Below are 111,857 nucleotides of genomic sequence, written 5' to 3' on the forward strand. Positions count from 1 at the left end.
TACTTACGGGGTGCTGGCACTGCTCGTGGTTCTCCTTACGCCTGGATCGTAACAAACCCAGACATCAGGGACTCCACGAAACCCGGAGCAGCTCAGTACCACGTGGCCACGCTCCTCAGTCTGCACGAGTGGTTCGCCGAGAACGACAACCCTGTGCCAGGCGTGCTCATTCTTGACCAGCCCTCGCAGGTGTACTTTCCGCCTGATCACGTTGGCGAAGAGGTGCTGGAGAGCGACGACCGGATCCTTCTTCTGAACATCTTCAAAGCCATTCACCGGACGCTCCGCAGGCTCGACGGGAAGCTGCAAGTCATCGTCATGGAGCACGCAGACCTCGAAGATCCAGCCTTCAGCGACCACGTCGTACACCGGTGGCGCCGGAGCGATGGACAAGCACTTGTACCCGCCGCATGGATTCCGCCCGAGGCCGACTGACGCGCGGTGCAGCAGGTGGCCAGCTCTCATCGACGTGCAACTGATCCGGCCGACAGGCGGGCAGGCGCTCTACAGGGCCACCTGGTCGGCGCCGCCTGGCAGCACCAGCAGCGGCCAGGCGGGTCGGGTGACCAGGTCGGCCAGCCGTTGGCGAACGGGCCCACGTGGTCCTGGACCAGGCCCAGCGCTCGTTCACGTGCCGAGCTGGATGCGGGACTCGGGCTGATCGGCGAGCTGGAGCAACGGGGAAGCGGAGCGATGTGGGTCGGGGCGCTGGAGCTGCTCCCCCTGTTGGCCGCGCGGCCCAGTTCTGGAGACCTGAACGATCAGTCCGCTGGCGGCGCTTCCCCGGGGCTGGCGAGGCAGTCGAAGAGGTGTTGCGCGGCTGCTTGGATCTGGTCGTCCGGGTAGTCCTCGGACATTCTGACCAGTGTCTCGACGAAGATCTCGGTCCTCATCGTGTGGGCCTCCTCCGAGGCGCCGAAGATCGAGCGGCGGAGACAGGCGCCGGGGGCCGCTCCCCTTCGGGGGGCGGCCCGCGGTGTTCGTCGGTGCAGTCGTGTCCGGTGCCGGCGCCGGTGTCAGGGGCGTCCGAGGGCGCGGTGGGTCCATCCGGCGGCCCGCCAGCGGGCGGGGTCGAGGGTGCCGCGGCCGTCGATGACGCGGGGGATGGCGACGCGGGTGGCGAGGTCGGCCGGGTCAATGCGGGTGAATTCGGGCCACTCGGTCAGGTGAAGCAGCAGCTCGGCGCCGTCGGCTGCCTCGATCGGGTGATCGGCGTAGTCGAGATGGGGGTGGGCCTTGCGGGCGTTGTCGAGGGCCTTGGGATCGAAGACGGTGACGGTGGCGCCGGCCTGGTGGAGGGCCTGGGCGACGGCGAGGGCGGGGGAGTCACGGATGTCGTCCGTGTCGGGCTTGAAGGCGGCGCCCCAGACGGTGATCCGCTTGCCCTTGATCACGCCGTCCAGCTGTTCGCGGGCAAGGTCGACCATGCGCTCGCGGCGGCGATTGTTGATCGTGTCGACCTCGCGCAGGAAGGTCAGGGCCTGGTCGGCGCCGAGCTCGCCGGCGCGGGCCATGAAGCCGCGGATGTCCTTGGGTAGGCAGCCGCCGCCAAAGCCGAGGCCGGGCCGCATGCCCCGGCGGCCGATCCGGGCGTCGTGGCCGAGCGCCTCGGCCAGCAGCTGGACGTCGGCGCCGGAGGTCTCGCAGACCTCAGCCATCGCGTTGATGAAGGAGATCTTGGTGGCGAGGTAGGCGTTCGCGGCGGACTTCACCAGCTCGGCGGTGGCCAGGTCGGTGACGATCACCGGCGTGCCGGACTCGATGATCTTGCCGTAGGCCTGGCGGATCACCGCCTCCGCGCGGGTGCCATCCCTGGTGAAGCCGAGGACGATCCGGTCGGGGTGGAGGGTGTCCTCGACCGCGTAGGACTCGCGCAGGAACTCGGGGTTCCAGCAGACCTCGACCTGGTCGCCGGCGGGGGCGAACTCGCGCAGGATGTCGATCACCTGCGGGGCGGTGCCGACCGGGACGGTGCACTTGCCGACGATCACGGCTGGGCCGGTCAGGCGGGGGGCGAGCTGGCGGGCGGCGGCGAAGAGGTGGGTGAGGTCGTAGGCCATCTCGCCGGGCTTCTGCGGGGTGCCGACGCCGATGAAGTGCAGGTCGGCGAAGGCGGCGGTCTCCGCGTAGGAGGTGGTGAACCGCAGCTGCCCGCTGGCGGTGTGCTTGGCCAGGAGCTCGTCCAGGCCGCGCTCGAAGAACGGGGCCCGGCCGGCGTTCAGGGCGGCGACCTTGTCGGGGTCGATGTCCATGCCGAGGACCTCGTGGCCGAGTTCGGCCATCGCGGCGGCGTGGGTCGCGCCGAGGTAGCCGCAGCCGATGACGGTGAGCTTCACGAACGTGTCCTTCCGAGAGGGGCGGGGCCGCCGGACCGGCGCCCGGCCCCCTCTCGAGGACGGGGCGTCAGGCGCCGGGCCGTGCGGCCAGATAGCGGTGGATGCCGTGGTGGATGAACGGTGGGATGGTCAGGACGGGCAGGTGCTCGGGCTCGAAGAACTGGAGCTTGACGCCCTCCGCGAGCGGCAGGGCCTGCTCGTCGCCGTCCCAGGTGCCGGCGAAGAAGGTGATGATCTGGCCGGAGCCGACGCTGTCCTTCGTCTCGAAGAGCTCGGCCAGGTCGTCGACGGCCAGGCCCGCCTCTTCGTCGAGTTCGCGGACGATCGCCGCGGCCGGGGCCTCGCCGGGGTCGCAGCCGCCGCCCAGCAGGCTCCAGTGATCCGGCCAGGCGATGCCTGCGATGTCGTCGCGCAGGTGCAGCAGGAGCTCGCCGCGCCGGTTGGTGATGATCGCGACGGCCCCGCGCGGTTCGGCGGCGGACGGCTCGTCGGGGAGAGTCTGGGAGTCCATTCCCTCACCGTAGTGAGCCGACGGCCCGTCATGCCGCCGTCTCCACCGGCTGGTCGTTGAACCAGGCCGCGGCCATGAGCGACTGCATCCGGGTCCGGTCGAACCGCCTGCTGGGCTTGAGGCCGCCGGCCAGCAGCGGCCGCAGCGAACGGGGGGCCTGGTCGAGAGCGGAGCTGATCTGAGCGGTCGCCCAACCCTCCAGCGGGCCGCTCAGCCAGCTCGGGACCGGGGAGGCGAAGCCGAGCTTGTCCCGGCTGCCCCAGACCTCCCTCGGCAGGCCGAGGGCCTTCGCCGCGTCCCGCAGGATCCGCTTCCCGGCCGCCGGCTCGCCGATCTTGTGCTCGACCGGCAGCCGGTAGCAGAAATCGACCAGGTCCCGGGCTAGGAACGGCGAGCGCCGCTCCAGCGCGTACGCGGAGGCCAGCTTGTCGCTGGTCATGACCAGCGGGCGCCAGGCCGTGGCCAGGTCCGCGAGCGTCAGCCCGCGGGCCAGGTCACCGCCCGCCCGGGCCAGGGCGTCGGCGACGACCTCGCGAAGGCGCCCGTCCGGATCCTGCCCGCGCAGGATGAGCCGGACGATCGCCTCGGCCGGCTCCAGCGGCTCGCCGGCCGGGTGCAGGAGCTTGGAGGCCAGCGGCCGGTAGGCCTCCATCCCGGCGCTCAGCACCGCCTCCGGCCCGAACAGGACGAGCGCGTGGCGGACGTAGCCCATCAAGAACTCGTCCGGCCCCAGCCCGCCGACCACGACCCGGATGCCCCGCTCGGCGACGGCCCGGTAGGCCATGTGCTCGGAGAACGTGGACGCGTTGCCCATTGGGTAGTCCAGCGCGTGCATGATCTCCGGCAGCGCGCGGGCGAAGTCCTGGGCGGTCGGCTCGATCACCACCAGTTCGGCGCCGATGTCCCGGGCGACGACGGCCGCGGTCGCGGACTCGTCCAGGCGGTCCTGGCCGGGGTAGCGGACCGTGACGCAGACCTGCGGGCGCATCAGGTAGGCCAGCACCGACGAGTCGAGCCCGCCCGACAGCAGCAGCGCGAAGTCGGAGCCGGGCACTCGCAGCGGGACGCGGTCGGCCAGCAGGGTGGAGAACCTGGCGAGCGCGGCGCGGTAGTCGCCCTGCCAGGGCTCCAGCCCCTCCAGGGCCCACCAGGTCTGCTGAGCCAGGGAGCCGGTGGCGACGTCGAAGGTCAGCAGGGTGGCCGGGGCGAGGAGCTGGATGCCCTGGAACGGGGTGTCGACGCCGGTCGGTGTCTCGATGCTGAGCATCTCGGGGCGGACGACCAGCGGGGCGGTGCCGTAGCTGGTCAGGGTGGTGACCTCGGAGGCGAACGCGAGGCGGCCGCCGTCCAGGCGCCAGTAGAGCGGCTTCTCGCCGAGCCGGTCCCGCGCAAGGAACAGCCGGCCCTCGCGCGGGTCGTAGACAGCCAGGGCGAACATGCCGTCCAGGGCACCCAGGCAGGCCGGCCCGAGCTTGGCCCAGGCCCGCAGGACCAGGTGGGCGTCGCTCTCGCCGGGCTCCAGCGGGATGCCCCAGGCCGCGGCGACCTGCCGGTAGTTGTAGATCTCGCCGTTGAAGGTCAGGACGACACCGCTGGCCGGGTCCTGGTAGGGGCCCGGCTGGGCGGAGGCGTCGACGATCAGCAGGGTGTTCATGGACAGCACCGCCCGGCCGTCGGCCGAGGTGAGGTGCCGGGTGCCGTCGGGGCCGCGGTGGTGCTGAGCGAGGCCCATCGCGGCCACTGTCGTCTGGTGGCGGGCGGCGTCAGCGCCGGCCAGTCCTGCGATTCCGCACATCTGGTTGTCACCCCCGAGCGTGAATCGGTGAAGGCCCCGCCGGAAGGTCTGTGGTCCGGTCCGGCGGAGGCCCGGGGCATCAGACAATCGCGTCCGGCCGGGCCGGGGGGAGGGCTCGCAGGGGGGCTCACAACTCGCGAAAGCGGTTCACTGCGAGCGGCGGAGGCAATACCCTCGGTGATCCGGCGTCAGGTGCCGGGTGTACGACTTTTCGTGCCCAGTCGCGTACGACTTCCGCGCAGAGCCGCGCGGGACCGATTGAGGGGGACGCTGTGGCGTCGACCACCCGCCGGGCCAAGCCGCCGAACGACGCGCTGGCCCGGATGATCGAAAAGTGTGAGGGAGCCAGCCACAAATCGCTGGCACTGCGGGTGAACCAGCTCGCCCACGAAGCCGGGCTGACCACCACATATACGCATACCTCGGTCGCGAACTGGTGCCGCCGGGGCATGGTCCCCGACTGGCCGGTGCCCAAGCTGTTGGCCCAGGCGATCGGCGAACGGCTCGGCCGGCCTGTGCAGTTGGCGGAGATCGGTATGGCGGATGCGGAGACACCGGACACTGCGGTGGGGTTGGATTTCCCGCGAGACCCCGCCGACGCTGTCCGCGTCGCCACTTCGTTCTGGAGCAGTGTGAACCGCCGCGACTTCCTCACCGGAACGGGCTTCGCCGTCTCCGCGTTCGCCACCCCGGTGACCCGCTGGCTGGTCACCCCCGCCGACGAGGACGTCGCCCGCCGCGGCCGCGGCCGGGTCGGCGCCGCCGACCTCGCCGAACTGCGGGAGGCCGCCGACGACGCCCGCCGGTGGGACTCGAAGTATGGCGGCGGGAACTGGAAGGCCAACTCCGTCACCGCCTGCCTGCAGGAACGCGCGGTGCCGCTGCTGAACGGCTCGTTCAGCGACTACGTGGGCCGCGAGCTGTTCTCGGTGACCGCCGAGCTGTCCCGCCTGGCCGGCTGGACCGCGTTCGACGTCGGACAGCACGACGCCGCCCAGCGGCACTTCATCCAGGCCCTCCGCCTCGCGCGGGCCGGCGGCGACGTCGAGCTCGGCTGCTATGTGCTCACCACGATGGCGATGCAGACCCTGCTGAGGGGCTTCGCCAGCGAGGCCATCGATATGACCCAGGGTGCCTTCCAGCGGGCCAAGGGCGAGGCCGCCCCCAGGGTGCTGGCCTTCACCAAGCTCATCGAGGCCCGGGCCCACGCCCGCGACAACAACGCCAAGGCCGCCTCGGCCGCGCTGGCCGCCTCCGAGAGCCTGCTCGGCCAGGCCCGCGACGGCGTCGGGGAACCGGCGTGGATCGACTTCTACCACCACGCCCGGCTCTCCGCGGACGCCGCCGAGATCTTCCGCGACCTGAAGAAACCGAAAGAAGCCCTCGCCTGGAACGCACAGGCCACGACGATGCAGTCGGGCGTGTTCACCCGCTCAGTCGGCATGCGTCTGGCCATCGTCGGGACCGCTCACCTCCAGGGCCGCGACCTCGACCAGGGCCTGCGGTTCGGTCACCAGGCCGTGGACATCCTCGCCCGAGTCCAATCCAGTCGAGCCCTGGACTACGTCCGCGAGTTCAACTCCGCCCTCACCCCCTGGCGCCGCGAGCCGCTGGTCGTCGACTTCCTCCACCGTGCCCGTAAAGAGCTCAGCATCGCGGCCTGAACGAGGGTGTTCGCACCGAATCCGGTTCGGACACCCTCGCGAGCGGGCGTGGTCACCGAAAGCGCAGCGAGTCTGTGGGATCCGGTTCGTGCTCATCGAAAGCGTCCAGCGCATCGGCAGACTGACCAGCGACGGCCGACCGTGTCCGCCCCGCTCCAGGAGTTCGTCCCCGCCCCGTTCCCGCTGCTGGTGCCGACCCTGCCGCCGGCCAACCCGCACGGCCTGCGCTGGCTCGCCGGCCTGCACCCGGACCCCGCCTCCTGCCTGGACGCCGGGGCGGGCGGACGTCTGGCCGGGATCCCGTACGGGCGGGTGTGGGCGCTGTGGGTGACCGCGACTATCGGCTACCGGCTGCTGCACGTGCTGGCCGAGCACGGGCCCGTCCTGCACACCTACTCCACCGGGACGGTGTCCTTCCTGACCCGCCCGGACCGGTGGGTGCAGGTGCCACCCGAGGTGGGCGAACTGCTCACCAAGGGGGTGCTGCCGTGTCCGGCACCGGGCCGTGCGTTGCCCGTGCGCAGGCCGGCGCCCTCCGTCGTGCGCAGGAGTCCCGGCGGGATGGAAGTCGCCGCGCGGGCCCGGGCCGCCGACATGGTGCCGTACTGGATGGTGGAGCCGGACGGCAGTGGTGGCCGGTGGGACGCGCCCGCGCTCCTGGCCGCCGTGTGCGACGAGTATGCCTTCCTGTGGGGTCTGCCCGACGACGAGCGGACCGACGCCGGGCCCGTGGCGGTCTCAGCCCCGGACGCGGATGCCTTCGCGCGGTTCCACACAGCCGCGCGAAGAGCCTGAGACTCCCCGGGGTGCTGTCGGCGGGGGCCGCCGGCACCCCGGGGTTCACCTTCCACCGCGCTCGGGGCGGGTGGAAGGGCCGCCCGCCTGGTGGATGCGGCCGTGCGGATCGCCGGCTGGGCCTGGGACAAGCACCGGTTGAAGGGCCTGTTCGGCCTGGACGCGCTGCTGACCGCCGACGGCGAGGTGTACCTCAACGAAATCAACTGCCGCAACCAGGGCACGACCGAGGTCTCCGCCGTCAACCAGCAGCTTCGCGGCCTGCCGCCGTTCTGGATCGCCCACCTGACCGCGATGCTCGACCACTCGGTCTCCTGGTTGCCGAACCCCGACGACTTCAACGCGGCCACCGTCGACCTCGCGGCCGGACCCGCGCCGGGGCCGTACTGCCTCACCGGCCAGATCGTCAACTAGGGACGCGCCCTCCGCCTCTTCCGGGGCCTGGCCGCCACCGACGGCGAACCCATGACCCTGCGGGAGGAACGCGGCTTCGGGCAGGCCAGTCTCTCCACCGTCCGCGGCCCGATCTGGCGGATCACCCCGCTGCCCTGGACCGACAGCCGCCTGCCGCTCGCCGTCACCGGCCGCAAGAACCCCCCGACCGAGCAGCCCACCGTCCTCATCGAGGAGATGGACCCCTGCCACCTCGCCCCCGTCATGCGCTCCACCGGCCATCACCTCCGCCAGTTCACCCTCACCGGCGTCGAGATCGAACACATCGCCCAAGCCGACGCGCGCTCCGCCCACGGCTTCCCCGGGGCAAGCTAGAACACCCCAACCCACCGACTCCTCCCAGCCGTTGAGTCGGGAGACCGCTGGAATTCCCCAGCACACCGCCATCCCCACCGAGGAGAACCAACCCATGAGCACCACCGAAGCGACGACGCCCACGCCGTTCAGCAGGATCAAGGTCCGCGTCACCGGCCTGGTCTTCTGCGGCAACGACGTCGCGCTGCTGCGACGGAACCGGGCCGACTCCGTGCACTACACCACCATCGGCGGAAACGTGCACGACGGCGAGGACTACCGCGAGGCCGTGCGCCGCGAACTCGACGAGGAACTCGGCCTCGGACGCGACCTGGCGTCCACCGAGCCGGAGCTGATCTGGATGGCGGACGCCAGGATCAGCCGGCCCGGCCCGGCCCGACCCCGCCGCCCCGCAAGTTCCACCTGATCTACCGACTCCACGTCACCCCCGAGATCCGCGCCCGCCTCGCCACCCAAGAGCTCGACGAACTCCCCGACGGCAGCCACGAGATCGGCACCATCGAGTGGCACGACTACCGCAAGGTCGACGACCTGCCGCTCTTCCCGCCGATCGGCAAGCAGATCGCCGAGCTCGACAACCCCACCGCACCGGTCCGCAGCTTCGAGCTGGAACCGATCACCGACGAGAACTACACCTGGATCTGACACCGGCCAGCCCGCAGGCCCTACGCCCACGACCCTCCGAAGGGCCCACGTTCCCGCCTCGCGGCAGGGGATCGGTGGCAGCGCCAGGCGACCACCCGCCGGTGCCGCTGGGCATCTCGACGATGCCGACGGCCCACGGCGTCTTGATACGCCCCTCGGCCAGTGCCCGCACGCGGTCTACCGGGTGCGGCTGCGCCGTGCTTCGGGAGTCGACAGCCGCCGGGCCGCGGGCACGGATGTCCGTGCGGCGCCGGCGAGGCTGCCCGAATCCCGGCCCTTGGGTGGGCCCGGGGTCGTGGAGGTGGCGCGGGCGGCTGTCGTGATCACTGCGGTTGGCGCGGCCTCGCCGGTGTCCGGCAGAGTGAGGGCGTTGGCGGTGGCGCGTACGAGCCGGGCCCCGATCTGTGAGGCCGGCGCCTGCTCCCAGGCCCGGTCGCGCATGAGGCGGGCAAGGCGGTCGGCGACGGGAATGCCGTCGCCCTCCATCCTGGCCATACGCAGGGCGAGCAGGGGCCACTGGCGGGAGGCCGCCAACAGCGCGGCTTCGTGTTGCCGGCCAAGCAGGGCGGCCTGGACCAGCCGCACAAAGCGCTGGTTCTCCGTCATCGAGACACCGAGCTGGGCGAGTGCGCGGGCCCGGTCGCTGAGGTCGAGGTCCTTCGGGACGTCGAGCCCGGCCGTCAGCGGACCGTAGGAGCGGGCCGCGTCCGGGCTCAGCGCCGTGCACGGCCGTTTCCCTGCCTCGACAGCGCCGACGACGGCCCGGTCGACGCCGACACCTTCCTCATGTGCGGCCAGCAGGATCTCGCGCACGTCGGCGCCGCGCTCGTCCAGATCCTTCATCGCGAGGGCGATCCGTGGCCAGGTGGGAGAGGAGAGGACGGCCTCGCGTACCGGCCCGGCAGGCATGGTCTCGCGCAGCAGTCGGGCCCACTCCCCGGTTCCGTCCTGGGCAATGTGCGGGGTGCTCGCCCGGATGGCATCGCGGACCGCGACGGCGACCTCGCCGACCCGGGGAAGGAAGTCCTGGAGATCGACACCGGCCAGGCGCAGCGCGACGAGCTGCTGGGCCAGCTCCGGCGAGTCGGCTCCGGCCATCAGAGCGGTGGCGATATCGGCCGGGACGAGGGCCTTGAGGTCGCCGGCCGCTTCGGCGGTGGCCTGGTCGGCAGGCGGGTAGGGCCGCTCCGATCCGGTCTTCCTCTGGGCTGCGCGCCGCACGGCGTCGGCGATGGCGAGGATGAGGCGCACCGCCATCGCGGAGGTCTGCACCGCCTCGGCGGTGGCCTCGGTGAAGGGTTCGCCTTGCTGGGGCAGTGCGTCCATATGATTCTCCTTCGTTTCAGCGGGTCCGCTTGGGGCCGTCAGCGCCCACGGCGCGCCGAGGGAGAGTTCCGGTTGCGGGCTCCAGCCGGGGCGTCGCGCGGGCGGGGTCCATGCCGGTCGCCCCTCGTCCTGATGGCGAGGCCTGTCGGGTGGCTGCCCGCATCCAGCCGTCGAGTCGCCAACAGAGGACTTCGGCGACCGAGTGTGCGGAGGTGAGCTCGCGGCTGCTCGCCACCCGGGTCAGCATCTGTGCCGGGTCGTGGCCGCGCTGCTGGAGGGAGACCAGGCGTCGGCGAAGCGCAGGCCACGCCGGGTCGGTCAGCAGGTCGCGGGCGTGTCGGGGCAAAGCCTGTTGGACCGTTGCGGCCATGGTCCGGCTCCCGAGGGACCGCTTCTGTGCGTTGTCCGACCCGCCCCCGGACCGGTGGGCGAGGGCGCCCGTACAGATCTCGACGGCCTGCCGCGCTCCGAGTTCGGCACGTGCGGCCGCTTCGGCCTGCGCCGAATGCCCGTGGCCGGCATGCCAGCGCTGCGCGGCGTCGACGGCCAGGACCAGGGCGGTGAGGAGCGAGAGAAAGGCCGCGGTGTCGTTACGGCCGGCCAGAGCGCCGGCGTCGGCGAGTGCCTGTGAAGCGGCCCGGAAGCAACGCCGCGCCTCGCCGCCGGGGTCACGGCCCCCTGGCGCTCGTGCAGCCCGCTCGAACTCATCGGCGGCTCGGCGGACCTCCTCACACACGACGGCGGGTGCTGCCCCCGCGGTGGCCGCCAGTAGATCGCCGAGCGCGCCGACATCGCCGGCACCCGCTCGGGGCCCCGCGGCACGGAGCGCCTCGGTTGCGTCCCGGATCATGACCTCGGCTGCCCGCAGGGCGGCGTCTGCGGCGGGCGGCGGGGACGGTGCGCCGTGCCACCGTTCGCGGATCCTGGGCAGGGACAGGTCGACGGCCAGGGCTGACCCGCCGTACCACACAGGGCGGTCCTGGGCGTTGCGGTCGCCGGGAAGCGCGACGGCGTAGCCCGTCACCACCCCGCCGAGATCTGTCCGCTGCTGCACCCGCACCCCGGCGCTCTCCAGACGCTCGAAGAACACCTCCTGGGACCCGGCGGCGGATGCCGTCTGCCGCACGATTCGCTGCAGCGTGCGTCGAACCGGCTCCGCGCGTTCCAGCCGACGAGCCTTCGCCAGTTCCCCGGCGGTGGCCCACCGACGCGCGGTCCGGTCGCCGGAGACCAGCCGGGTCAGCCCGAAGCGCACCTCGAAGTGCCGTGCGCACTGCTGCATGCGCACAAAATCCTGCCGCAGACGAGGGAGACGGCCGTCCTCGCGGACGGCGGTCGCCGCGATGTGGATGTGATCGGCTGCGTGGCGCACCGCCACCCACCGGCATGCCCGCCGGTCCCCGAGCGGGGCGATACCTGCGGTGTGCATCATCTCCCGAGCGACCTCGGCCCACTCGGCGTCGGACAGCACGCGGTCGCAGGGGGCGTTGCGTACGGCCACGTGGTAGACGTGGCGTGAAGGGGCGCCACCGTCCAGCGCTGCGACCGGGGCGTCGAGGAGCAGCGCCAGGTCCCCCGTGGTCCAGCCGGCTGAGGCCGCGCAGTGGACGACGCCGGGCGCCCACGCCGCCACCAGGTGGGCGTCCTCGTGCTCGTCGTGGCGCCCGGGCCCGAAGAGATAGGCGAGTAGGCCGACGGTGTCGTCACCGTACCGGGCGCGCTTGGGCATCACGACCGATCGGCCCGCTCGCGCATCAACTGCAAGGTCGCAGTGTCCACCCGCGCCACTGCGTCGGCGATCAGCGCGGCTACACCGCCTGCCGACCCTTCGTCCCACTGCACAGCCACGCGGGCCAGCTCGGCGCGTGCCGTGATCAGCTCCCTCAACGCATTCCGGGAGCCCGTACCGGGGACGAGTTGTTCGCGGGCCACCATGACGGCCACCTGTGACGCCCACGCGCCGGTTGCCATACCGTCCCGCGCCGCAGCCGTTTGCACGATCTCCAGCTCCGCGTCGCTGAAGGCGAGGTTGACCCGCCGGGCGCGCGGAGTCGTCCGGCTCCGCCCCCGGCGGCTGAGCTGCTCCGGCGGCATGGCCCTCCTGGTCGTGCTGCATTTGGTCGGCTGAGCGGGCCGGGAAGGCGGCCGCGGACGTGCCGCGACGATGACTCTATGTTGCACAGGGATAGCATCCCGTCACATGACCTCGCCACACGACACCTTCATGCGGAAGGTCCACGAGAATCTGGGCGCCCGCACCGCCGCCGTCGAACCGCTTGCCGCCGTCCTGGCCGAACGGCAGCGCCTCGTCGCGCTCCTCTCGGCCACCGACGAGCCGTACAGCAAGGCCTACGGCCAAGCCGTCGACGGAGGCTGGAGCCCGGACGAGCTGGCCAAGCTCGGGGCCGTCGAGCCCGCGCGCCGTCCGCGAGGCCGACCTCGTTCTGCGGCATCGAGGCGACCCGCCGGAGCGCTGCCGGGACAGGCGGCTCCAGCGGGCGGTCCAGCGGCTTCCGGCAACCAGCTCTCGGAGTGATGCTGCTCCGCGCCTTGCCGTTGGGAATCTGTACGTTCCACGGTGGCTGCGGCCCGTGCCAGGCTTCGCAGCCGCGGTGGTTGTCGGGGCATGCATGCCGCTCCCGGCGGTCGTCGTCTCCGGAGGGGCGGCCGCCAGGGCCGACGGGCGCCCGCTCCGTCAAACCGCGCTGGTCGACGGGCCGGATGATGCCTGTGGTGCGACCGCCTTCTCCGGGCCCGCTGCGCCCTTGTTCTCCGCCTTGGCCCGCCTGCTGTCGCGGGCGTGGAGCGGGAAGTCCTGGAGGGGGTCCACCAGTGAATGGGTGTAGCAAGTTAGTGCGAAATGTAACGTTGTGTCGAAAAATGCCTACCCGGGGTCGAGCGCTTTTCTGTCCGGGCCGCACCGTGGGCGCGGCATGGTCGGCCGCAGGCTGAACCCCCTGTCGGCGTGGTCGAACGACGGTACCGGTCCGGGATCGCCCCGGGCGGTCGGGCGGCGGGAGGCTCGGCCAGACTGGGGGGATGAGTGAGCGATCTTTGAGTGCGGGTGCGAATGTTCCGGTCGGGGTGGGCGGGGTGTGGGTGGAGGTCGGCTGGCCGGGTGGGGGAGGGGGGCCGGATGTGGATGCGTCGGCGGTGTTGGTGGGGGCGAACGGGCGGGTTCGGGGGGACGGGGACTTCGTGTTCTACAACCAGCCGCGGCATACGTCGGGGGCCGTGGTGCACCGGGGGAGGACGAGTGGGGCGGCGGGGGCGGTGGTGGAGCGGATCGAGGTGGACCTGGCGGGGGTGGAGCCGGGGGTGGAGAAGGTCGTGCTGGTGGCGTCGGTGGACGGTGGGGTGTTCGGGCAGGTGCGGGGGCTGGGGTTGAGGGTGGTCGATGCCGCGACGGGGGGTGAGCTGGCGCGGTTCGAGCCGGCGGCCGGGGAGGAGACCGTGCTCATCGGCGGGGAGCTGTACCGACGGGGCGGGCAGTGGCGGTTCCGGGCGGTCGGGCAGGGGTACGCCTCGGGGCTGGCCGGGTTGGCCACCGATTTCGGGGTCGTCGTGGAGGAGCCGGGCGATGGGGAGGAGACCAAGCTGCCGGCCGAGATGCGGGAGCGGTTGTCGCTGCGCAAGCGGCAGGTGGCGGTGAGTCTGGAGAAGCACGGGGCGGCGGGGCTCGTCGCGCGGGTGGTCCTGGTGCTGGACGCGTCGGGGTCGATGACGGCGCTGTACGCCCGGGGTGCGGTGGCCGACGTGGTGGAGCGGATGGTCGCGGTGGCGGCGCAGCTCGACGACGACGGGGCCATGCAGGCGTGGACGTTCGCGTCGAATCCGGCGCGGCTGCCGGATCTGCGGGTGGGGGAGCTGCCCGGGTGGTTGCGGCACGTCAAGGTCGGGCAGCTGGGCGGGCTGTTCGGCCGTCGGACGCGGCGGGCGGCGCTGCCCGACGGGGAGGTGGACATGAAGGCGGTCGGGGTCGGCAACGAGGAGCAGAAGGTCATCGCCGAGGTCCGGGCGTTCGTGCGGGCGCATCCGGCCGCGGTGCCGACGCTGGTGCTGTTCTTCTCCGACGGTGGCGTCTACCGCAACGCGGACATCGAGCGGGAGCTGCGGGAGGCCGTGGAGGAGCCGGTCTTCTGGCAGTTCGTCGGGTTGGGGCGAGCGGACTACGGGGTGCTGCAGCGGTTCGACGAGCTGCCGGGGCGGCGGGTGGACAACGTGGGGTTCTTCGCGGTCGACGACATCGGCACGCTTCCCGATCAGGAGCTGTACGACCGGCTGCTGTCGCAGTTCCCGCGCTGGGTCACGGCTGCCCGGCGGGCGGGCATTCTGCGGTAGCGGTGAGGGGCGGGACGGGCGAGTCGGTGAGGGGCGGGACGGCTGTGGGGGCGAGCCAGCCGAGGGCCTCCAGCGCCGTCTGGATGCCGGCCGCGCCGGGTGCGTCGGGCCGGTGCACGCCGGTGTCCCCGGCGAGGGCGGTGAGCAGCGCGGGTTCGGCGCCGCCGACCACCACCGCGTGGGTGCCGAGCCGGTAGAGCGAGAGGTCGTTGAGGGAGTCGCCGGCGACCAGGACGTCCTCCGGTCGCCAGCCGAGCTTACCGGCCAGCGCGCGGACGGCGTTGCCCTTGGAGGCCTCCGGCGGCAGGACGTCGAAGAAGCGGCCGCCGGAGTACACCCAGGCGCAGCCGAGCGCCTCGACGGCGGCGGTGAGCTCCCCGGTGAGGTGGTGCGGCGCCAGGCGGTAGGAGCAGCGGCCGTCCTGGACGACGTCCTGCTGGTAGACGAGGGCCGGGAAGCGGAGCAGTGCGGCGCGCACCTGGCCCGCTCCCGGCCAGCCGGTGCGCAGCTGCTCCTGGAGGGAGTCCACGGGGGTGAAGTCGGTGCCGTCGACGACGGTGGCGCCGACGTCGGCGATGATCCACCGCGGTCGCGGGACGAGCGGGTCGGCCAGGACCTCGCGGACGGAGGCGAGGCTCCGGCCGGTGGCGAAGACCGGTACCAGCTCGGGGTGGCGGACCAGGGCGTCCCGTAGCCGTCGCCGCTGGCCGGGGCTTCCGCCGAGCAGGGTGCCGTCCAGATCGGTGACCAGAATCCTCGACATCGGGGAGGACGGTAGCACGCTCACGGGCCGTGGTGAAGTGTTCACCTCAGGTGCGGGGCGGGTCGCCTGACGCCGGGGCGGCGGACGGTCAGGACGGAGCGGCGGCCCGGTCGGACGCGCTGCGCAGGACGCAGAACTCGTTGCCCTCGGGGTCGGCGAGCACCGCCCAGCCGGTGCCGTCGGGGTTGCGGCGGTCGGCGACGAGGGTGGCGCCGAGGCCCAGCAGCCGCTCCACCTCCGGATCGCGCGCGCCGTCCGGGCGCAGGCAGAGGTGGAGCCGGTTCTTGACCGTCTTGGGTTCGGGCACCTGGTTGAAGTACAGGACCGGGCCCTCCGCGAGCAGCACCTGCACCTCGGGGTCGCCCGGCCGGTCCTCCGGATGCAGCGGACGGCCGGTCACCTGGCTCCAGAACCGGGCCAGCTGATAGGCGTCCGCACAGTCGATCGCCACGTTCTGCACTACCGAGACCATGGGCCGAGCCTTCCCGAAATCCGCCCCGAACGCCAGCCGGTCGCCCGCCGCCCGGGCCGCCTGCCGGGCCGCCTCCCGGGCCGCCGGGGCCCGGCGCTCTACACTGGCGCCCCGCCGGACCGTCCGGAACAGCGGCCCCCGCCCGTCCCCCCGCAGAGGAGCCCGTCGGTGCACTCCTGGCTCTCCGAACGCCGCCGGGCGGCCCTGAGCACGGCGGTCGCGGTCGGCACGGCGGTGCTGCTCGCCCTCGTCCTCGCGCTCGTCGAGGGCCCGTCGCCGGTCTCCGGGGCGGACGTGGCCGTCCTGCTGCTGTTCGTCTACCTCGCGGTCTACCTCGCCGTCACCCTGGTGGCCTTCTCGACCGCCCCGCCCGAGCGGATCCGCGACTGGGCCCGGCGCGCCGAGCGCGGCACCGTGCTCCAGCGCTACGTCCTCGGCAGCGCCCCCGGGCCGGGGGTGTCGCTCTTCGTTGCGGCCGCCGCCATGGTGGTGTCGCTGGTCTGGCGCCCCGGCCACTTCGGCTCCGCCCTGCCCGAGGCCGTCCGGGTGATGATCGCGCTGGCCCTGGTCGCCGATGCCTGGATCTGCGTGCTGGTCTCCTTCGCGGTCGCCTTCCACGCCGACAACCTGGTGGAGGACGAGCAGGCCCTGGCGTTCTCCGGGCCCGACCCCGCGCTCTGGGGCGACTACCTGTACTTCGCCGTGGCGGTCATGACGACCTTCGGCACCACCGACGTCGAGGTGCGGTCGCGGGAGATGCGGCGGACGGTGGCGGTCAACTCCGTCATCGCCTTCGGCTTCAACACGGTGACGGTGGCCAGCCTGGTGTCCGCCCTCACGTAGCGGTCCGTCGCTCAACGGGCGGTGAGCCGCCAGCCCGCGTGGTAGGGGTCGTGGACCAGCAGCAGGCAGCCCGGTACGGGCTCCAGGTCGCGCGCCGGGTCGCCGGGGTAGGCGGTCGCGGCGTCACGCGGGCCGTCGGCGCTCCACAGGGAAGCGGTGAGCCGCCTGCCGCGCCGGCCCAGGTGGCGGAAGCGTCGCCGGTCGCGGACGGCGAGCCGCGCGCGGTCGCCGGTCCAGCGGACCACCTCGCTGCCGTGGCCGGTCAGGCGGTCGGACACGGTGCGCACCCCGTCGAAGGGGGTCACCTCCAGGGTCCAGCCGCCCAACGCGTTCACCGAGATCACCTCGGGGTACGGGGCGGCGCCGATCAGGAGCGAGCCGCACCACTCCTCCTCCGCGTGGTGGCCCGCGACGCGTCCGCCCGGGGCCTCGACGGCGAGCCACCGGCGCTCCTCGGCCGGGTGCCGGACCTGCAGTACGGCGGGTGGGCCCTCGTAGCAGAGCAGTGCGCGGCCCGAGCCCTCGGCCCGGTCGACCAGCAGGCGTTCCGGCCGGTCCGGCCGCAGGGTCATCCGCCAGGCACTGTCGCAGTCCTTGACGTGCAGGCGGAGGCGGCCGAGGGCGGCGTCCTTCCGGCCGCCCCAGAGCGGGACGGAGACGGGGCGCTCGTCGGTGTAGACCCGGTGCGAGGCGAGGTAGCGGCCGTCCTCGCTCAGCACCTCGACGCGGCAGGTGCCGGCCGCGAGGGTCATCTCCAGCACGGCGGGCCGTCCCGGATCCGGGCGGTCGAACAGTTCGGCGGAGTTCCCGAATCCGTTGCGGACCAGCGCCGTCGAGGACGGGAGGTCGGCGGGCTCGACCGTGAAGGACCAGTCCCGGCCGTGTTCGACGACCACGAACTGCGGTCCGTCCAGGGCGAATCCGTTCCGGTTCGTGGTGCTCAGGACGAAGTCGAAAGTGTCGGCCACCACCACCGGTGGCGCGTCCGGACCGTCGGGGTAGTGGACCACCCGCAAGGCGCCGGCCTCGTCACGGGTCTGGGTCACCACCGCCCGGGCGGCCCCGCCCCGGTACTCCAGCAGCCGCGGTCCGCTGCCCGTCGCCCCCGTGCCCAACTCGACCGTGTCGCCGGGACCGTGCACCGTCAGCGTCCAGTGCTGCGAGGCGTCGACGGTGATCCGCCGCATCGCCCGCTGCCGCTCCGGGGACAGCAGGACGGTGGTGCGGCCGTGGCCGTAGAGGGTGGGGTGCCCCGGCTCCGTCGCTCCGTCGCGCTCGCGGAGGTTGATCCACTTCCCCGGCGCGGTCTCCGCCGTCACCAGCACCACCCGGGCCGGCTCCGGGTACTCCAGTTCCACCTCGGTCCGCCCCCGTCCCGACACGACCCGACCGCTCACCGGCGTCACCCCCCGGCGCAGTCTTCCGGCTCCCGTCCCACCCGCACCACCCCGTGGACGTCACAACCCCGCGACAGCCCGGCGGGAGGGGTCGGGCGCGCCTCGGGTGTCGGACCGCTCCGCTACAGTCCGGGCCATGACCGGAGATCTTCGGGGCGGCGGCGAGCGGCAGGCCGAACAGCCCACGACGGAAGAGCAGTTGGCGGACCCCCGGTTCCTGGTGACCGCCGATCCGCACGAGGCGGTGCTGCGGCTCGCCACGGCCTCGGGACCGGCCGCCCGGCTGGCGGCGGCCGTGTACCGGGCGTCGGCGCGGCTGCACGGGGAGGCCGGCGCCGCCACCCGCCGGCAGCTCCTGGCGCTGGACGCGGCCCGCTTCGGGGACCCGGCGCTCGCCGGGCGGCTGGCCGCGGTGAGCCTCGCGCAGGTGCCGGACGAGCGGTGGCGGGTCGACTGGGCCACCGGCTCGGGCGTCCACCACGCCTTCCGCGGTACCGCCGACGGTTCCTGGCCGCCGCCGCTGGTGGACCTCGACGGCCGGCCGGCCGTCATCACCCGGGGCGAGGACGGCGCGCTGCTGCTGTGCGACCCGGCCACCGGCGAGCCGCTGCTCCGGCCGCCCGCCGCCGGCGCCGCGCCCGGGGAGGAGTGCGCCGTGGTGCTCGACGGCCTGCCGCTGACCGTGCGGTGCGAGAGGGGCGCCCCGCCGCGGCTGTTCGACGCCGCGACGGGCGAACCGCTGGGTGCCCTGGAAGGCGAGGACGGGGAGGACGGGGAGGACGGCGAGGACGGGGAGTTTGCCGGACCCGGGCCGACGCCGTCCGCCGTCGCGGCGCTCACCCGCGACGGCCGGCCGCATGTGCTGGGCGACGACGGGGACGGATTCGCCCTCTGGGATCTGACGACCCTCGAACTCGCGGGCCGCATCGTGGTGTTCGAGGAGGACGACCTCCAGGCCTGGGCGGTGACGGAGCTCGACGGGCGCCCGCACGCCGTCGTGGGAAGCTTCCGTGGCGCCGTCGGACTCTGGGACCTCCACGCCGGCGAGCGCGTCGCCGAGGGGCGCTCCGAGGACGCGGACCTCTGGACGGCGGTGCTCGCCCCGATCGGCGGACGCCCCCATGTGCTCACCGTCGGGAGCAACCCCTACGTCGGCGAGCCGCTGGAGGCCGCCGAGCTGTGGAGCCTCGATCCGCTGCGGCGGCTGGACCGACTGCCGCTCGGCTGGGGCGAGTTGACGACGGCCACCGCCCGCGGCCGGTGCTGGGTGCTCACCGGGGGCGGCCGGGCCTGGGAGCTGTCGGACGCCGCGCCGGCCGGGCGCCGGACGCCGGGCCACCGGGCGCGCGTCAGAGCGGTCGCGAGCACGGTGCTCGACGGGCGCGACATCGTGGTGAGCGGTGGTGACGACGAGGTGCTGCGGCTGTGGGACCTCGCCACCGGCGAGCCGGTCGGCCCGCCGCGGGCCACCGCACCGTACGAGGACGAGTGGGAGGGCGTGAGCGGGGTGCGGACCGCCGTCGTGGACGGCCGCGCGTACGCCGTCGCGACGCACGAAGACGCGTACGAGGACACGGCCGAGCGCGTCTGGGACCTCGCGGTCGGCGCGGAGGCCGCCCCGGAGATCGCCCGGCGGATCGTGGAGCAGGCCGCGGGCGGGGCCCCCGCGGTGGCGGCGCCGGAGCCCGAGGGGGTGACCGCGACGGCCGTCGGAACCCTCGACGGGCGCCCCGTCGCGGTGGTCGCGGTGCGCCGCCGCGTGCAGGTGTGGGACCTCTCCGGCGAACCGTTCGTGAGCGGTGAACTCGCCTTCCCGGAGCCCGTCACCGCACTGGCGCTGACGTCCGACGGCCGTCTTCTGGCGGGGTTCGGCGAGGATGTCGCGGTCCTTTCCCGCCGTTGACGCGGAAGCGGACGAACCGTCAGCACACAGCACACCAGAACGTCTGATCTGCTGTCAAAGTTCCTGGTTCCGCTGCGAACTTGTGTGAAGTCCCTTTAAGATCCCGTTAACCATGGCGGCTTTCAGTCACACGCGAAGTCTTCGCGGGGTCCCGGCTGGAGGCCCAACGTCACTATGAGAGCAGGGATGACAACGACACGTGATCAGGACCCCGGTGCCGTTCGCGGCCCGGAGTTGCGTCGACCGGTCCTGCCCGGCCGGCGCACCGTGGGGGGCGCCGCGGCGCTGCTCCTCGGAATCGGGGCGTGCTCGCTGGTGGCCGCCCCGGCCGCCTTCCCGGCCGCGGCCGACGGCACGGTGACGGTCCGCGTCGTGCGGGCCGTCGACACCGACGGCCTCTGGACGCCCGGGCTGGAGCCCGGGATGGCCGGCGTCAAGGTGACCCTCACCGACGACACGGGCGCCGGGATCGAGGGCACCACGGCGGCGGACGGCACGGTCACGCTGACGCCGGGCAGCAAGCTCACCGGCGGCAAGTACCGTGTTCAGGTGGTGAACCCGAAGCCGGGCACGCTGTACCCGGCCTTCGCCTCCCGCGAGGGCCTGGCCGGCACGCCCAACCACCTCAGCAGCAACGAGGAGTTCGTCGACGTCTCCGGCGGCAAGAACGCGGCGGTGCTCACCGGGCTCTGGTACCCCGGCGACTACTGCCAGAAGAACGCCACGCTGGTGACGACCTGCCAGGCGGCCTCGCGCGAGGACGGGACCCAGCGCACGCTGGTCTCCTTCCCGCACAACGCGCGCGGCCAGGACGGCACGGACGCCAAGGCGACCAACATCGCCACCAACGCGGAGACCGGCACGCTGTACGGCATCGCGTGGAACAAGGCCGACCGGCGGGTGTTCTCCTCGGCGGTCGCCAAGCGCGCGACGGACTACGGTCCCGGCGGCGCGGGCGGGATCTACGTGACGGACGTCGCGTCGAAGCAGACCTCGCTGTTCACCACGGTCCCGAACGCCGGTTCCACCGCCCACGGCGGCGGCACCGACGACGGGTTCATCGCGGTGCCGGGCAAGGAGAGCCTCGGCGGCATCAAGGTCACCGACGACGGCCAGGACCTCTTCGTCGTCAACCTGAACGACCGCAAGCTCTACCGCTACAACGCCACCGTGCCGACGGCGTCCGCGCCGAAGGCCGTCTACCCGATCCCCGACCCGGGCTGCCCCGCGGCCGGGGACTGGCGTCCGTTCGGTCTCGGCCTCCAGGACGGCACCGGCTTCCTCGGCGGCGTCTGCTCGGGCGAGTCGACCGGCAAGGCGTCCGACCTGAAGGCGGTGGTGCTGCCGTTCGACCTGGCCACCGGCGCCTTCTCGGCGGCGATCCTGAACCAGCCGCTGGACTACCCGCGCCAGTCGACCGTCGGTGGGGGCCCCTGCGACGGGGCGGCCTGGTTCCCGTGGACCGGCACCTGGCCGACCTCGCAGAACGGCAACGCCTGCGGCACCAGCCTGCTCGCCCAGCCCGAACCCGAGCTGGGCGAGATCGCGTTCGAGACCGACGGCTCGATGCTGCTGGCCTTCCGCGACCGCTTCGCCGACCGCGCGCCGGACGGTGTCCCGTACTCCGCCGTCATGTCGGGAGGTGACCTGAACAAGGCCTGCCCCGCCAACGGCGGCTACGTGATGGACACCAACAACGGATGCGGACTGTCCCCCCGGGGCACCCGCTTCTTCGACACCAGCTGGGGCGGTCACCGCAACACGGCGTTCGCGGGCATCGCGAACTCGAAGGTCGAGAACACCATCGCGACCTCCGCGTTCGACCCGAACCACCAAGCCCTCGGGTACGGTACGTCGTTCCTCCAGCGGAACGGCCAGCAGGACCCGAAGTTCGGGTTCCGGCTGACCCCGCCCGGCGGTCCCGACCCGTTCGGCAAGGGCGCCTCGATGGGCGACCTGGAGGTGCTCTGCGACCAGGCCCCGCTCCAGATCGGCAACCGGGTCTGGTACGACCCCGAGCGCAGCGGTATCCAGCGCCCGGGTCAGAAGCCGGTGCCCGGAGCGACGGTCAACCTCTACGACGAGACGGGGAAGCTCGTCGGCACCACCAAGACGACCGATCGCGGTGAGTACTACTTCGACGACACCAACGTCACGGGCGGCCTCAAGCCGCGCACGAAGTACACCGTCCGGCTCGACAACCCCGCCGACTACGCCAAGGGCGGCCCCCTCTACCAGTGGGTGCCGACCGGCGCGGACGTCGGCGACAACGCCTTCATCAACTCGAAGGGTGTCGTCCCGGCGGGCGGGCAGTACGCCGAGCGCGCGCTGACCACCGGCGGTCCGGGCGAGAACGACCACACCTTCGACTTCGGGTTCCGCCAGCAGGAGGGCGCGCTGCGTCTGGTCAAGCACGACCAGGACGGCAAGCCGCTGGCGGGCGCGAAGTTCCAGCTCTGGAAGGAGACCAACGGAACCACCGGGCTGCAGAGCACCGGTGACAAGCCCGACGCGACGGTCGGCGAGCCCTGCACCACCGGGGCCGACGGCATCTGCAAGGGCAGCGGTGTGCCGGGGTCGTACTACTGGCAGGAGGTGAGCCCGCCCGAGGGCTACTCCGCGCCGGAGGTCACGGTGTTCGGCCCGCTGGTGCTGAACGCCGACAACCTGGCCGCCGGGGTCGAGGTGACGGCCGTCAACAAGCTGAAGCCGACCCCGTCGCCCAGCCCGACCGCGACGTCGACGCCCACCGAGACGCCGACGCCGACCCCCACCCCGACCCCGACGCCGACCCAGGCTCCGACGCTGCCGTCCCCGGCCGCGACGCCGCCCGCGCCGGCGCCCGCCCCCGGAGGGCACCTGGCCAACACCGGTGCCAACGAGGGCATCCCGGTGATGGCCGCCGGTGCGGGAACGCTCACCGTCCTCGGTGCCGCGTTCGTCGTGCTGGCGCGCCGCCGCAGGGCCCAGCAGGGGTAGCGGGCCTCCGGTAGCACCCCGGCCGGGCCGCTGAGGCCCGGGCGGGCACCGGGGCCCAGGGCGGGTCCGGAGACCAGTGGTCTCCGGACCCGCCCGTCCGCGTGTGGTGACCGAACAACGGGACCCGCGTGCGGCGACCGAACGACGGGATCCGCGTGCGGCGACCGAACGACGGGATCCGCATGCGGCGACCCGACGACGAGACCCGCGTGTTGTGACCGAACGACGAGAGAAGGCAGGACCATGGCCCGGAAGACGAAGGCCGACACCCCCGAGCGGGACCCCGCGCCGGACCCCGGGTCGCGTCGCCGGTCCTTCTGGCTCAGGAGCCTGGTCGCCCTCGCGGTGTGCGCCACCGCCGCGGGCGGGCTGGTCGGCTACCGGATGGCCTCCGACGAGCCCGGGGAGCGGCCGGTGACCGTCGACGAGGCCTCCCGGCTGGCCCTGTCGCGGCTGAACCTGTTCCAGGCCAGCCCGGTCGCGGTGAAGCTCACCGCCGCCGAGGGCGGGGGCGTCGAGGTCCGGATCGAGGGCGTGGTCGACTACCGCACCCGCCGCGGCACCGGCAGCTACCGGATCACCGGGGCGAACGGCCCGCTCGACCACGGCCTGGTCGTCTGGGACGCCGGCGGCCTCGGACTCGCGCCCGAACCGGCCGGCGCGGACGGCCCGGCCTGGCAGCAGGCCGAGCGCGTCCCCCGGCAGGGCTGGTCCCCGCGCACCTACACCGCGGACCCGCTGGACGCCGGGCTCCAGCTGATCGTCCAGCTCGGCGCCGACCGCCCCGACAACCCGCTGCTGCTCGCCCAGTCCGGCGCCCGCTGGCTCGGCCGCGAACGCCTCGACGGCCGCGACGGCCGCGAATTCGACCGCTTCGCCGGGCCGCGCGCCCAGGGCTCCGCGCCCGACGGCGAGCGGTCCCCGCTGACCTACTGGGTGGACGGCGACGGCGGGTTGCGGAAGCTGACGATGCGGATGCCGGGCCTCGGCACCCCGACCGCGGTCGAGTTCGGCGGGCGGGACGACAGCGCCAAGCTCCCCGAGGCGCCCTGGCTCACCGGCTGATCCCCGCCGGCCGGCCCCTACCGGCCGACCCCCGCCGGCCGGCCCCTACCGGCCGACCCCCGCCGGCCGGCCTCCACCGGTCGGCCCCGGGCGCGCTACCCAGGCTGTCCCGCCGGCCGCGGCGGCAGCGCGCCGGGGTCCGTCGGCAGCGGGTACGCCGCCGGGTCCACCGCGCCCGGCAGGCCGGTCGCGGGCCGGGCGGGCGCCGACGGGTCGGCCAGCGAGGGCTGCGCGGGCGGCGGCGGCACCTGGCTGAACGCCATGCCGGGCGGCGCCTGCACCGCCGCCGCCCGCCCGGCGGCCAGTGGCCCGCGGGCCGGGCCGCCGCAGGCCGCCGCGGTCTCCAGGCCGTCCGGGCGCTGTGTCTCCGGCCGGTTGCCGCTGAAGCAGTTGCCGGGGTCCACCGAGCCCAGCACCAGGTCGGCGCCGTTGCCGTTCACCTGGTTGCCCTCGACCCGGTTGCCGCTCGCCGGGTGGCCCGCCGGGTCGGTGATGATCACCCCGGCCGCGCGGTTGCCGCGCACCAGGTTGCGCTCCACCCGGTTCGCCGTGCCGCCGCCGATCCCGATCCCGATCCCGAAGCCCCCGTCGGCCTGCTGGGGCGAGTCGGCGGCGTTGTTGTCGACGACGACGTTGCCCGCGATCACCGCGGCGCGCTGCGGGGCCAGCGCCTCCAGGTCGTTGGAGTTCACCGTGACGCCCACCCGGTTGCCCGCCGCGCGGTTTCCCAGGATCGACAGGTTGTCCGAGGCGTTGGTCACCTCGATGCCGACCGCGTTGCGCTCCACCGTGTTGCCGCGCACCAGGGTGTTGCACGGCTTGCACTGGCCGACGTAGATGCCGGAGTCGGCGTGCCCGGAGGCGTACGACTCCTCGATCACGCCGTCCCGCGCGTCGAAGGCGTAGATGCCGTACAGGCCGTTGTTGTACGACGTCACCCGGGTCGCCCGGAAGCCCACCACCGGCGGGAAGCGCTCGGTGTCCAGCGGGTCGTACGCCGAACCGCCCGCGCCGCGCTGCTGGAGCTTCTCGTCGGTCACCCCGGTGAACAGCACGCCGTTGGCCAGGTAGCCGTGGACGGTGAGGTTCTCCACCACCGTGCCGGGGCCGGTGGCGGTGATGCCGTTGGCCAGCTTCAGCCCGCCGTCGAGGACCACCGCCGAGCGGTCCGTGCCGCGCACCACGATGTTCGGCTTGGTGACGCGCACGCTCTCGCGGTAGGTGCCGGGGCCGATCAGCACCGTGTCGCCCTCGCGCGCGACGTCCACCGCCTTCTGGACGGTGGGGAAGTCCTCGGGCACCCGGACCACGCTCCCCTCCGGGTGCTTGGCGTCCTCCGAGGGCGAACCGGAGGAGGAGCACCCGGCGGCCGCCAGCGCGACCGCGGCGGCCAGAACCGCGGCGGTGACGGCGGGCCCACGGGGTGAGTGACGATCAGGAAACGTGATTTGCATGGCACGTGTTCTATCGTCTCCAATAGGGCGCATGCCCACCGAACCGGAAAACGCGTCGTCATCGGACCCCTCCGCACCCTCCGGGGTCGGGCGGCGACGGGCGCTGCTGGCCGCCGGGGCGGTGTTCGCCGCCGGCGTCGGCGCGGCGGTGGGCGAACTCGCGGACGGCGCCCGCACGGCGGGCCGCGCCACCACCGCCGGCGCACCGCCGCCCGAGGCACCGATCCCCTTCCACGGCGCCCGGCAGACCGGTCTGACGGCCCCCCAGCTGCCCGCCACCAAACTGCTCGCCTTCGACCTCCCGGCGACCTCCGCCGCTGCGGACCGCGAGGCCCTGCGCACCCTGCTCGCCGCCTGGACCCGCACCCTGGCCGCGGCCGCCGGACCGTCGCCCGACCCGCGCCTGCGGACCGGGGCCGGCGCGCCCCGGACCACCTCGCTGGTCGGCCTCGGCCCGGCCCTCGCCGCCCGGCTCGCCCTCGCCGTCCCCGCCGGGTTCGCCGAGCTCCCGGCGTTCCCCGGCGACCGCCTCGACCCGGCCCGCGGCGGCGGCGACCTACTGCTCCAGCTGTGCGCCGCCGACCACTGGACGCTCGCCGTCCTCGCCGAACTCGCCACCACCGCCGCCCACGGCGCCGGTGCCGCGCCCCGCTGGGCGCAGTCCGGCTTCCTGCCCCCGACCGCGCCCGGCGCCACCCCGCGCAACCTGTTCGGCTTCAAGGACGGCACCGCCAACCCCGACGAGGACCTCGCCCGGCAGTGGGTCTGGGGCCCGCCCGGACCGCACGAGAACGCCACGGTCATGGTCTACCGGCGGATCCGGATGGACACCGCCGCCTTCGCCGCCCTCCCCGAGGAGCGGCAGAACCTCGCCATGGGCCGCCGCATCGGCGACGGCGCCCCGCTGACCGGCACCGCCGAGCACGACGAGCCGGAGCTCTACGCCAAGCACCCCGACGGCGCCTACGTCATCCCCACCACCGCGCACGTCCGCCTCACCGGCCCCCGCCTCGACGGCGGCGCCCGGATGCTGCGGCGCGGCTACAGCTACGACGACGGTCCGGGCGACCGCGGCCTGCTGTTCTGCGCGTTCATGCGCGACGCCGGCCAGTTCACCCGCGTCCAGCAGCGCCTCGCCGAGAGCGACGCCCTCAACCCCTTCGTCGAGCACAACGGCTCCGCCGTCGCCTACGTCCTCCCCGGCGCCCCGGAGGGCACCGCCCTCGGCGACCGCCTCTGGGCCTGACCCGGCCCGCCGGGCCCCCGTCCCCGGCGCGCGCTCAGGCCGTGGCGGCTGCGCGCAGGCGCTTCTTGTCCGGCTTGCCGACCGGCGTCAGCGGGATCTCGTCGACGAGGTGGAGCACCTCGGGGGCGAAGATCCGGCCCTTGCGCTCGGTGACGAAGGCGCGGAGGTCCTCCAGCCGGGGCCGCTGTCCCGGAGCGGGGACGACGGCGACGTGGACGTGCTCCGCCTCCTGGTCGTCGCGGACCCCGAAGACCGCGCAGCGGGCGACCGCCGGGTGGGTGACGAGGAGGTCCTCCACCTCGGACGGGTGGACGTGTCCGCCGACCACGATGATCAGGTCCTTGGCCCGGTCGGTGAGGTAGAGGTAGCCGTCCGCGTCGAAGTAGCCGACGTCGCCGGTGTTCAGCCAACTGTCGTGCAGCACCGCGGCCGTGAGGTCGGGCCGCTTCCAGTACCCGGCCATGACGGTGTCGGAGCGCAGGTGGATCTCACCCGGTTCCCCGGTGGGCAGGTCGGTGCCGTCGGGCGAGCGGATCGCCACCTCGACGCCCGGCACGGGCCGCCCCACGGGGACCTGCCCGCCCGGGCCGATCCGGCCGTGCTCCTGGGGCGTGAGCGCGGAGATCAGCTGTGCCTCCGACATCCCGTAGAGGCCGACCAGGACCGGCCCGAACACCTTGAGCGCCTCGCGGATCCGGTTCGCCGAGGCGGCGCTGCCGCCGTAGAGGACCGAGCGCAGGCTGGACAGGTCGGTGCGGCCGATCGCCGGGTGGTCGAGCAGTTGGTGGAGCAGCGGCGGCAGCACCCAGAGGTCGGTGATGCGTTCGCGGGCGATGGCCGCCAGGACGGCGCCCGGGTCGAAGGACCGCTGGAGGACCACGGTGCCGCCGCGCTGGAGGGTCAGGTCGGCGAGGATCCCCGCGAGGTGGGCGAGCGGGGTGGCGGCGAGCAGGCGGGGCGGGCCGTCGGCGGGGTCGCTGCCGATCGGGGCGTCGAAGGCGTGGCGGTAGGTGCCGTGCCGGCTGAGGATGCCCTTCGGGATGCCCGTGGTGCCGCCGGTGTGGCGGATGCCGAGGTCGTCCTCGGGGCCGATCCGGACGTCCGGCGGCTCGGCGGGGCGGACGGCGGAGGCGGCGACGACGTCCTCGCCGATGGCGGTGGCAGTGGCAGTGGTTGAGTCGGGGGCCGGCCCCGGGCCCAGGGTGAGGACGGCGGGCACATCGATCAGCGGGAGCAGCGAGGCGGCGGAGGAGTACCGTTCGGCGTCCACGAGCAGGAGGGTCGTGTCGACGCTCGCCGTGATCTCGGCCAGGACCGGCGCGCTCATGCCGTCGTACAGGCTCACCACCCGGGCGCCCGCGAGGCCGGCCGCGTACCGGGCGGCGAGGGCCTCCGGGGTGTTGCCGGTCAGCAGGGTCACGGTGGTGCCGCGGGCGGCGCCCCGGGCGATCAGCTCGTGGGCGAGGCGGTACGCGGCGGCGGCGAAGTCACCGGAGGTGATCCGGGTGCCGTCGGCGCTGACGACGGCCTGCCGTTCGGGGCGGGCCGTGAGGGACCGGAGGATCAGCGCGGGGCCGCTGACGAACTCCTGGTCACCCGTGGGCAGTTCTTCGTTGTGGTTGGCAACCATAGGCACAGGCTAACCCCGCCCGCACCGTCACACCGGGGGCGGTTCGGGGGCGCACGGCGTGAACCTTCCAGCAATGAACAATGTTTGACGATTCATCAGCAATCGCACGCCGCTGCCAAGCCCCCCGTTCGAGTGACGTGCGCGGGGTTTCGGGGCCCCAGGTGCTCGATTCGTGGTCGGACCGGGCCACGCTCCCTAACCGGGTGCACCGGGTCATGAACAACGTCGGCGCTCCTCCCCTCACGATCGGCACGGGCGGCTCCGCCCGCGCCCACACCCCGCGTGTGCCGGCCGGTGCCGTCATGGGCGAAGATGTGGGCGGCGGACGCACAGGGTTGTGGGGGCGACAGGTGGGCGGGGAGTACGGGGACGTGGACGAGGCGGGCACCCGTGTGCGCAACCGGCTGGCGGACAGTACGGTGCACGGCACCGTCGTCCAGGCCGGGCGCGCCGACGTCCTCATCCGGACGTCCGATCCCGTCGAGCAGGCCGTCCCGGTGACGGTGGCGCCGCCGCTCGGCCTGCGGGACGCGAGTCGTCCGCTGCGGGGCCGCGGCGACGTCCTGGCCCGTCTGGAGGCCGCACCGGCCGGGGACGGGCTGCTGGTGCTGTGCGGCATGGGCGGCTGCGGCAAGACCGCCCTCGCGCTGGAACTCGCCGCCCGCCGGACCGCGGCCGGCTACCGGGTGTGGTGGGTCGAGGCCCGCAACGGCCCCGCCCTGGAGGCCGCGCTGCGCGCCGTCGCCCGCCAGGTGGGCGCCGCACCGGAGGAGCTCGAACGCGGCGACACCGCCGACGTCCTGTGGTCCCGGCTGGCACGGCTGGACGCGCCCTGGCTGCTGGTCGTCGACAACGCCGACGACCCGGCCCTGCTGGACGGCCCCGGCGCGCTCAACGCGGGCACCGGCTGGATCCGCCCCGCCACCGGAGCCGGCACCGTCCTGGTGACCAGCCGCGAGAGCACCCCCGCCACCTGGGGGCCCGCCGCCCGGCTGCACCCCCTGCAACCCCTGACCGGCGACCGCCTCGACGACGCCGCCCGTATCCTGCGCGACCACGCCCCGGCCACCGCCGGCGCCGAGGCCGAGTCGCACGCCCTCGCCGACCGCCTCGGCGGCCTCCCGCTCGCCCTGTACCTGGCCGGCGCCTACCTCACCGAGGCGACCCGGACACCGGCCCCCTTCCGGGCCCCCGGCACCCCGACCACGTACGCGGCCTACCGGCGGGCCTGGGAGGACGGCCCGCAGGGCCTGGACCCCGCGCACGTCCTGCCCCGGACCTGGGCGATGTCCCTCGACCTGCTCGAACAGCGCGGCCACACCCACGCCCGGCGCCTGCTGGAGCTGATCGCCTCCTTCGCCGACGCAGACCTGCCCTACACCCTCCTCCTCACCCCCGACCGCCTGGCGGACACCGGACCGCTCGCCGAACTCGACGGCCCGGCCCTCTGGCAGCACCTCACCGCCCTCGCCGCCCTCGGCCTGATCGACCTCCCGGAGGCCGCCCCCGACACCCTCCCCGTGCTGCGCCTGCACCCCCTGGTCCGGGACGCCTCGCGCACGCCGGAGACTGAGGCGACGGCCGCCGGCATCCTCGCGGCGGTGGCGCTTGACGACGAGAACGGGCATCCGGAGGAATACGAGTCCTGGGAGAGGTGGCGTCTGCTCTCTCCCCACGTCCTCAACGGCTTCCGCAACCACGGGGCCGCACGCGTCCCCGAAGCAGACGTTCCGCACCTTGCCGAGGCCGCGGGCCTGGCCGGCTGGCACCTGTGCATCGAAGGTCTCTACGCCCGGGCCCGAACAGAGTTGGAGGCGGTTCTCACCGTCAAGGAGGCGTACTTCGAGGACGGAGACCCCTCGCTGCTCACCACACGCTTCTGCCACGCGGTGGTCCTGCGCTGCCTGGGGGAGTTGGAGGAGGCCCGGACGGAGTTCGAGGCGATCCTGGCCATCGAGCGCACGCGCTACGGCGACACGGGGGAGCGGACCCTGGACACCCGCCACCAGCGCGGTGTGGTCCTGAACCTGCTCGGGGAGTCGGAAGCCGCGCGGGCCGAGTTCGAGGCGGTCCTCGCCGCCCACCGGGCCCGTGCGGGCGACACCGACCGGAGTGCTCTGGTGGCCCGGTACGGGATCGGCGGGATCCTGTACGAGCGGGGGGAGTTGGGAGCGGCCCGGGCGGAGTTCGAGGCGATCCTGGCCGTCGAGCGCACGCGCTACGGCGGTAACCACCCGGAGGTGCTCAGCACCCGCCTCTATCTCGCGCTGATCCTGCGTGACCAGGGTGAACTCGAAGCGGCGCGGGCGGAGTTCGAAGCCGTCCTCGCCGCGCGGCGGGGCCGGCCCGACGAGCACCATCCCGACGCCCTGGCCACGCGCAGCACCTACGCCGACCTCCTGGGCGAGATGGGAGAGCTCGGGAGGGCCAGAGCCGAGTACGAGGTGGTATTCGCCGCCCGGCGAGCCGGTTCGGGTGACACGCATCCCGAGACCCTCGTCGCCCGCCACAACCTCGCCGTCGCGCTCTACGAACTCGGGGAGTTGGAGGCGGCCCGGGCGGAGTTCGAGGCCGTGCTCGCCATCGAGCGCGACTGCTGGGGGGACTCCCACCACGGCAGCCTCCCCACGCGCGACCGCCTGGCGCGGGTCCTGCGCGAGCTGGGTGAGTCGGAGGCGGCCCGGGCGGAGTTCGAGGCGCTTCTCGCCGTCCGGACGGCGCAGTTGGGCGAGACCCATGCCGACACCCGCGCCACCGCCCGCCGACTCGCCGAGGTGCTGCGCGAGCTGGAGAGCTGACCGGGACCCTCGGCGGGAACGACGGCCCCGGCTCCGCGCGTTGGGCGGACATGGTGATGATGTCGGGCCTCCTCCTCATGGCCGTGCTGGTGATCGTGCCCTTCACCCTGGCGGCGGCCCGGCAGGTCGTGCTGCGCTCGGGCCGGCCGGGGTGGCTGTCCCGCCGGCTGGCCGCCCGGACGCCGAGCGGCGGCGGAGTCGGCCTCGGCGCTACCGCGACCGAGGAGTTGCACGCCTTCTTCAACGCGAACAAGCGCGTCCAGATCGAGCAGCGGCGGACCCAGCTGGTCCTGCGGGACGACGACCACACCGGCGCCCCGCCCCGCACCCGCCTCGACCTGGAGCTCGGCATCGCCTTCATCGACCCGCGGCGATAGGCACACCCGCACCTGCGCCGGTGCCGTCTCCGGGGGCCTTCGGGGTCGGGCCCCTGCGCAGGTCGTAGCCGCCCGGGCGCAGGGTGCGACCTGGTGTGGAGAGGCGGTCGGACCCGAGGCTGACGATTCGCCGCAGGGGCGCTGGGAGAGTTTCAACCACCAAACACACAACGGAAGTTGGCGACGACTTCCTTTGGAGACCGTGGAGGTTGGGATGGTGGGGACACCGATGGGCCGAGCCGTCCGGGCGGCGGTGGTCGTGCTGGCGGGCGCGGGCCTGGTGGCCGGGGTGGTCCCGGCGGCGAACGCGCAGGGCGCCGACGGCGCGGTGGCGGGTGCGGCGCGGCGGGTCGACCGGGCGGTGCTGGACGCCCGGCTGCGGGCGGTGGTGGCGCCCGGCGGTGCCACCGCCGCGCTCGGCCGGCTGAGCGAGGACGGCCGGACCCTGTGGAAGGGCGCCGCCGGAACCGCCGACCTCGCCACCGGCGAGCCCGCGGCCGCCCGCGACCGCTTCCGGGTCGGCAGCATCACCAAGACCTTCGTCGCGACCGTCGTCCTCCAACTCGTCGCGGAGCACCGGATCGGCCTGGACGACCCGGTCGGGAAGCACCTGCCCGGCGTGCTGCGCAACGGCGCCGCCATCAGCGTCCGCCAACTGCTCAACCACACCGCCGGCCTGTACAACTACACCTCGGACCCGGCCTTCGCCTACGACGACGACGCGGCCTTCCGGACCTGGCTCAGCACCGACCGCTGGAAGTCGCGGACGAAGGCGGAACTCGTCGCCGTCGCCGAGACCCACCCGGTGTACTTCCCGCCGGGCCGGGACTGGCACTACTCCAACACCGGCTACATCGTGCTCGGCATGCTCATCGAGCAGGCCACCGGCCACAGTTGGCAGCAGGAGGTCGAAAGCCGGATCATCCGGCCGCTCGGCCTGCGCGAGACCACCATGCCGGAGAGCGACCCAACCGTCCCCGGCCGCCACACCCGTGCCTACGCCGCCCTGCCCGGCGGCCCGGTGGACATCACGCTGTTCAACCCGACCATCGCCGGCCCGTCCGGCGCGGGCATCTCCACCACCGCCGACCTCGCCGCCTTCATCTCCGCGTTGCTCGGAGGCCGGCTCCTCGGACCTGCCGAACTCGCCGAGATGAAGCACACCGCGGGCCTCGGACGCGGGGCCGACTACGGCCTCGGCCTGGAACGCACCCCCACCCCGTGCGGCGACTTCTGGGGCCACCGCGGCGACAGCCTCGGCTACAGCGGCATCGTGCTCGGCGACGACACCGGGCGCCGCCGGGTCGTCCTCGTCCGCAACCCCTACGACCCCGCCGGCCTGCCCGCCTCGGAGGCCGCCTTCACCGGGCTGGTGACCGCCGCGGCCTGCGCCGGCCGGACCGCACAGCCCTGAGCCGGGCCGGGTTCAGGTGGCCAGGACCTCCACCGTGTGGACGGCGTTGCGGGCGGCGGAGGGCGGTTGGACGCGGCCGCGGGCGTCGGTGGCGCGGCAGCGGATGCGGTGCGGGCCGGGGGAGAGGTGGCAGGGGAGGGTGAAGCGCTGCCAGACGGGGTGCGGGCCGCGCGGCTGAAGGAGCGCCGGGCGCCAGCCGCCGTCGTCGACGGCGACCTCCACGGAGACGACCGGGGCGAAGCTCCACGCCCGGCCGGTCACCTCGTGCAGGCCGGCGGTCAGCCGCCGGCCGTCCTGCGGGGCGAGGAGCTTGCTGTTGACGTCGACCTCGCGCACCGGGCGCGGTGCGCCGCCGCCGGGTGGGACGCGGGTGTAGAGGCGGGTGGTGAAGAGGTGGTCGGGCCGGTGGTCGGCCAGCACCAGGCGGGTCAGCCATTTGACGGAGTTGGTGGCGAACATCCGGGGCGCCACCGCGCGCAGCGGGAAGCCGTGCCGCCCGGGCAGCGGTGCGCCGTTGACGGTGTCGGCCAGCAGCACCTCGTCCCGGGCCCGGTCCAGCGGCAGGTCCTTGAGGTACGCCAGCCCGCTCTCGCCCGCGAACGCGCCGCGGTCGGCGCCCTCGAACCAGATGTGTCGGGCCTGCGGGCGCGGGGTCGCGAGGTCCAGGACGTCGGCGAGCGCGACGCCGGACCACTCCAGGTTGGCGACGGCGCGGGTCGGGACGTCGGGGCGGGACGGGCTGCCGAAGCACTCGTGGAAGGCGGTCAGGCTGGTTCGGGGCAGTCCGCGCAGCGCCGACAGGTCCAGCCAGAGCGGCCGTTCCACCAGGCCCTCGACGGTCAGCGTCCAGGAGGAGGCGTCGAGTTCGGGCGGCGGCCCGAGGTGGCTGCGGACGAAGAGGTGCTCGACGGGGGTGAGGAAGGCGTCGGGCGTGCTCGGGTCGGCGGGCGTTTCCTGCACACGGGCTCCGTACGTCGTCGGGTGGCCCGGCAAGACCGGGATGGGACCGGGGTGGGCGGACCGGGCTGGAGTATAGGAAGGATTCCGGCCCCGAACGATCCGTGTCCACCCGTCGGCCCGGTAGCCTTGCGCACACCGGCCGGGGACGGGTGCGCGGGGGAGTGGTGGAGCGTGGGCGACGGACGGGCCGGGCGGGGCGGGGAGTTGACGCTCCATGAGCTTGCCTGCCTGGCCGGCGGGCCGTGGCGGGTGGCCGAGACCGCGCTGGTGCGGATGCTCCTCACCGCCCGGGTGGAGATCGACCGGCACGGCATGGTCCGGGTCGTCCGGCCCCGTCCCCGTGACGAGGTGGAGGCGGTCCTGCTCGCCGCGCTCGGGCCGTCGGGCACCGGCTGGCTGGGCGCCTCGCGCGCCGCGTTCGGGCCCAGCGCGCCCGCCCGGGAGCTGGAGGCGGGCCTGCGCCGCCGCGGACTGCTGGTCGGCGGCGATTCGCCGTCCGCCGGCGGGCGTTCGCTGAGGCTGCCGACGGCGGTGGCCGTCCCCCTGCTGATCGCCGTCGCGTTCGCGGCGGCCAGGTTCGCCGTCGCGGCCCTCGGCGCGGAGCCGGGCGCCGCGGTGGTGCTCGGCGGCCTCGCCGCCCTCCTGGCCGCGGTCGCCCTGACCCGCCGTACACCGCCCTCCGACCCGTACGCGAGGCCGGCCGACCACGTCGTCCCCCTCCTCACCGCCCTGCGGGCCGGTGAACCGCCCCCGCCGGGCTGGCGCCTTCCGGAGGACGGCCCCACGCCGACGGGCCGCACCACCTGGGCCGCCCTTGCCGCCATCGGCGTGGAGGCACTGCACCGTCCGCGGCTCACCGCAGCCTTCCACGGCCGCCCGGCCACCTCGGCGTCGCGAAGAGTTCGCTGACCCGTCGTCCGGGGAGGGTGGCCGAGGTCCGTCGGCCCGCCAGACTTGAGGGGACGGCCAGCCGGAGCGGGGAGGGTCACGGTGTCGGACGGTCCGGGCAGCGCGGGCGGGACCGGTCACCCGCCGGACCCAGGAGTCCCGGCGGCCTCGCCGACCACGGCGACCAGCTGGTACCAGCGGCCCGTCGTCCAGTTCGCGGTCTTCCCGTTGGCCGCGCTCGCCCTCGCGGCCCTGGGCATCGGCGTCTCCCTGTTCCAACGCGGCGACGGCGGCCGCGCGGCGCGGCCCGAGGCTCCGGCGGCCGCGGCTCCGGCGGCGTCCCGTCCTCCGTCCGGGCCGAGCCGTACGGCGGGGGGCTCTCCGGCGCCGACGACGCCCGACCCCGCCGTCCACGACTTCGACCGGTACCTGACGGGCATCGCGGACATCACGGTGGGCGACGACAACCTCCTGGACCTCGACACCATGGCGGTGGTGCCGAGCGGCACCCCGGGCGCGGACATCCGGCTGGACTCAGGGCGGCTGTTCCACGGGGCGCGGGAGAAGCTGGACGACCAGGGCATCGGCATCATCGACAACGCGGACATCCCGAACTGCTCGACCCGGACCCAACTCATCGAGGGCAAGGTCGACTTCGATGTGCTGCGGGGCGACCAGAGCATCTGCGTGAAGACCAGCCAGGGCCGGTGGGTCCTACTCCGGATCGCCGCCCGCAGGCCCAGGTCCGCCTACACCTTCCACGTCGGCTTCACCGGCGAGCCGCGGTAGCGGCGCCGCCGGGCGCGGGTCGTGACACCTGCCGCCGGCTGCCGCGGCCGAGAGCGGCCGCAGCGCCCAGGGCGCCCGCGGCGAGCGCCCAGGCGGCCCAGGCCCTACGGGCCGGGAGCGGCGGAGGCGGTGCCGGTGGCGGGGGAGGCACCGGAACCGGGGCGAGCGACCGTGTCAAGGCCTGCCAGCGGGCGGTCCACTCCGCCTCGTCGCCGCCGCAGGCGCGGACGTAGGCGAGGGTGACCGGCAGGGTGGGCGGCCGGGTGCCGGAGGCGGCGGCGGACAGGGAGCTCGCCGAGGTGTGGACCTTCGCGGCCATCGCGCGGTAGACGGGGGATCCGGCCGACCGGCGCAGGGCGCGCAGCTCAGCGGCGAAGTGTTCGACGGGACCGGCGCCCGGATCCAGCGGATTCTCGTGACGACCCATGGCGGCCTCCGGCCTGTGCTTCGTGTGTGGCGAACCCGGTCCGCCGGTGGGGCGGACAGGTGGTGCCGAACTATCTACTCTGGTCAGGGAGTTGTCCGGCAACTCGACTGCGGGCCGGACAAACGCAGGGGAGCGGTGGCAGGGCGCGACGCCACGGCGGTCCGGACAATCCAGGGGAGGCGAACCGATATGGGAAGGCCGGGACGACCGGAGCGGCCGCTGGACCCGGACGCCGGGCCGGTCGAGGCGTTCGCCCACGCGCTCCGCGCGCTGCGACGGGAGGCGGGCAACCCGTCCTACCGGTGGATAGCCGACCGCGCGCACTACTCGCACACCGTGCTCTCCGACGCCGCCCGCGGCGAACGCCTGCCCACGCTGGCCGTCACCCTGGCGTTCGTCGAGGCGTGCGGGGCCGACCGCGGCGCGTGGGAGGCCCGCTGGCACCTGCACCAGCAGCTCGCCGCCGGCACCCTCCCCAGGACGGCCCCGCTGCAGGCGCCGGACGCCGCGGACCCGCCGGACGCCGTGCACCCACCGGAACCCGCGGCACCCGTCGAACCGCCCGAGCCGGACCGCACGAGCCCGCGCCGCCGCCTCCTCCGGCCGCCGGGCCGGCGGGTGACCGCGCTCGCCGCACTGCTCGTCGCCCTGGTCCTCGCCGCCGGCGCGACCGGCTGGCTGCTGCGGCCCGTGCCGGCCCCACCGACGTCCCCGCCGGTGGAGATCGAGGACGGCACCAACCCCAAGCTGGCCGGCTGCACCGCCGACGCCGTCACCCTGGACTCCGCCCTCGTCACGCTCGTGGCCGAGGCCCGCCTGCACGGGCGGATCCTGCCGGTCGGCACCGTGCTCGGCACGGTCCTGCTCGTCTACTCGCCGCACTGCGCCGGCGCCTGGCCCCGCTTCCACCCCACGCCCGGCCTCAACCCGGACCCGGGGGACACCGCCGCCGCCGTCGTCACCGTCGAGGCCGAGCGGGCCATCGACAACACCGTGACGACCTGGCGGATGGGCCACGTCGACTCCGCCTTCGCCGACGTGCTGCTCACCGGCCACGGCTGCGTGACGGCCAGGGCCCGGGTGCAGATGGCGGGCCAGGACGCCTTCGGGACCGGCCAGACCCGGTGCCTGGTCCGGCCGCCCGGATAGCCCGCGTTGACCGCGTTTTGTGCAGGCCGGCCGTCGGCGGTGCGGTCAACAATCCGCCCTCCTACAAAGGGTGTCGGGGCGAGCACCGCCCCATCAGGACCCGACGAAGGGTGGAGTGATGAGGCACCGGAGGAAGACACTCGCCGCGGCCGGCCTGCTGCTCGCCGGCGCGCTGACCGGCGTCACGGGAACCGGCACCGCCGCGGCGGCCCCGGCGGCGGTGCAGGCGGGCTGTCACGGCTCGGGCTGCACGGGCCAGGACCCGCGGGCGAAGGGCTGTGACGCCGACGCGCGGACGGTCGCCGACGCCTGGTTCGGCAACGTCCGCCTGCAGCTGCGCTACAGCCCGGCCTGCGCCGCCAACTGGGCCAAGATCGAGCCCGCACCGCTCTGGTGGCACTTCTGGGTCGAGAACCGGAACGGCGAGAGCCAGGACTACCGGGTGGGCTGGCCGGACTCCTCGGCCTACACCAACATGGTGGACGGCACCGTGGAGGCGCGCGCCTGTTCCGACAGCGGCTGCACCGGCTGGCGGTGACCGCCGTCCGCCGGAGGGGAGCCGCGCCGGAGGGCCACCCGCCCCCGGTGCGGCTCCCCGAGGCCCGTCAGGCCGGGAGGGCGCCGAGCTGGCGGAGCTGGCCGAGGAGGTCGACGACTCCCCAGGCCTCGGCGATGCGGCCGTCGGGGGCGAAGCGGAAGACGAAGATCTCGCCGTACGTGACGGCACGGCCCGTCGGCGGGCGGCCCAGGTACTCGCCGCGGTTGGTCCCGGTGACGGTGTTGCGGCTGACCACCTTGTCCTCCTCCGCGATCACGTCCTCGACCGTGACGCGCAGGTCGGGGTAGGCCCGGCGGAGGGTGTGGAAGACCTGGCGCAGCGCCTCCGGTCCCGTGCTCTCCGGCGGCACCGGGGTGTGGAGCCGCAGGTCGGGTGCGGCGACCTCGTCGATCGTCGCCGAGATCAGCTCCGGGTCACCGGAGTTGACGGCGTCGTGCAGTCGCCGCAGGGTCGCGACGTTGGCCAGGGCGGGGGACGCGGACACGGGTTCCTCCTCGGTTCGGGCGGTCGTGGAGGAGACGTTCGCGGGCCGCGATCTGTGACACCGGGGGGCGGGAACGGGATCGGCGGTCCTACGGCGGTCCGCCACCCGCGAGCAGCGCGCCGAGCGCCGTGCGCCGGTGGGTGACCGAGCGGCCGGTGCGGGTCGTCGCCGCCAGGCCGGCGGTCCTGAGCGCGGCCGCCTGGGAGGAGGCCGTCGCGTTGCTGACACCGAGGGCGCGGGCGAGGCCGCTCGTCGTCCGGGGCTCGGCGAGGAGGCGCAGCGCGTCGAGCCGGGTGCGGCCCAGGACCGCGGCCAGGGCCTCGGCGGGGGCGGCCGGGTGTCCCGCGACGGGCGGGAGCCCGGGACCGGCCGGGTACGTCAGGACGGCGGGACGGTGCGGGGCGTCGTGGAGCAGGGGGCCGGCCGGGTGGTGGAAGGTCGGCAGCAGGAGCAGGCCGCGCCCGTCGAGGCGGACGTCCCGGGCCGGTGCCGCGCCGGGCCATTCCCACACGCCCTCGCGCAGTCGGCTGCCGGGGGCCAGGCCGGTGAGCGCGGCGGCCGTGCCGTGCTCGGCGGCGGCCAGGGCGTAGCGGGTGAACTCCTCGCGGTGCAGGTCCTGGACGACGGGCCAGACCGGGGCGAGGACGGTCTCGTACGCGGCCCGCTGGGCGTGGCGCAGGGTGCGCCAGGCCGCCCCGTCGTCCGCGTGCAGGTCGCGGATCCAGCGCGGTGCGGGCGCCGCCCCGTAGACGCGCTCCAGTTCGGAGCGGAGGGTGCCGGGGGCGGTGGCGCGGATCCGGTCGAAGCCGTCGGCCAGGGTGTCGCCGAGGACGTCGAGGAAGGACGGCGGGCGGCCCGCGGGGGCCAGGTCGGCGAGCGGGTCGGCGGCGGCCGGCAGGGAGCGCAGGACGCGGCCGCGCCATGCCGCGAACAGCGGCCCGCCAGCGGGCGTCACGGCCGTCGTCAGGGCGGCGTGCAGTTCCTGGAGCGGCACCGGGCGGGGTGCGAAGCGGATCCGGGCGAAGTCCTCCGCGGTGAAGTGGATCCGGAGCGCCCCCACCGTGCACGACCTCCTCGTCCGCGCCAGCCTTTCGGCCGGGGCCTGAACCTTCGCGCCGTGCCGGCCCGGTCCCGAGGATGCCGGTATGACGTCTCGACGCACTCTTCTCCAAGGCACCCTATGCGGGACCGCCGCCGCCCTGCTGCCCTCGGCGGCCGCGTCGGCCTCCGGCGCCGGCCCGCTGCTGCGGCTCCCCGCGCCCGCCGGCCCGTACCCGGTGGGCCTGCGGACGGTCCATCTGACGGACCCCGCCCGTACCGACCCGTGGGCGGGCGGGGTGCGGGAGCTGATGCTGACCGTGCTGTACCCGGCCCGGACGGTGCGCGGCTTCCCCCGGGCCCCGCAGCTCACCCCGGCCGAGGCCCGGGAGTTCGCCGACTACGCGCCGCTCGTCCACCGGGGGCTGCCGGAGCCGGGAACGGTGGACTGGGGCGAGGTCCTCACCCACGGGCACGCCGGCGCGCCGCCGCGGCCCGGTCGGTGGCCGGTGCTGGTGTACTCACCGGGCGGCGGCGACTCCCGCACGCTCGGCACGAGCCTCGCCGAGGACCTGGCGAGCCACGGCCGGGTCGTGGTCCTCGTCGACCACCCCGGTGACGCCTCCCAGGTGGAGCTGCCGACCGGGATGCGGACGACGGTGCTGGTCGGGCCGCCGGACCCGGCGACCTTCCGCACGATGCTGGACACCCGGATCGCGGACCTCAGGGTGGTCCTGGACCGGCTCGGCGGCCTGCCGCTCGCCCCGGTGATGGATCTCGGGCGGATCGGGCTGTACGGGCACTCCGCGGGCGGCACGGCGGTGGTGTACGCGGCGCGCGGCGACCGCCGGGTCGGCGCGGTGGCGAACCTGGAGGGCTACCTCGACCTGGACCCGGCCCCGGTCGGCCCCGACCGGCCGCTGCTGCTGTTCCGTACCGACGGCTTCGAGGGCGCCGCCCGGATCGACTCCTCGTGGGCGTCCGTTCCCGGCCGCCGCGAGCTGCTCGCCGACGCGAACCACTGGGCGTTCACGGACCTCGGCCCGCTCGTCGCGCGGCTCCGGGCCGTCGGTCTCGTCACCGAGCCGGCCCGGGCCGCGCTCATCGGCACCGGCGACGCGGCGGCGACCCTCGCCCGGGTGCGGCGCGGGGTGGGGGCCTTCTTCGCCGGGCACCGGTTGTAGCGGCGGGACGAACGGGCGGTCGGCGCGGCGGCGGCGGCAGAGGAGCAGCGGTACGGCGCCGAGGCCCGAAGCCACCGCTTCCGGACACCTTCCTGGACCCGGCCGCCTACCGGCCCGCCGGCCCGTCCGCCGGAGGGCGTGACGACCCCGAGGGCGTGACGACCCGGCGGCCGGGATGCCGCTACCCGGCCGCGGGACCGGGGCCGTTCGCCGCCAGCCACGCCCGGACGACCGCCGCCTCCCGCGCCATTCCCAGGTTCTGGAGGATGTCCGCCTGCACGTCGAGGACGTTGCAGAGCGGGGAGAGGAACCGCCGGGGCTCGGTCGCCACGAGCCTGCGGTAGATCTCCACCGCCTCGCCCGTGGCCCGCAGCGCCCCGGACAGGTCACGCCGGGCCACCTGGCGGACCCATGCCCAGGCGGCGAGCGAGAGGGCGAGGTCGGCTTCGTGGGCGGCCGGGTCGCGGGCCGCGAGCCGGCGGCGGATCTCCACCGCCTCCGCCGTGACGGCGATCGATTCCTCCCATCGCTTCACCGCTGCCAGGCCCGGCCCGAGGTTGGACAGCGACCGGGCGAGGTCGGGTTCGTGGGCGGCGGGGTTCTCCGTGGTCAGCCGACGGCGGATCGCCACCGCCTCCCGGGCGACGGCGATGGACTCCTCCCACTGCTCCGCCTCCCACAGGCCCGTTCCGAAATCGGTCAGGAAGGTGGCAAAGTCGGGTTCGTGGGCGGCGGGGTTCTCCGCGGTCAGCCGGCGCCAGACCTCCAGGGCCTCCCGGGCGACGGCGACGGCCTCCTCCGTCCGCCCCATGCGCCTCAGGCCGGTTCCGACGTTGGACAGGGAGTGGGCGAGGCCGGGTTCGTGGGCGGCCGGATGGCGGGCCGCGAGCCGGCGCCGGATCTCCACCGCTTCCCCGGCGAGGGCCAGGGCCTCCTCCGGTCGGCCCGACTCCGACAGCAGGGCCCCCAGGTTGGTGAGGGAGTGGGCGAGGCCGGGTTCGTGGGCGGCGGGGTTGGCCGCCGCGAGCCGGCGCCGGATCTGCACTCCCTCGCGGCCGACGGCCAGGGCCTCGGCCGACCGGTCGACGTGCGACAGCAGGACCCCCAGGTTGGACAGCGAGCGGGCGAGGTCGGGTTCGTGGGCGGCGGGGTCGTCCGCCGCGAGCCGGCGCCGGATCCCCACCGCCTCCTCGGTGACGGCCAGGGCCTCCTCCCACCGCCGGCCGTTCGACAGGCCCGCTCCCAGGTTGGTCAGGGCGTTGCCGAGTTCGGGTTCGTGGGCGGCCGGATTGTCGGCCGCCAAGCGGCGGTAGAGCCCGACCGCCTCCTGGGCGGGGCCGAGGGCTTCCTCCCGGCGCCCCGCGTCCGACAGCAGGACACCGAGGCCGGACAGCGCGTGGGCGAGCTCGGGATCGTGCATGGCAGGGTGGCGCGTCGCCAGTCGGCGCCGGATCTGCACGGCCTCCTCGGCGAGGGCCAGGGCCTCCCCCCACCGTCCCGACTCCGACAACCAGGCGCCGAGGTTGGCCAGCGAGCGGGCGAGGCCGGGTTCGTGGGCGGCGGGGTGGCGCGCCGTCAGTCGGCGCCGGACCTTGAGCGCCTGCTCGGCGACGGCCAGGGCCTCCTCCGGCCGGCCCAGCTCCGACAGGTCCACTCCGAGGTTGTTCAGGGAGGCGGCGAACTCGGCTTCGTGGACGGCGGGGTTGTCCGAGGCCAGCCGGCGGTAGAGCTCGACGGACTCCCGGGCCGGGGCGATGGCCTCCTCCCGGCGCCCCACCGCCCCCAACCCGCGCCCGAGATTGGCCAGCGAACGGGCGAGCTCGGGTGCGTAGGCGGCCGGGTTGTCCGCTGCGAGTCGGCGGTAGCGGTCGACCGCCTCCTCGATCGGGGGTACGGATTCCCTCCGGCGTCCGACGTCCGCCAGCAGGACACTGAGGTTGGCCAGTGAGGAGGCGAGGCCCGGCCCGTAGGCGGCGGGATTGGCCGCCGCCAGTCGGCGGTTGACGGCGACCACCTCCTCGGTGACGGTCAGCGCTTCCGGGCGCCGGCCCACCTCCGACAGACCCACGGCGAGACTGCTGAGCGAGAGGACGAGATCGGGTTCGTTGGCCGCCGGGTTGGCCGCCGCCAGCCGGCGGTGCACCGCGGCCGCCTGTTCCAGTACGGCCAGGGCCTCGTCCCGCCTCCCCACTGCCCCGAGCCGGTTTCCCAGGTTGGTCAGCGCGTCGGCGAGGTCGGCCTCGTGGGCGGCGGGGTGGTCCGCCGCCAGCCGGCGGTGGATCTCCACCCCTTCCTCGGCGGCGGCGACGGCCTCGTCCCACCGTCCCACCGCCCGCAGCCGGATGCCGAGCTTGGAGAGCACGCCCGCGAGGTCGGCCTCGTGGGCGGCGGGGTTGGCCGCCGCCAGCCGGCGCCGGATTGCCACCCCCTCCTCGGTGAGCGCCAGGGCCTCCTCCTGCCGGCCCACCTCCGCCAGGCCGATGCCGAGATTCACCAGGGCGTTGGCGAGCCCGGACTCGTGGTCCGGGAGGGTCGCGGCGAGCTCGCGCCAGGTGTGCAGGGCTTCCTGTCCGGCGGCGACGGCTTCGTGGTGAAGTCCGGCCCGGGACTGGCGGATCGCGAGGTCGCCGTGGATGCGGGCACGCGCGAGGGGGTCGCGGGTGGTGGCCAGACGGTGGCGTGCCAGCCGGGCGGTGATGGCGGCGATGCCGATGTCGAGGTCGGTGTGCCGGTCGTCGGGGAACATGAACTCGACGGAGTCCAGCACGGCGATGTCGAGGCTCGCGAGGTCGGCCAGGCGGGTCAGGGCGGCGCTGCCGGCCGTCAGGGCGAGTGAGGGGTGCCGGCGCAGCAGCGGGTCCAGGTGCCGGGCGGTCAGGTGGGGCCAGCGGTGGGCCGCCTCGATGAGGACCGTCAGGGCCTGACGGGTGTAGACCGCCGGCCCGTCGCGCGGGTCCTCGGGCACCAGCAGCGCGGCGGGAGTGGTCACGGTCCAGGGGTCCGTGGCGTAGTACCCGAACTCCTCCTCGTGGCCGGGCAGGGTGAGTGCGAGGTAGTCCTCCCCGAGGCGGTCGGGGGCGAGCGGGTCCAGCGCCAGGCCCGGTTCCGCGGGCGGGTAGCAGCTGCTGTGGTCCTCGACCAGCCGCCCGCCGGCGGCCGTGCTGTCGGCGGCACCGGCGCGCACCAGGGCCGCCGCGGCGTCGGCGGGGGGCAGGCCGCCCGCGAGGGTGGCCACGTACACGGCCCGGCCCATGGTCCGCGCGGTGGTGGGCAGCGGACCGCGGCCCTGGTCGTGGAAGGACTGCCAGTGATCGTGTTCGCGGTCCAGCAGGTAGGAGGAGAGGCTCGCCTGGCCGCTGCCCGCCGGGGGCTTCCGGCCGCGGGCGGCGGCGTCCACGTCGACCAGGGCGCGCATGTGGACGGTCAGGGTGAGCGCGAACGCCTTGTCGTCGAGATCGCCGGGTACGCCGATCCCGGCGGGGTCCGCGGGGGCGAGGATCTCCGCGAACCGGTCGCGTGCCGCGGTGTACATGGCGGCCCGCGTCCCCGGGGTGTCCGGGAGCCCTTCGAGCGGGAGGGCGGCGGTGTCGTGGACGTCGAGCTTCGCGAGCTGGTGGGCCAGGCCCTGCCACCAGACACCGGCGGGGCGTGCCAGCAGCAGGATCCGCAGCCGGTCGCGGGCGGCCTCCCGGTGCTGGCGCACCAGGGTGATCAGGTCCTCCAGCGGCCAGCGCTCGGCGTAGTCCACGACCAGGACCAGGCCCGGGGCCCGTACGGTCAGGCTCTGGTCACCGCTCCCGGCCGAGGCGACCTCGCTGCGGTGGCGGGCCAGCGCGACCGCCCATCCGGCGCCGCTGGAGCGCGCGGCGAACTCGGCGGCCAGCCGGGTCTTGCCCGACCCGCCCTCGGCGTGCACCAGGCGTACCGACAGCCCCGGCGCCGCGTCGTCGCGCCAGGCCTCCAGGAGCGCCAGCTCCGGCCGGGGCAGGAAGGGGACCACCTGGTGGCGGGCGGTCAGCAGGCGGCTGGGCACGCGCGCCAGCCCGGCGGGCGGTGTGGCCGGTGCGGCGAGCGGGAAGGGCTCCACCCGGTACGGCGGGGTGCCGCGGTAGATGTAGTTGTACTGGTCCCCGTGCTGGACGGCGTTCACGTGCCCGCCACCGGTGGCCGTGATGATCTGCGTGTACACCACGCCGTCGGGTGGGCCCGCCGGTGTGCCCACGGTCAGCTCTCCGTGCCCGGGCCCACCGGACCCGTCGGGGGCCGGGTGCCCGCGGAGTCCATGTACTGGTTGTACTGGGTGCCGTGCTGGACGACGTTCAGCGTGCTGTGGTCACGGGAGACGTTGTGCTGCACCCACTGCTGCCGGGCCGCCGGCAGTGCCGCCTGCAACCTGGCCAGCTCCTCCTGCAACTCCTCGAAGGCCGCGGGGTGTGCGGCCAGGAACGCCTCCAGCTCCAGCCGCCACTGCCCGACGACCAGCTCGCGGGCACGATCGGCGTCCGGGCCCCGGGCGACGAGCGCGGCGCTGGCGTCGAGCCGTGCCTCGATGTCGGCACGCGACCCGGGGCTGCGGCGGTGGACGAGCGCCGTGACGCCGTCGCGGACGGCTCCCCAGGCGTCAGTGGCCATCGCGGCCACGATCGTCGTCGCTCCGGACATGGCCAAGGTCACGATGTCCTGCTGTATCACGAACGCCCCCCACGGCGACATGTCCTGCTGAACGAAGCGGGATCAGGATGGCCGAGTCCGTCCACGGCGTTCACCTGCCCGGGAGCCTTGTGACACATTCGTTGCAGTACTGCGGGGCGGGCGGCCGCGGCCGGGGCGCGAGGTCCGCTCCGACCGGTGGTATCCCGGAGTAGTCGCCGCCGGTCACCCGCGCCGTCGGCGGGAACCGGGAACGGGGCGCTGACCAGGCGCCTCGCGCGCTCCGCTCGGAGTCCGCCGGATGGCCGTGACGACGGTGTGTGCCGACGGTTCCGCGCGGGTAGGCGCGCAAGTGGCGGGGGTGGTGGTCGGCGGCCGTGGGCCGAACCGGCCCGCCCGGCGGCGACGAGGAGGAGGCCGTGACCGCGCTGTTCACCGACCGCAGGGACGCCGGGCGGAGGTTGGCCCGGCGGGCGGGCGACTGCCTGCGCGGGGGCGCGGGGGAGGATGCGGTGGTCGTCGGGCTGGCGCCGGGCGGGGTGGCGGTCGCGGCCGAGGTCGCCCGTGAGCTGGCCGTTCCGCTGGACGTGGTCGTGGCCCGGCCGCTCAACGCGCCCGGCAACGGGACCCCGCTCGGGGCGCTGGCCGAGGAGGAGCCGCCGGTGCTGGACCGGCGGGTGATGCGGGGGCTCGGGCTGGGGGTGGAGGACCTGGAGGCCGAGGTGACCCACCAGCGGGTGGAGCTGCACCGGCTGGAGAAGCTGTACCGGGACCGCAGGCCGCCCGTTCCGTTGGACGGCCGGACGGTGGTGCTGGTCACCGACGGCGTGGTGCACGGGCCGGTCGTCCCGGCCGTGGTGCACGCGCTGCGCGGGCACGGTCCGGGCCGGCTGGTGCTGGCCGCGCCGGTCTGCGACGCCCGGTCGGCGGAGGGGCTGCGCCGGGTGGTCGACGTCCTGCTCTGCCTGCGCGAGGCCACCTATCTGCACGCGGTGGGCCCCTGGTACGCGGACTTCCGGGACGTCACCGACCGTGAGGTGGCGGTCCTGCTGCGCCGGCAGCAGCCGGCGGTGCGCGGCCCGGGCTGAGCCGCCGAGGGGTGGGTTCGGCCGCGGGGGCGGGTTCAGATGCCGGTGGCCGGGAGCAGCAGCAGGCGCTCGGGGTCGAAGGGCATCCAGGCGGGGGCCTCGCCCCGCCCCACCGTCCGGACGCGGCACCAGGCCGCCCCACCGGTCGGGCGCCACCAGGCGTTGATCCGGCCCACCGCCCAGCTGCCGTCGGCCCGGTTGATCTGGACCGGCTGGTAGGCCGGTTCGACCTCGTGCTCCGGTGGCTGCCATCCGGGCGCGTCGGCCGGGCGGGTTGCGGCGGTGTGCCGCCGGGAACCGTCTGCCATGTCTCCCCCTTCGCTGCGGGCCGTCGGGTCGACTCTACAGGTGTGTAGTAGTTCGTGGGGGTCCGATGGGGGAAATTCGGTCGAGCGGGCGCAGCCGGGCGCGTACGGTCCGGTGCCGCGCGGGAGTCCGGGGTTCCGGCGCGGCGCCCGGCCGCGCGCTCGGGGCCGCAGACAGGGGGCACGGGGTGGCCGCGGGCTGGGGAGGGGCGGTGCTGCTGGGCCTGGTGGTCTTGGCCGGCTCGTCGGTGCAGCGGCTGGCGGGCGTCGGCTTCGCACTCGTCGCGGGACCGGCGCTGATCCTGCTGCTGGGGCCGGGCGAGGGCGTGACGCTGTCCAACTGCGCGGCCGGGGCGATCAGCGCCGTAGGGTTGGCCACCGGTTGGCGGCAGGTGCGGCTCGCCCGGATGCTGCCGCTGATCGGCGCGGCCGCCTGCACCGTCCCGCTGGGTGCCCTGGTCGCCGACCGGGTGCCCTCGCCGGCCCTGCTGATCGGCATCGGAGCGCTGGTCGCCGCCGCCGCGCTGCTGGTGATCCGGGGCGTGCGGGCCGCCGGGCTGCGCGGCGTGCGGGGCGCGCTGGCGGCTGGCGCGGCCAGCGGCTTCATGAACTCCGCCGCCGGGGTGGGCGGACCGGCCGTCTCCCTCTACGCCGTGAACACGGGCTGGAGCGCCCGGGAGTTCGTGCCCAACGCGCAGTTCTACGGGGTGGCCGTCAACCTCTTCTCGCTCGCGGCCAAGGGGGCCCCGCACCTGGCGGCGCCTGCGTGGTCGGCGGTGGCGGCCGGGATCATGTGCGGTGCGGGGGTCGGCAAGGCGCTGGCGGATCGGGTGGCGGAGCGCCGCGCCCGGGCCGTGGTGCTGGGCCTGGCGCTGGCCGGCGGCCTGGCCACCCTCGGCAAGGGGCTCTGGGAGCTCTGACCGCACCGGCCGCCGACGGCCGCCGACGGCCGGAGGTGGCGGCGGGCCGGTCGGCCGGCCCGGGGGACGCGAACGGGTCCGGCGCGTCGGGGAGCTGAGGGAGCGCTTACCGGTTCCATATACCGGGCCCGGGTATAGTCGCCGACATGTGTCCGGACGCCGCCCCGCCCTCCCGCGACCCGCGTCGCCGCGGGGCCGGGGCGGCGCTCGTCCTCCTCCTGCTGACCGCCCTCGGGCTGATCGGCCATCACACCCTGCCGGCCGGCGTCACCCCGGCCCCGCACGCCGCCATGGCCACCACGGCGACGGCGGCCGATGCCCACCAGCACCCCGGCACGGCCGCGGCCGGCCGCCGCTCGGCACCCGTCGCCGGGCACCCGGCCCAGGCCTGCGCCGAGCACCGGGTCTGCTCCTCGACGGTGCCCGCGCGCGGCGTCCTGCTCGACGCCCCGCCGCCGGCCGGCCTCGCCGCCGCGACCGCCGCCGAACCGGCCTCGCACCGCCCGGCGACCGCGCCCGGCATCCCGTGGCCGGGCGCGCCCCCACCGGACCTCGACCTCCTCTCGATCTCGCGCAGATAGGCGCCCCACGGCGGCCGGGAGCGGCACCGCACGCCCCCGCCGCCGGCCAGCCCTGTCCACCGGCACGGCCGAGCGGGCCGCTGCCGACGCGCACTCATCCGAGAGACCCCGATGCCCGAATTCACCGTCAACCGCCGTTCCCTGCTGCTCGCGGGCCTGGGCGCCGCCGGCTCCGGCCTGCTCGCCGCCTGTTCGGACGCGGCCGGCACACCGCCGCTCGTCGACCCGTCCGCCAGTGCCGTCGCCGAGGCGGAGGCCAAGCGGCGCGGCACCGGCCGCGAGCGCCCGGTCACCGTCACCGCGACGGCCGACACCGTCGAGCTGGGCGGCGGGACCACCGCCCGGACCTGGACCTTCGGCGCCCTGCCGGGCACCGCCGTCCGCACCACGGCCGGCGACACCCTGGTCGCCACCCTGAACAACCACCTGCCCGCGCCGACCTCCCTGCACTGGCACGGCCTCGCGCTGCGCAACGACATGGACGGCGTGCCGCCGGTCACCATGCAGCCGGTGGCCCCCGGCGCGAGCTTCACCTACCGCTTCGTCACCGACCGGCCGGGCACCTACTGGTTCCACCCGCACGTCGGCGTCCAGCTCGACCGCGGGCTGTACGCACCGCTGATCGTCGAGGACCCGCAGGAGCCGCTGGGCTACGACGAGGAGTGGGTGGTCGTCCTCGACGACTGGCTGGACGGTGTGACCGGCACCCCCGACGAGGCGTTCGCCGAACTCCGCAAGGGCATGGGCGGCGGCGGCCACGACATGAGCGGCATGGGGGGCATGGGCGGCCACGACATGGGCGCGATGGGCGGCGGCCCGACGCCGGGCGCGGGCGCCGGCACGCCCGGGCAGCCGTCGTCGTTCATGCTCATGGGCGCCACCAGCGACCTGCTCGGCGGCGACGCCGGCGACGTCCGCTACCCGCACCACCTGGTGAACGGCCGGATCGCCGCCGACCCCGAGGTGTACCGGTCCACGCCGGGGCGCCGGGTGCGGCTGCGGATCGTCAACGCGGGCGGCGACACCGCCTACCGCCTCGCCCTCGGCGGCCACCGGCTGACCGTCACCCACACCGACGGCTACCCGGTGCGGCACGAGGAGGTGGACGCCCTGCTGATCGGCATGGGCGAGCGCTACGACGTCCTGGTCACCCTCCAGGACGGCGTCTTCCCGCTGACCGCGCTGGCCGAGGGCAAGGACGCCGCCGGCCGGGCCCTGGTCCGCACCGGCGCGGGCGAGGCACCGGCCGTGACCGTCCGCCCCGCGGAGCTGAACGGCCGGTTGGGGGCCGCCGACGGGCTGCGGGCCGCGGACGAGGTCCGGCTGGCGGCCCGCACGCCCGACCGCACCCACCGGATCGAGCTGACCGGCGGCATGGCCCGCTACGACTGGGCGCTGAACGGCCGGCCGTTCGACATGGCGGACCCGACCGCCCGCGCGTTCCTCGTCGGCGGCGGCGAGCGGGTCCGGCTGGAGTTCGTCAACCGGACGGAGATGTGGCACCCCATGCACCTGCACGGCCACACCTTCCAGCTCGGTGAGCAGGGGCCGCGCAAGGACACCGTGATCGTGCTGCCCGGCCGGACGGTGACCTGCGACTTCGACGCCGACAACCCCGGCCGGTGGATGACGCACTGCCACAACGCCTACCACGGCGAGGCCGGGATGATGGGCCTGGTCGCCTACCGGGCCTGAGCCCGGTCCCGGGCGGCGGGCCGCACCGGCCGCCCGCCGCCCGGGGAGGCACGCTTCAGTCCTCCCGCAGGACGATCGTGCACAGCCGCTTGGTGGCCCGGGTGAGCGCGACGTAGAGGTCGCGCTCACCGCCGGGGCGGGCGGCGGTGATCCCGTCCGGATCGACGACGACGGCCGTGTCGAACTCCAGGCCCCGGGCCTCGGAGGCGGGCACCAGCCGGACCTGCTCGGCGGTCCCCGCCGCCGGTGCCTCCGCCAGGGCCGCCGTCAGCGCGACGACCGACGCGTCCGGGCAGACCACGCCGATCAGCTCGCCGGGATGGGCGGCCGCCTGCTCGCGCAGCTCCGCGCCCAGGACTCCGGCCAGCGCGGCGGGCGAGGCACCGAGGGTGCGCGGCCGCTCGCCGTGCCGGATCGAGCCGACCGGCGGCTGGTCCGGGGCGATCCTGGCCAGCAGCTCGCGGGTGGTGGCCAGGATCTCCTCGGTGGTGCGGTAGCTGACGGTCAGTGTGCGCAGGTCGAAGCGGGTGCCGAGGTGCGGGGCCAGCGCCTCCTGCCAGCCGCGCGCGGTGGTCGCCGGACCGGCCTGGGCGAAGTCGCCGACCAGCGTCATCGACCGGCCCGGGCAGCGCCGCAGCACCATCCGCCACTGCAGCGCGGTGAACTCCTGCGCCTCGTCCACCACGACATGGCCGAAGGACCGCTGCGGCGGGCCGTCGAGCAGGGCCGCCGCCTCGTCGAGCAGCGGCAGGTCGGCGTCGGTCCACGGCGCGCCCGGGGCGCGCGGCAGCAGCGCGCGCTCCTCGGCGGTGAACTCCGGCAGGTGCGCGGCCAGCACCCCGGGGTCGCCCAGCAGGGCGTCCACCACCGCGGCGGGCGTCAGCCGCGGCCACAGCCGCTCGACGGCGCGCTCGACGTGGTCGTCGTCGAGCAGTTCGGCCCGCATCGCGTCGACGTCGAACCCGGGGCCCTCGTCGGCCGGACCGGGGTCGTGCCCCAGGCGGCGCAGGTCCGCCGCCGCGATCCGGTCGAGGTCGATGCCGGTCAGCGAGGCGACCTCGGCGTCGATCCGCTCCAGCGTCTCGGCGGCGCCCCGGGCCAGCGCCGCGGTCACGGAGTCCACCAGCAGCTCCTTGAACAGCCGGCGGGCCCGGTGGTGGGCGAGGCCGCCGCCCCGGGCGGCTTCCCGCACCCGGGCGACCTCGGCCGCGTCGAGCCGGACGTCCTCCTGCCCGACCCGGACCTCCAGCCCGCCCTCCGGCGCCTGCCGCGCGCGCACCACCGCGGCCAGGGCCCCGGCCATCGCGGCGTCGCCCTTGAGCCGGGCCGCCCGCAGGTCCTCGACGGCCTCCGCGAGCCAGGCCTCCGCGAGCCCGGCCCCCGCGAGCCCGGCCCCCGCGAGCCCGGCCCCCGCGAGCCCGGCCCCCGTTGGAGTAGCTCCCGTGGGAGCATCCCCCGCGAGTCCGCCGGCCAGCTCGGCGCAGGTCGCGAGGACGACGTCGTTCTCGCCGAGCGAGGGCAGCACCTGCGAGATGTAGTCCAGGAACCGGGCGTTCGGCCCCAGCACCAGGACGCCCTGCTCGGCGGCCTTCGGGAAGGCGTACAGCACATAGGCGGCGCGGTGCAGCGCGACCACCGTCTTCCCCGTGCCGGGGCCGCCCTGGACGACGGTGACCCCCCGGTGCGGCGAGCGGACGATCGCGTCCTGCTCGGTCTGCAGGGTCGCCACCGCGGTGCCCATCCGCCCGGTGCGCCGCTCCTGGAGCGCGGCGGAGAGCGGGCCGTCGCCGACCACGTCCTCGGCGGTGGGCTCGGAGCCGTCGAGCAGCTCGTCGCTCACCCCGACGACGGCGCGCTGCGCCAGGCGCAGGTGCCGGCGGCGGCGCAGGCCCATCGGGTGCACCGGCGTCGCCTCGTAGAACGCGCGCGCCGCGTCCGCCCGCCAGTCGACCAGGGCCGGCAGCTCGTCCTCCCCGCGCTGCAGGCCCAGCCGGCCGATCCGCAGCGCCGTCCCGTCCGCCAGGTCGATCCGCCCGAAGACCAGTCCGCCCTCGGCGCCTTCGAGGCGGCGTACCTCCCGGGCGAGCCGCTCGGCCGCCGACTGCCGCTCGTACGCCTCGCCGGCGCCGTCCGCCCGGGTCGCGAGCGTCACGGCGAGCTGCGCCCGGGTGTCGGCGAGCCGGTCGTCGAACAGGGCGACGACGGCGGCCACCTCCGCCCGCTCCAGTCGCACCTGGCGTACCACGTTCTCCTCGGCCTGCGGCACAGGAAGCGCTCCCCTCTCGGTTTCGGCCTGTCACTATGCGTGGTCGGGCGGGGAAAGTAAACGTTGACCTGAGGCCCCGAACCGTGTCCTGGCCCCGGTCCAGCCCGAACCGTGTCCGGGCCCCCGCCCCGGCCCCGTCGCCCGGAACGCCGCCGACCGGGCACCCGGCCGCGCGGCGGCGGCCCGGGTGTCCGGTCGGCGGGTGGTACGGGGAGGCGGTTCTCAGGACTCCTTGATCACCACGGTCTTGGCGGGCTTGTCGTGCAGCGCCTGCTGGAGCGGCTTGTCCCACAGCGGCCACAGGACGTTCAGCAGGGCGAACAGCGAGCCGATGCAGTACACCGCGTTGGGCAGGGTGTAGAGCGCCGCGCGGATCAGCAGCGAGTTCTCGGCGGGCTTCCCGCCGCTGCCCTGGTCGACCACCCGCAGCTTCATGACCTTCTTGCCGACCGTCTGGCCGCCCTGGGTGAGCAGCATCGCGGCCTCGTAGCCGAAGGAGAGCAGCGCCGCCACGACGTAGTACAGGATCGAGGCGCCGATGACCGCGAAGAGCAGCACGGTGGGGATCAGCAGGACGCCGACGTCGATCAGCCGGGCGACGAGGCGCTCGCCGATCGGGGCGAGCGGGCGGCCGGTGGGCACCGGGGAGCCGCCGTAGGCGCCGGCCTGGGGGTGCCCGTGCGGCCAGGAGCCCTCGGGCTGGCCGTAGGGCTGCTGCGGGGGAGTGCCGTAGCCGGGCTGCCCGTACGGCTGCTGCTCTCCCTGCGGCTGGCCGTAGGGCTGGCCGTACGGGGCCTCCTGCTTGTACGGCTGCTGCTCGCCGCCGTAGGGGTTCTGGTTCTGCTGGCCGTAGGGATTGTTCCCCTCGTACGGGTTCTGGCCGTGCCCCGTCGGACCGTTGGTGCTCATTCTGCTGGTTCCCTGCCTCGGCGATGGTGGTACGGCTGTTCTATCGATCTCGCGTCGGCCCGGGAAGACCGATCGGCAAGTCGTTACCGATCAGGGGCACCGCCGTCGCCGAGCCGTGGGACGAGGAGTCCGATATGTTCGAAAATGCCGGAATCAGCCCGCGCCGCCCGCCGCGGCGGCCCGACCAGGGAGACGGCCATGACCGGTGCACCCGAACCCATCAGCGACGTCGGCCGGACCGCGTCGGAGCGGGAGCTCGCCGAGCTGCGCACCGAGCGCGCCGCCGTCGCCGCGACCCTGCGCGGCGACGACGAGGTCGGCGACTCGGCCGACCAGGCCGACGAGTTGCAGCGGGCCGACCGGCTGGACCAGCTGGACGGCCTGATCGCGGGGATCGAGGGGCGGCTGCGCGAGGCGGCCGCGGCCGGGGCGCCGAGCACCGAGAGCGTCGGCGTCGGCAGTACCGTGACCCTGCGCTTCGCCGACGCCGACGAGATGACCGTCCGGATCGGCGAGCTCGCCGAGGAGCTGGATCCGGACCTGGTCACCGCGGACAGCCCGCTCGGGCAGGTTCTGCTCGGGCGCCGGGTCGGCGAGACGGTGGAGTACGAGGCCCCCGGCGGCCCGACGACCGCGTTCGTCGTCTCGATCGGCGGCGAAGCGGCGGCGTGACGGAGCGCCGGGGGTGCCGTCGGCTCAGGCGGTGAGCTGGCCGGGACGGCCCGGGACCCAGAGCGGCACCGGTGCGGTGGGCGCCATGTGACGGGCCGCCTGGGCGTCGAGGACGGCCAGCGCCCGGTCCCGGTCGCCGTCGGTCAGCTCGGTCAGCGCGGCGGCCGCCGCGCGGGCGCAGGCCAGGACCAGGGCCAGCAGGTCCTGGCGGCGGCAGTGGTCCCGGACGTAGGCCTCGCACCGTTCGGCGACGTACCGGGTGTGGGACTCGCGCTCGTCCTCGGCGGCCGGGCCGGTCCCGGCGCCGGCCGAGCGGACCCCGTGCCAGAGCAGGACCAGCGCGTCCGGTTCGGCGGGGTGGGACGTCCCGGTCCGCCGTGCCAGCTCGCGGGCCTCGGCCGACTCCCGGCCCAGCCGCTCCAGGGCGGCCGGGCCGTCCCCGCGGTGGCGCCGCAGCACCAGCTCCGCCGCCCGCGCCACCACCGCCCGCAGGACGGCCTCCGCCGGCACCCGCAGGCCGGGCGCCGCCGGATCGGCGAAGGCCAGCCACGCGTCGGCGAACGAGGCCGCCCGCAGCTGCCCCAGCCAGGGCGCGGCCCCGGCCGGGGGCGCCAGCCGCTCCTCGACGGCGAGGCGGATCAGCCCCACGCCGATGAGGTCCGGCGCGCCCGCGTCCGGTCCCAGCCCGATCAGTTTTGCCCTCACTGCGTACCCCCCGGTCAGCGGCCGTCACTCGTGGCGGCCCATCCCATCACAGAGCGGCGTGGACGAACTTGACCGCGGCCTCGATGAGACGCACGCCACGCGGGCGCCGGGGTCGTCAGCGCGGGTCGTCAGCCCTGGTCGGCGGGTCCCGCGGGCTCGGCGTCGGCGCCGCCGGCCGCCTCCTCGGAGGCCTGCGCGGGCTGCTCGGCGGCCGTCGAGGGCTCCTCGCGCAGTTCGAAGGGCGACGGCACCGGGAAGTAGGTGCGCAGGAAGCCCGTGACGGCCTCCTCCTGCTCCTCGGGCGACATCAGGTCGCGGGTGCCGTCCGCGAGGCAGAAGTAGTCCGCCCAGCGCTCCTCGTGGAGCTGTGCGAGCCGGCCCATGTCCTCGGTGCTGTCGGTGACGAAGTAGCCGTCGTAGAGGTGGCCCTCGACGGTGCGGGCGGTGGCGTGGCCGTAGTGGATGGCCAGGGTCACCGGCGCCAGGTCGTCGGCCGACCGGAACGGCGAGCGGACGGTGTCGTGCAGCTCGCCCTCGAACCGCTCCGCGCTCTCGGCCAGCACGCTGCGGCGCAGCGGGTGCGGGGAGTGCTTGAGGGTGCGCGGGTAGGTCTTGCCGACGGCCTGCGCCAGGGCGCTGCGGGTGTTCTTCTGCGCGGCGACGTACACCGAGTCGCCGGGCTCGGCCCCGCCCGGCGGGATGATCCGGTTGTCGGGGAAGTACCGGGGCATGCCGTTGCCCAGGAAGAAGTCCTCCGGGACGAGCGGACGGCCGAGGAAGACGTCGTCGTTGAGGTACAGGAAGTGCTCGGCGAGGTCCGGGACGAGGTGCAGCCGGGTCTCGATGGCGTGGGAGTTGAAGACCGGGCCCGCGTCGGTGCCGGCGAACAGCTCGCGGTGCGGGACGACGGTCAGGCCCGGGTGGTCGGTGTCCAGCCAGTGCGGCGTCTGGTCGTCGGTGACCAGGTGGACCCGGCGGATCCACGGGGCGTGCGCGGCGAGCGCGCGCAGGCAGTAGCGAAGCTCGTCGCGGTTGCGGAAGCGCTGGTCGGCGTCGCCCGCGATGCCGCTCTCGGCGACCCCGTCCTCCTCCGCGATCGGGGCGGCGGTGTGCGCGAGGCGCGCGCGGGCGGCGGCCCGGCGCTCCTGCCAGGCGGGGTCGGAGTCGTCGACCCAGGTGATCACGGCGTCGATCGGGAAGCCGACCTGCTCGGGGAGCGAGACGGCGAAGACGTCGAGCAGCGGGAAGGGCCGGCCGCCTATGGTCGTGGTGGCGGTGGCCTCCAGCGAGGGCACCCACCAGCCGAACGGGGTCTCGTCGATCGACGCGATGGCGCCCTCGGAGGGCGCGGCGGAGTCCCAGAACTCCAGGTCGCAGCCGGTGTCGGGGCCGTACAGCAGGGTGTCGATCACGGCCGGGCGGTAGATCCGCACGCCCTTGACCCGGTCCGCCGGGCCGTCGTCGCGGCTCTGCTCCTCGTCCTGGCCCCGCTCCCGCTCCCCGTCCCCGTCGGTCCCGTCCTCGGGCGCCTTCGGCGCGGGGTCCAGCAGCTCGACCGCGCCGGGCAGCTGCTCGGCGAGCACCGTGGTGAGGGTCCGTCCGTGCTCCAGCAGGTCGGCGTAGACGGCCTGGCCCGCGAACGCGGCGGCCAGCGCCTCCAGCACCGCCGACCGGTCGCCGGGGCGGATCGCCACCCGGTGGCGCGGGTGCCGGTCGGGCACGATGCCGTGCGCGATGCCGGCCTCCTGCAGCGCCCTGCTCACCTCGGCCAGGTTGCCGTCCCGGCGGTCGGCGGGCAGCAGCGTCCGGCGGGCCTCGGCCAGCTGGTCGCGGTGGCGCACGATGCCCGGGAGCGTGCCGAGCAGTTCCTCCTCGCGGGCGGAGCGCTCCTCGGCGAGCCGCTCGTAGGGCGGCTGCGGCTCCTCCTGCGCGGCGTGCTCCTCGTGCCCGGCCCCGTCGCGCCCGGCCTCCTCGTGCCCGTGCCCGGGCGCGGCCCCGGGCGCCGCCTCCTCGCTCCAGGCGTCGGGGACGACCTCCTGCGGCACGGCGGCCGGCTCGGCCGGGGCCTCGGCGACGGGTCCGGAGGGCGTTCCGGCAGCGGGTCGGCTGCGGCGGGTCAGAGCGGTCAGCGGGCGCATCTTGGCCGCGAGGCCGGCCGGGCGGATGGGCAAAGGGAACTCCAGAGGCGCCCCGGAGGGGGGTGCAGGTCAAGGGGCTTTCAGGTCGGACGAGATCGTATGCGACTCTCGAAATTTTGTGTTGAGCAATGGTAACAATCACATGTCTATTTGACCCCTAGAGGTGTCGGACCTGCGGGATTCGCCCGTTTTGCAGTGCGTTCAGCCGTTCTGATGGAACGTCATCGATTTGCCGTTCCCTCGCGTTTGTCGCCTTTCGCGGAAATCGGGAATTTGCCCGCCGGCAATTGTCATGACTTGGCCAGCATGCTTCGCGCCCGGCGCCCGGTCCGCGGCTGGCTCGCTCCACCTGCATATGCAGATGGTCGACATATGACGAGGGTTGGCCTATGGTGTGGCGAGGCGGGAGGCCGGCGCCGGAGAACGGGCGAGCCGTGGGGGTGTGGGACGCCCGCCGCAGACACGTGGTCCGGCAGCCGGCCGGGCTCTCCGTCTCCCGTGGGAGGACCGCAGTGCGCCACCGTTCCCGTTCACCCAAGCTGCTCGGCGTCGCGATCGCCGCCGTGCTCGGCCTCGGCCTGGGCCTGCCGCCCGCGTTAGCCGCACCGGCCGCCGATCCCGACCCCGTCCCGGAGCTGGTCGCCGGATCGGACACCGCCGCCCCGCAGTTGGTCACCGGCCTGGCCGAACGCGCCTCCGGTGCCACCCCGGGCGAGGCGGCCCGCGCCCACCTCGCCGCCCACCGGGACCGCTACCGGGTCGACCCCGCCCAGCTGGTGGAGTCCGGCACCGAGGTGGCGGCCGACGGCCGTCGCACCGTCCGGTTCACCCAGCGGCACGGCGGCCTCCCGGTCTTCGGGGCCGCCTACCTGGTCCACCTGGTGGGGGAGGGGGCCGGGCAGCGGGTCGAGTCGGTGGGCGGCAAGTACTTCACCGGGCTCACCGCCCCGACCGTGCCGAGCGTCCCGGACGAGGTGCTGCGCCGGCTCGCGCTCGGCGAGGTCGAGGACCCGGCCGCCCGGCAGGGGGCCACGGCGGAGGACCACGGCCTCGTGGTGCTGCCCGGCGGCACCGGCCGGCTCGCCCGCCACTTCACCGTGCGCGGGACCGGCGCGGCCGCCGAGGCGGGGAAGGCCCGCGAGGTCTTCCTGGACGCCACCACGGGCGAGGTCGCGCTCGGCTACGAGGTCCGCGCCCCCTACCCGGCCGGGACCCCGAGCGCATCCCCGGCCGCCGGGGCCGTCGGTGCCACCGGCGCCGTGGAGCCCGCCACCGGCACCGCCCCGGACGCCCTCGGCCACCCCGTGCCGGTGAACATCGGCCGCCTCCCGGACGGCACCTACCAGCTCACCGACCTCACCCGCCCCGCCGTCATCACCACCTACGACGCGCAGGGCGGGGAGGAGATGGACTACAGCGGCAGCCTGCCCGCCGACGCCCGCCCGGCGGCCTCACCGAGCCCCGACTTCCCGGCCTCGACCGGCACCAGCGGCGCCACCGACGCCCACCTCAACGCCGCCGCCGTCGACGACTTCTACCGCACCCGGCTCGGCCGCGCGGGGATCGACGGCAACAACGGCCCGATCACCTCCGTCGTCAACGTCACCAGCTTCGGCAAGCCGCTGGAGAACGCCTACTGGGACGGCCGGAAGATGGTCTACGGCGGCGGCAGCGGCACCTACCACCCGTTCTCCGCCGCCCGCGACGTGGCCGGCCACGAGATGACCCACGGCGTGGTCAAGCACACCGCGCAGCTGGTCTACGCCGGCCAGTCCGGCGCGCTCGACGAGGCCGTCGCCGACTACTTCGGCAACGCGATCGAGGTGACCAGCCGCGGCATCCCGATGACCGACCCGCGGGCCGCGCTGCTCGGCGAGAGCCTGTGCCGCACCGGCACCCCGGAGTCCTGCGCCGTCCGCCGGCTGGACGACCGCCGCACCACCGTCGCCGACTACGTCGGGGCCCCCGCCGGCGTCGACAACGGCGGCGTGCACCTCAACTCGACCATCGTCTCAGGGGCGCTCTGGGACATCCGGCGCACCCTCGACCCGCTCACCGCCGACCGCCTGGTCTACCGCGCGCTCGCCGAGTACCTCACCCCGCTGGACGGCTTCGTCGACGCCCGCAACGCGGTGCTCGCCGCCGGCCGGGCGCTCGGCCTCGGCCGGGCGCAGCTGCGCACGGTGGCCGCGGCCTTCGACGCGCACGGGATCAAGGAGGGCTGGCAGCGCCGGATCGGCGTCGACAGCCACCCGCTGCTGCGCGAGCTGTCCACCGAGAGCATCGCACCGGACGCGGCCGCCGGCCGCTGGGTGGCGGCGACCGCCGGGAAGGGCGGCAAGGGCAGCCTCGGCGTCTACGCGGGCGCCGTCGCCGGCTCCGCGGAGCCGACCCGGCTCAGCCCGGAGGACGGCCGCTCGCACGGCTGGCCCGCCACCGACGGCACCTCCGCCGCCTGGGCGGCGATGGGCCAGGGCGTCAACGGCCAGTGGGGCATGGAGGTGTTCGCCCGGCCGCTGGACGGCGGTCCGGCCCGCAGCGTCCACAGCGCGGCCAACCAGTACGTCGGCGACGTGCGGATCTCCGGCGGCGACGTGGCCTTCCTGGCCGACGACTTCACCACCGGCCGCACCGGGCCCGTGCTCTCCCGGGGCGGCGCCCCGGCGGTCGCGATCCCGCTGCCCGACGGCCACAGCGCCTCCGACCTGGCCCTCGAGGACGGCCTGCTCGCCTGGACGGAGAGCTGGAGCTCCGGCGGGCGGACGGTGAGCGCGCCGACCGTCTACTCGATCGCCGCGGGCCGGGTCGTCGCCCAGTACCCGGTGGGCGACGCGGCCGGCACCTCCGAGACCCGGGCCTCCGCGACCCGCCTGGCCGGCGGCCGCCTGCTCTGGGTGGAGACGCCCGAGGACCCGTCCCTCGGCAGCTCGATCCGCTCCGGCGCGCTGGACGGCTCGGGGACGGCCCTCGTCCTGGCCGGCGGCACCGCCGAGCCGCGCCGGATCACCGCCCTCACCGCCACCGACCGGGCCGTCACCTTCGGCTACGCCGGCGGCCGGGTCGGCGGCGGCGTGAAGAACGCCGACCTGCCGAAGCTCTGGCAGCTCCCGCTCACCGGCGGCACCCCCGAGCGGGTCTCCTGCAACCGCGGCGGCCAGTACGCGCCGGTGGCGGACCGGGGCACCCGGGTGCTCTGGCTGGACGCCACGGCCGGTCGCACCGATCTGGTCGTGCGCGAGCGCGCGGCCGGCACCTGCTGACCGGAGGGCGGCTGCCCCGGGATCCGACCCAGGGCGCCTGACCCCGGCGCCCGGACCCCGTCCGCCCTCCGGTCGCCCGCCCGGCCGCTGCCACCCCGCAGTGGCCGGGCGGGCCCTTTCCGCCGTCACCACCGGCATTCCTCCCCGCCCCCTCCGGTGCTTGGCGGTGCGGGGCAGGGGCACCCGCCCGTATGTCCGGGGGCCGCAGGGCGCCGGTGGGGAGGCGGCGGTCCTGGACCGTCCGGACCGTCGGACATGTCAGGCAAAACGGAATGGACAGGCATCAATCGCCCCATCCCGGGTACCAGCCTCATCGGAGCGGCCGTGAAGCACCGGAGTGCCACCGCCGACCGCTCCCGCGCCCGTCGGGCGCCACCTGGACCGTCGCTTGAAGAAGCCGGGCAGAGGTCCTCGGGAAGAGGAGCCGCCGTGTGCGCGGGCGAGTCCGCCCGACGTTCTCGCGGCCCGTGGCGTTCCCGCTGCCCTGGAGAACAGCCGTGTCCACACCGACACTCCGAACCGGCCACCGCGCCGACCCCCCGCATGCCCCGTCGACCGCGTCCTCCGCACCGCCGGACGGGTTGCCGCCGGACCTGCCCCCGCGCCCCACCGAGGCGCAGCTGCGGGTCATGGGCAAGACCGAGGCCCGCGAACTCAGCGACGCGCTCTTCGAGCGGCTCGCCGGGCTTCCCCGCGAGACACACGCCTACAGCTACGTCCGCGGGACCATCATCGAACTCAACATGCCGCTGGTGCGGTTCATCGCCGGTCGCTTCCGGCACCGCCCGGAGGACATGGACGACATCCTCCAGGTCGGCACCGTGGGGCTGATCAAGGCCGTCGACGGCTACGACCCGGCCCGCGGCGTCGAGTTCGTCACCTACGCCATCCCCACCATCGCCGGCGAGATCAAGCGCTTCTTCCGGGACACCTCCTGGCCGGTGCGCGTGCCGCGCCGGATGCAGGAGTGCTACCTCGCCGTCGCCCGCGGCTCGGACCGGCTGGAGCAGCAGCTCGGCCGGCTGCCGCATCCCGAGGAGATCGCCGAGGAACTGCACCTCACCGTGGAGGAGGTCGTCGAGGGGTTGGTCGCCAGCCGGGTCTACCGGCCCAACTCGCTGGACGCGCTGCGCGAGCAGGACACCGACGAGTCCGGCAGCGCGCTGCTGGACCGGCTCGGCGCCTGCGACCCCGGTATCGAGCTGGCCGAGTTCCGCACCTCCGTCCGGCCGCTGATCGGGCGGCTGCCCCGCCGTGAGCAGGTGGTGCTCAAGCTGCGCTTCTGGGAGGACCGGACGCAGTCCGAGATCGCCGAGCGGATCGGCGTCTCGCAGATGCACGTCTCGCGGCTGCTCTCCACCACCCTCGCGCACCTGCGCGAGCAGCTGGAGGAGCGCGCGGCGGACACCGCTCCGCACGGCCCGCCCGAACCGGGCTGACCATCCCTTCCACAACCGGCGCCCCTCCGGGCGTTTCCGGCCCCCCGCAGCGGTTAGCCGCGCTGCGGGGGGCCGTCGGCACGAAGGAGGAGCCTCCGCGACCACGCCGCCGTCGAACGACTGCTCGCCGATGGCGCTCCCGGGCACGGGCTGCGCCTCGTCCCCGCCCGCGCGGCCCCCTACCGGACCGCGTGAGCCCCGGTGCCGCCGGACGGCACCGCGTACCAGGAGGAGCACCCGCCATGACCCGCCGACCAGCCCGACCCCCCGACGGCACCGCGACCGTGCCGGACGTACCCGCCGGCCTCACCGTCCACGCCCGCCCGTGGGCCCGCGGCAGCGTCCTCGCGCTGCACGGCGAACTCGACCTCGACTCCGTCGCCGTCCTGCACCGGGCCCTCGACCGCGCCCTCGCCCTCCCCGGCACGGTCGTCGTGATCGACTGCGGCGACCTCGCCTTCTGCGACTCCACCGGCATCGGCGCCCTGCTGGAGGCCGCCGTCCGCGCGGCCGGCTTCGGCAGCCGGATCGAACTCGCCCGCCCCCGGCCCCTGGTCCGCCGGGCGCTGGAACTCACCGGCGCCACCGACGCGTTCCCCGTCCTCGACACCGTTCCGCCGTAGGCCGTGTCCGACCGTTCCCGCCGGGCGTGCGGGGCCGGGGCACGCACGCCCCCGGGGCGCCGACCCCGGAGGCCGCCGATCGGATCCGCGCGGCCGTGAGCGGGCTGCCCGCCGCCGGACTCGCCGACCCCGGGGTGATCGCGAGAGCGCTCCCGGTCGGCCGGGTGCTCGCACCCGCCGCGCTCGCCTACGTCTCGGCGGCCGGCTTCCGGCCGGCCGCCGGCCAGGGGCCGTCCGTCGAGCGGCTGCCGGCCGGGCACCCCGAGCTGACCGGCCTGGAGCGGGCCGCCGGGGCCGAGGACGCCGCCGAGGCCGGCCTGGACGAGATCACCTCGCCCGCGTTCGCCGTCCGGGTGGACGGCCGGATCGCCGCCGCGGCCGGCTACCGCCGGGGGCCGGCCCGCACGGCCCACCTGGCCGTGCTGACCGCGCCCGACCGGCGGGGCCTGGGCCTCGCCCGCGCGGTCGGCGCCGCGGCCGTCCGGCACGCGCTCGCGCAGGACCTGTTCCCGCAGTGGCGGGCGCGGGTCCCGGCGTCGCGGCGGGTGGCGGCCGGGCTCGGCTTCGCCGAACTCGGCTTCCGGCTCAGCGCCGAGCCGGTCTGAGCGGGTGGCGGCCCGGTCCGGTCAGGCCGGCGCCTCCGCGAGCGGCGCCCGGCGGCGTCCGGCCGAGGTCAGCGCGGGCTGAGCAGGCAGAACTCGTTGCCCTCCAGGTCGGCGAGCACCGTCCAGGAGATCGCGGAGGGGTCCACACCGGCGTCGGTGGCGCCCAGGGCGAGCAGGCGGGCCTTCTCGGCCGCCGGGTCGTCACCGCGGTAGGGGCTGATGTCGAGGTGGACCCGGTTCCACCCGCTCTTGGTGTCGGGGGTGCGGACGAACTCCAGGTAGGGGCCGACGCCCTGGGCGGAGCGCATGGTCGCGTGGTCGTCGGCGACCTCGTGCAGCGTCCAGTCGATGGCCTCGTCCCAGAACCGGGCCATCTCGCGCGGGTCGGCGCAGTCGACCACCACGGCGGCGATCGGCCCGGTGCCCCGGTAGACCGGGCGGGGCTCCAGGACGCAGAACTCGTTGCCCTCCGGGTCGGCCATGACCGTCCAGGGGACGTCGCCCTGGCCCACGTCGGCGAGGGTCGCGCCGAGCCCCTTCAGGCGGGCGACCAGCTCCTCCTGGTGGGCCTTCGAGGTGGTGGCCAGATCGACGTGGACCCGGTTCTTCCCCGTCTTGGGCTCCGGGCGGGCGACGAGGTCGATGCAGACGGCCGTCGGGTCGGGGTAGGCGAAGCCCACGGGTTCGAGGTTGGTCACGCCGGGGCCCTCGCTGTCGACGCCCCAGCCGAGCGCCTCCGCCCAGAACCGGCCGAGCGCGGTGTCGTCCTGGGCCTTCATGTTGATCTGTACAAGTCGTGTCGCCATGCCGAAGATCATATTCACTGGGATGGTCATCGCACTCCGGGCATCCGGATCTCCAGGTGGCCGGAGAGCACCCGGGCCTGGAGCACGGGCTGCGGCGCGGTGGCCGGACCGCGCGCGACCTCGCCGTCGCGCAGCCGGAACTCGCTCCCGTGCCACGGACAGCGCAGGCACCCGTCCACCACGGTGCCCTCGGACAGCGGGCCGGACAGGTGCGCGCAGCGCTCCGCGAGGACGTGCCAGCCTCCCTGCCCGTCGTGCACCACGACCACCGCCAGCCCGTCGACCGCACGGCGCACCGGTTCGCCCGGCGGGAAGTCCTCGACCGGCCCCACGGCGACCCAGTCCGGCGGCGCCAGCCGCTGCACGGCAGCCGCCCGGTTCGGGCCCGCGGCCTGCCGGTAGGACAGCTGGCCGCCGAGCACGCCGCCGACCGACACGGCCGTCAGGCCGGCCAGGCCGAGCAGCCGGCCCTTCAGCCGCCGGTGGCGGCAGCGGGCCAGCAGGGAGCCCGCGAACAGCAGGACGCCGACGTTGTTGGCGGCGGCGTGCACCAGACCGGTGCGCCGCCGGGGCGGGTCCAGCCGCGCCCAGTCCGCCCAGCCCGCCACGGCGGCGGGCCCGGCCGCCGCCAGCCCGGCGGCGACCAGGACGCCCGCGGCCCGCCGGTTGCCGGGCAGGGTGTCCAGGATCTCCGCCGAGATCCAGCAGCCGAGCGGCAGCTGGACCAGGGCCGGGTGCAGCGGATGGCCGAGCCAGACACCGTGCAGCAGATCGCGGTAGCGGCCGAGCGGCAGGCCGTTCAACGCGTCGGCCAGCGGCGCGGCGGGGCGGTCCAGGAAGCGCCAGCCGGCCGGTGCGTCCAGCGCGTCGCGCAGCCACCGGGAGCACGGCCGGGACCGCGGGAGGTCGGGGGAGGGGGAGGAAGTGTCCATACCCGGCGGCTTGCCGACCGGCGCCCGGGCAAACCCGCGACCCGCCGTCCGGCCGGGGCGCCCGCTCGGCGACTCTCCGTCGCGTCACGATGACGGTACGTGTCCGCGTGGGCATACTGTGCGACAGGATCGGGAGGTGGCCATGGCCATGGTGGATGTCGCCGAACTGCGGCGGCTGGTCGCCGAGCACGACGCCCTGGCCGGGGACCGCTCGCCCGACGCCCGGCAGCGGCTGCGGGACATCGGGTACACCATCGGCGTCTACACCGGGGAGCCGGACGCGGTCCGCGCGCTGGCGCGGGCCCGGGGACTGCTCGACGCGGGCCACAGCGGCCACGACGGCCATCCGGGTGCCCCCGCCACCTCGGGCCGGCCGACGACCCCGGCCGACGCGCTCCCGGACGCCCTGCTGGCGGAGCTCGGTGAGCTGGCCGCCCGCGAACAGGGGCGGTCGCGGTCCTTCTCGACCCTCGGCGACGTGCTCCACCTCGCCCGGGTGGCGCTGCCCGACTGCGCGGGGGCGGCGGTGAGCACCTGGCACGACGAGGGGTCGGTGCACACCCTGGCGGCGGGATCGCCGCAGCTCCTGGCGCTGGAACGGGCGCAGGGCGAGGCCGGGGCCGGGCCGCTGTCACGGACCAGGGCGCAGGGGGAGGGGCACGTCGTGGTCCGGATCGAGCAGGGTCGGCCGGGGCGGTTCACCGACCGGGCCCGCCGCTGCGGCATCCGCACCGTGGTCGCGGCCCACCTGAGGACCCACCCGCACGGATGCACGGCCTTCAGCGCCTACCTGCACGCCCCGGAGGAGCCCGGAGCCCCGGTCCTGCGGCTGATCGCGGCGCTCGCCCTCCAGGCGTCGATCGCCCTGGACCGCTCGGCCCTGGCCCGGACGGTGGCCGACCTGCTGGACCGGCGGCACACCACGGGGCTGGCCATGGGGGTGGTGATGGAACGGTACGGGGTCGCCCCGCACACCGCGCTCATGCTGCTCGCCCAGGTGGCCCAGCGGCTGGACACCGACCTCGGCACGGTGGCCCGGCGGCTGGCCGACCGCGACCGGCCGGGCGCCCGCACCCCGTCCGACCCGGGCTGACCCGTCCCGGGGGACGGCTCCGAGGTGCGGTCCCGCCCGTCGTGCGGACAATCGACAGGCGGGGGCCGAACCGAAGGAGGCGGGCCATGATCGACCCGTACCGTCGCTACGCGGTGACCTTGCCGGTCACGACCCGGGGACACGCGCCGCCCGCCGTCGTCGTCGTCCACCGCACCGGCGCCTTCGGGCCGGGCGGCAACCCCGTGTGGGCGAGTGCCGACGGCGGTCTCCGGGTGGAGATCGCCGGCCGGGTGGCCGCCGTCCTGGCCGCGCCCCCCGGAAGTGCCCGGCACCCCTGTCTGGACGCCGTACCGCTGCCCTGAGCGCGCGTACGCATACCGGCGGGGGCGTGCACCGTCCGGTGCGCGCCCCCGCCGCACGTCATCGGGCGGCCGCCGCCATCGTCTCGCGCACCGTGACCAGGCACGGATCGCAGTAGCGGTCGGGCACCCCGGCCGGCCCGTCCAGGCCGTTCGGGACCACCCGGCGGGACAGCTCCAGCAGCTGCCCGCAAAGCGCCGTTGACGCATCGTCCTTCGACACCACGTGCCACACCAGGCCCGACGGCTCCACCGCCGGATCGGACTCGGCCCACATCTCGTACACGACTGCCTCCCGGAGCAGGGGATCGGGCTTCCCATGCAATCCCGGGCGGCGCCGGTCGGCCACCGGGTGGCACCCACTGGGACGGTTCTTCGGTGACCAGGGGGGTTACCGGCGCCGAGACCGGGCAGGCGCGCGGTCGAGGCCGGGACGGGCCCGGCCCGAGACCCGCAGGGAGGCACCGGATGAGCATGGTCAAGGAGTCGGTCGACGTCGACGTGCCGCTGCACGACGCGTACAACCAGTGGACGCTGTTCGAGGAGTTCCCCCGGTTCATGGAGGGCGTCGACGCGGTGACCCAGCTGGACGACCGCCACAACCACTGGCGGACCAGTATCGGCGGGGTCAGCCGTGAGTTCGACACCGAGATCGTCGACCAGCTGCCGGACGAGCGGATCGCCTGGCGGACCGTCGACGGCGAGGTGGACCAGAAGGGCGTCGTCAGCTTCCACCGCATCGACGAGGCGCACACCCGGGTCAGCCTGGCCATCGACTACCGGCCCGAGGGGATGGCCGAGAGGGCCGGATCCGCCCTCGGCATGGTCGACCGGCGGGTCAAGGGCGACCTGCGGCGGTTCAAGGACTTCATGGAGGAACGGGGCCGGGCCGAAGGCGGCTGGCGCGGCCGCGTCACCCCGGGTTGAGGCCGGAGCGGTCCCCGCGACGACGGCGGGCTCGGCCGTTCCGCGGTCTTCGGCGTGTCCACCCGCTCCCGCCGTCCGCACCGGGGGGCGATTGCCCCGGCGCCCGCCGGGTAGGCGCGCGGACGTGGAGCACTACGAACCCCCGGAGGGCGGCGGACCCGGCGCGTACGGCGCGGCGGGGTACGACCTGTGCGACGAGTGCGGCCTGGTCGTCCTCGGCGATGAACTGCTCGGCGCGCTCGTCCCGGACTCCTCCGCCGTCCACGTCTTCGACCCCGAGCTCGACGGTCGGCGGGTCGTCACCGCCTGCTCGGCCGAGCACCTCGCCGCGCTGATCGAGGTCTACCGCAACCGCCCGTTCGTCCACGAGGAGCAGTGGGCGGCCAAGGTCTGCCGCACGCTCGCCGAGCACGACGAACCGGTGCCGCTCAGCATGGTCGCCGCGCTGAGCGGCCTCTCCGAGCACCAGGCGCAGTGCGGCGTGGACTGGCACAACGCCCGCGCCCGCGAATGGCGCGCCCGCTACGGCGACGGCGACCCCGACACGTCCTGAGGCGCCGCACCCCCGGCGGCCGGCGGCTCGGGACCGTCGCCCTCCCGGGCCTCCGCCGGGCCGTCCTCCGGGTCTCCACTCCCGTGCCGAGGTACGGGCCCGGGATCCGGGTCCCGCCTCGGGACCCCCTCCGGCCGCCCGGCCGCCTGGTTCACCCTGACGGCCCATGAGCGTCGTCTGGCACTCACCACTGCCTCCCTCGACTCCATCGGCGGGCCCAGCGCCCACCGGTGGCCGGCCGCTACCCGGTGCCGTGGCCGCCCACACCCGTAGCCCGCCGCGGTCCACCGTCCGGCGCGTGTGCCGAGCGCCGTCCCGGGTACCCGCCCGCACCGGGAACCGGCCGACCAGGAGGAGAACCATGACCCGCGACAGCAAGGCCCTGGCCATCGTGACCAACTACGGCGTGGAGCAGGACGAACTCCTCGTCCCGCTGCGCCATCTGCGCGACGACGGCGTCCAGGTCGACATCGCGGCCGTCGAAGCCGAGGACATCCGCACCCTGGTCGGGGACGAGGACCCCGGCGAGACGGTACGTCCCACCCACACCCTCGGCGAGGTCGACGCCGCCGACTACGACCTGCTGCTGATCCCCGGCGGCACGATCAACGCCGACACCCTGCGGCTCCAGGAGGAGGCCGTCGGGCTGGTGCGCGCCTTCAGTGCCACCGGCCGCCCGATCGCCGCCATCTGCCACGGTCCCTGGCTGCTCGCCGAGGCCGGCGTGGCCGACGGCAAGCGGCTGACCTCGTACCCGTCGCTCCGCACCGACCTCACCAACGCGGGCGCCCAGTGGAAGGACGAGCCGCTGGTCGAGGACGACACCGGTGGCTGGCACCTGATCACCTCCCGCAACCCGGGCGACCTCGGACCGTTCACCCGGGGCATCGACGCGGCCCTGCGGAGCGCCCCCTCGGGTCCGGGGCGCCCGGGCCCTCGACAGGAGCCGGGTCCTGGCCGACACTGATCGGCGTGGGGGACAGTGCGCTGTGGGTGGCGGCTTTGACCGGTGGGACGGCTGTGTTCGCGAGCTGGGTCACCACTCTGGGGAACGTGCGGGCCGCGCGGGTCCAGGCCGAGGCGTCGGTGCAGGCCCAGCACCGGGAACGGGTGCGGGAGCTGCGGCGGGCCGGGTACCTGGAGGTGATGGACCGCGCCCACGCCACGGGTGAGCTGTACCGCAGGGTCGGGGACGCGTTCCATCAGATTCCGGAGCCGGCCGCGCAACTGGCACGTCTGGAGCACCTGCGCTCCGAGTTGCGCGAAGCCTTCGACCCGCTGACGCGCAGCGTACGGATCGTCGTGCTGGAGGGGCCGCCGGCGACGGCCGAGGCCGCTCAGGCGGTGCTCGACGCGGCACGGGAGGCGAACCGGTGCCTGTGGCGGGTGACGTGTGACGGCGCGGATGCGCGCGCCGGGTTCGAGGGGGCGCAGGGCGCCTACCTGGAGGCGCTGGGGCGGTTCGTCGACGCGGCGCGCGCGGCGACCGCGGCCTCCTGACCACGGAGGCCGCGGCCGGGCAGGCTACGCGTCGCCCCCGACGGCCCGTTGGGCGCCCACCCGGGCGAAGTGCGGGAAGTCGGCCGCGGTGAGGGCCGACAGGCCCGCCCGGTCCGGCGGGCGACTGCCGTAGGGGCGCCGACGCCGCCCAGGCAGGCGGGGAGCACGGCCAGGTGCCGCCGAGCGGCTGCTCGCCGTCCGGCTCGTAGGCCGCGCGCTCGCGCCGCAGGAGGGCCCCGGGTGGGTCACCATCGGTACCACCGGTTTCCGCCGGCGCGGCCGCCGGCCCGGAACACGAAGCCGAGCAGCCAGAGCACCAGGACGATCAGCGCGATCCACCAGAGCGCGTGGACGGCGAAGCCCACACCGCCGAGGATCAGCGCCAGCAGCAGGACGAGGGCGAGGACGAGCATCGGGTACCGCCTTTCATCGGCCGGATCATCAGTCGGACCTGGCGTGTGCCCGGTCGGGCGCCGTCCATGCGTGCCACCGCCCGGTCCGGGTAGCCGCCCGTGCGGGCCGCCGGAGCGCCCGGCCGGTCCCCGTCGCGGAAGGAGGCCGTCATGCACCGTGACGCAGACCTGCTGGAGGAGCTCACCGCCGACCACCGGGTGGTGCGCACCCACTTCAGCGAGATGCAGGGCATGCCGCTCGGCGACCCGGCCCGCGGCGAGCTGGCCGCCGTGATCGTCGACGAACTGGTCCGCCACACCGTCGCGGAGGAGCGGCACCTGTACCCGCTGGCCCGTGAGCGGCTGGCCGACGGCCCCGCGGTGGTGGACCGGGAGCTCGCCGACCACCGGGGCGTGGAGGTACTGCTGGAGGAGCTGCGGCTGAGCGACGCCGGCACCAACCGCTTCGACCGCCTGGTGGCGCAGGTGGGCGAGGAGGTGACCCGGCACGCCGGCGACGAGGAGGCCCGGCTCTTCCCCGCCCTGCGCGCCGTCACCACGCCGGAGGAACTGCGCGACCTCGGCGAGCGGGCCCGTGGGACGAAGTCCCGCTCCACCGGACGCCCCCGCCACCGACCCCCGACGAGTCGGCCGGCCGACCGCCTGCCCCCGCCCGAACGCACCCCCGCCCAGCGCCTGCGCGCCTTCCTGACCCCGGGCTGACCGCGGCCCGTCCCTGATAGGCAACTCTAGTTGACTATTCTCGTTAGTCAACTAGAGTTGCTTGCATGTCCGTCGCAGAGAACCCCCTTCCTCCGGATCCCGCGGACAGCCTGGCGGCCGTCGTGGCGCTGCGGCGCCTCGCCGACCAGCTGGAGAACGCCGCCGTCGAGCAGGCGATGCGGGCGGGCTGGAGCTGGCCGCAGGTCTCCGAGGCACTCGGCGTGACCCGCCAGGCGGTCCACAAGAAACACGCCAAGCGGCTGATCGCCGCCGGAGTCGAGCTGAGGAGGCGCGGCGATTGAGCGCGTTCGACAAGTACCTGCACGGGGTCGTCGTGCGGGCGATGAGGGAAGCCCGGGAGGACGGGTCGGCGACGATCGACGCCCATCACCTCCTGCTGTCCCTGGCGGCGGATCGGGGATCCACCGCACAGCGGGTCCTGGCCTCGGCCGGGCTCGACCGGGACGCCGTCCGCGCGGCGCTGGACCGGGAGTTCGAGCACAGCCTGAGCCTGATCGGGGTGTCCCCGGCGGCCAACGACCTGCCCAGGCCGAGCCCCGCGACTCAGGAGCCGGCGCTGGGCGCGTCGGCCAGGCTCGCACTCGACCGGAGCTTCGCCACCGCCCGGAAGAAGGACCTGCGGTCGGCGCACCTGCTGCTCGGGATCCTGGAGGCCCGCATCGGCACCGTGCCGCGCGCACTCGCCCTGGCCGGGGTCGACCGGGCCGAACTGGCGGACCGCGCCGGGCGGACGCTCGACGGCGGGGACCGGTGACCGCCGGGTCCGCGCCGGCCACGGGAGCCGGGCGCCACGGGGCCGCTCAACACGTCCTCGACCGGGCCGTGACGCAGGGCGGTCTGCCGGGGATCCTCGCCGAGGTCCGCGACGGCGAGCGGTCGTGGTTCGGGACGGCGGGAGCGGCCGACACCGGGACGGGCCGCCCGCGCTCGCGGCAGGACCGGTTCCGCATCGGCAGCATCAGCAAGACGTTCGTGGCGACCGTGCTGCTGCAACTGGCCGCCGAGGGCCGGCTGGGCCTGGACGACACGGTGGAGCGGTGGCTCCCCGGGGTGATGGGCGGCTCGGGCGCCAGTCTGAGGATGCTGCTCCAGCACACCAGCGGGATCTTCAACTACACCGACGACCAGGAGGCGCTCAACCGCCGCCCGACGCACTCCCCGGAGTCGCTGCTGCGGATCGCTCTGGCCCACCCGCCCGTCTTCGCGCCGGGCACGGGCTGGGCGTACTCCAACACCAACTACGTCCTGGCCGGCATGATCGCCGAACGGGCCGCCGGCCGCGGACTCGCCGAGGAGATCGATGCGCGGATCGCCCGCCCGCTCGGCCTGACGGGCACGTACCTGCCGCCGGCCGGCGACCCGGCGATCCGGGGGCCGCACGCCCGGCACTACACCAGGCTGTTCCGCACCGACCCCGGAGCCCCGGTCCACGACGCGACCGAGTTCGAGCCCTCGGTCTTCTGGGCGGCGGGCGGCATGATCTCCACCGCGGGAGACCTCAACCGCTTCCTCGGCGCCCTGCTGGGCGGACGGCTCCTGCCGCCCGATGGGCTGCGCGAGATGCTGACCACCGTGCCCACCCGCGACTGGATCGCCGATGCGGAGTACGGCCTCGGCCTCTCCTCGGTGCGGCTGCCCGGTGGGGAGACGGTCTGGGGCATGGGGGGCGCGCTCTTCGGATCGTGGACCTACGCCTACGGGGCCCGCGACGGCAGACACCTGGTCGCCGTCAACGTCAACGGCGACTGGACCGACGACGGGTGGGACGACCCCATCGGCGTCTTCACCGACCTGCTCCGGGCGGAGTTCGGCCGCTGCGGCGGCACCTGACGCACCCCGCCCGACGCACCCCGCGGGCCGCCCGGCTCCGGTCACCGCTGGGCGGCGAGGACCAGGATCAGGGCTGCCAGGCCGAGCGTCAGCCGGGCCGCGTAGTCGCCGAGCAGCCCCGGGTGCGGGCGGCGCAGCGGCAGCACGACGGCGCGGTGGAGGCGGCCCGGGCCGGCGCGGCCCCAGGTGTACCGCCGCGCGGGCGTGGCGGTCCCGCGCGCAACGCCGTCCGGTGCGCGATCACCGGGGCGGGACCACCCGTTCGCCGCAGGCCGGGCGGGAAGCTGTGATCATCCCACCGGCCTGCGGCGAACGGTGTGCGGGAGCGGGTCAGTCCGGCGGTTCCTGCGGCCGCGGCTCACCGGTGGGCCGGTCGGGCGGGGGCTCACGCTTCGGCTCCCCGGCCTCGGGGCCGGTCCGCGCGTACTCGGGGCCGTCCGGCGGGCCCTTGTCCTCCTCGCGCGCCGGCGGGGGACCTCCCTCGCCGGTCATCCGCGACTCGGGCGTCTCGGTCCGCACGGGTGGATCCGGAGTCCTGCGGGTGCGGTCGTCCGGGTCGGTCATGGTCATCACCCACTTCCGGTGCGTCGCCCGCGGCGTCAGTCCTTGCCCGCGTCCTTGATCTTCTCGGCGGCCTGCTTGAGGTCGCTCTTCATCTGGGTGCCGCGCCCCTTGGCCTCCATCGTCCGGTCGCCGGTGGCGCGGCCGGCGGCCTCCTTGGCCTTGCCGCGGGCCTTCTCGGCCATGTTGCGGATCTTGTCGTCGGTCGCCATGGTGTTCGCCTCCGTTTCGACGGTGGCGGGCCGGTGCCCGCCCGGGGCGCGTCTGCCCAGGAGCGGGCGCTCCATGCATCAGCCGGACGGGTGAACGGAGGCCGTCAGCCGGGCCAGGTCGTCGACCACGTCCTCCGGGCGCCCGCGCCGCCGGAGGGAGCGGCGCTGGCGGTCGGCGCCGCTGCCCAGCCGGCGCAGCCGGTCCAGCCCGGCCTCGACGGCGGCGAGGTCGCCGGCGGCGGCCAGCCCCGGCGCGGCCCGCTCCAGCAGCCGGTCCACCAGGTCGGGCATCGGCACCGGCCACCCGGTGAACGGGTCGATGCCCTCGCCCACCGGGCCGGTCATGGCCGCCCGGCGGTGGGCGGCCGACAGCCGGCCGTGCGGCACGGCGGGCGGAGGCATTCCGGCCCGGGCCTCGTCGAGCAGCACGGCGCCCAGGCCGCGCAGCAGCCCGGCCAGCAGCACCACGGTCCCCAGGTCGGCGTTGGCGTCGGCGACCCGCACCTCCAGCGTCGGCAGGTGCTCGGAGGGGCGGGAGTACCAGTAGATCATCCGGCGGTCGAGCAGGGTCCCGCGGGCGACCAGGGCGTCGGCGCGCCGCTCGTAGCCCCGCTCGTCCACCAGCGGGGCCGCGCCGACGGTGGGCCAGCGCGACCAGCGGACGTCCCGCCAGCTGGCGAACCCGCTGTCCCGGCCGTGGTCGAACGGGGAGTTGACGGTGAGGGCCTGGAACACCGGCAGCCACGGCCGCAGCCGGTTGCCGAGCGCCAGCGCCAGGCCGCGCTCGAAGCTGCCCAGGTGGACGTGGCAGCCGCACAGCGCCCCGGCGTTGTCGGCGGCCGCCGCCGGGTAGCGGGCCGCGACCAGGTGGTAGCGCGGATTGTCGGTGAGCAGGGCCGGCTCCGGACCCACCAGCACCGGCGTCCCCCCGGAGACCAGCAGGCAGCCCGCGTCGGCGGCCGCGGCCACCAGGACGGCGCGCAGCCGGGCGAGGTCGTCGGCCAGCTCCTTGAGCCGCAGCGCGGGTCGGGAGGAGGTCTCCACCTGGACCTGGAAGATCTCCGGCTGGACCTGGTCGTCCAGCACCGCGGCGGCCGCCGCCAGGACCCGCGGCCCGCAGGCGACCGGCAGCCGGGTGCGGCGGTCGACCAGCAGGAACTCCTCCTCCACCCCGACGGTGGGCACCGTCCTCGGGGTCGGGTGCGCGGTCACGGCCCGCTCCGCCGCGGACCGCGGGTCGGCGCGGCGCCGACCGCCGTGCCCGGCAGCCCGGCGGCGGCCGCCGGCGCGAGCGGGCCGTGGTGCTGGGAGGCCCACAGCTGGGGGCTGCGCCCGTGCGCCTCGTCGTCGAAGCGGCCGCGCACGCCGTGGTCGACGGTGTCGTCGACCGGCGTCCACCGGTCGAACTGCGGGGTGTTGACGGCCGGCAGCCGCACCATGGTGACCCGCACGCCCGAGTCGGCGGCGAGCAGTTCGCAGCGCGGTGCCTCGTGCCGGCCCTGGACGGCGTGCTTGGCGCCGCTGTAGGCGCTCTGCAGCGGGATGCCCCGGTAGGCGATGGCCGAGCCGACCTGGACGACGGTGCCCCGGTCACGGGGCAGCATCCGGTGCAGCGCGGCGCGGGTGCCGTTCACGTACCCAAGGTAGGTGACCTCGGTGACCCGGCGAAACTCGGCGGGGGTGATGTCCGCGAAGGGCGCGAACACCCCCGTGAAGGCGTCGTTGACCCAGACGTCGATCGGGCCGAACTCCTCCTCGGCCCGGGCCGCGGCGGCCTCGCAGGCCTCGGGGCCGGCGACGTCGGCCGGGACGACCAGGGCCCGGGCACCCGCCGAACCGGCTTCGGCGGCCGCGGCGTGCAGCCCGGCCCGGCCGCGCCCGGCGAGCACCGGCCGGTCGCCGCGGGCGGCGAACTCCCGTGCGCAGGCGCGGCCGACCCCGGCCCCGGCCCCCGTGACGACGACGGTGCGTTGCGGCGGATGGCGATGAGTCCTCATGCCGGGCGTGTTGCCGCCCGAGCGGGGGAGAAACGTTCCCCGGTGCCGCGGCGGCTCAGTCCGCCGGGGGGCGCCTTCCACGGCCCTTGCGCCGCTCTCCCCGGCCGTAGTGGCGGCGCAGCTGGATCACCGGCAGGAACAGCCAGCAGCAGACGAAGTAGGCCATCACCGCGGCCGTGATCAAGGCGGCCGGCGCGCCGTCGAGGGCCTCCCGCAGCAGCAGGAGCAGTGCCGAGCCGATGGTGAGGGCCAGCAGCACCAGCCCGATCGCGACCAGCCGCGCGGCGGCGTCGACCAGCTCCGGCTTGAGCCGGCGGCCGGCGAAGAGCCGGTGGTAGGAGACCGGCGCGGCGAGCGAACCCGTCGCCAGCGCGCCCAGGACCACGGTGACGACGTACAGATTCCGGTCGAATTGCTCCAATTGGGCGAAGCGCGGCATGAAGACGACGCTCAGCAGGAAGCCGAACAGGACCTGGGAGCCGGTCTGCGCGACCCGGACCTCCTGGAGCAGATCGCTCCAGCGCCGGTCCGCGCGCTCCTCCGGCGACTCCTGCCGCCCGCTGCGGTCCGGGGCGGGGCCCTCCCGCCCGGTCGCTCCCGGCGCCATCCGGCCCACCTCCGTCCTGTCCGTCGCACCCCTCCCGCGCGGTCGCCGCGCACCCCCTCCGGATCATCCTCCGGGCGCGCCCGCCCCGCGTGTAGCCGGACCGCCGCCGGGCAAACGCGAACCGTGGACGACACGACCCGGACGCCCCCCGGATGCGCGGTACGGGACCGCGGACCCGCTGCTCCCCGGCATCCGCGCGGACCGACCGCCCGCGCGGCATCATGGTCTGTGCGGCACGACGCCGTTCCTACCGGACCGGGAGCCAGCCATGCACCACTCCGCCGGGGGCACGGGGGACACCGGGCGCGGGGCGGGGGACCCGGACCGCAGGCCCCCCGACGCCTACCGGCCGGGGGAGCTGCGGATCACGGTGCGCCGCGAAGGGCCGGTGCGGATCGTCGCCGTGGGGGGAGAACTGGACCACGACTCGGCCGACGGGCTGCGCACCGTGCTGGCCGGGCCCCGGGAGGACGGCCTCGCCCGGATCCTGGTCGACGTCGCCGACCTGCGCTTCTGCGACTCCACCGGCCTGAACATCCTGCTGCAGGCCCGGCAGGACGCCGAGCTGGCCGGCGTCCGGCTGGAGGTCGCCGGGCCGCGCCCCGCCGTGCTGCGGCTGTTCGCCGTCACCGGGGCGGACACCGTGCTGCGGATCCACCCCGACGTCGCGTCCGCGCTGGCGGCGGACCGCGGCCCGGCCGGCCCGTGAGGGGCCGTGATGACCGGCCCTGAACCCGCTCCGGATCCGGACGAGACCCGCCGGCTGACGTTGAACGGCACCCGGGGGGCGGTGCAGCGGTCGCGCGAGTTCAGCCGCCGGGCGCTCCTCGACTGGCACTGGCTGGAGGTCGACGGCGAGCACTGGCCCGACGAGGAGCAGATGGCCGTCTTCGAGGACGTCCTGCTGATGGTCTCCGAACTCGTCACCAACGCCTGCCTGCACGCACCCGGCGGCCCGCGCGAACTGCGGCTGCGCTGGGACACCCTGCGGCTGCGGGTCGAGGTCAGCGACGCCAGCCCGGTACCGCCGCGGCTGCGCCCGTCCGCCGATCCGGGGCGGCCGGGCGGGCACGGGCTGCGCGTGGTGGACCGGCTCGCCCGTGCCTGGGGCTCGCGGCCCGAGGGCGCGGGCAAGTCGGTCTGGCTGGAGGTGCGCTCGCCGCTGGACCACCGCGGGCCGACCGGTGCCCGGGGCCGTTGAGCCCCGGGCACCGGTCGGGCGTCGCGGCACGTCGGGCGTCGCGGCACGCGCTCAGCGGGCCGGCCGCGGTTCGGTCGGCGGCCCCGGGTCGGGGTCCGGCGGCGGGAACGGCGGCACCGGGGGCGGCGCCGGGTCGGGCTCGGGCCCGGGCAGGGGATTCGGAGGGGGATGCGGGTACGGATGGGGGAACGGCTCGGTGTCCGGATGGCCGGGCGGCGGGACGGTCGGAACAGTCATGGCGCACCTCACGGTGGTCGGCGGCCTCAGTGGCCGAGCGCGTGGGAGAGTTCGCGCTTGTTCATCGTGGAGCGCCCCTTGATGCCGCGCTGCCCGGCCCCGTTGTCCAGCTGGTCGTAGGTGGGCCCGCCGGCGCCCCGGTGGCGAGCGCTGCCCGCCGCGCCGGCCGGAGGAGACGTCGTGGGTGGAACCGCGGCCGGCGGTCCTGGGCCCGCCGTGCCGGGCGCGTTCCTCGTCGACCGTCCGGGCGGCGATCTCCTCGGCCCGCCGCCCGCTCTCGCCGCGGTCCAGCGCCCTGTCCTTGATGTGCTCGTACTGGTGCTCCCGCCCGGGGCTCGATCCTCGGGGCATGGCGGTGCTCCTTTCGGGTTCCCCGTCCTCGCCGACCGCGCCTACCCGGTCGGCGGGCGGCGAACCACGACTTTCGGCGGTCGCGGCCCGACCTCCCGTGTGTCCCCGCCGCGCGACGGTGGCACAGTGGGAGGCGGGGCGGCGCCGCCGCTCCCGACGGCCGGTGCCGCCCGTCGGGCGATCCGGCCGTGCGGTCGATCCGGACGGTGGACGGATGGACGAGCAGCGGGCGCCGGACACGGTGCCGGACAGCGCGCCGGACGCCGTAGCCGTCCGCGCGGACCAGCCCGAGCAGGTCCTGCGGCAGCTGCTGGCGGGGCTGACGGCGGTGCGCGACGGCGACTTCCGCACCCGGCTGGGCCCCGACCTGCCGGGCGTCCCGGGCGAGATCGCGGCCGTCTTCAACGGCATGGCGGAACAGCTCGACCGGGTGACCTCCGAGGTGACCCGGGTGGCCCGGGAGGTCGGCAGCGAGGGCCGGCTCGGCGGCCAGGCCCACGTCCCCGGCGCGGCCGGGACGTGGCTGGACCTCACCGACGCCGTCAACGCGATGGCCGGCGACCTCACCCGGCAGCTGCGCAACATCGCCCAGGTGACCACGGCGGTGGCCCGCGGCGACCTCACCCAGAAGATCGAGGTCGACGCGCGCGGCGAGCTGCTGGAACTCAAGAACACCGTCAACACGATGGTCGGCCAGCTCTCGGCGTTCGCCGACGAGGTGACCCGGGTGGCCCGGGAGGTCGGCAGCGAGGGCCGGCTCGGCGGCCAGGCCGACGTCCGCGACGTCTCCGGCACCTGGCGCGACCTCACCGAGTCGGTCAACGTGATGGCGGACAACCTCACCGCCCAGGTCCGCGCCATCGCCGAGGTCACCACGGCGGTCGCCGGGGGCGACCTCACCCAGAAGATCCGGGTCGACGCGCGGGGCGAGATCCTGCTGCTCAAGGAGACCATCAACACGATGGTCGACCAGCTCTCGGCGTTCGCCGACGAGGTGACCCGGGTGGCCCGGGAGGTCGGCACCGAGGGCAACCTCGGCGGCCAGGCCACCGTCCGGGGCGTCTCGGGCACCTGGAAGGGCCTGACCGACAAGGTCAACGTGATGGCCTCCAACCTCACCGGCCAGGTCCGCTCGATGTCCGAGGTGGCCACCGCCGTCGCCCGCGGCGACCTCTCCCGGAAGATCACCGTGGAGGCCAAGGGCGAGATGGCCGCGCTCGCCGGGGCGATCAACACCATGGTCGACACCCTCTCGGTGTTCGCCGACGAGGTCACCAGGGTGGCGCGCGAGGTCGGCACCGAGGGCACCCTCGGCGGCCAGGCGCGCGTCCCCAACGTCGCCGGGACGTGGAAGGACCTCACCGACAACGTCAACTTCATGGCGCACAACCTCACCAGCCAGGTGCGCAACATCGCCCAGGTGACCACGGCGGTCGCCGAGGGCGACCTCACCCGCAAGATCGACGTGGACGCGCGCGGCGAGATCCTGGAGCTCAAGACCACCGTCAACACCATGGTCGACCAGCTCGGCTCCTTCGCCGACGAGGTGACCCGGGTCGCCCGCGAGGTCGGCACCGAGGGCCGGCTCGGCGGTCAGGCCGAGGTCGAGGGCGTCTCCGGCACCTGGAAGCGGCTCACCGAGAACGTCAACGAGCTCGCCGGGAACCTCACCCGGCAGGTCCGCGCGATCGCCGAGGTCACCAGCGCCGTCGCCGAGGGCGACCTGACCCGCTCGATCACCGTGGACGCCTCCGGCGAGGTCGCCGACCTCAAGGACAACGTCAACTTCATGGTGGAGTCGCTGCGCGAGACCACCCGCGCCAACCAGGAACAGGACTGGCTGAAGACCAACCTCGCCCGCTTCACCGGCACCATGCAGGGCAAGCGCGACATCCGCGCCGTCGCCGAGCTGATCACCGACCGGCTGACCCCGCTGGTCGGCGCCCAGTACGGCGCCTTCTACCTGGCCGAGGAGGACGGCGAGGCCACCGCGCTGGCCCGGATCAGCGCCTACGGCCTGCCCGCCGACGGGGCCGCCCCCGCCCGGGTGCGGCTCGGCGAGTCGCTGGTCGGCCAGGCCGCCCGCACCCGGCGCACCGTCACCGTGGACGACCTGCCGCCGGACTACGCCACCATCGCCTCCGGCGCCGGCGCCACCCACGCCCGCTCGGTGGTGATCCTGCCGATCGCCCTGGAGGAATGGCTGCTCGGCGTCATGGAGTTCGCCTCCGTCCACCCGTTCAGCGCCGTCCACCGCGACTTCCTGGAACAGTTCGCCGAGGCCTGCGGCGTCAACATCGGCACCCTGCTCGCCAACGCCCGCACCGACGAACTGCTCGGCGAGTCCCAGCGGCTCACCGCCGAACTCCAGGCCCGCTCCGAGGAGTTGCAGGACGGCCAGGAGGAGCTGCGCCGCTCCAACGCCGAACTCGCCGAGAAGGCGGGACAGCTCGCCGACCGCAACCGCGACATCGAGGCCAAGAACCTGGAGATCGAACAGGCCCGCCAGGAACTGGAGGAGCGAGCCCGGCAGTTGAGCCTCACCTCGATGTACAAGTCGGAGTTCCTGGCCAACATGAGCCACGAGCTGCGCACCCCGCTCAACAGCCTGCTGATCCTGGCCCAGCTGCTCGCCCAGAACACGGCCGGCAACCTCACCCCCAAACAGGTCGAGTACGCGGGCGTCATCCACTCGGCCGGCTCCGACCTGCTCCAGCTCATCAACGACATCCTCGACCTCTCCAAGGTCGAGGCCGGCAAGATGGACCTCACCCCCGAACCCTTCGCCGTCCAGGACCTGCTGGCCTACGTCGAGTCGGCCTTCAAGCCCCTCGCCGACCAGAAGGACCTCTCCTTCCGGATCGCCGTCTCGGACGGCGTCCCGCCCGAACTCGTCACCGACCAGGCCCGGCTGCGCCAGGTGCTGCGCAACCTGCTGTCGAACGCCATCAAGTTCACCGACGCCGGACGGGTCGACCTGCGCATCGAACGCGTCGACGCCGGCGCGCTGCCCGCCGAACTCGGCCAGGCGGACGCCGCGGTGGCCTTCCACGTCGACGACACCGGCATCGGCATCGACCCCGCCCACCTCGACACCATCTTCGGGGCCTTCCAGCAGGCCGACGGCACCACCGGCCGCCGCTACGGCGGCACCGGGCTGGGCCTGTCCATCAGCCGTGAACTCGCCCGCCTGCTCGGCGGGGCGATCACCGTCCGGTCCACCGCGGGACAGGGCAGCCGCTTCAGCCTCTACCTCCCGCTCGCCCGCCGCGACCGGCCCGCCGCCGTCCCGGCCGCCGGCGCCCGGGTGCTGGTCGTCGAGGCCGACCCGCCCGGCCTGCTCACCCTCCTCGCCCGCACCGCCGCCGAGGCCCACGGCGACGACCCCCCGGCCGGTCTGCGCAGCGCCGGCGACGAGGCCGGACTGCGCGCCGCCATCGCCGACGGCCCCTACCGGTGCGCCGTCGTCGACCTCGCCCACACCGGCGAACTCGCCCCGGTGCTGCTCACCGCCCTCCCCGAGAGCACGCCCGTCCTCGGCTACCACGGCGACGGCGGCCCCACCGCGCGGGTCGGCACCATCGTCGAACGCCTCGAACTCTTCTCCGGGCTCGACGGGCTGCGCGAGCGCCTGATCACCCTGCTCGGCGGCCGCCATCCGGCGGCGGACCCCGGCGCCGCCGCGGTCGACGCCGAGGACCCGCTCGCCGGGCGCACCGTGCTGATCGTCGACGACGACATCCGCAACGTCTTCGCCCTCGCCGCCGCCCTCGAACAGCACGGCCTGACCGTCCTGCACGCGGGCGACGGCCGCGCCGGGCTCGACCTGCTGCGCGGGCACCCCGAGACCGACCTGGTGCTGATGGACGTGATGATGCCCGGCCTCGACGGCTACGCCACCATCGCCGCCATCCGGGCGGACGAGCGCTTCGCCCGCCTGCCGGTCGTCGCCGTCACCGCCAAGGCGATGGCGGGCGACCGGGCCAAGAGCCTCGCGGCCGGCGCCGACGACCACGTCACCAAGCCGGTGGACACCGATCTGCTGCTGGAACGGATGCGGCACTGGCTGGACGTCTGATGAGCGACGATCCGCGCGCCCCCGATCCGCGCGCCCCGGCCACGTCCGGCGCCGGGCCGCTCGACCGCGACGTGCCCGCCTCCGCCGCCGATGCCGCCGATGCCGGTGATGCCGGTGATGCCGGTGACGCGGGGGAGGCCGGGGACGACGTCGCGCGGCAGCTCGCGGGAGCCGTCCGGCGCCTCCAGCACACCGCCGAGCGGATGCGTGCCGAGGAGGGCACCCGGGCACTGGTCGACCTCGCCACCGGGATGCTCGCCGAGCGGCTGACCGTCCCGCCCGCCGAGGCCGCCGCCCGGCTGGCCCGGCTCGCCCAGGAGGCCGGGGTCCCGGTCGTCACCCTCGCCGCCGACCTCGTCGGACGGTCCGCAGAGCCCGGTCGGCCCGGTCCGGCCGGGCCGCGGTCCGGGGACTTCCCCCCACCCGAACCGTCCACACCCCCGGGGGAGGCCGACGTTCCCGCGCCGCCCGTCCGGGCGCTCGCCGCCGTGCCCGACCTGGCCGCCGCCGTCGAGGCCGTCCTGCGCCAGGCCGCCGCGCCGCTCGGCGCCCACGCCGTCCTGGTCTGGCAGCGGCTGCCCGCCGGCGCCCTCGCGCTCGCCGCCCAGGCCGGGCTGCCCGCCGACGAGGCCGAGGCCTGGAGCCGGCTGCCGCCCGGCGTCCCGAGCCCCGCGCACCAGGCCCTGGCCACCGGTGCCCCGCACTGGCCCGACGACGCGGCGCCCGCCGGCCCCTGCGTCGGCGGCGCCGCCACGCCCCGGGCCGTCCTCCCGTTGCTCGACGCCGGCCGCCGGCACGGCGCGCTGGAAGTGCTCTGGCCAGGCCCCCCACCCGCCCTCGGACCCGCGCAGCGCCGCCAGCTGCTGGCCCTCGCCGACCTCTGCGCCACCGTCCTGGGCCACCCCGAACCCGCCGTCGCCCCGGACCGGCAGGCCGAGCTGCTGGAGGGCCTGCTCACCCCCGCCCTGCTGCTCGACCCCGTCCTGCGGGACGGCCGGGCCGTCGACTTCACCATCCTGCGCACCAACCGGGCGTTCCAGGACCCGCTCGGCCGCCCCCGCAGCGGCCTGGACGGCACCTCCCTGCTCGAGGCCTACCCCGTGGCCTGCGCCACCGGCCTGCTCGAACCGCTGCTGCGGACCCACGAGACCGGCCGGACCCGCACCGGCGAACGCCTGCACCTGGTCTTCCAGGGCGGCGGCATCACCCAGCCCACCACCCTGCGGATCTCCGTCGCCCCGCTCGACGGGCGGCTGCTGCTCACCTGGCAGCGCGACGCCGACGAGGCGGGGGAGTCCGAGCAGACCGCACTGCTGCGCCAGGCCCAGCGGCTCGCCCGGGTGGCCGGGTTCGAGGAACGGCCCGCCACCGGCCGGATCCTCTGGAACGCGGGCCTGCCGGAGCTGTTCGGCCTGCCGCCCGGCGCCCCGGCCGTCCCGCTGGCCCGGCTCGACCGGTACGTGCACCCGGACGACGAGCCCGCCGTCCGGCGGCTGCTGGACACCGTCCAGCACCGGCTGCGCACCGCCTCCGCGGTGTTCCGGCTGGTCCGCGCCGACGGCACGCAGCGCTACACCCGGGTGGTGGCCGAACCCGTCCTGGACGCCGACGGGGAGCTGAGCGCCGTGCGCGGCGCCTACCACGACGTGTCGGCGCAGCACTGGACGGAGGTCGCGCTCGGCGCCACCCGGGCGCGGCTGGCCGACAGCGAGCAGGAGTCGGCGGAGCGCGAACAGCTGGCGCTGCGGCTCCAGCAGGCGATCCTGCCCGCCGCGCCGCCGCCGCTCGGCGCCACCGGGCTGCACGCCGCCGTCCGCTACCGCCCCGCGGCCAAGCGCGAGCGGGTCGGCGGCGACTGGTACGACGTCCTGGTGCTGCCCGACGGGCAGGTGCTGCTGGCCGTCGGGGACGTGGCCGGCCACGGCGTCGGCGCGGCCACCGGCATGGTGGCGCTGCGGCACGCGCTGCGGGGCCTGGCCGTCACCGGCGCGGGCCCGGGCCGGCTGCTGGAGTGGGCCAACACGGTGGCCCTGCGCGAGCCGGGTCAGCTGACCGCCACCGCCGTGTGCGCGCTGCTCGGCCCCGGTGACGGCACGCTGCGCTGGGCCCGGGCCGGCCACCTCCCGCCGATCCGGCTCGCCGCGGCCGGGGCCGAGGTGCTGCCGCTGCCGCATGGGGTGCTGCTCGGTGCCATGGCGGACGCCGACTACGAGGAGTACACGGCCCGGCTGGAGCCGGGGGACGTCCTGCTGCTCTACACCGACGGTCTGGTCGAGCGCCGGGACCGCCCCGTCGAGGAGTCCGTCGACCACCTCATCCGGGCCGCCGGCCGGCCCGGCCCCGACCTGGAGCGGTACCTGGACCTGCTGCTGGAGCTGAGCCCGGCCGACACCGACGACGACACCTGCCTGGTGGCCGTCCGGGTCGAACGGGACGGGCGGGCGGGCGGCGGTTCGGACGTCCCGCGTTAGGCCGGGGGCCGCCCGGGTAGGCGCGACCCAGCGGAGGGGATCGGACACCGAGGGGGTACGGACCGAAGGGACACCGCCATGCTGCTGTTCGGACTCCTCCTGGTCGTCGTGACCGGCGCCTTCACCGGGCTGCTGATCGCCGACAACCTGTCCGGCGGGCCGGAGTACCAGGTGACCGTCCTGGGCAACGACCTGGTGACGCTCAACAGCCTGGGCGTCTTCCTCGCCGGACTGGCGCTCGCGCTGCTGTTCTGCCTCGGCCTCGCGCTGATGCGGGCGTCCCGCAGGGCCCGGCCGCTCCGCCGGACGGCCCGGCACGACCGCCGGACCGCCACCGGAACGCCGGCCTCGCGCACCGACGAGCGGATCGCCGACGAGCGCCTGATCGCCGAGCGCCCGAGCGGCGATCGGCCGGTCGACGAGCGCACGACCGCCGGGCGCACGACCGCCGGGCGCACGACCGCCGAGCGGCGACCCGCCGCGCCGGTCGCCGGCGGGACGGTGGGCGACGAGGCGGCGCCGTCCGCACCGGTCGCCGCGGGCCAGGGCGGACGGGCCGCCGGAAGCGGCGGCCGGCTCCGGCACCTCCTCGGCCGCTGACTCCGGCGCCCGGTGGCCGGGTGCCGCCGGGCGCACGGGCGAAGGGAGGAAGGATCGCATGCCCAGGGCCACCCTGCCGGCCCTCACCGACCTCCAGGGAACACCGCGGGTCCTCCGGATCCCGCTGTCGGCCCGGCTCGGCGTCGCCGCCGAGGCCCGGGCCCGCACCGCCGACTGGCTCGACGACACCACCGAGCGGGCCGTCGTCGCGGACGTCGTCCTGCTGGTCTCCGAGCTGATCGGGAACGCGGTCCGGCACGCGGGCGCGCCCGGCGCCCTGCTGCTCGTCCGCGACGCGAGCCTGCTGCGGATCGAGGTGACCGACAGCAGCCCGCGCCCGCCCCGCCCCCGGCCGACCCACCACCCGGCCGACCCCGGCGGCCTCGGGCTCTTCCTCCTCGGCCGCCTGGCCCTTCGCTGGGGCTGGTACCGGAACGGCCCGGGCAAGGCGGTCTGGTGCGAGGTGTTCCTTCCCCCGCCCCGGCCGTCGGCGGCCTGCTGAGCCGGGCTCGGCGGGAAGGGACCGTGCGTGTTCGGTCACCGGTGAGTGTGGCGGGCGGCATCGGCTTCCCGCTGTGCTCGGTGCTCGGCCCGGAACGTCGTCCGACGCCCCGGGCCGGGCGCCCCGTCCCGCCTCGCGGCGGGTCCGTCCGGGCTAGGCCTGCTTGATCGCGGAGATGTCGAACTCCAGGACGACCTTGTCGCTCACCAGCACGCCCCCGCCCTCCAGCACCGCGTTCCAGGTGATGCCGTAGTCCTTGCGGCTGATCGTCACCGAGCCCTCCAGCCCCACCCGCAGGTTGCCGTAGGGGTCGAGGGCGTTGCCGGTGTACTCGAAGTCGATGGTGACCGGGCGGGTGGTCTCCTTGATGGTGAGGTCGCCGGTCACCCGGAACTCGCTGTCGGAGCGCTGCTCGACCGAGGTGCTGCGGAAGGTGATGTCGGGGTAGGTGGGCGCGTCGAGGAAGTCGTTGGTGCGCAGGTGCTGGTCGCGCTGTTCGACGCCGGTCTCGATGCTCTCGGCCTTGATCACCACCTGGCCGGCCGACCGCGCCGGGTCGCCGCCGTCCAGGTGGGCGGTGCCCTCGAAGACCGTGAACGAGCCCCGCACCTTGGTCACCATGGCGTGGCGGGCGACGAATCCGATCCGGGTGTGGGTGGGGTCGAGGACGTAGTCGCCGGTGAGCTCGGCGAGCGAAGCGGACATGCGGGCCTCCGTGGTGGTGTCGTTCCGTCAGGACGGCGGCACGGCCAGGCGGGCCGCGCACTCCAGCATCATCGCGTGAACGAAGGCCTGTGGCAGGTTTCCCCGCAACTCTCGCCCGGCGATGTCGTACTCCTCGGCGAACAGCCCGGCCGAGCCGCAGCAGCCGCGGGAGGCCTCGAACCAGCGGGCGGCCTCGACCGCCTCGCCCTGCTGGTGCAGGGCGAGCGCATCACGAACCCGCACAGCGCGAACGCGCCCTCTGTCTCCGCCGACGGCCGGTCGTCGTGGCGGAAGCGGTAGGCGTAGTGGCCGTCCGTCAGCTCAGTGAGGCAGGCGCGGAGCGCCGGTGGAGACTGTCGGCGAGCGCGCTCCAGCGGGCTGCGCGGGGGTGAACTCCTCACAGGACAGGAAGTGGCCGAACGCGGTCATGGCGGCCTCGGTTCCTGGATCGACGCTTGCACCGACGCGGATAACCGCTCCGGCCGGACCGAAACCCGGACGCCGGGCCGCCCCGTTACTCCGCTCCGGTGACCTCAGGGAAGGAGTGGTGCTCATGGGCGACCACCCAGCGGCCGTCCTGCCGGCGCAGCCCGAAGGTGAGGCGCAGCCGCTGGGCCGGGCGCTCGGCGAGGTCCTGCGGCGTGCCGCAGCGCAGCAGCGCGTGCGCGAAGGCGACATCGGCGCCGGCCGTGACGTCCAGCGACTCGATCGCGAACGCGGCGCCCCGCGCCTGCCACTCGAAGAACGGCGGCCAGACCTCCCGGTAGGCGTCGATGCCCCGGATGCCCTCGTAGGGCGGCGGCACGTCGAACATGACGATGTCCGCCGCGTGGTCCGCGAGCACGCCCGCCAGGTCGCCCCGGTGGACCGCCGCCGCCCACCGCGTGATCAGGGCCCGGATCTGTTCCTCGTCGGTCGTCATGCCCAGGATGCTGCGCCCGGTCCGCCGCGCCCGCAACGCGTGCCGGGTGTCAGGGGCCCGGCCGGGGTTCCGGGGGGATGGTGATGACCGGGTGGAAGTGGGCGAGTTCGGCGGGCTCGCCGACGGGTTCGCCGGCGGCCTCGATCCAGGCGTGGGCGCGGAACGGAGCGGTGCGCACGCCGGTGCGCCAGGTGGGCCAGGTGCCCCGGGTGCGGCACAGCAGCGCCGCGGCGATCGAGCGCTGGAGGCATCCCTGGCCGGCGCAGCGCATGCTGAGGGCGACCACGGCCTGCCGGGCGGCCAGTGCCTCCCTCCGGTCGGCGGGCCGGGCCCCGCGCCGCAGGGCGAGCATCACCCGGCGGATCCGGGCCGGGGGGAGCCGCTCGATCAGGCGCGCCGCGGCGATCGCCGCGAGCGGGGCCGGCCGGAGGTGCCAGGGCGGGCGGTCCGCGCCGGCGGCGTGTGCGTGCAGGCTCATCCGGTGACCAGCCCGGCGGTGCGCAGGCTCTCGTACAGCCGGTCGACGTCGGAGCGCGCCCGGTCGGGGGTGACGGGGAAGCGGCCGCTGAGGTCGGCGGCGATCTCGTCGGCGGACCGGCCGTCCAGCAGGGAGCGCAGGATGAGCAGCCCGGTGCGGTTCAGTTGGAAGTAGCGGCCGGAGCGCTCGTCGAGGACGACGGCGCCGTCGTCGGTCGGGGTGAGGGTCACGTCGGGGCTCAACTCGGCGGCCATGTGCGCTCCTTGAGGGGCGAGAGGGGCGAGAGGGGCGAGAGGGGCGAGGGGGATGAGGGGGAAGCGGCGTGGCGGCCCGGCCGGTGGGCGCGCAGCCAGTGCTCGCAGGCGAGGGTCGCGTCCAGGGCCGCGTGGGAGGTGCCGGGCGGGTAGAGGCCGAGGCAGGCCTGCCGGAGGGCGACGGGGTCGACCAGTCCGGCGCGGGCCAGGGCGCTGTCCTCGAAGAGCGCGGCGAGTCGGGCCCGGTGGCGGGCGAGCCCCCGGTGGGCGTCGGGGCTGAAGTCGCCCTTGCCGGTGCGCCGCAGGAGTTCGGCCGGCACGTCCGGTGCGACGGCCGCGGTGAGCAGCGGCTTGTAGGCGAAGGGCGTCCCGCGGATCGCGGGGTCGGCGGCCAGGCAGGCGTCCAGGACCTGGTCGTCCAGGAAAGGGGCGCTGTAGGGCGCGCCCGCGCGGGCGGTGGCGTCGATCAGCTGCCGCATGGCCGCGGCGCTGTGCCGGACCATGCGCAGGACCTGGTGCTGGGCGTGCTCCGGAGCCAGCGGCTGTGCGTCCCGCAGGGCCCGCAGCTGTTCGCGCACCAGGTCGGCGGCCTGCGCGGTGGCCCAGGGCGGCATCCGGGGCTCGATGCCCCAGCCGAGCAGCTGGGTGCCGGCCGGCGGTTCGGGGTGGGTGAGGCGGTCGGCGGCGCGGGTCAGCCAGGCCGGGTACGGCCGGGGGTCGGTGAGGGCGCTCACCGCGTCGGACAGCTTCCACCGGAGGCGGGCCCGGTGTCCGCGCAGGTGGCGGGAGGCGGTGGCCGGGTGTCGGGGGAGGAGGGTGCGCAGGTAGGACGGAAGGGCCTGGAGGACCTCGTCGCCGCCCTCGCCGCTCATCCGCAGCCGGGCGCCGCGGGTCGCGAGCAGGCGGGCGACGGCCTCGTCACGGGCCCTGGTCCGGGTCCAGGCGAACGGCTCGTCACCCTGCGGCCCGGGGACGTCGACGTCCGCGAACATCGCGGGAAGGTCCTCGGCCGGGAGGACGAGCCGTTCGCCGGGCAGGTGGCGCGCGGCCCGGTCCGCCCACGCGGCGTCCTCGTGGTGTGGGTCGACGGAGCCGACGGTGACGGTGAGCAGCCCGGCCGGGCCGGGGGCGGCCAGGAAGCAGAGCGGGGTGGAGTCGAGCCCGCCGGACAGGTCGGCGGCGATCAGTCCGCCGTCGCGGGTCCGGGCGGCGACGGCCCGGTGCAGGGCCCGGCGGAGCGTCGCCGCGGCCTCGGGCAGGGCCTGGCGCGGGGACGGCGGCTGCCAGTGGACGAGGGTGTGCGCGGGGCTGCCCGGAGCGAGCACGGCCGCGTGGTCCGGTGGCACGGCGGTGATGCCCGGCCAGAGCGGCAGGGCGTCGAAGGGGTGGGGCAGCGGGTCGGCGAGCCTGAGGGCGAGCCGGTCGAGGGACGGGGTGAGGCCGGCCGCATCCGCCAGGACGTCGGCCCGGTCGGACAGCACGGGGACGCCGCCGACCTCGGCCAGGTGGAGGCGGCGGAGTCCGGAGAGCGCGCCGCGCGCGGCCACGGTGCCGTGCACGGTGGCGAGGAGGTGGAAGGAGCCCGCCAGGTCGCGGCCGAGGGCGAGCGCGTCCCGCGGGTCGCGAACGCGTTCGGCGCGGCGTCGCAGCTGGTTCCCGTCGGCGTCGCAGGTGCCGAACAGGGCCAGCGCGACCTCCCCGGCCCGGACGGTGACCGCCTCGCCGTCGGGCCACTCGCCGAGGATCCACGGGCGCCCGCTGGGGTGGTGCAGGGCACGGAGCTCGGCCGTGCCCCACACCGCGGCCGTCGCGGACCCGGCTTCGGTGTCCGGCAGGACCACGAACCAGGTCCGCCGACGGCCGCTCACCACCGGCTCCTCAGGGAATGAGGTAGTAGCCGTGGACGTCGGACTGGTTGCCGAAGTCGAAGCCGCGGGTGAGGGCGGCGAAGTCACCGAGTTCGATGAGCATCGGGGGCTCGTACACGTCCGTCATGTCGATCTCCTCTCGTTCACGGGAGTGGAGCGAAATCGCCAGCTGGTACAGACCACTGTTCTCCGCCGGCTCCGGGACGGGCAAGCGGGGGCCGGGGCTTCGGCCGGAATCCGACGGTCGGGAGGACGGCATAAAGAGATCATCGACATATGTCGCTCAACTGCCTATGGTGGGTGGTGCGGCGGCCCTGGTTCGCCGCCGTTCCCGACCGTCCCGTGAGAGGATCGCTGTGCCCCGACTCTCCCGTTCCGCCCGCACATGGGCCGTCGCGACCGTCGTCGCGGCGCTGGCCCCGGCCGTGCCCCCCGCCCTGGCCGCGGCGGCCCCCGCGCCCGACGGCGACCCGGTGCCGGCCCTGGTCGCCGGCCTGGACACCGCGGCCCCGCAGCTGGTGACCGGCCTGTCCGAACCGGCGCCGGGCGAGCCGGCCGCGGCCGCGCTGGCGCACCTGGCCGCCCACCCCGACCGCTACCGGGTCGACCCCGGCGAGCTCACCGAACTCGGCACCACCGAGGGCCCCGACGGCCGGCGCACCGTCAGGTTCGAGCAGCGCCACGGCGGCGTCCCGGTGCTCGGCGGGCAGTACCTGGTGCGGCTGACCGGACAGGGCGCCGAGCAGACGGTGGAGTCGGCGGGCGGACGCTACTTCACCGCGCTGACCGCCCCCACCGCCGCCGCGGTGTCGGCCGAGGAACTGCGCCGCGCGGCGCTGGGCGATCTCGACGACGCGCGGGACCGCGCCGGCGCGGGTGTCGAGGACCTGGGCCCGGTGGTCCTGCCCGACGGCCCCGGCCTGCTCGCCGAGCGGTTCGTCCTGCACCCGGCCTCGGGCAGGGCCCGGGAGGTGTTCGTCGACGCGACCACCGGCGCCGTCGTCCTCGCCCACGACACCCGCGCGCCCCGCCCGGAGCCGGCCGCCGCGGCCACCGCCCCCGACGAGGGTCTGCAACCGGCCACCGGCACAGCCCCCGAGGCCCACGGGCGCACCGTCGCGGTGAACCTGGCCCGCCGCCCGGGCGGCGGCTACCAGTTCACCGACCTCACCCGGTCCTCCGTCATCAGCACCTACGACGCCGCCGGGGCCGACTTCCTCGACTACCAGCGGAGGATGCCGGCCGGAGCCGTGCCGCTCTCCTCCGCCACCCCCGACTTCCCGGCCGTCGCCGGGAGCAGCGGCGCCACGGACGCGCACGTCAACGCCGGGCTCGTCCACGACTTCTTCCGCGACCGGCTGGGACGCAACGGCCTGGACGGCAAGGGCGGGGCGATCGTCTCGGTGGTGAACGTGACCGACCTCGGCACGCCGTTCCCGAACGCGTTCTGGGACAAGACCAAGATGGTCTACGGCAACGGCCCGGGCCAGTACCCGTTCCCGGTGGCCCTGGACGTGGCCGCGCACGAGATGACCCACGGCGTCGTCCAGAACACCGCGGACTTCTTCGACCTCGGCCAGCCCGGCGCCATGAACGAGGCCATCGCCGACTACTTCGGCAACGCCGTCGAGGTCACCGCCCGCGGCATCGCCATGGACGACCCCACCGCGCCGCTGCTCGGCGAGAGCCTGTGCCCCACCGGCACCCCGCAGGCCTGCGCGGAGCGCCGCCTGGACGACCGGCGCACCACCGTGGCCGACTTCCTGGGCACCCGCCACGAACTCGACGCCGGCGGCGTGCACCTGAACGCCACCATCTTCGGCGGCGCGCTCTGGGACATCCGCCGCACGCTGGACCCGCTCATCGCCGACCGGCTGGTCTACCGCGCGCTCGCCGACTACCTCACCCCGCTGGACGACTTCGTCGCCGGGCGCAACGCGGTGCTCGCCGCCGGCCGGGACCTCGGCCTCACCAAGCGCCAACTGCGCACGGTGGCGGCCGCCTTCGACGCGCACGGGATCAAGGAGGGCTGGCAGAAGCGGATCGGCATCGACAGCCGCACCCTGCTGCGCGACGTCACCACCGGCATGGCCGCCCCGGCCGCCGCCCGCGGCCGCTGGGTGATGCGCGCCAACGGGCCGGCCGGAACCGGACTCTACGCGGGTGCGCTCGACGGGCGCGGCACGCCGGTGCGGCTGAGCCCCGAGGACGGGCGCACCCACAGCTGGGCCGCCACCGACGGGACGAACGCCGCGTGGTTGGCCAAGGGCGGCAGCGATCCGAGGGCCGCGCAGGAGGTGATGACCGCCCCGCTGAGCGGCACCGGCCCGGTGCGCAGTGTCTTCCGCTCCACCACCGAGCAGGTCAACGCCGTCCGGATCTCGGGCGCCGACCTCGCCTTCACCGCCTCCTCGAACGGCCGCGCCGTACCCCACCTGAGCCGCGGCGGCGGCGCACCGGTCGCGCTGCCGCTGCCCGAGGGCCACAGCGCCACCGACCTGGTTCTCCGGGACGGCCTGCTCGGCTGGATCGAGATCTGGCAGGAGGGCGAGCGGCTGGTAACGGTACCGACCCTCTACTCGCTCGCCACCGGCACGGTGACGGCCCGGTTCCCCGAGCACGCCCCGGCCGGCTCCGGACCGAGCCTCGCCGTCGCCCTCGCCCTGGCCGGCGGGCGCCTGCTGTGGCTGGACCTCCCGGACGACCACGCCGTGCGCGGCACCATCCGCTCCGCCGCCCCGGACGGCTCCGGCGTCGTCGACCTGCTGTCCGCGGACTCCCCGCAGGCGCCGCGCACCGGGCCGCTGGCCGTCTCAGACCAGGCCGTCACCTTCCGGTACGAGAACGAACGGAAGCCGGCCGGCGGTTGGACCAACGCGGCGCTGCCCAAGCTGTGGCAGATCCCGCTGGCCGGCGGCGGCGCCCCGCAGCGGGTGTCCTGCGACCGCGGCGGCCAGTACGAGGCGGCGGCCGACGAGGGCACCCGGGTGGTGTGGCTGGACGCCACCGCCGGAACCAATGACCTGGTGGTCCGCGAGCGCCCGGCCGGTGGCTGCTGACCGCCGCTCCGGATCGGACAGGGCGGTGGCCCGGGAAGGGGTTCTTCCCGGGCCACCGCCCTTCGGACGGTCAGGGCCCGTCAGGGCTGGTTCAGCCGGATCACGGCCGCGTGAGCCCGCCGCCGGACGGCACCCTGACGGGCATCAGCCAGTCGAGGTCGGTCAGCGACGGGTCGGCGGTGAGGTAGGGCAGGACGGACGGGCCGGCCGCCGAGGGCATCCCGAAGGTGTTCGGGAGGGACGGGCGTCCGCCCAGCGGGTGACTCCCCAACGGGTGGCTGCCGGGAGCGTCGCCGATCTCGTACGGCCACTGGCCGAAGTCGTGGCCGTAGTCATGGCCGAATCCGGCGCCGTAGTCAGGGCCGTGGTCGTGGCCGTAGTCGTGGCCGTGGCACTCCTTCTCGCACGGCGGCCTGCACCGGGCGAGCGCGGAGGACGGCGGCGTGGTCACCGGCTGGGTCCCCGGCGGGGAGTTCGGCGGCAGGTAGCCGGCGGTGACGGTGTTGATGGTGTCCTCGCTGATCAGGCTGGAGCAGTAGAACGTCCGCGTCTCACCTGCGGCCAGGTCGAACGTTCCGGCGGCCACCTCGCAGGCCACCTCCTGGGCGTCGTTCAGCGTGATCCCGGTCAGGTCCACCGTGCCGTTGTTGGTGACGGTGATCCGCCAGAACGCCTGGCACTTGTCAGGCTCGCACAGCTCCTCGGGCGCGTTGCCCTTGTGCAGGGTCGCGTCCTTGCCCCACGGACCGGTCCCGCCCTGACCGCAGTTGTCGCCGTGGTCGGACTGGCAGACCTCCTTGTTGACCTCAAGCGACGGGGTGCCACCGGTGATCCGGACGTCGGCGGAGGACGGCGGTGTGGTGATGGGGGTGCCGCCGGGTCCGGGGAAGGACGCGGTGACGGTGTTGGTGGTGGCCTGGGTGACGTTGGGGAGGTTGCAGAACACCTGGTGGGAGGCGCCGACCGCGAGGTCGAACGTTCCGGCGGCGGTGACGCAGGACGGCGTGACCGCGTCGGTCAGCGTGATGCCGGTGACGGGGACGGTGCCGGTGTTGGTGACGGTGATGCGCCAGTAGGCGGTGGTGCCGGTGGGGATGGTGGTGGTTTTGGCCCAGGGGCCGGGGCCGCCGTCAGCGCAGTCGGCGGCGTTGGTGGAGGTGCAGACCTCCTTGTTGATGCTGATGGAGGGGACGACCTGCGGGGTGACGTCGACCGTCGCTTCGGAGGGGGGTGTGGTGATGGGGGTGCCGCCCGGTCCGGGGAAGGACGCGGTGACGGTGTTGACGGTGTGCTGGGTGACGTTGGTCAGGTCGCAGAACACCTGGTGGGAGGCGCCGACCGCGAGGTCGAACGTTCCGGCGGCGGTGACGCAGGACGGCGAGACGCTGTCCGTGAGCGTGATCCCGGTGACCGGAACCGTGCCCGTGTTCGTCACGGTGATCCGCCAGTACGCCGTGCTCCCGGACGGAATCGTCGTACTGGCGGCCCAGGGGCCGGGGCCGCCGTCCACGCAGTCGGCGGCGTTGGTGGAGGTGCAGACCTCCTTCAGGACCGCCAACGACGGCACGTCGACGGTCGCTTCGGAGGGCGGTGTGGTGATGGGGGTGCCGCCGGGTCCGGGGAAGGAGGCGGTGACGGTGTTGACGGTGTGCTGGGTGACGTTGGTGAGGTCGCAGAACACCTGGTGGGACGCGCCCACGGCCAGATCGAACGTTCCGGCGGCCGTGACGCAGGACGGAGAGACGCTGTCCGTCAGGGTGATGCCGGTGACGGGGACGGGCCCGCTGTTGGTGACGGTGATGCGCCAGTAGGCGGTGGCACCGGGTGCGAGGACGGCCGTTTTGGTCCAGGGGCCGGGGCCGCCGTCGGCGCAGTCGGCGGCGTTGGAGGAGGTGCAGACCTCCTTGTTGACCGTCAGGGCCGGGGCGCACGCGGCACCCGGCGTCACCTGGAGGGTGACCGTGTTCGAGGTGACCGGCGGCAGGCCGTTGGTGACGGCGGACGCCTGGTTGGAGACGGAGGTGATGGCGCAGTCGGCCGACACCGTGGTCTCGAAGCAGATCTGCGGCGCGTCGCCGACGAAGCTCACCTGCATCTTCGGGTGGTTGTCGGGGGTGAAAGACGACCCGCTGATCAGGTCGAGGTCGGCGATCACCTGGATCGGCGATTCGCTGGTCGGGACGGACGAGATGTCCGCCGTTCCCGTCCCCGGATCGAACGGGAAGGTGCCGATGGTGGCCCCGCCGGCCGTCAGCACGGTCACCGAGGACTGGGCGAAGTCGACGGTCGTCGGGTCGATGTCGAACAGGCTGACCGTTCCGTACGACTGCACGTGCCCGGTGGCCCCGTCGCAGTAGTACGCCGAGGGGTCGATGGTGCCCTGGGCCTTGGTCTTCAGGCAGGGCGAGGCCCCGGTGACCGGGTCGATCGAGAACAGGTAGCCGGTGTCGCCGAGGCTGTACTTGCACTGGCCGTCGTAGGCGAAGCCGTAGGGACTGGTGTTGCCGCCGTTGACGTTGGGCGGGCCGTTGACGATGCCGTTGGTGCCGTACTGGGTGCAGGGCCCCTGGATGTTCCAGTCGTAGCAGAACTCGGAGCTGTTGAGGGTCGGCGTGAGGCCCTGGTAGATCCAGAGCGGGAACTCGGTCTCCAGGTGCCCGTTCGGGGCGGTGATGGTCAGCGGCACCTGGTAGTTGGCCTCGCCGGGGGCGGCGTTGGTCATGAGCAGGGCCTGGAGACCGGGGGGCGCGGCGATGGAGTTGCCGGTCAGGTCGAAGCAGACGACGCTGCCGACCGGCGGGGTGACCGCCAGGTAGACGCCGCCGACGGCCGTGCAGACGCCGGTGACGGTGCCGGCCGGGTCGTACATCTCGAAGACGTTGTCGGCCCGGGCGGGGCCGGTGAGGATCGGGGTGACCACCGTCTTGGGAAGGGCCCAGCCGGTGCACGCGGCGTTCGTCGCCGGATCGAAGCAGGACATCACCGTGGGCAGCGGGGCCGGCGTGTTGTCGGTGACGTAGATCTTGCCGTTGACGACCCGCATGATGCCGGCGTAGTCGCCGCTGAAGGCGACCTGCCCCTCGTTGGGCGGCAGGCCGATCACGAAGGTCCCGCAGGAGGCGTTGGCGACGGGGTCGTAGCAGAGGATCTCGCCGGTGCTGGAGACCGCGTAGATCAGCTGGTTCGGCGCCTGGACCACGCCGCCGATGGCCAGTCCGGTGCCGGTCTGGAGCGGCGTGAAGCCGCAGCTGGCCTGGGCCTGGAGGTCGATGCAGCCGACGCCGATCTCCGCGAAGCTGACCCGGCTGATCGCGGCGTAGTACAGCTTGGAGCCGATCTGCACGTAGGTCGGGGTGCGGGTGCTGCCGAGGTCGCCGGTGGTGGCGCCGGCGACCGAGGAGTTCAGCGCCTGGGGCCAGCTGGCGGGGGCTCCGGTCGGGCTGGGGCACGGGCCGTTGGTGAGCAGGTCGGTGCAGACCACGCTGGCCGTGTTGGAGAAGCCGTGGTGGTAGATGTTCCAGATCTCGGGCGTGGCGACGCCGTTGATCGTGGCGGTGTAGAGGATGGGCGTGAAGCCGTCGCCTCCGGTGGCCGTGTTGACCGGGGTGAACGGCGGCGGGATCTGCACCACCTGGCCGGTCGCCGGTGACGCGAGCAGCGGGTTGCTCGCCTGGACGACATTGGTGGCGGTGCCCTGGTCGGTGCCGGAGAAGGTCATGCCGCTGTCGGCGGACCACTGCCGGGTGAATCCGGGGGGCGCCTGGAGCGACCCGGGGACGTAGGTCTGGGCCTGCGGCGTGCTGCCCGGTCCGCCCTGGATCGCGTCGGTGACGGTGGCGCTGACGGGGGCGCCCTCCGGGTTGGTCGCGGAGACGACCCAGCGGACGGCGTCGCCGTGGGCGGTCTGCGTCGTGCTGCCGGTGGTGACGTCGGTGCCGGTCTTCGCCAGGGTCACGGGCAGCTGGCGGCCGGAGTGACGGTCGGCGGCGTGGTCGGCGGGCACGGCCCGGCCGCCGGGGGCGGGAGCGGACGGGGCGTCGGCCAGTGCGGGAGCGGCGAAGGAGCCGGACGCGGTGGCGAAGGCCAGGAGGAGGGGGAGCGCGGCCCGGGTGAGGCGGTCGCGGAGCCCGGCCCGGCGGCGGTGTCTTCGCTCGGGTCCGCTGGTGGGTGGACAGCGCCTCATGACGATTCCCTTCGGTCGATCGGTCCGGTGTGACGCGGTGGGGGAGAGGAAACCGTGGACCGAGTGCGTACAGGAGGTGAGTCGCTACCCACGGTGACCATCTCCATGCAGTATGCGGTCTGAAAATCCGACAAATCTGATCAGTGCGCCCGAACGGGGACGCATTCACCCCGGTGCGTGCGGCGGGTCGGCCTGACGGGTGCTCACCCGGGTCCGCCGGCGGGGAGGTGCGGTCGCCGACCCGGCTGCCGGACCGTCACCTCACCCCCGGGCGCGTCCGAGGTCGTCCAGGTCCGTCCGGGCCCGTCCGGGGCGGGCCGGAACCCCTGGGAGAGCCCCGGTCGGCGGTGGCAGCATCGCCTCGGCCGGCTCCCGGAAGGCGGGGCCGGTCGTCGACGGAGCGGCCGGTGGAGGCAAGCGCCGGCCCAGGGAGGGAAACCATGGGGAAGATCAGTCGCAGGGCCAAGGCGGGGGTCGCCGTCGCCATCGTGGCGGGCGCGCTGCTGCCGCTGGCCGTGTCGGGCAGCGCCAGCGCCGCCACCAGTGGCGGCTGTCGGGGCTTCACGGCGCCCGGCAACTACCCGAGCGGGGTCCAGCTCAACCCGTGCAACATCGTCTTCAACGGGTCGGACGCCTACGGCTACGTGAACAGCCCGCAGACCGACATCCGGATCTACCTGCAGATCGGCTGGAAGCCCGCGTGGCAGGCGGGCGAGCCCACGAGCTTCAGTTCGGTGCTCAACGCCGGGGTGGTCGGCCCCGGCAACGGCTACTACCGAGGGGACATCTACGCGGGCGGGGTGCCGGGGTACTGCTACTACACCCGGATGTGGTACTCGAACGGCAGCTACACCTCGGGCTGGGCCGAGTCCCCGGCGAGCTGCTTCTGACGGACCCCTTGCCGGGGGTGCCCGGCCGTTGCGCCGCAACCGCCCCTCGACCCCGCCCGCCACCAGACCCGGGTAAGATGTCAACTCGACAAGTGACTCTTACAGGGGGTGACGGGTGGACGAGCCCACCGTCAACGAGCTGGTGCGGGCGTGGGTCGGGGGCTGGATCGTGTCGCGCGGTGCGGCCGATCCGGTGGACGAGCCCTGGGGCTGGAGCATCGACGTCGGCCGGCCGGAGCAGGTGGCCCGGCACGTCCTGCCGGAACCCGCCGAGGCCGACGTCCGCAAGCTGGTCGCGGCCACCACCGCGCCGGGGACCTGGCTGAAGCTCTTCGCCGACGACGACACCGTCCGTCCCTGGCTCGGGCCCGGCTGGCGGTACGACGTTCCCGGCTATCTGATGACCGTCCCGCTGGCCGCCGAGCGCCCGGTCGTGCCCGCCGGGTACACGCTCACCAGCTGGTCGCGGGGCGGTGTGGTCCGGGTGCTGGTCCGCACCGGGGACGGCCGGTACGCCGCGCGCGGCCAGCTGGCCGTCACCGGGGCGACCGCCGTCGCCGACCAGATCGAGACCGACCCCGGGCACCGCCGCAGGGGGCTCGGCTCGCTGGTGATGCGGACCCTGCGGGACGCCGGTCACCGCGAGGGGGCCGCCACCGGCCTCCTGGTCGCCACGCCCGAGGGGCGGGCGCTGTACTCCGCCCTCGGCTGGAGCGTCCACGCGACGATGGCGAGCCTGTACTACGCGCCCGAGGCGGGGGAGCCCTCCGGGGCGTGACCTGCCGCCGCGCCGGTCCGGACGGGGTGTCCGGACCGGCGCGGCGGTCCCGGCGGCGGGCTCAGTGCCGGTTCAGCACTGGGGCCGCTTGCCGTGGTTGGCGCCCTTGCGGCGGGCCTTCTTCTTGCGGCGACGCTTCGAGGACATCGGGCCTCCTTGGTGGTTCGCCCCCGTCCAACGTCTCACACCGGTGGCCCGCCGTCGTGTTCTCGTCCTGCGGACGGAGGTACCCGCCCGCCGGAGGCCGGACCGCCCGCGGGTCAGGCCGCCTGCCACAGCGCCGGCGCGTTCGGCGGCTCCCAGCCGGCCTGCGCCTGGTGGCCCTGGAGGCAGCGGTAGGAGGTGCTGCCGTAGGTCACCGTGTCACCGGCCTGGTAGACGGTGCCGGCCGCCCAGGTGCCGCCGGGGTTGCCGGGGCCCGGGCCGGGGCCGGGGCCCTGCGAGTCGGTCTTCAGGGTCAGCCCGTAGCCCTGCAGGATCGGGTTGACCGGCTGGAAGTAGGTGGTGCCGCCCTGCGAGCAGTTGCCGGTGCCGCCCGAGGTCACGCCCTGCGCCTGCGTCCCGGAGATGAAGGAGCCGCCCGAGTCGCCGGGCTCGGCGCACACGTTGGTGCGGGTCACCCCGGAGACGGTGCCCTCCTGGTAGGTGACGCTGGTGCCGTGCTGCTGGATGGTCCCGCAGTGCCAGCCGGTGGTGGAGCCGGAGCGGCAGACCGAGGCGCCGACCTGCTGGAGCACCGAGCCGCTCACCGCGCCGGACGCGCTGTTCACGTACGGGGTCGCCGTCCAGCTGCTGTTGGCGGCGACCCAGGACATGTCGTTGCCCGGGAAGACCGAGGCCTGGAAGCTGCCCTGGGAGACCCGGTTGGACCCGGTCGTGGTGGAGCCCGCCCGGCCGCAGTGGCCCGCGCTGACGAAGCCCTGGGTGGTCCCCCGGGTGATCGGGAAGCCGATCGAGCAGCGGCTGCTGCCGCCGATGTAGTAGGCGTCGCCGCCGCGCAGGTCGTAGAGCGGACGCGGGGCCTCGGCCACCCGCTCCACCCGGACCGCCGCCCGGTCCACCCCGGCGGCCGCGACCAGCCGCTCGGCCGCGGCCGGGTCGGTGGCCTGCACCACCACGGTGTTGGTGCGCACGTCGACGAAGCGCACCGGCGCCGCGAGCGCGTCCGCCCGGCCCGTCGCGCCGCGCTCGGCGGCCCGGTCGAGTGCGGCCAGCGCTCCGTCCAGCGCGGCCAGGGGGTGCGCGACGACCACCGGCCGGGCGCCCGCCGCGCGGATCGTCGCGGCGTCGGCGGCCCGGGTGGTGGCGACGGCCAGCCCGGCCGCGTCGGCGCCCTCCACCCAGGAGCCGGCCCAAGCGGCGCCCAGGCCCTGGGCGAGCGCCCCGGCCCGGGCGCCGGCGCGGGCCTCGTTGACGATCCGGGCCTGCGCCTGGCCGGCCGTCAGACCGAGGTCGCGCCGCAGCGCGTCGAGCACCTCGGGCACGGCGGCGGCCGCGGCGAGGGTGTCCGGCGCGCTCGCGGCGGCCGAGGCGGCGGCGCGGACGGCAGCGGCGGATCCGGGGTTCGGGGCGGCGGCACCGGCGGTGCCCTGGAGGGCCGTCAGAGCGAGGGCGGCGGTGGCCAGGACGGCACACGCGGCCCTGGCGGGTCGTCGGAGCATGGGGGTCTCCCGCGATCAGGGTGTGGGGGTTGCGGGAAACCGTAGGAGCCCCGTCCGATGGCGGGGGAGATGTCACCCGGGGGTACAGCCCCGGGCTATACCCCCACCGGGACGCGCGGCCGGCGCCCGGCCGACTCCGTGGTACAGAACACCTTTCCGTGGACCGTTTCGTCAAGGCCGCCGCGGCGGAGCGGAGTTGCTCAGCGCTGCTCGACCAGCCCCAGCAGCCAGAAGTTCGCGTACGGCCCGGCCGCCGTGGACACCGGGTCGGCGAGCCGCCCGGCCCGCCCCAGCCGGACGGTCACCGCGTCCAGCGAGACCGACGCGCCGCAGGTGTAGCCGAGCGGCGCGTACGTCTCGTCGGGCCCGCAGAGCACCGACACCACCCGCCGGGCGGGCGGGAAGCGCAGCACGATCTGCTGGTGGTCGGCGGAGGCCACCTCCAGGCCGAGCACCAGGTGCGCCCCGCCGACCAGGTACCAGCCGCTGCCGGGCCGGTCCTGGCGCAGCACCCCGGCCAGCAGCCGCAGCCGCCCGGCCCCGGGCCCGCCGAGGCCCGCGAACCCGCCCAGCGCACCGATCGCCCCCAGCCCGCCGGCTCCGCCGGACCTGTTCTCCCCGTCCACCGACCGCTCCGTCGCCGCCCCGTCCCCGCCCGGCGGTCCGGTGGGCGCCACCGCCGCCGTGGCGAGCACGGCCGCCGCCGCCACCGCCGCCACCGCCCTGAGCCGCCGCACCGCCCCGCCTTCCCGCGCCGACCGCCCATCCGACCACGACCGGCCCCCGCCCCGCCGTCCGCCGTGCCGCCCGGCCCCCGCGACCACCCGTCCGGGGGACGGCGCGGGCTGCCGGCGGCCGGGCGGTCAGGCGTGGCGGCCCTCGCCCAGGTCGGCGAGGGCCGCCACGACATCGGCGCGCAGCCGCGGGTTGCCGGTCGTGCCGTCGATCAGCGCGAGGGCCTGGCGCAGCCGCTCCGCCGCCTGCTCCGGGCGGTCCAGCCGGCGGTTGTGGTCGGCCAGGTAGTAGAGCGTGAAGCTCTCCAGCACCGGGTCCCCGGTGGAGCGGTGGCGGTCCAGGGCGCGGTGCAGGTACTCGCCCGCCTCCCGGTCGCGGCCCGCCCACATCGCGGTGACGCCGATGTTGGTCTCGCACACCCGGATCGCCCAGTCGTCCCGGAGGTCCTCCGGCTGCGCCCGCAGCAGCGCGAGCGCGCCCTGGAAGTACAGCCGCGCCTGGCCGTAGGCGCCGGTGCTGAGCGAGTGGTCGCCCAGGTTGCCGATCACGTGGGCCTCGCCGTTCCGGTCCCCGATCGACGCGAACAGGGCGCGGGCGAGCCGGAGTTCGGCGAGCGTCTCGTCGTGCCGTCCGAGCGCGCCGAGCACGGTGGCGAGGTCGTTGCGGGCATGGCCCTCGCCGTACCGGTCACCGGCCCGTCCGGCCGCCGCCACCGCCAGGCGGGCGGCCTCCTCGTGGTCGTCCAGGTGCGGGCTGGTGAAGTAGTAGCTCCACAGGACCACCGGCAGCCGCCAGGCGAGGTCGTCCGCGCCGTTGGCGGCGGCCGCGCGCACCACCTGCAGCACCTGGGTGTGCTCGCTCTCGCACCACCGCTGGGCCCCGGCGGCGGTGCCGAAAGCGGGGGGCTCGTACCAGGGACCGGGCGCGGTGAGCGGGATCCGCCGGCGGTGCGGGGTGAGCAGCCGGGCGGCGGCGTCGGCGTGGTGCAGGTACCAGCTGCCGAGCCGTTCGCGGGCGGCGGCGCGCACCGCCCGGCCGGTCTCGGCGTCGGCGCGCTCGGCCGCGTACAGGCGCAGCAGGTCGTGCAGCCGGTAGCGGTCCCCGCCCTCGTGGGTGAGCAGGTGCGCGGTGGTCAGCTGCTCCAGGACGGGGCGCACGACGGCGGCGCGTTCGCCGCAGAGCGCGGCGGCCGCCGCCGCGGACAGGCCGGGGCCGGGAGCGAGCGAGAGCAGCCGGAACAGGGTGCGCGCGGTGGCGGGCAGGGCGCGGTAGGAGAGGTCGAGGGCGGCGCGGACGGCCGAGGTGGCGTCGCCGTCGATCGCCAGCGCGGTGAGCCGGTCCCCGGTGTCGCGCAGTTCGGCGACGTGGTCGGCGACCGTCCGGCCGGGGCGTTCGGCGAGGCGGCTGGCCGCGATGGCGAGGGCGAGCGGCAGCCGGCCGCAGACGGCGGCCAGTTCGCTGACGGCGGTCGGCTCGGAGCGGGCCCGCCGGCCGCCGATGACCCGGTCGAGCAGTGCGACGGCGTCCCGCGCCGGCATCAGGTCGAGGGCCAGCGGGCGGGCGCCGTCCCGGGCGGTGAGCCCCGCCAGGCCGGAGCGGCTGGTGACCACGGTCAGGCACTCCGGCGCGCCCGGGAGCAGCGGGCGGACCTGCTCGGCGCTGCGCGCGTTGTCCAGGACGACCAGCACCCGCTGGCCGGCCAGCAGCGAGCGGTAGAGCGCGGCGGCCTCCTCGGGGACGCTCGGCACCTGCTCACCGGGCACGCCGAGGGCGCGCAGGAAGCGGGCCAGCACGGCGTGCGGCGGCAGCGGCGGCTCGGGGGAGAAGCCGTGCAGGTCGGCGTAGAGCTGGCCGCCGGGGAAGTGGTCGCGCTGCCGGTGCGCCCACTGGACGACCAGGGTGCTCTTACCGATCCCGGCGCTGCCGGAGACCGCGCAGATCCGGGCGGCGGGGCCGCCGGGGGCGGAACCGGCGCCGTCCGGGCCGGTGGCGTGGTCCGGGTCGGTGGCGTGGTCCGGGGAACCGGGATCGGCCGGGAGCGCCGCGGCGTCCGCGAAGCCGTCGAGGGCGGCGAGCTCGGCCGCGCGCCCGGTGAACGTGGCGAGCGGCGGCGGGAGTTGGGCGGGCCGGGGCGGCGCGGCCCGGGCGGTCGGGGGCGCCGCGCCGTGGTCCCCGCGGACTCCGCCGTCCCGCCGGTCGTCCGGCCCGCCGTCCGGGACCGGGCGCGGCCCGTCCTCCCGGCCCGCCGCGCTGGTGAGCAACTCCAGGTGCAGCCGCCGCAGTTCCGGGCTCGGGTCGAGGCCCAGCTCGTCGGCGAGCCGGGTGGTGAACCGGCGGTGCGCCGCCAGGGCGTCGGCCGTCCGGCCGGAGGCGTGCAGGGCCCGCATCAGCTGTCCGACGAACCGCTCGCGCAGCGGATGGTCGGCGACCAGCGCGGTGAGCTCGGGAACGCCGGCCCGGTGCCGGCCGAGCGCGGCCTCCAGGTCGAGGCAGTCCTCCCAGGCGGTGAGCCGCAGTTCGTCCAGCGGGACGGCGCCCGCCGTGATCGCCCGCCCCGCCAAGCCGTCGAGCACGGGGCCGCGCCAGAGCGCGAGCGCCTCGCGCAGGTCCGCCGCCGCGGCGGACGGCTCTCCGGCGGCGGTCGTCCGGCGGGAGCGGGCGACCGCGTCGGCGAAGGTCCGGGCGTCCAGCCGGTGGCCGTCGAGCAGGATGCGGTAACCGCGCCCGTCGGTCTGCAGCACGGGCGGCCCGGCCGGGTCGGCGCGGTGGAAGGCCCGGCGCAGCAGTCCCGCCAGGTTGCGGACCTGTCGGTCGGCGGTGGCCGGCGGCCGGTCGTCCCAGACGGCGTCCACCAGCCGGGCCACCGGTACGGCGCCGCCCGCGTTGAGCAGCAGCGCGGCGAGCAGCCGCTCCTGGCGCACGCCTCCCAGCCGGACCCGCTCGCCCCCGTCGGTCCGGACCTCCAGCGGACCCAGAATCGCGAACTCCATGCGCTGCCCCTCCCCAGGGTCTTGCACACCGCTGTCGGGTCGTCGCGTCTGGTGACGATCTGATGACTAGATCATGCCAGAATCGTGCGCGTGATTGAGAGGGTCGGTGTGTGCCGGGCCCGCAGGGGCGCGGCGCCGTGATCACCCCGCCCCTCAGTCGCCTGGAGGAAGCCCCCATGATCCGCGTCAAGCGCTTCGCCGCCGTCGCGGCCGCCACCGCGGTGGCCGCCCTCGCCCCGCTGGCCGCCGCTCCGAGCGCGCAGGCCACCACCACCGCCAACCACCCCGGCATGACCTGGGAACTCCTCAACTACGGCGCGGGCTACGCCATCCAGGTCGGCGGCCCCGGCGGCAGCGCCAGTGACGCCTACAACGGCGACACCCCCGCCTACTACTCGCTCCCGGTGCTCTGCCTCAACCAGGACTTCCGGCCCGCCCCGCCCGGGATCCTCATCGGCTACTACAACGGCTGGGCCCTGGGCGAGGTGCAGATCAGCCGCCCCGTGAAGGGGACGGAGCTGACCAGCCCGGAGGCGGCCAACGCCATCTGCCGCCAGCAGTTCGGCCGCAACTGGCGGCAGGCCGAGTTCCACGACGGACACTACGGCGAGGACTACTCGGAGACCGGCGGCTGGACGTTCTGGGCCAACGGCAACCTGCCGAAGAACGTCCGTTTCTGGGTGAACATCAACGACCAGGCGGCCAACCCCTGGGACTGACGTCCCGCCCGGCCGGCCCCCGCCCGCCCGGGCGGGGGCCGGTCCCGGCCGCTACCAGGCCCCGCCCGTCGCCAGCCAGCGGTCCCGGGCCTCGTGCTCGGCGTCGAGGTGGCCGTCCAGCCGCCAGCGCGCCACGTCGTAGTCCGGCAGGTGGCTCCAGGCCCCGGCGGCCGTCAGCAGGTACCGCCACAGCCTGCTGAGCCGTACCATCAGCTCCTCCACCACGCGGCCGGCGTCCTCGCCCTCCTCCGGCGCCGCCTGTGCCCCGGGCTGCGCCGCGCTCGCCGCCCCGGCCTCCGCGGCCCGCTCGGCGAGCGCGCCCAGGACCTCCCGCGCACTGCCGGTGAGGGCCGCGACGGTCTGGGACAGCGCCTCCCCGACCCGGTCCTCCTCGCTCCCCGACGTCCCGGCCGCCTCCCGCAGCAGGACGATCCGCCGTGCGATGAACCGGGCCAGGCCGTCGATGTCCTCCGCGGTGATGTCGGCGGTGTACCGCAGCGCGGACCGGTGGGTGTCTGTCATCCGGGTGTCCCCTCCCTGGGCCGGCCCGCCCCGGCCGAGCGCCGGATCGGGCCTGAGCCTCGGATATGGCACCCCGGAGGTGGCGGCAAACCTCACCGGCCGCTCCCGCCCGGGGCGCAACCGGGCGGACGGGGGCGCACCGGGTGCGCCGACGATGATCGTCAAGGGGTGGCGCATGCGCCTGCGACCTGCGAACATCTGCGGATGATCACCCTCGCCGACGACCTCGGCCACCTCTCCTACGTCGTCTCCGGCGACGGTCCGCCCGTGGTCCTCGTGCACGCGGGCATCGCCGACCACCGGATGTGGGACGAGGTCGTCCCCGCGCTCGGCCAGCGGCACACCGTGATCCGCTACGACCTGCGCGGCTTCGGCGAGTCCGCGCCCCCGACCGGTCCCTTCCGCGAGACCGACGACCTGCTCCGCCTCCTGGACCACCTCGGCCACGAGCGCGTCCGGCTGGTGGGCGCATCCTGGGGCGGCCGGGTGGCCGTGGACTTCACCCTCACCCATCCGGACCGGGTGCACGCGCTGGCCCTGCTCGCCGCGCCGTGGCCGGGCTACGACTGGTCCGCCGAGATGATCGCCTACGACGAGGCCGAAACGGCGGCCCTGGCCGCCGGCGACCTCGACACCGCCGTCGGCGTCAACCTCGACATGTGGGTCCGCGGCCCGGCCCGCACCTGGGACGAGGTCGCGCCGGGAACGGCCGACCGGCTCCGCGGGCCCGTGCGCACCTCCCTGGCGAACCAGGCCGTCGTCGGCGAGCACTCCCAGGGCGTCGCGACCGGCGACCTCGCCACCATCACCGTCCCCACCCTGGTGGCGACCGGCGGCCTCGACGTCCCCGACTTCCGGGCCATCGGGCGCCGCTACGCCGAGGCCGTCCCCGGCGCCACCCTGGTCGAGTTCCCCACCGCCGGCCACCTCATCGCCGTCGACGCCCCCGCGGAACTCGTCGACGTCCTGGCGCCCTTCCTCGCCGCGTAGGGGAGCGGCGGGGCCGCGTGCCGCCCCGCCGAGCTGGTCCGCCCCGCCGAGCCGTCATACCTGAGAGCCAGGCGGAAGACGGCTCCGCAGGGTGAGGCGGGCCGGCCGCCCCGCTCCGTAGCGTGGTCTCCAAATGAACGTTCGGAGAGACAGCACCACGCGCGTCCGGCCCGCCGAGTGCCCCGGCGCGGCCGACCGGCGCCGCCGGCCGGTGAACGGACCGGACCATACTGATCACATGGAGAGGGCTGAGAAGGGGACGGCGCGCCGAGCGCTGGGCACCGTACGGAAGGACCTGTTCACGCTCGCCCCGCAACCCGTGCCGCCGATGGGCGGGCCGAGGCCGCTGAGGTGGCTGCCGCAGCTCGCGGTGGCCGCGGTGGCGGTGTTCGCGGCCGTGTCCGGCACCGAGGACATCGCGATGAGGCCCGTCGGGATGATCCACGCGGCCCTGCTGCTGGCGGCCCTGAGCCGGCCGCTGCCGGCCTGGTGGCTGTCGCTGGTGATGCTGCCGGTGCTCTCGCTGAACGAGTCCTTCGGGCCGTACACGGGATGGGCGTGGGCCGTGCACGCCGGGCTGCTGTTCCTGGTCGCGCTGCGCAACCCGCCGCGGGTGACGGCCGAGACGGCGCTGCTGAGCACCGCGCTGCTGCTGGGGCTGCAGCTGGCGGGCGACGGGATCGGGCCCTGGTACTTCACGCTGATGGTCCTGGCCGCGTTCGCCGTGGCGGTGGCCGCCGCGACCGGGGCGCGCGGGGCGCGGGAGGCCCGCGCCCGGCTCGCCGAGCAGGAGCGCGCCCTCGCGCAGGAGCGGGCCCACCGCACCGTGCTGGAGGAACGCGCCCGCATCGCCCGCGAGCTGCACGACGTGGTCGCCCACCACATGTCCGTCATCTCCATCCAGGCCGATGCCGCCCCGTACCGGGTCGCGGACCCGCCCGAGGAACTGGTCGCGGCGCTGGCCGACATCCGCGCGGGCGCCCTGGAGGGACTGACCGAGCTGCGCCGCCTCCTCGGCGTGCTGCGCTCCGAGGACCGCCCCGGCGCCAACGGTCCCGAGGCCCCGCAGCCCACCCTGGAACGGCTCGGCGACCTGCTCGCCGGGGTGCGGGCGGCCGGGCTCGACGTGACGGCCCTGACCTCCGGGACCCGCCGCCCGCTGCCCGAGGGTGTGGAACTGTCGGCCTACCGCATCGTGCAGGAGGCGCTCAGCAACACCCTGCGCCACGCCCCCGGCGCCACGGCCCGCGTCGAACTCGCCTACGGCCCCGCCGCTCTCGGGCTGCGGATCCTCAACGGCCCCGCAGGACAGGCCGCCAGGCCCTCACCGGGAGCCGGACACGGCGTGCTGGGCATGCGCGAACGCGCGGCCATGCTCGGCGGAGAGCTCTCCGCGGGCACCACACCCGACGGCGGCTACGAGGTCACCGCCCTGCTGCCGGTGCCCGCCGCCCCGGCCGTCCGGACAGACGAGGAACGAACCGCATGACGATCCGAGTGATGATCGCCGACGACCAGGCGATGATCCGCGAGGCCTTCTCGATCCTGCTCGGCGCCCAGCCCGGCATCGAGGTGGTGGCGACCGCCGTGGACGGCCTGGAGGCGGTGGCCAAGGCCGAGGAGCTGCGCCCCGACGTGATCGTCATGGACATCCGGATGCCCGGACTGAACGGCATCGAGGCCACCCGCCTGATCACCCGGCAGGCCGACCTGCCCACCAGGATCCTGGTGCTGACCACCTTCGACCTGGACGAGTACGTGTACGAGGCGCTGCGGGCCGGCGCCGCCGGATTCCTGCTCAAGGACGCCTCCGGGGTCGAACTGGCGGAAGCCGTCCGCGTCGTGGCCGCCGGGGAGGCCCTGCTGTCCCCCGAGCTCACCAAGCGGCTCATCGCGGAGTTCGCCCGGCTGAGCGGCTCGGCGAAGCCGTCCGCCCAGGTGCGGATCGACGTCCTCACCAACCGCGAGACCGAGGTGCTGGCGCTGGTCGCCCGGGGACTGTCCAACGCGGAGATCGCCGGCGAACTCGTCGTCGCCGAGCAGACCGTCAAGACGCACATGGGCAGCATCCTGCAGAAGCTCCAGCTGCGGGACCGCACCCAGGCGGCCGTCTTCGCCTACGAGACGGGCCTGGTCGTTCCCGGCCGCACCGACCTGTGAGCCTGCACCGACCTGTGAGCCCGCACCGACCTGTGAGCCCGCGCGGGCGCGGCGGCGCGGGCCCCGGCACCCCTCGCCGGCCCCCTACCTGAGAGCCAGGCCGGGGAATGGCTCCGCGGCGTGAGGCCGACGCGGGTGCCGGGTTCCTACCGTTCCGGTGTGAGTTGGTTCTTGCGGCCCGCCCGAGGGTCCGAGGACGTCGCAGCTCGCTTCCGTCGGCGGTAGGAACCGCCCCACGCGCCATCGCAGGAGTGCAGCCATGACCATCCGGAGAAACCCCGCCCCATCGACCGGCCTGCCGGTCCGGATCCTGCGGGGCACCTGCGCCGTCCTGGCCTCGTTCCTCGCGTTCCTGGTGCTCGCCGTCGTCCTCGGCGCGTACGTCCCGGCCATCCCCAAGGCGGGGGTGATCGGGCCGGTCCTGGGCGGGCAGTACCCCTTCCACATAGCCCTGATCGCCCTCGTCGCGGCCGCCCTCGCCGCACTGGCCTGGCGGGCCGGCCTGGTGCGCTGGGGACGCGCGGTCACCGTCGTCACGGTGCTGTGCACGGTGGGTGCGCTGGTCATCGGCGCGGTGCAGTTCCGGGCCGCCCAGCGGGCCGGCGTCGACATCTCGCTGGGCCAGGTGTTCACCGAACTCGGCTACCCGGGGGCGGAGCCGGACGTGACGGAGACCTTCGCGAGCCCCGAGGGCGAGGACCTGCGGGTGGACGCGTACCTGCCCGGGAAGGCCCCGGGCCGGACGGCCCCGGCCGTCGTGCTCGCCCACGCCGGCGGCTTCCACACCTTCGACAAGAGCGACCTGCGCGGCACCGGCCGCTGGCTCGCCGACCACGGCGTCGCCGTCTTCGCCGTCGACTACCGGCTGGCCGGCCCCGACCGCCCCACCTGGGACAAGGCACCCCAGGACCTCGTCTCCGCGCTGGGCTGGGTGCGGAAGAACGCCGACGCGTACGGCGTCGACCGCTCGCGGGTCTCGCTCGGCGGCATGTCGGCGGGCGGCACCCTGGCGATGAACACCGCCTACCGCCTCCACAACGGCACCATCAAGGCCGCCGACGGCGCCACGCCCGAGCCCCCGGCCGCCGTGATCGGCTTCTACCCCGGCACCGACGTCACGCAGATGTGGAAGGACGACGTGAGCGGAACCCGCGAGGCGGCCGAGATGTTCACCGGCGGCACGCCGGAGCAGGTCCCGGACCGCTACCGCGAGGTCTCCCCGACCACCGACGTCCGCGCCGGCCTGCCCCGCACCCTGCTCGTCGTCGGCGACCGCGACCGCAGCGCCCGCCCCGAGACCGTCACCGGCCTCGGTGACGCGCTCAGGAAGCAGGGCGTCCAGGTCCAGGTCGAGGAACTTCCCTTCGCCGATCACGCCTTCGACGACGTGTACGGCAGCCTCACCTCCCAGACGAGCCGACAGATCCTGCTCGACTTCCTCCTCGCGGACGGAGCGAGCGCCGGTTAGACCCTGGACGTGACCGTGCCGCGCCCGCCTGTGCGGGCGCGGCCTCCGGCGCTATGAGAGGACCTAGTCGGCCGCCCCCGGGTGCGGGCGGGGGCGGAACGGCCCCCCGGCGGCGAAGGCGCGGGCCGCGAAGCGCTCGCCCATCCGGCGGTACGCGGCCGCGGAGGGGTGCAGCCCGTCGGGGAGGTCGTCCACCTCGGCCGGACCGAGCAGTTCGCGTCCGTCGAGGTGGTGCAGATGGGGATCGTGGGCCTGCCGGACCGCCACGATCCTGGCCAGCTCGGCACGGACCACCTGGAGGGACAGCGCCCCACGGGCCACGTCGGCAGGGTCGCCCAGCGCCGTGATCCGCCCGTCCGGCCCCACCCCGGCAGGGCCGGGGCACGCCTCCAACGCCGGGCAGCTCACCGGGGAGACCACCAGCAGCGGGGTGTCCGGGTGACCGTCCCGGATCGTGTCCAGGAACCCGTGCACCGCCGGGCCGAACGTCCGCAGCCGGAAGACGGCCCGGCCCACGATGTTGATGCCCGTCTTGAAGCTGATCAGATCGGCGGGAAGGTCGCGGATCGTCCGGGCGACATAGGGATCCAGCATGTCGTTGCCCGGCTGGCTGAGGTTGACCACCTCCGCGCCCCCGAGCGAGGCCGCCACCACGGGCCAGGTGCCGGTGGGCCCGTCGGCCTCCAGGCAGTGGCTGATGGAGCTCCCGTGGTGCACCCAGCGGGGCCGGCCGTCGGGCAGCGGCGCCAGGACCTCACCGTCGGCGCGCAGCGCCACCAGCTCCGTGGGGGTCTGCTGCGGCAGCCACAGCTCGACGGTCTTCAGGCCCGGCGGCAGACCGTCGAACCGCGCCGTTCCCGGCTCTCCCGGTATCAGCCGCTGCGCGGCCCCGGGGCCCGCCATCCGCACCACATGGCCCAACGGCGCCCGCCGGCGAGCGACAAGAGCACCGTCCACCGTCAGGTCCAGCATCCCGGTCGGCCGGGGCGCGGGGTCGCCGTCCAACTGCCCCGTGGAGGTGAGGAGCTCGAACTCCAGCACCCGCGCATCGGTGCGGAACACCAGCCGCACCCCCGAAGGCATCACGGTCCCCCCGTAGACCGACGGGTCCTGGTACTGCTCCACGGTCCACGCCGGCAACCGGCGCGGCAGCACCCCCGCCGCCGTCCGCTCCAGCTCCAGCGCACCCCGCACCTCCACCGGCCCGCCCACCAGCGGATACTCCCGCATCGCCACCGCCACCGCTCCTCGGCTCCGGCCCGTCCGGCCGGGCGGGCACCCGGCCGGAGCCATCGGGCCCTTCCCCGAGCCTAAGGGCCCGTCGGCCGGTTCGGCCGGGTGTCCGTACAATGCCGAGCGGGCTGGACGCGGGGCGGGGGAGGGCATCGTGGAGTGGACCCGGGTGCGGAGGGTGCTGATCGCTCTCCTGGTGCTGGCGGCCGCACCGGCCGGCTGGATGCTGTGGTCCCTCCACAGCCTCTTCTCCACTCCCGACCCGCCGGACCTGCGGGCCCTGACGAAGGCCCCGGCGACCGTCGAAGCCCGGCGGGCGGCCGAACAGGACACCGGCGGGCGGATCGCCCGGCTGCCCGAACTGCTGCCGTGGGCCGAGCGGTTGGGGATGTCGACGGTCGACGTCTGCTGGACGGAGGTCGAGCGGGCCTCGTTCGGCAGGGCCTACTGGACGCCGCCGGGCTGCGAGCGAACGGTCACCCTCTACCTCGCCCTGGACACCACCGACATCCGCACCCGCCTCGCCGACCTCGACCGCTACCTCGACGCCGAGGGCTGGCAGAGCGACGACTACCAGTGGAAGAGCCTGATCGCCGCCGACGACTACGCCCACAGTCCGGGCGGCGACCCGTCGCCCGAGCGGCTGGCGGAGGCGGCCGCCCGCCCGATCGCCCCGTCCGTGCGGTACCGGCAGCCGTCGGCCGGGGCGCGGACGGCCCTCTCCGTGGACGTCTCCCAGACGACGAGACCACTGAACGTGTCCACGGGTGAGGACACCTGGTACGCCGAGCACGGAACTCGCAACCACCGCAACGACGACCGGGCCCGCGCCGAGTACCTGACCTGGCAGCCCCTGCGGCCGATGGAGGTGCTCAAGCCCGCCGGCGGCCGCTACGTCGCCGTCCTCGGCTTCAGCACCCGCTACGCCCAGGAGGAGTGGCAGCCGTAGCGGTCCGCGTGGTGGCGGCGGTGGACGAGGCCCTCTGCCGTTGAGGCGGCCGGGTCCGCGGGGTGGCCGGGCCACGGGGGGCGTGACCCGGCCGGGTGGCGGAGCGGCGTGGAGGACGGTCCCTACGGCCGGCGGGTGAAGGTCAGGTGGGTGACGCCGCTCGGGGTGGTGACGGCCTCGGTGTGGAAGCGTTCGTGCAGGCCTTCGAGGCCGTCCCAGAGGCGTTCGCCGCGGCCGAGCAGGATCGGGACCACAGCCACGTGGAGGTGGTCGACCAGGTCGGCGGCGAGGTAGGCGCGGACGGTGGTCGGGCCGCCGCCGATGCGGACGTCCAGGTCGCCGGCGGCCTCGCGGGCCCGGGCGAGGACCTCCTCGGGGGAGCCGTCGACGAAGTGGAAGGCGGTGCCGCCCGCCATCTCGACGCTGGGCCTGGGGTGATGGGTCATGACGAACACGGGGGTGTGGAACGGCGGGTTCGGCCCCCACCAGCCGTTCCACTCGTGGTCCTGCCACGGGCCGCGCTGCGGGCCGAACTTGTTGCGGCCCATGATCTCGGCGCCGATGCCGTCGGCCCAGGTGCGGGCGACGGCGTCGTCGACGCCGGTGTCGCCGCCCGGCTTGCCGAGGATGGTGTGGAAGGTCCGGGTGGGGAAGAACCAGCGGTGCAGCCGGTCGCCCGCGTGGCCGAACGGGGATTCCAGGCTCTGGCCCTCGCCGGTGCCGTAGCCGTCGAGCGAGACGGAGAAGTTGTGGACGCGGACCAGGGACACGGGGCACTCTCCGGTGGTCGGTGCGGCGGCGGTCGACAAGGCGACGTGCGGACGTGGCGATGTGTGGACGCGCCGATGTGGCGACGGGCCGACTCTATCCGCGTCCGCCCGGTCCGGCGGTCAGCGCCGCAGCCATCCGGTGAGCGTGTCCCACCAGCCGTGCCGCGCTGCGGGCACCGTCGGCTCCTCCTCCGGTTCGACGGCCGGCACGGGTTCGGCCGGCGGGGGCGCGGGGAGCGGGACGGCCTGGGTGGTGGCCGCGACCACCGCCGCCGGCAGCTGCTCGCGCGGCGTGAACTCCACCGGCAGCTCGACCAGGTGGCGCGAGAGCCAGGCCGAGGTCCAGGTCAGCTCCGACTCCGGGACGGCCAGGCGGAGGTCCGGCAGCAGGGTGAGCAGGCAGTCGATCCCGGCCTCCGCGATGGCCCGGCCGATGTCCTGGCCCGGGCACTCGTGCGGGCCGCTGCCGAACGACAGGTGGGAGCGGTTGCCGTGCAGCGGCTTCGCGACGTCGGGCCGGACCACGGGGTCGACGTTCCCGGCGGCGAGGCCCAGCAGCAGCATGTCCCCGGCCCGGATCCGGCGGCCGCCGAGCACGGTGTCGCCGGTCGCCCAGCGCCCGGCCACCAGCGACATCGGCGGGGCGTCCCAGAGCACCTGGTCCAGCGCGTCCGGCACGGTCATGTGACCGCCCGACAGGTGGGCGCGGAACCGGTCGTCGGTGAGGATCATCTTCAGCGTGTCGGCGATCAG

101 protein-coding genes and 2 pseudogenes (1 of these 103 running past the window's edge) are annotated in these 111,857 nt (G+C 75.2%); 55 read left to right on the forward strand and 48 right to left on the reverse strand.

All coding sequences use genetic code 11. The features are described from left to right. Nucleotides 1–435: DUF3732 domain-containing protein (locus ACFVFS_RS08435; RefSeq protein ID WP_380621531.1), on the forward strand; the 435-nt coding region annotated here is incomplete at its 5' end. Between the two features lie 326 nt (nt 436–761). Here the strand turns inward: ACFVFS_RS08435 and ACFVFS_RS08440 are convergent. From ACFVFS_RS08440 to asnB, 4 genes are all read right to left on the reverse strand, one after another. Further along, nucleotides 762–893, reverse strand: coding sequence for a hypothetical protein (locus ACFVFS_RS08440; RefSeq protein ID WP_380621533.1), 132 nt, complete (start codon nt 891–893; stop codon nt 762–764). Nucleotides 894–1,016: 123 nt separating this feature from the next. Beyond that, complete coding sequence (locus ACFVFS_RS08445) at nt 1,017–2,336, reverse strand: UDP-glucose dehydrogenase family protein (RefSeq protein WP_380621535.1); 1,320 nt, start codon at nt 2,334–2,336, stop codon at nt 1,017–1,019. Nucleotides 2,337–2,403: 67 nt separating this feature from the next. Beyond that, the gene (locus ACFVFS_RS08450; RefSeq protein ID WP_380621537.1) at nt 2,404–2,847 is read right to left on the reverse strand and encodes an NUDIX domain-containing protein; all 444 of its coding nucleotides are present in this window, start codon (nt 2,845–2,847) and stop codon (nt 2,404–2,406) included. Nucleotides 2,848–2,875: 28 nt separating this feature from the next. Next, nucleotides 2,876–4,642 (reverse strand): asparagine synthase (glutamine-hydrolyzing), encoded by a 1,767-nt coding sequence (gene asnB, locus ACFVFS_RS08455; protein ID WP_380621539.1) that lies wholly within the window; start codon nt 4,640–4,642, stop codon nt 2,876–2,878. 272 nt (nt 4,643–4,914) lie between these two features. Here asnB and ACFVFS_RS08460 point away from each other — a divergent pair, with 272 nt between their 5' ends. The 5 genes from ACFVFS_RS08460 (at nt 4,915) to ACFVFS_RS08480 (ending at nt 8,275) form a co-directional block, all read left to right on the forward strand. Next, nucleotides 4,915–6,306 (forward strand): sporulation protein, encoded by a 1,392-nt coding sequence (locus tag ACFVFS_RS08460; RefSeq protein WP_380621541.1) that lies wholly within the window; start codon nt 4,915–4,917, stop codon nt 6,304–6,306. A 141-nt stretch (nt 6,307–6,447) separates the two neighbouring features. Further along, nucleotides 6,448–7,101 (forward strand): hypothetical protein, encoded by a 654-nt coding sequence (locus tag ACFVFS_RS08465; RefSeq protein WP_380621802.1) that lies wholly within the window; start codon nt 6,448–6,450, stop codon nt 7,099–7,101. A 102-nt stretch (nt 7,102–7,203) separates the two neighbouring features. Continuing rightward, nucleotides 7,204–7,515 carry a hypothetical protein gene (locus ACFVFS_RS08470; RefSeq protein ID WP_380621543.1) on the forward strand — a complete coding sequence of 104 codons (312 nt, stop codon included), beginning with the start codon at nt 7,204–7,206 and terminating at the stop codon, nt 7,513–7,515. Between the two features lie 51 nt (nt 7,516–7,566). Further along, a complete protein-coding gene (locus ACFVFS_RS08475; RefSeq protein ID WP_380621545.1) occupies nt 7,567–7,869 on the forward strand; it encodes a hypothetical protein in 303 nt (100 codons plus the stop codon). 94 nt (nt 7,870–7,963) lie between these two features. Continuing rightward, nucleotides 7,964–8,275, forward strand: a complete 312-nt coding sequence (locus tag ACFVFS_RS08480) for an NUDIX domain-containing protein (protein WP_380621547.1) — start codon at nt 7,964–7,966, stop codon at nt 8,273–8,275. A 416-nt stretch (nt 8,276–8,691) separates the two neighbouring features. Here the strand turns inward: ACFVFS_RS08480 and ACFVFS_RS08485 are convergent, their stop codons facing one another. The 3 genes from ACFVFS_RS08485 to ACFVFS_RS08495 are packed head-to-tail and all read right to left on the reverse strand — an operon-like array spanning nt 8,692 to nt 11,934. Further along, the gene (locus ACFVFS_RS08485; protein WP_380621548.1) at nt 8,692–9,840 is read right to left on the reverse strand and encodes a hypothetical protein; all 1,149 of its coding nucleotides are present in this window, start codon (nt 9,838–9,840) and stop codon (nt 8,692–8,694) included. Between the two features lie 16 nt (nt 9,841–9,856). Continuing rightward, nucleotides 9,857–11,569 carry a mobilization protein gene (locus ACFVFS_RS08490; RefSeq protein WP_380621550.1) on the reverse strand — a complete coding sequence of 571 codons (1,713 nt, stop codon included), beginning with the start codon at nt 11,567–11,569 and terminating at the stop codon, nt 9,857–9,859. Next, nucleotides 11,569–11,934, reverse strand: a complete 366-nt coding sequence (locus ACFVFS_RS08495) for a hypothetical protein (protein WP_380621552.1) — start codon at nt 11,932–11,934, stop codon at nt 11,569–11,571. Before ACFVFS_RS08495 ends, ACFVFS_RS08490 begins: the two co-directional genes overlap by 1 nt. A gap of 106 nt (nt 11,935–12,040) precedes the next feature. On the opposite strand from ACFVFS_RS08495, the gene ACFVFS_RS08500 reads away from it, so the two are divergent. Both ACFVFS_RS08500 and ACFVFS_RS08505 read left to right on the forward strand, forming a co-directional pair. Continuing rightward, nucleotides 12,041–12,376: a hypothetical protein gene (locus ACFVFS_RS08500; protein ID WP_380621554.1), complete on the forward strand. Its 336-nt coding sequence runs from the start codon at nt 12,041–12,043 to the stop codon at nt 12,374–12,376. 503 nt (nt 12,377–12,879) lie between these two features. Continuing rightward, nucleotides 12,880–14,181, forward strand: a complete 1,302-nt coding sequence (locus tag ACFVFS_RS08505) for a VWA domain-containing protein (protein WP_380621555.1) — start codon at nt 12,880–12,882, stop codon at nt 14,179–14,181. On the opposite strand, the gene ACFVFS_RS08510 is transcribed toward ACFVFS_RS08505, so the two are convergent. Further along, nucleotides 14,147–14,944, reverse strand: a complete 798-nt coding sequence (locus ACFVFS_RS08510) for an HAD family hydrolase (protein WP_380621557.1) — start codon at nt 14,942–14,944, stop codon at nt 14,147–14,149. The genes ACFVFS_RS08505 and ACFVFS_RS08510 overlap by 35 nt on opposite strands. An 88-nt stretch (nt 14,945–15,032) precedes the next feature. Further along, nucleotides 15,033–15,416: a VOC family protein gene (locus tag ACFVFS_RS08515; RefSeq protein WP_380621559.1), complete on the reverse strand. Its 384-nt coding sequence runs from the start codon at nt 15,414–15,416 to the stop codon at nt 15,033–15,035. Nucleotides 15,417–15,584: 168 nt separating this feature from the next. Here ACFVFS_RS08515 and ACFVFS_RS08520 point away from each other — a divergent pair, with 168 nt between their 5' ends. Beyond that, entirely contained in the window at nt 15,585–16,259 is a 675-nt protein-coding gene (locus ACFVFS_RS08520; protein WP_380621561.1) for a DUF1345 domain-containing protein, read from the forward strand. An 11-nt stretch (nt 16,260–16,270) separates the two neighbouring features. On the opposite strand, the gene ACFVFS_RS08525 is transcribed toward ACFVFS_RS08520, so the two are convergent. Next, entirely contained in the window at nt 16,271–17,656 is a 1,386-nt protein-coding gene (locus ACFVFS_RS08525) for a hypothetical protein (RefSeq protein ID WP_380621563.1), read from the reverse strand. Between the two features lie 136 nt (nt 17,657–17,792). On the opposite strand from ACFVFS_RS08525, the gene ACFVFS_RS08530 reads away from it, so the two are divergent. The 3 genes from ACFVFS_RS08530 (at nt 17,793) to ACFVFS_RS08540 (ending at nt 23,603) form a co-directional block, all read left to right on the forward strand. Next, on the forward strand, nt 17,793–19,559 hold the full coding sequence (locus ACFVFS_RS08530) for a WD40 repeat domain-containing protein (RefSeq protein ID WP_380621565.1): 1,767 nt from the start codon (nt 17,793–17,795) through the stop codon (nt 19,557–19,559). A gap of 186 nt (nt 19,560–19,745) precedes the next feature. Beyond that, nucleotides 19,746–22,538: an SdrD B-like domain-containing protein gene (locus tag ACFVFS_RS08535; RefSeq protein ID WP_380621567.1), complete on the forward strand. Its 2,793-nt coding sequence runs from the start codon at nt 19,746–19,748 to the stop codon at nt 22,536–22,538. A gap of 243 nt (nt 22,539–22,781) precedes the next feature. Continuing rightward, nucleotides 22,782–23,603, forward strand: coding sequence for a hypothetical protein (locus ACFVFS_RS08540; RefSeq protein ID WP_380621569.1), 822 nt, complete (start codon nt 22,782–22,784; stop codon nt 23,601–23,603). A gap of 95 nt (nt 23,604–23,698) precedes the next feature. On the opposite strand, the gene ACFVFS_RS08545 is transcribed toward ACFVFS_RS08540, so the two are convergent. After that, a complete protein-coding gene (locus ACFVFS_RS08545) occupies nt 23,699–25,057 on the reverse strand; it encodes a right-handed parallel beta-helix repeat-containing protein (protein ID WP_380621571.1) in 1,359 nt (452 codons plus the stop codon). A gap of 31 nt (nt 25,058–25,088) precedes the next feature. Between ACFVFS_RS08545 and ACFVFS_RS08550 the strand changes: the two genes are divergently transcribed. Next, nucleotides 25,089–26,303 carry a Dyp-type peroxidase gene (locus ACFVFS_RS08550; protein ID WP_380621573.1) on the forward strand — a complete coding sequence of 405 codons (1,215 nt, stop codon included), beginning with the start codon at nt 25,089–25,091 and terminating at the stop codon, nt 26,301–26,303. Between the two features lie 34 nt (nt 26,304–26,337). Here the strand turns inward: ACFVFS_RS08550 and ACFVFS_RS08555 are convergent, their stop codons facing one another. Continuing rightward, nucleotides 26,338–27,933 (reverse strand): AMP-binding protein, encoded by a 1,596-nt coding sequence (locus ACFVFS_RS08555; protein WP_380621575.1) that lies wholly within the window; start codon nt 27,931–27,933, stop codon nt 26,338–26,340. 350 nt (nt 27,934–28,283) lie between these two features. Here ACFVFS_RS08555 and ACFVFS_RS08560 point away from each other — a divergent pair, with 350 nt between their 5' ends. The 3 genes from ACFVFS_RS08560 (at nt 28,284) to ACFVFS_RS08570 (ending at nt 32,522) form a co-directional block, all read left to right on the forward strand. Then, nucleotides 28,284–30,731: a tetratricopeptide repeat protein gene (locus tag ACFVFS_RS08560; protein WP_380621577.1), complete on the forward strand. Its 2,448-nt coding sequence runs from the start codon at nt 28,284–28,286 to the stop codon at nt 30,729–30,731. 50 nt (nt 30,732–30,781) lie between these two features. After that, nucleotides 30,782–31,108: a DUF6191 domain-containing protein gene (locus ACFVFS_RS08565; protein ID WP_380621579.1), complete on the forward strand. Its 327-nt coding sequence runs from the start codon at nt 30,782–30,784 to the stop codon at nt 31,106–31,108. Nucleotides 31,109–31,322: 214 nt separating this feature from the next. Continuing rightward, nucleotides 31,323–32,522: a serine hydrolase domain-containing protein gene (locus ACFVFS_RS08570; protein WP_380621580.1), complete on the forward strand. Its 1,200-nt coding sequence runs from the start codon at nt 31,323–31,325 to the stop codon at nt 32,520–32,522. A 12-nt stretch (nt 32,523–32,534) separates the two neighbouring features. Here ACFVFS_RS08570 and ACFVFS_RS08575 read toward each other — a convergent pair whose 3' ends face one another. Then, nucleotides 32,535–33,482, reverse strand: coding sequence for a molybdopterin-dependent oxidoreductase (locus ACFVFS_RS08575; protein WP_380621582.1), 948 nt, complete (start codon nt 33,480–33,482; stop codon nt 32,535–32,537). Between the two features lie 171 nt (nt 33,483–33,653). Between ACFVFS_RS08575 and ACFVFS_RS08580 the strand changes: the two genes are divergently transcribed. Together ACFVFS_RS08580 and ACFVFS_RS08585 are read left to right on the forward strand one after the other, a co-directional pair. Then, entirely contained in the window at nt 33,654–34,391 is a 738-nt protein-coding gene (locus ACFVFS_RS08580; protein WP_380621584.1) for a TIGR04222 domain-containing membrane protein, read from the forward strand. An 81-nt stretch (nt 34,392–34,472) separates the two neighbouring features. Then, nucleotides 34,473–35,159 carry a hypothetical protein gene (locus ACFVFS_RS08585; protein ID WP_380621586.1) on the forward strand — a complete coding sequence of 229 codons (687 nt, stop codon included), beginning with the start codon at nt 34,473–34,475 and terminating at the stop codon, nt 35,157–35,159. Here the strand turns inward: ACFVFS_RS08585 and ACFVFS_RS08590 are convergent. Continuing rightward, nucleotides 35,140–35,586 (reverse strand): helix-turn-helix domain-containing protein, encoded by a 447-nt coding sequence (locus tag ACFVFS_RS08590; protein WP_380621588.1) that lies wholly within the window; start codon nt 35,584–35,586, stop codon nt 35,140–35,142. The two genes, ACFVFS_RS08585 and ACFVFS_RS08590, sit on opposite strands and share 20 nt — an antisense overlap. Before the next feature lie 189 nt (nt 35,587–35,775). Here ACFVFS_RS08590 and ACFVFS_RS08595 point away from each other — a divergent pair, with 189 nt between their 5' ends. Further along, a complete protein-coding gene (locus ACFVFS_RS08595; protein WP_380621590.1) occupies nt 35,776–36,735 on the forward strand; it encodes a helix-turn-helix domain-containing protein in 960 nt (319 codons plus the stop codon). 118 nt (nt 36,736–36,853) lie between these two features. Next, entirely contained in the window at nt 36,854–37,273 is a 420-nt protein-coding gene (locus ACFVFS_RS08600) for a DUF2690 domain-containing protein (RefSeq protein WP_380621592.1), read from the forward strand. A 67-nt stretch (nt 37,274–37,340) separates the two neighbouring features. Here the strand turns inward: ACFVFS_RS08600 and ACFVFS_RS08605 are convergent, their stop codons facing one another. Both ACFVFS_RS08605 and ACFVFS_RS08610 read right to left on the reverse strand, forming a co-directional pair. After that, a complete protein-coding gene (locus ACFVFS_RS08605) occupies nt 37,341–37,778 on the reverse strand; it encodes an ester cyclase (protein WP_380621594.1) in 438 nt (145 codons plus the stop codon). Nucleotides 37,779–37,866: 88 nt separating this feature from the next. After that, entirely contained in the window at nt 37,867–38,838 is a 972-nt protein-coding gene (locus ACFVFS_RS08610; RefSeq protein ID WP_380621596.1) for an ArsR/SmtB family transcription factor, read from the reverse strand. A gap of 85 nt (nt 38,839–38,923) precedes the next feature. On the opposite strand from ACFVFS_RS08610, the gene ACFVFS_RS08615 reads away from it, so the two are divergent. Continuing rightward, nucleotides 38,924–40,000: an alpha/beta hydrolase family protein gene (locus ACFVFS_RS08615; RefSeq protein WP_380621598.1), complete on the forward strand. Its 1,077-nt coding sequence runs from the start codon at nt 38,924–38,926 to the stop codon at nt 39,998–40,000. 181 nt (nt 40,001–40,181) lie between these two features. On the opposite strand, the gene ACFVFS_RS08620 is transcribed toward ACFVFS_RS08615, so the two are convergent. Next, nucleotides 40,182–44,222 carry a tetratricopeptide repeat protein gene (locus ACFVFS_RS08620; RefSeq protein ID WP_380621600.1) on the reverse strand — a complete coding sequence of 1,347 codons (4,041 nt, stop codon included), beginning with the start codon at nt 44,220–44,222 and terminating at the stop codon, nt 40,182–40,184. Between the two features lie 2 nt (nt 44,223–44,224). Further along, nucleotides 44,225–44,632, reverse strand: coding sequence for a hypothetical protein (locus ACFVFS_RS08625; protein ID WP_380621602.1), 408 nt, complete (start codon nt 44,630–44,632; stop codon nt 44,225–44,227). A gap of 395 nt (nt 44,633–45,027) precedes the next feature. Between ACFVFS_RS08625 and ACFVFS_RS08630 the strand changes: the two genes are divergently transcribed. Then, complete coding sequence (locus ACFVFS_RS08630) at nt 45,028–45,738, forward strand: phosphoribosyltransferase (protein WP_380621604.1); 711 nt, start codon at nt 45,028–45,030, stop codon at nt 45,736–45,738. A gap of 35 nt (nt 45,739–45,773) precedes the next feature. Here ACFVFS_RS08630 and ACFVFS_RS08635 read toward each other — a convergent pair whose 3' ends face one another. After that, a complete protein-coding gene (locus tag ACFVFS_RS08635) occupies nt 45,774–46,046 on the reverse strand; it encodes a hypothetical protein (protein WP_380621606.1) in 273 nt (90 codons plus the stop codon). 185 nt (nt 46,047–46,231) lie between these two features. Between ACFVFS_RS08635 and ACFVFS_RS08640 the strand changes: the two genes are divergently transcribed. The 3 genes from ACFVFS_RS08640 to ACFVFS_RS08650 all read left to right on the forward strand — a co-directional run bounded on the left by ACFVFS_RS08640 (nt 46,232) and on the right by ACFVFS_RS08650 (nt 49,239). Further along, nucleotides 46,232–46,963 (forward strand): TSUP family transporter, encoded by a 732-nt coding sequence (locus ACFVFS_RS08640; protein WP_380621608.1) that lies wholly within the window; start codon nt 46,232–46,234, stop codon nt 46,961–46,963. A gap of 146 nt (nt 46,964–47,109) precedes the next feature. Further along, entirely contained in the window at nt 47,110–47,544 is a 435-nt protein-coding gene (locus ACFVFS_RS08645; protein ID WP_380621610.1) for a hypothetical protein, read from the forward strand. Between the two features lie 111 nt (nt 47,545–47,655). Next, nucleotides 47,656–49,239, forward strand: a complete 1,584-nt coding sequence (locus tag ACFVFS_RS08650) for a multicopper oxidase family protein (protein WP_380621612.1) — start codon at nt 47,656–47,658, stop codon at nt 49,237–49,239. 55 nt (nt 49,240–49,294) lie between these two features. Here ACFVFS_RS08650 and ACFVFS_RS08655 read toward each other — a convergent pair whose 3' ends face one another. Then, nucleotides 49,295–51,505 carry a HelD family protein gene (locus ACFVFS_RS08655; protein ID WP_380621614.1) on the reverse strand — a complete coding sequence of 737 codons (2,211 nt, stop codon included), beginning with the start codon at nt 51,503–51,505 and terminating at the stop codon, nt 49,295–49,297. 222 nt (nt 51,506–51,727) lie between these two features. Continuing rightward, nucleotides 51,728–52,414 carry an RDD family protein gene (locus tag ACFVFS_RS08660; protein ID WP_380621616.1) on the reverse strand — a complete coding sequence of 229 codons (687 nt, stop codon included), beginning with the start codon at nt 52,412–52,414 and terminating at the stop codon, nt 51,728–51,730. A 198-nt stretch (nt 52,415–52,612) separates the two neighbouring features. Between ACFVFS_RS08660 and ACFVFS_RS08665 the strand changes: the two genes are divergently transcribed. Beyond that, on the forward strand, nt 52,613–53,086 hold the full coding sequence (locus tag ACFVFS_RS08665) for a GreA/GreB family elongation factor (protein WP_380621618.1): 474 nt from the start codon (nt 52,613–52,615) through the stop codon (nt 53,084–53,086). 24 nt (nt 53,087–53,110) lie between these two features. Here ACFVFS_RS08665 and ACFVFS_RS08670 read toward each other — a convergent pair whose 3' ends face one another. Beyond that, the gene (locus ACFVFS_RS08670) at nt 53,111–53,791 is read right to left on the reverse strand and encodes a hypothetical protein (RefSeq protein WP_380621620.1); all 681 of its coding nucleotides are present in this window, start codon (nt 53,789–53,791) and stop codon (nt 53,111–53,113) included. Nucleotides 53,792–53,919: 128 nt separating this feature from the next. Then, the gene (locus ACFVFS_RS08675; RefSeq protein ID WP_380621622.1) at nt 53,920–55,962 is read right to left on the reverse strand and encodes a stealth family protein; all 2,043 of its coding nucleotides are present in this window, start codon (nt 55,960–55,962) and stop codon (nt 53,920–53,922) included. Nucleotides 55,963–56,441: 479 nt separating this feature from the next. Between ACFVFS_RS08675 and ACFVFS_RS08680 the strand changes: the two genes are divergently transcribed. From ACFVFS_RS08680 to ACFVFS_RS08695, 4 genes are all read left to right on the forward strand, one after another. Beyond that, nucleotides 56,442–59,189, forward strand: coding sequence for a M4 family metallopeptidase (locus ACFVFS_RS08680; protein WP_380621624.1), 2,748 nt, complete (start codon nt 56,442–56,444; stop codon nt 59,187–59,189). A 497-nt stretch (nt 59,190–59,686) separates the two neighbouring features. Next, nucleotides 59,687–60,628 (forward strand): SigB/SigF/SigG family RNA polymerase sigma factor, encoded by a 942-nt coding sequence (locus tag ACFVFS_RS08685; RefSeq protein WP_380621625.1) that lies wholly within the window; start codon nt 59,687–59,689, stop codon nt 60,626–60,628. Nucleotides 60,629–60,870: 242 nt separating this feature from the next. Beyond that, nucleotides 60,871–61,251, forward strand: a complete 381-nt coding sequence (locus ACFVFS_RS08690; RefSeq protein WP_380621627.1) for an STAS domain-containing protein — start codon at nt 60,871–60,873, stop codon at nt 61,249–61,251. A 95-nt stretch (nt 61,252–61,346) separates the two neighbouring features. Beyond that, nucleotides 61,347–61,856, forward strand: coding sequence for a GNAT family N-acetyltransferase (locus tag ACFVFS_RS08695; RefSeq protein WP_380621629.1), 510 nt, complete (start codon nt 61,347–61,349; stop codon nt 61,854–61,856). Between the two features lie 68 nt (nt 61,857–61,924). Here the strand turns inward: ACFVFS_RS08695 and ACFVFS_RS08700 are convergent, their stop codons facing one another. Together ACFVFS_RS08700 and ACFVFS_RS08705 are read right to left on the reverse strand one after the other, a co-directional pair. After that, nucleotides 61,925–62,662: a VOC family protein gene (locus tag ACFVFS_RS08700; RefSeq protein WP_380621631.1), complete on the reverse strand. Its 738-nt coding sequence runs from the start codon at nt 62,660–62,662 to the stop codon at nt 61,925–61,927. 26 nt (nt 62,663–62,688) lie between these two features. Further along, nucleotides 62,689–63,594, reverse strand: a complete 906-nt coding sequence (locus tag ACFVFS_RS08705) for a Rieske 2Fe-2S domain-containing protein (RefSeq protein WP_380621633.1) — start codon at nt 63,592–63,594, stop codon at nt 62,689–62,691. 142 nt (nt 63,595–63,736) lie between these two features. Here ACFVFS_RS08705 and ACFVFS_RS08710 point away from each other — a divergent pair, with 142 nt between their 5' ends. Continuing rightward, the gene (locus ACFVFS_RS08710) at nt 63,737–64,687 is read left to right on the forward strand and encodes a DUF5133 domain-containing protein (protein WP_380621635.1); all 951 of its coding nucleotides are present in this window, start codon (nt 63,737–63,739) and stop codon (nt 64,685–64,687) included. Nucleotides 64,688–64,773: 86 nt separating this feature from the next. After that, complete coding sequence (locus ACFVFS_RS08715; protein WP_380621637.1) at nt 64,774–65,010, forward strand: DUF6296 family protein; 237 nt, start codon at nt 64,774–64,776, stop codon at nt 65,008–65,010. Between the two features lie 58 nt (nt 65,011–65,068). Here the strand turns inward: ACFVFS_RS08715 and ACFVFS_RS08720 are convergent, their stop codons facing one another. Further along, entirely contained in the window at nt 65,069–65,293 is a 225-nt protein-coding gene (locus tag ACFVFS_RS08720) for a hypothetical protein (RefSeq protein ID WP_350565655.1), read from the reverse strand. A gap of 182 nt (nt 65,294–65,475) precedes the next feature. Between ACFVFS_RS08720 and ACFVFS_RS08725 the strand changes: the two genes are divergently transcribed. From ACFVFS_RS08725 to ACFVFS_RS08740, 4 genes are all read left to right on the forward strand, one after another. Continuing rightward, nucleotides 65,476–65,934 (forward strand): SRPBCC family protein, encoded by a 459-nt coding sequence (locus tag ACFVFS_RS08725; RefSeq protein WP_380621639.1) that lies wholly within the window; start codon nt 65,476–65,478, stop codon nt 65,932–65,934. 124 nt (nt 65,935–66,058) lie between these two features. After that, nucleotides 66,059–66,487 (forward strand): hypothetical protein, encoded by a 429-nt coding sequence (locus tag ACFVFS_RS08730; protein ID WP_380621640.1) that lies wholly within the window; start codon nt 66,059–66,061, stop codon nt 66,485–66,487. 361 nt (nt 66,488–66,848) lie between these two features. Continuing rightward, nucleotides 66,849–67,454 carry a type 1 glutamine amidotransferase domain-containing protein gene (locus ACFVFS_RS08735; RefSeq protein WP_380621642.1) on the forward strand — a complete coding sequence of 202 codons (606 nt, stop codon included), beginning with the start codon at nt 66,849–66,851 and terminating at the stop codon, nt 67,452–67,454. 5 nt (nt 67,455–67,459) lie between these two features. Further along, nucleotides 67,460–67,987 carry a hypothetical protein gene (locus ACFVFS_RS08740; RefSeq protein WP_380621644.1) on the forward strand — a complete coding sequence of 176 codons (528 nt, stop codon included), beginning with the start codon at nt 67,460–67,462 and terminating at the stop codon, nt 67,985–67,987. 245 nt (nt 67,988–68,232) lie between these two features. On the opposite strand, the gene ACFVFS_RS08745 is transcribed toward ACFVFS_RS08740, so the two are convergent. After that, a complete protein-coding gene (locus ACFVFS_RS08745) occupies nt 68,233–68,400 on the reverse strand; it encodes a hydrophobic protein (protein ID WP_380621646.1) in 168 nt (55 codons plus the stop codon). A gap of 150 nt (nt 68,401–68,550) precedes the next feature. Here ACFVFS_RS08745 and ACFVFS_RS08750 point away from each other — a divergent pair, with 150 nt between their 5' ends. The 4 genes from ACFVFS_RS08750 (at nt 68,551) to ACFVFS_RS08765 (ending at nt 70,953) form a co-directional block, all read left to right on the forward strand. Next, the gene (locus tag ACFVFS_RS08750; protein ID WP_380621648.1) at nt 68,551–69,102 is read left to right on the forward strand and encodes a hemerythrin domain-containing protein; all 552 of its coding nucleotides are present in this window, start codon (nt 68,551–68,553) and stop codon (nt 69,100–69,102) included. Nucleotides 69,103–69,167: 65 nt separating this feature from the next. Next, a complete protein-coding gene (locus ACFVFS_RS08755) occupies nt 69,168–69,404 on the forward strand; it encodes a hypothetical protein (protein WP_380621650.1) in 237 nt (78 codons plus the stop codon). Beyond that, a complete protein-coding gene (locus tag ACFVFS_RS08760) occupies nt 69,401–69,877 on the forward strand; it encodes a Clp protease N-terminal domain-containing protein (RefSeq protein WP_380621651.1) in 477 nt (158 codons plus the stop codon). The genes ACFVFS_RS08755 and ACFVFS_RS08760 overlap by 4 nt, the downstream gene beginning before the upstream one ends. Before the next feature lie 68 nt (nt 69,878–69,945). Continuing rightward, the gene (locus ACFVFS_RS08765) at nt 69,946–70,953 is read left to right on the forward strand and encodes a serine hydrolase domain-containing protein (RefSeq protein ID WP_380621653.1); all 1,008 of its coding nucleotides are present in this window, start codon (nt 69,946–69,948) and stop codon (nt 70,951–70,953) included. 330 nt (nt 70,954–71,283) lie between these two features. Here the strand turns inward: ACFVFS_RS08765 and ACFVFS_RS08770 are convergent, their stop codons facing one another. From ACFVFS_RS08770 to ACFVFS_RS08790, 5 genes are all read right to left on the reverse strand, one after another. Beyond that, the gene (locus tag ACFVFS_RS08770) at nt 71,284–71,523 is read right to left on the reverse strand and encodes a hypothetical protein (RefSeq protein ID WP_380621655.1); all 240 of its coding nucleotides are present in this window, start codon (nt 71,521–71,523) and stop codon (nt 71,284–71,286) included. 29 nt (nt 71,524–71,552) lie between these two features. After that, entirely contained in the window at nt 71,553–71,726 is a 174-nt protein-coding gene (locus tag ACFVFS_RS08775) for a CsbD family protein (protein WP_380621657.1), read from the reverse strand. A gap of 78 nt (nt 71,727–71,804) precedes the next feature. Continuing rightward, nucleotides 71,805–72,938, reverse strand: coding sequence for a YbdK family carboxylate-amine ligase (locus ACFVFS_RS08780; RefSeq protein WP_380621659.1), 1,134 nt, complete (start codon nt 72,936–72,938; stop codon nt 71,805–71,807). Then, on the reverse strand, nt 72,935–73,723 hold the full coding sequence (locus tag ACFVFS_RS08785; RefSeq protein WP_380621661.1) for an SDR family oxidoreductase: 789 nt from the start codon (nt 73,721–73,723) through the stop codon (nt 72,935–72,937). The genes ACFVFS_RS08780 and ACFVFS_RS08785 overlap by 4 nt, the downstream gene beginning before the upstream one ends. 55 nt (nt 73,724–73,778) lie before the next feature. Beyond that, nucleotides 73,779–74,330: a DUF6328 family protein gene (locus tag ACFVFS_RS08790; protein ID WP_380621663.1), complete on the reverse strand. Its 552-nt coding sequence runs from the start codon at nt 74,328–74,330 to the stop codon at nt 73,779–73,781. A 268-nt stretch (nt 74,331–74,598) separates the two neighbouring features. On the opposite strand from ACFVFS_RS08790, the gene ACFVFS_RS08795 reads away from it, so the two are divergent. After that, on the forward strand, nt 74,599–75,039 hold the full coding sequence (locus ACFVFS_RS08795) for an STAS domain-containing protein (protein WP_380621665.1): 441 nt from the start codon (nt 74,599–74,601) through the stop codon (nt 75,037–75,039). Nucleotides 75,040–75,048: 9 nt separating this feature from the next. Next, on the forward strand, nt 75,049–75,531 hold the full coding sequence (locus tag ACFVFS_RS08800; protein ID WP_380621667.1) for an ATP-binding protein: 483 nt from the start codon (nt 75,049–75,051) through the stop codon (nt 75,529–75,531). A 263-nt stretch (nt 75,532–75,794) separates the two neighbouring features. On the opposite strand, the pseudogene ACFVFS_RS08805 reads toward ACFVFS_RS08800, so the two are convergent. Then, nucleotides 75,795–76,119: pseudogene (locus ACFVFS_RS08805) on the reverse strand (plasmid stabilization protein). Between the two features lie 214 nt (nt 76,120–76,333). Here ACFVFS_RS08805 and ACFVFS_RS08810 point away from each other — a divergent pair. From ACFVFS_RS08810 to ACFVFS_RS08825, 4 genes are all read left to right on the forward strand, one after another. Next, complete coding sequence (locus ACFVFS_RS08810) at nt 76,334–80,197, forward strand: HAMP domain-containing protein (RefSeq protein ID WP_380621669.1); 3,864 nt, start codon at nt 76,334–76,336, stop codon at nt 80,195–80,197. Then, complete coding sequence (locus tag ACFVFS_RS08815) at nt 80,197–82,668, forward strand: SpoIIE family protein phosphatase (RefSeq protein WP_380621671.1); 2,472 nt, start codon at nt 80,197–80,199, stop codon at nt 82,666–82,668. Before ACFVFS_RS08810 ends, ACFVFS_RS08815 begins: the two co-directional genes overlap by 1 nt. 78 nt (nt 82,669–82,746) lie before the next feature. Next, entirely contained in the window at nt 82,747–83,268 is a 522-nt protein-coding gene (locus ACFVFS_RS08820; RefSeq protein WP_380621673.1) for a hypothetical protein, read from the forward strand. Between the two features lie 58 nt (nt 83,269–83,326). Further along, entirely contained in the window at nt 83,327–83,770 is a 444-nt protein-coding gene (locus tag ACFVFS_RS08825; RefSeq protein ID WP_380621675.1) for an ATP-binding protein, read from the forward strand. A gap of 153 nt (nt 83,771–83,923) precedes the next feature. Here ACFVFS_RS08825 and ACFVFS_RS08830 read toward each other — a convergent pair whose 3' ends face one another. From ACFVFS_RS08830 to ACFVFS_RS08860, 7 genes and pseudogenes are all read right to left on the reverse strand, one after another. Further along, complete coding sequence (locus tag ACFVFS_RS08830) at nt 83,924–84,475, reverse strand: YceI family protein (RefSeq protein ID WP_380621677.1); 552 nt, start codon at nt 84,473–84,475, stop codon at nt 83,924–83,926. A gap of 27 nt (nt 84,476–84,502) precedes the next feature. After that, nucleotides 84,503–84,816, reverse strand: a pseudogene (locus ACFVFS_RS08835) (glycoside hydrolase family 15 protein); the annotation flags it as partial. Nucleotides 84,817–84,989: 173 nt separating this feature from the next. Next, entirely contained in the window at nt 84,990–85,397 is a 408-nt protein-coding gene (locus ACFVFS_RS08840) for a nuclear transport factor 2 family protein (protein ID WP_380621679.1), read from the reverse strand. A 49-nt stretch (nt 85,398–85,446) separates the two neighbouring features. Then, complete coding sequence (locus tag ACFVFS_RS08845; RefSeq protein WP_380621681.1) at nt 85,447–85,875, reverse strand: lasso peptide biosynthesis B2 protein; 429 nt, start codon at nt 85,873–85,875, stop codon at nt 85,447–85,449. Next, on the reverse strand, nt 85,872–86,129 hold the full coding sequence (locus ACFVFS_RS08850; RefSeq protein ID WP_380621683.1) for a lasso peptide biosynthesis PqqD family chaperone: 258 nt from the start codon (nt 86,127–86,129) through the stop codon (nt 85,872–85,874). Before ACFVFS_RS08850 ends, ACFVFS_RS08845 begins: the two co-directional genes overlap by 4 nt. Continuing rightward, on the reverse strand, nt 86,114–87,997 hold the full coding sequence (locus ACFVFS_RS08855) for an asparagine synthase-related protein (protein ID WP_380621685.1): 1,884 nt from the start codon (nt 87,995–87,997) through the stop codon (nt 86,114–86,116). The genes ACFVFS_RS08850 and ACFVFS_RS08855 overlap by 16 nt, the downstream gene beginning before the upstream one ends. A 10-nt stretch (nt 87,998–88,007) precedes the next feature. Then, nucleotides 88,008–88,124 carry a lasso RiPP family leader peptide-containing protein gene (locus ACFVFS_RS08860; protein WP_380621687.1) on the reverse strand — a complete coding sequence of 39 codons (117 nt, stop codon included), beginning with the start codon at nt 88,122–88,124 and terminating at the stop codon, nt 88,008–88,010. A 229-nt stretch (nt 88,125–88,353) separates the two neighbouring features. On the opposite strand from ACFVFS_RS08860, the gene ACFVFS_RS08865 reads away from it, so the two are divergent. Continuing rightward, entirely contained in the window at nt 88,354–91,056 is a 2,703-nt protein-coding gene (locus tag ACFVFS_RS08865) for a M4 family metallopeptidase (protein ID WP_380621689.1), read from the forward strand. 100 nt (nt 91,057–91,156) lie between these two features. On the opposite strand, the gene ACFVFS_RS08870 is transcribed toward ACFVFS_RS08865, so the two are convergent. Continuing rightward, a complete protein-coding gene (locus tag ACFVFS_RS08870; RefSeq protein ID WP_380621690.1) occupies nt 91,157–95,239 on the reverse strand; it encodes a hypothetical protein in 4,083 nt (1,360 codons plus the stop codon). Nucleotides 95,240–95,679: 440 nt separating this feature from the next. On the opposite strand from ACFVFS_RS08870, the gene ACFVFS_RS08875 reads away from it, so the two are divergent. Together ACFVFS_RS08875 and ACFVFS_RS08880 are read left to right on the forward strand one after the other, a co-directional pair. Then, entirely contained in the window at nt 95,680–96,129 is a 450-nt protein-coding gene (locus tag ACFVFS_RS08875) for a hypothetical protein (RefSeq protein WP_380621692.1), read from the forward strand. A gap of 115 nt (nt 96,130–96,244) precedes the next feature. Continuing rightward, nucleotides 96,245–96,907: a GNAT family N-acetyltransferase gene (locus ACFVFS_RS08880; RefSeq protein ID WP_380621694.1), complete on the forward strand. Its 663-nt coding sequence runs from the start codon at nt 96,245–96,247 to the stop codon at nt 96,905–96,907. 260 nt (nt 96,908–97,167) lie between these two features. Here the strand turns inward: ACFVFS_RS08880 and ACFVFS_RS08885 are convergent, their stop codons facing one another. The 3 genes from ACFVFS_RS08885 to ACFVFS_RS08895 all read right to left on the reverse strand — a co-directional run bounded on the left by ACFVFS_RS08885 (nt 97,168) and on the right by ACFVFS_RS08895 (nt 102,293). Beyond that, on the reverse strand, nt 97,168–98,568 hold the full coding sequence (locus tag ACFVFS_RS08885) for a carbohydrate-binding protein (RefSeq protein WP_380621696.1): 1,401 nt from the start codon (nt 98,566–98,568) through the stop codon (nt 97,168–97,170). Nucleotides 98,569–98,768: 200 nt separating this feature from the next. Then, the gene (locus tag ACFVFS_RS08890; protein WP_380621698.1) at nt 98,769–99,305 is read right to left on the reverse strand and encodes a hypothetical protein; all 537 of its coding nucleotides are present in this window, start codon (nt 99,303–99,305) and stop codon (nt 98,769–98,771) included. Nucleotides 99,306–99,431: 126 nt separating this feature from the next. Beyond that, nucleotides 99,432–102,293, reverse strand: a complete 2,862-nt coding sequence (locus ACFVFS_RS08895; RefSeq protein WP_380621700.1) for a BTAD domain-containing putative transcriptional regulator — start codon at nt 102,291–102,293, stop codon at nt 99,432–99,434. Between the two features lie 176 nt (nt 102,294–102,469). Between ACFVFS_RS08895 and ACFVFS_RS08900 the strand changes: the two genes are divergently transcribed. Continuing rightward, nucleotides 102,470–103,012, forward strand: coding sequence for a hypothetical protein (locus tag ACFVFS_RS08900; protein WP_380621702.1), 543 nt, complete (start codon nt 102,470–102,472; stop codon nt 103,010–103,012). A 51-nt stretch (nt 103,013–103,063) separates the two neighbouring features. Here the strand turns inward: ACFVFS_RS08900 and ACFVFS_RS08905 are convergent, their stop codons facing one another. Continuing rightward, nucleotides 103,064–103,534, reverse strand: a complete 471-nt coding sequence (locus ACFVFS_RS08905; protein WP_380621704.1) for a hypothetical protein — start codon at nt 103,532–103,534, stop codon at nt 103,064–103,066. Between the two features lie 204 nt (nt 103,535–103,738). Here ACFVFS_RS08905 and ACFVFS_RS08910 point away from each other — a divergent pair, with 204 nt between their 5' ends. The 4 genes from ACFVFS_RS08910 (at nt 103,739) to ACFVFS_RS08925 (ending at nt 108,152) form a co-directional block, all read left to right on the forward strand. Next, nucleotides 103,739–104,524, forward strand: coding sequence for an alpha/beta fold hydrolase (locus ACFVFS_RS08910; RefSeq protein WP_380621706.1), 786 nt, complete (start codon nt 103,739–103,741; stop codon nt 104,522–104,524). A 238-nt stretch (nt 104,525–104,762) separates the two neighbouring features. Continuing rightward, complete coding sequence (locus ACFVFS_RS08915) at nt 104,763–106,013, forward strand: sensor histidine kinase (RefSeq protein WP_380621708.1); 1,251 nt, start codon at nt 104,763–104,765, stop codon at nt 106,011–106,013. Beyond that, on the forward strand, nt 106,010–106,684 hold the full coding sequence (locus ACFVFS_RS08920) for a response regulator (RefSeq protein WP_380621710.1): 675 nt from the start codon (nt 106,010–106,012) through the stop codon (nt 106,682–106,684). Before ACFVFS_RS08915 ends, ACFVFS_RS08920 begins: the two co-directional genes overlap by 4 nt. Before the next feature lie 259 nt (nt 106,685–106,943). Next, entirely contained in the window at nt 106,944–108,152 is a 1,209-nt protein-coding gene (locus ACFVFS_RS08925) for an alpha/beta hydrolase (protein ID WP_380621712.1), read from the forward strand. A gap of 63 nt (nt 108,153–108,215) precedes the next feature. On the opposite strand, the gene ACFVFS_RS08930 is transcribed toward ACFVFS_RS08925, so the two are convergent. Then, nucleotides 108,216–109,382, reverse strand: coding sequence for a GDSL-type esterase/lipase family protein (locus tag ACFVFS_RS08930; protein WP_380621798.1), 1,167 nt, complete (start codon nt 109,380–109,382; stop codon nt 108,216–108,218). Between the two features lie 157 nt (nt 109,383–109,539). Between ACFVFS_RS08930 and ACFVFS_RS08935 the strand changes: the two genes are divergently transcribed. Then, complete coding sequence (locus tag ACFVFS_RS08935; protein WP_380621714.1) at nt 109,540–110,334, forward strand: hypothetical protein; 795 nt, start codon at nt 109,540–109,542, stop codon at nt 110,332–110,334. A gap of 122 nt (nt 110,335–110,456) precedes the next feature. Here ACFVFS_RS08935 and ACFVFS_RS08940 read toward each other — a convergent pair whose 3' ends face one another. Next, complete coding sequence (locus ACFVFS_RS08940) at nt 110,457–111,104, reverse strand: dihydrofolate reductase family protein (protein WP_380621716.1); 648 nt, start codon at nt 111,102–111,104, stop codon at nt 110,457–110,459. A 120-nt stretch (nt 111,105–111,224) separates the two neighbouring features. Next, nucleotides 111,225–111,857, reverse strand: the end of a protein-coding gene (locus tag ACFVFS_RS08945; protein ID WP_380621718.1) for a cytochrome P450. 873 nt of this gene lie beyond the right edge of the window; the window shows 633 of its 1,506 coding nt (coding positions 874–1,506); the start codon falls outside the window, past its right edge; it ends in the stop codon at nt 111,225–111,227.

Source organism: Kitasatospora sp. NPDC057692 (genome assembly GCF_042799475.1).
Lineage (GTDB): Bacteria > Actinomycetota > Actinomycetes > Streptomycetales > Streptomycetaceae > Kitasatospora.

Excerpts from the sequence above, each read along its gene's own strand:
- ACFVFS_RS08440 (WP_380621533.1), bottom strand. The coding sequence starts at position 893 with ATGAGGACCGAGATCTTCGTCGAGACACTGGTCAGAATGTCCGAGGAC.
- ACFVFS_RS08450 (WP_380621537.1), bottom strand. The coding sequence starts at position 2,847 with ATGGACTCCCAGACTCTCCCCGACGAGCCGTCCGCCGCCGAACCGCGC.
- asnB (WP_380621539.1), bottom strand. The coding sequence starts at position 4,642 with ATGTGCGGAATCGCAGGACTGGCCGGCGCTGACGCCGCCCGCCACCAG.
- ACFVFS_RS08475 (WP_380621545.1), top strand. The coding sequence starts at position 7,567 with ATGACCCTGCGGGAGGAACGCGGCTTCGGGCAGGCCAGTCTCTCCACC.
- ACFVFS_RS08480 (WP_380621547.1), top strand. The coding sequence starts at position 7,964 with ATGAGCACCACCGAAGCGACGACGCCCACGCCGTTCAGCAGGATCAAG.
- ACFVFS_RS08485 (WP_380621548.1), bottom strand. The coding sequence starts at position 9,840 with ATGGACGCACTGCCCCAGCAAGGCGAACCCTTCACCGAGGCCACCGCC.
- ACFVFS_RS08490 (WP_380621550.1), bottom strand. The coding sequence starts at position 11,569 with ATGCCCAAGCGCGCCCGGTACGGTGACGACACCGTCGGCCTACTCGCC.
- ACFVFS_RS08495 (WP_380621552.1), bottom strand. The coding sequence starts at position 11,934 with ATGCCGCCGGAGCAGCTCAGCCGCCGGGGGCGGAGCCGGACGACTCCG.
- ACFVFS_RS08500 (WP_380621554.1), top strand. The coding sequence starts at position 12,041 with ATGACCTCGCCACACGACACCTTCATGCGGAAGGTCCACGAGAATCTG.
- ACFVFS_RS08505 (WP_380621555.1), top strand. The coding sequence starts at position 12,880 with ATGAGTGAGCGATCTTTGAGTGCGGGTGCGAATGTTCCGGTCGGGGTG.
- ACFVFS_RS08510 (WP_380621557.1), bottom strand. The coding sequence starts at position 14,944 with ATGTCGAGGATTCTGGTCACCGATCTGGACGGCACCCTGCTCGGCGGA.
- ACFVFS_RS08515 (WP_380621559.1), bottom strand. The coding sequence starts at position 15,416 with ATGGTCTCGGTAGTGCAGAACGTGGCGATCGACTGTGCGGACGCCTAT.
- ACFVFS_RS08530 (WP_380621565.1), top strand. The coding sequence starts at position 17,793 with ATGACCGGAGATCTTCGGGGCGGCGGCGAGCGGCAGGCCGAACAGCCC.
- ACFVFS_RS08535 (WP_380621567.1), top strand. The coding sequence starts at position 19,746 with ATGACAACGACACGTGATCAGGACCCCGGTGCCGTTCGCGGCCCGGAG.
- ACFVFS_RS08540 (WP_380621569.1), top strand. The coding sequence starts at position 22,782 with ATGGCCCGGAAGACGAAGGCCGACACCCCCGAGCGGGACCCCGCGCCG.
- ACFVFS_RS08545 (WP_380621571.1), bottom strand. The coding sequence starts at position 25,057 with ATGCAAATCACGTTTCCTGATCGTCACTCACCCCGTGGGCCCGCCGTC.
- ACFVFS_RS08550 (WP_380621573.1), top strand. The coding sequence starts at position 25,089 with ATGCCCACCGAACCGGAAAACGCGTCGTCATCGGACCCCTCCGCACCC.
- ACFVFS_RS08555 (WP_380621575.1), bottom strand. The coding sequence starts at position 27,933 with ATGGTTGCCAACCACAACGAAGAACTGCCCACGGGTGACCAGGAGTTC.
- ACFVFS_RS08565 (WP_380621579.1), top strand. The coding sequence starts at position 30,782 with ATGGTGATGATGTCGGGCCTCCTCCTCATGGCCGTGCTGGTGATCGTG.
- ACFVFS_RS08570 (WP_380621580.1), top strand. The coding sequence starts at position 31,323 with ATGGTGGGGACACCGATGGGCCGAGCCGTCCGGGCGGCGGTGGTCGTG.
- ACFVFS_RS08590 (WP_380621588.1), bottom strand. The coding sequence starts at position 35,586 with ATGGGTCGTCACGAGAATCCGCTGGATCCGGGCGCCGGTCCCGTCGAA.
- ACFVFS_RS08595 (WP_380621590.1), top strand. The coding sequence starts at position 35,776 with ATGGGAAGGCCGGGACGACCGGAGCGGCCGCTGGACCCGGACGCCGGG.
- ACFVFS_RS08600 (WP_380621592.1), top strand. The coding sequence starts at position 36,854 with ATGAGGCACCGGAGGAAGACACTCGCCGCGGCCGGCCTGCTGCTCGCC.
- ACFVFS_RS08615 (WP_380621598.1), top strand. The coding sequence starts at position 38,924 with ATGACGTCTCGACGCACTCTTCTCCAAGGCACCCTATGCGGGACCGCC.
- ACFVFS_RS08625 (WP_380621602.1), bottom strand. The coding sequence starts at position 44,632 with ATGGCCACTGACGCCTGGGGAGCCGTCCGCGACGGCGTCACGGCGCTC.
- ACFVFS_RS08635 (WP_380621606.1), bottom strand. The coding sequence starts at position 46,046 with ATGGCAGACGGTTCCCGGCGGCACACCGCCGCAACCCGCCCGGCCGAC.
- ACFVFS_RS08645 (WP_380621610.1), top strand. The coding sequence starts at position 47,110 with ATGTGTCCGGACGCCGCCCCGCCCTCCCGCGACCCGCGTCGCCGCGGG.
- ACFVFS_RS08650 (WP_380621612.1), top strand. The coding sequence starts at position 47,656 with ATGCCCGAATTCACCGTCAACCGCCGTTCCCTGCTGCTCGCGGGCCTG.
- ACFVFS_RS08660 (WP_380621616.1), bottom strand. The coding sequence starts at position 52,414 with ATGAGCACCAACGGTCCGACGGGGCACGGCCAGAACCCGTACGAGGGG.
- ACFVFS_RS08665 (WP_380621618.1), top strand. The coding sequence starts at position 52,613 with ATGACCGGTGCACCCGAACCCATCAGCGACGTCGGCCGGACCGCGTCG.
- ACFVFS_RS08690 (WP_380621627.1), top strand. The coding sequence starts at position 60,871 with ATGACCCGCCGACCAGCCCGACCCCCCGACGGCACCGCGACCGTGCCG.
- ACFVFS_RS08700 (WP_380621631.1), bottom strand. The coding sequence starts at position 62,662 with ATGGCGACACGACTTGTACAGATCAACATGAAGGCCCAGGACGACACC.
- ACFVFS_RS08705 (WP_380621633.1), bottom strand. The coding sequence starts at position 63,594 with ATGGACACTTCCTCCCCCTCCCCCGACCTCCCGCGGTCCCGGCCGTGC.
- ACFVFS_RS08710 (WP_380621635.1), top strand. The coding sequence starts at position 63,737 with ATGGCCATGGTGGATGTCGCCGAACTGCGGCGGCTGGTCGCCGAGCAC.
- ACFVFS_RS08715 (WP_380621637.1), top strand. The coding sequence starts at position 64,774 with ATGATCGACCCGTACCGTCGCTACGCGGTGACCTTGCCGGTCACGACC.
- ACFVFS_RS08725 (WP_380621639.1), top strand. The coding sequence starts at position 65,476 with ATGAGCATGGTCAAGGAGTCGGTCGACGTCGACGTGCCGCTGCACGAC.
- ACFVFS_RS08735 (WP_380621642.1), top strand. The coding sequence starts at position 66,849 with ATGACCCGCGACAGCAAGGCCCTGGCCATCGTGACCAACTACGGCGTG.
- ACFVFS_RS08745 (WP_380621646.1), bottom strand. The coding sequence starts at position 68,400 with ATGCTCGTCCTCGCCCTCGTCCTGCTGCTGGCGCTGATCCTCGGCGGT.
- ACFVFS_RS08750 (WP_380621648.1), top strand. The coding sequence starts at position 68,551 with ATGCACCGTGACGCAGACCTGCTGGAGGAGCTCACCGCCGACCACCGG.
- ACFVFS_RS08755 (WP_380621650.1), top strand. The coding sequence starts at position 69,168 with ATGTCCGTCGCAGAGAACCCCCTTCCTCCGGATCCCGCGGACAGCCTG.
- ACFVFS_RS08770 (WP_380621655.1), bottom strand. The coding sequence starts at position 71,523 with ATGACCATGACCGACCCGGACGACCGCACCCGCAGGACTCCGGATCCA.
- ACFVFS_RS08775 (WP_380621657.1), bottom strand. The coding sequence starts at position 71,726 with ATGGCGACCGACGACAAGATCCGCAACATGGCCGAGAAGGCCCGCGGC.
- ACFVFS_RS08785 (WP_380621661.1), bottom strand. The coding sequence starts at position 73,723 with ATGAGGACTCATCGCCATCCGCCGCAACGCACCGTCGTCGTCACGGGG.
- ACFVFS_RS08790 (WP_380621663.1), bottom strand. The coding sequence starts at position 74,330 with ATGGCGCCGGGAGCGACCGGGCGGGAGGGCCCCGCCCCGGACCGCAGC.
- ACFVFS_RS08795 (WP_380621665.1), top strand. The coding sequence starts at position 74,599 with ATGCACCACTCCGCCGGGGGCACGGGGGACACCGGGCGCGGGGCGGGG.
- ACFVFS_RS08800 (WP_380621667.1), top strand. The coding sequence starts at position 75,049 with ATGACCGGCCCTGAACCCGCTCCGGATCCGGACGAGACCCGCCGGCTG.
- ACFVFS_RS08810 (WP_380621669.1), top strand. The coding sequence starts at position 76,334 with ATGGACGAGCAGCGGGCGCCGGACACGGTGCCGGACAGCGCGCCGGAC.
- ACFVFS_RS08815 (WP_380621671.1), top strand. The coding sequence starts at position 80,197 with ATGAGCGACGATCCGCGCGCCCCCGATCCGCGCGCCCCGGCCACGTCC.
- ACFVFS_RS08820 (WP_380621673.1), top strand. The coding sequence starts at position 82,747 with ATGCTGCTGTTCGGACTCCTCCTGGTCGTCGTGACCGGCGCCTTCACC.
- ACFVFS_RS08825 (WP_380621675.1), top strand. The coding sequence starts at position 83,327 with ATGCCCAGGGCCACCCTGCCGGCCCTCACCGACCTCCAGGGAACACCG.
- ACFVFS_RS08830 (WP_380621677.1), bottom strand. The coding sequence starts at position 84,475 with ATGTCCGCTTCGCTCGCCGAGCTCACCGGCGACTACGTCCTCGACCCC.
- ACFVFS_RS08840 (WP_380621679.1), bottom strand. The coding sequence starts at position 85,397 with ATGACGACCGACGAGGAACAGATCCGGGCCCTGATCACGCGGTGGGCG.
- ACFVFS_RS08845 (WP_380621681.1), bottom strand. The coding sequence starts at position 85,875 with ATGAGCCTGCACGCACACGCCGCCGGCGCGGACCGCCCGCCCTGGCAC.
- ACFVFS_RS08850 (WP_380621683.1), bottom strand. The coding sequence starts at position 86,129 with ATGGCCGCCGAGTTGAGCCCCGACGTGACCCTCACCCCGACCGACGAC.
- ACFVFS_RS08860 (WP_380621687.1), bottom strand. The coding sequence starts at position 88,124 with ATGACGGACGTGTACGAGCCCCCGATGCTCATCGAACTCGGTGACTTC.
- ACFVFS_RS08870 (WP_380621690.1), bottom strand. The coding sequence starts at position 95,239 with ATGAGGCGCTGTCCACCCACCAGCGGACCCGAGCGAAGACACCGCCGC.
- ACFVFS_RS08875 (WP_380621692.1), top strand. The coding sequence starts at position 95,680 with ATGGGGAAGATCAGTCGCAGGGCCAAGGCGGGGGTCGCCGTCGCCATC.
- ACFVFS_RS08885 (WP_380621696.1), bottom strand. The coding sequence starts at position 98,568 with ATGCTCCGACGACCCGCCAGGGCCGCGTGTGCCGTCCTGGCCACCGCC.
- ACFVFS_RS08895 (WP_380621700.1), bottom strand. The coding sequence starts at position 102,293 with ATGGAGTTCGCGATTCTGGGTCCGCTGGAGGTCCGGACCGACGGGGGC.
- ACFVFS_RS08900 (WP_380621702.1), top strand. The coding sequence starts at position 102,470 with ATGATCCGCGTCAAGCGCTTCGCCGCCGTCGCGGCCGCCACCGCGGTG.
- ACFVFS_RS08905 (WP_380621704.1), bottom strand. The coding sequence starts at position 103,534 with ATGACAGACACCCACCGGTCCGCGCTGCGGTACACCGCCGACATCACC.
- ACFVFS_RS08910 (WP_380621706.1), top strand. The coding sequence starts at position 103,739 with ATGATCACCCTCGCCGACGACCTCGGCCACCTCTCCTACGTCGTCTCC.
- ACFVFS_RS08915 (WP_380621708.1), top strand. The coding sequence starts at position 104,763 with ATGGAGAGGGCTGAGAAGGGGACGGCGCGCCGAGCGCTGGGCACCGTA.
- ACFVFS_RS08920 (WP_380621710.1), top strand. The coding sequence starts at position 106,010 with ATGACGATCCGAGTGATGATCGCCGACGACCAGGCGATGATCCGCGAG.
- ACFVFS_RS08925 (WP_380621712.1), top strand. The coding sequence starts at position 106,944 with ATGACCATCCGGAGAAACCCCGCCCCATCGACCGGCCTGCCGGTCCGG.
- ACFVFS_RS08930 (WP_380621798.1), bottom strand. The coding sequence starts at position 109,382 with ATGCGGGAGTATCCGCTGGTGGGCGGGCCGGTGGAGGTGCGGGGTGCG.